The organism is Bacillus sp. 3103sda1, from assembly GCF_024159135.1.
GTDB lineage: Bacteria > Bacillota > Bacilli > Bacillales > Bacillaceae_G > Bacillus_A > Bacillus_A rhizoplanae.
Genome location: NZ_JAMYWS010000001.1, coordinates 3,681,873 through 3,797,215, shown reverse-complemented (window position 1 = coordinate 3,797,215; position 115,343 = coordinate 3,681,873). Strand labels below are relative to the sequence as shown.

The 115,343-nt window shown below is 38.1% G+C and carries 108 protein-coding genes, 2 tRNA genes, 2 pseudogenes and 3 other annotated features (2 of these 115 cut by a window edge); of the genes and pseudogenes, 89 read left to right on the top strand and 23 right to left on the bottom strand.

The genetic code is table 11. The features are described 5' to 3' along the window. Positions 1-1,071: the 3' portion of an excinuclease ABC subunit UvrC gene (gene uvrC / locus NKR74_RS19090; RefSeq protein ID WP_098305167.1), read on the top strand. 711 nt of this gene lie to the left of the window's left edge; the window shows 1,071 of its 1,782 coding nt (coding positions 712-1,782); its start codon lies beyond the left edge, outside the window; the stop codon is at positions 1,069-1,071. 125 nt (positions 1,072-1,196) lie between these two features. On the opposite strand, the gene NKR74_RS19085 is transcribed toward uvrC, so the two are convergent. Then, complete coding sequence (locus tag NKR74_RS19085; RefSeq protein ID WP_301287849.1) at positions 1,197-1,601, bottom strand: YslB family protein; 405 nt, start codon at positions 1,599-1,601, stop codon at positions 1,197-1,199. Positions 1,602-1,947: 346 nt separating this feature from the next. Between NKR74_RS19085 and NKR74_RS19080 the strand changes: the two genes are divergently transcribed. The 4 genes from NKR74_RS19080 (at position 1,948) to NKR74_RS19065 (ending at position 5,775) form a co-directional block, all read left to right on the top strand. Then, a complete protein-coding gene (locus tag NKR74_RS19080) occupies positions 1,948-2,574 on the top strand; it encodes a succinate dehydrogenase cytochrome b558 subunit (RefSeq protein ID WP_098305163.1) in 627 nt (208 codons plus the stop codon). Positions 2,575-2,587: 13 nt separating this feature from the next. Next, positions 2,588-4,381: a succinate dehydrogenase flavoprotein subunit gene (gene sdhA, locus NKR74_RS19075; RefSeq protein ID WP_253630527.1), complete on the top strand. Its 1,794-nt coding sequence runs from the start codon at positions 2,588-2,590 to the stop codon at positions 4,379-4,381. Continuing rightward, complete coding sequence (gene sdhB, locus NKR74_RS19070; protein WP_098305159.1) at positions 4,374-5,135, top strand: succinate dehydrogenase iron-sulfur subunit; 762 nt, start codon at positions 4,374-4,376, stop codon at positions 5,133-5,135. Before sdhA ends, sdhB begins: the two co-directional genes overlap by 8 nt. A gap of 187 nt (positions 5,136-5,322) precedes the next feature. Then, positions 5,323-5,775, top strand: coding sequence for an acyl-CoA thioesterase (locus tag NKR74_RS19065; RefSeq protein ID WP_098305157.1), 453 nt, complete (start codon positions 5,323-5,325; stop codon positions 5,773-5,775). 17 nt (positions 5,776-5,792) lie between these two features. Here the strand turns inward: NKR74_RS19065 and NKR74_RS19060 are convergent, their stop codons facing one another. Beyond that, a complete protein-coding gene (locus NKR74_RS19060; RefSeq protein ID WP_253631184.1) occupies positions 5,793-6,575 on the bottom strand; it encodes a M15 family metallopeptidase in 783 nt (260 codons plus the stop codon). A 380-nt stretch (positions 6,576-6,955) separates the two neighbouring features. Between NKR74_RS19060 and motB the strand changes: the two are divergent. Then, positions 6,956-7,129, top strand: a pseudogene (gene motB, locus NKR74_RS19055) (flagellar motor protein MotB); the annotation flags it as partial. Between the two features lie 21 nt (positions 7,130-7,150). On the opposite strand, the gene NKR74_RS19050 reads toward motB, so the two are convergent. Next, positions 7,151-7,966, bottom strand: coding sequence for a 5'-nucleotidase, lipoprotein e(P4) family (locus tag NKR74_RS19050; protein WP_253630526.1), 816 nt, complete (start codon positions 7,964-7,966; stop codon positions 7,151-7,153). Between the two features lie 191 nt (positions 7,967-8,157). On the opposite strand from NKR74_RS19050, the gene NKR74_RS19045 reads away from it, so the two are divergent. Then, a complete protein-coding gene (locus NKR74_RS19045) occupies positions 8,158-8,589 on the top strand; it encodes an Rrf2 family transcriptional regulator (RefSeq protein WP_098305153.1) in 432 nt (143 codons plus the stop codon). A 175-nt stretch (positions 8,590-8,764) separates the two neighbouring features. Here NKR74_RS19045 and NKR74_RS19040 read toward each other — a convergent pair whose 3' ends face one another. The 3 genes from NKR74_RS19040 to NKR74_RS19030 form a co-directional block, all read right to left on the bottom strand. Further along, positions 8,765-9,400 carry an NAD(P)-dependent oxidoreductase gene (locus NKR74_RS19040; protein ID WP_253630525.1) on the bottom strand — a complete coding sequence of 212 codons (636 nt, stop codon included), beginning with the start codon at positions 9,398-9,400 and terminating at the stop codon, positions 8,765-8,767. Between the two features lie 275 nt (positions 9,401-9,675). Further along, entirely contained in the window at positions 9,676-9,864 is a 189-nt protein-coding gene (locus NKR74_RS19035; protein ID WP_098305149.1) for a PspC domain-containing protein, read from the bottom strand. A gap of 336 nt (positions 9,865-10,200) precedes the next feature. Then, positions 10,201-12,024 carry an APC family permease gene (locus NKR74_RS19030; protein WP_253630524.1) on the bottom strand — a complete coding sequence of 608 codons (1,824 nt, stop codon included), beginning with the start codon at positions 12,022-12,024 and terminating at the stop codon, positions 10,201-10,203. A 297-nt stretch (positions 12,025-12,321) separates the two neighbouring features. Between NKR74_RS19030 and gerE the strand changes: the two genes are divergently transcribed. Together gerE and racE are read left to right on the top strand one after the other, a co-directional pair. Beyond that, on the top strand, positions 12,322-12,546 hold the full coding sequence (gerE, locus tag NKR74_RS19025; RefSeq protein WP_020060005.1) for a spore germination transcription factor GerE: 225 nt from the start codon (positions 12,322-12,324) through the stop codon (positions 12,544-12,546). A gap of 289 nt (positions 12,547-12,835) precedes the next feature. After that, positions 12,836-13,690, top strand: a complete 855-nt coding sequence (gene racE / locus NKR74_RS19020) for a glutamate racemase (RefSeq protein ID WP_301287724.1) — start codon at positions 12,836-12,838, stop codon at positions 13,688-13,690. 208 nt (positions 13,691-13,898) lie between these two features. Here racE and NKR74_RS19015 read toward each other — a convergent pair whose 3' ends face one another. The 5 genes from NKR74_RS19015 to nirB are packed head-to-tail and all read right to left on the bottom strand — an operon-like array spanning position 13,899 to position 19,273. Continuing rightward, complete coding sequence (locus NKR74_RS19015; RefSeq protein ID WP_253630523.1) at positions 13,899-14,354, bottom strand: precorrin-2 dehydrogenase; 456 nt, start codon at positions 14,352-14,354, stop codon at positions 13,899-13,901. Next, complete coding sequence (locus NKR74_RS19010; RefSeq protein ID WP_253630522.1) at positions 14,326-15,057, bottom strand: sirohydrochlorin chelatase; 732 nt, start codon at positions 15,055-15,057, stop codon at positions 14,326-14,328. The genes NKR74_RS19015 and NKR74_RS19010 overlap by 29 nt, the downstream gene beginning before the upstream one ends. After that, on the bottom strand, positions 15,054-16,478 hold the full coding sequence (locus tag NKR74_RS19005) for a uroporphyrin-III C-methyltransferase (protein WP_253630521.1): 1,425 nt from the start codon (positions 16,476-16,478) through the stop codon (positions 15,054-15,056). Before NKR74_RS19005 ends, NKR74_RS19010 begins: the two co-directional genes overlap by 4 nt. 59 nt (positions 16,479-16,537) lie before the next feature. Next, positions 16,538-16,855 carry a nitrite reductase small subunit NirD gene (nirD, locus tag NKR74_RS19000; RefSeq protein WP_098305139.1) on the bottom strand — a complete coding sequence of 106 codons (318 nt, stop codon included), beginning with the start codon at positions 16,853-16,855 and terminating at the stop codon, positions 16,538-16,540. A 12-nt stretch (positions 16,856-16,867) separates the two neighbouring features. Beyond that, the gene (nirB, locus tag NKR74_RS18995) at positions 16,868-19,273 is read right to left on the bottom strand and encodes a nitrite reductase large subunit NirB (RefSeq protein ID WP_253630520.1); all 2,406 of its coding nucleotides are present in this window, start codon (positions 19,271-19,273) and stop codon (positions 16,868-16,870) included. A gap of 607 nt (positions 19,274-19,880) precedes the next feature. Here nirB and NKR74_RS18990 point away from each other — a divergent pair. From NKR74_RS18990 to NKR74_RS24020, 7 genes and pseudogenes are all read left to right on the top strand, one after another. After that, a complete protein-coding gene (locus tag NKR74_RS18990) occupies positions 19,881-20,918 on the top strand; it encodes a GerMN domain-containing protein (protein WP_253630519.1) in 1,038 nt (345 codons plus the stop codon). Between the two features lie 125 nt (positions 20,919-21,043). Continuing rightward, on the top strand, positions 21,044-21,781 hold the full coding sequence (rph, locus tag NKR74_RS18985; RefSeq protein ID WP_253630518.1) for a ribonuclease PH: 738 nt from the start codon (positions 21,044-21,046) through the stop codon (positions 21,779-21,781). A gap of 10 nt (positions 21,782-21,791) precedes the next feature. Continuing rightward, positions 21,792-22,403 carry an XTP/dITP diphosphatase gene (locus NKR74_RS18980; protein WP_098305131.1) on the top strand — a complete coding sequence of 204 codons (612 nt, stop codon included), beginning with the start codon at positions 21,792-21,794 and terminating at the stop codon, positions 22,401-22,403. Positions 22,404-22,419: 16 nt separating this feature from the next. After that, positions 22,420-22,926, top strand: coding sequence for a metallophosphoesterase family protein (locus tag NKR74_RS18975; RefSeq protein WP_098305129.1), 507 nt, complete (start codon positions 22,420-22,422; stop codon positions 22,924-22,926). A gap of 101 nt (positions 22,927-23,027) precedes the next feature. Beyond that, positions 23,028-23,101, top strand: a tRNA-Gly gene (locus NKR74_RS18970). A 1-nt stretch (position 23,102) separates the two neighbouring features. Further along, positions 23,103-23,176, top strand: a tRNA-Arg gene (locus NKR74_RS18965). 378 nt (positions 23,177-23,554) lie between these two features. Continuing rightward, positions 23,555-24,349, top strand: a pseudogene (locus tag NKR74_RS24020) (COG4705 family protein); the annotation flags it as partial. Between the two features lie 593 nt (positions 24,350-24,942). On the opposite strand, the gene NKR74_RS18955 reads toward NKR74_RS24020, so the two are convergent. Next, a complete protein-coding gene (locus tag NKR74_RS18955; protein WP_253630516.1) occupies positions 24,943-25,557 on the bottom strand; it encodes a PH domain-containing protein in 615 nt (204 codons plus the stop codon). Positions 25,558-25,859: 302 nt separating this feature from the next. On the opposite strand from NKR74_RS18955, the gene NKR74_RS18950 reads away from it, so the two are divergent. The 7 genes from NKR74_RS18950 (at position 25,860) to yihA (ending at position 35,541) form a co-directional block, all read left to right on the top strand. Further along, positions 25,860-26,108, top strand: coding sequence for a hypothetical protein (locus tag NKR74_RS18950; RefSeq protein ID WP_098305125.1), 249 nt, complete (start codon positions 25,860-25,862; stop codon positions 26,106-26,108). 225 nt (positions 26,109-26,333) lie between these two features. Further along, on the top strand, positions 26,334-27,338 hold the full coding sequence (locus NKR74_RS18945; RefSeq protein ID WP_253630515.1) for a hypothetical protein: 1,005 nt from the start codon (positions 26,334-26,336) through the stop codon (positions 27,336-27,338). A gap of 328 nt (positions 27,339-27,666) precedes the next feature. Beyond that, positions 27,667-28,950: a trigger factor gene (gene tig / locus NKR74_RS18940; protein ID WP_098305121.1), complete on the top strand. Its 1,284-nt coding sequence runs from the start codon at positions 27,667-27,669 to the stop codon at positions 28,948-28,950. 265 nt (positions 28,951-29,215) lie between these two features. Further along, a complete protein-coding gene (gene clpX / locus NKR74_RS18935) occupies positions 29,216-30,481 on the top strand; it encodes an ATP-dependent protease ATP-binding subunit ClpX (protein WP_098305119.1) in 1,266 nt (421 codons plus the stop codon). Positions 30,482-30,731: 250 nt separating this feature from the next. Further along, positions 30,732-32,402, top strand: a complete 1,671-nt coding sequence (gene lonB, locus NKR74_RS18930) for an ATP-dependent protease LonB (protein ID WP_098305117.1) — start codon at positions 30,732-30,734, stop codon at positions 32,400-32,402. A 215-nt stretch (positions 32,403-32,617) separates the two neighbouring features. Then, positions 32,618-34,948, top strand: a complete 2,331-nt coding sequence (gene lon, locus NKR74_RS18925) for an endopeptidase La (protein WP_098305115.1) — start codon at positions 32,618-32,620, stop codon at positions 34,946-34,948. Beyond that, entirely contained in the window at positions 34,945-35,541 is a 597-nt protein-coding gene (gene yihA / locus NKR74_RS18920; RefSeq protein WP_253630514.1) for a ribosome biogenesis GTP-binding protein YihA/YsxC, read from the top strand. Before lon ends, yihA begins: the two co-directional genes overlap by 4 nt. Positions 35,542-35,565: 24 nt before the next feature. Here the strand turns inward: yihA and NKR74_RS18915 are convergent, their stop codons facing one another. Continuing rightward, complete coding sequence (locus tag NKR74_RS18915) at positions 35,566-35,982, bottom strand: organic hydroperoxide resistance protein (RefSeq protein WP_253630513.1); 417 nt, start codon at positions 35,980-35,982, stop codon at positions 35,566-35,568. 2 nt (positions 35,983-35,984) lie between these two features. Then, positions 35,985-36,437 carry a MarR family winged helix-turn-helix transcriptional regulator gene (locus tag NKR74_RS18910; RefSeq protein ID WP_253630512.1) on the bottom strand — a complete coding sequence of 151 codons (453 nt, stop codon included), beginning with the start codon at positions 36,435-36,437 and terminating at the stop codon, positions 35,985-35,987. Positions 36,438-37,015: 578 nt separating this feature from the next. Here NKR74_RS18910 and hemA point away from each other — a divergent pair. The 8 genes from hemA to ysxE all read left to right on the top strand — a co-directional run bounded on the left by hemA (position 37,016) and on the right by ysxE (position 45,523). Continuing rightward, the gene (hemA, locus tag NKR74_RS18905; protein ID WP_253630511.1) at positions 37,016-38,353 is read left to right on the top strand and encodes a glutamyl-tRNA reductase; all 1,338 of its coding nucleotides are present in this window, start codon (positions 37,016-37,018) and stop codon (positions 38,351-38,353) included. A gap of 16 nt (positions 38,354-38,369) precedes the next feature. Continuing rightward, the gene (locus tag NKR74_RS18900) at positions 38,370-39,203 is read left to right on the top strand and encodes a cytochrome c biogenesis protein (protein WP_253630510.1); all 834 of its coding nucleotides are present in this window, start codon (positions 38,370-38,372) and stop codon (positions 39,201-39,203) included. Positions 39,204-39,216: 13 nt separating this feature from the next. Continuing rightward, complete coding sequence (hemC, locus tag NKR74_RS18895) at positions 39,217-40,146, top strand: hydroxymethylbilane synthase (protein ID WP_253630509.1); 930 nt, start codon at positions 39,217-39,219, stop codon at positions 40,144-40,146. A gap of 4 nt (positions 40,147-40,150) precedes the next feature. Beyond that, positions 40,151-40,912 carry a uroporphyrinogen-III synthase gene (locus NKR74_RS18890; RefSeq protein ID WP_253630508.1) on the top strand — a complete coding sequence of 254 codons (762 nt, stop codon included), beginning with the start codon at positions 40,151-40,153 and terminating at the stop codon, positions 40,910-40,912. A 35-nt stretch (positions 40,913-40,947) separates the two neighbouring features. Next, positions 40,948-41,937, top strand: coding sequence for a porphobilinogen synthase (gene hemB, locus NKR74_RS18885; protein ID WP_253630507.1), 990 nt, complete (start codon positions 40,948-40,950; stop codon positions 41,935-41,937). Further along, positions 41,937-43,226 carry a glutamate-1-semialdehyde 2,1-aminomutase gene (gene hemL / locus NKR74_RS18880; RefSeq protein ID WP_253630506.1) on the top strand — a complete coding sequence of 430 codons (1,290 nt, stop codon included), beginning with the start codon at positions 41,937-41,939 and terminating at the stop codon, positions 43,224-43,226. Before hemB ends, hemL begins: the two co-directional genes overlap by 1 nt. A 134-nt stretch (positions 43,227-43,360) precedes the next feature. After that, a complete protein-coding gene (gene spoVID, locus NKR74_RS18875; protein ID WP_253630505.1) occupies positions 43,361-44,344 on the top strand; it encodes a stage VI sporulation protein D in 984 nt (327 codons plus the stop codon). Between the two features lie 153 nt (positions 44,345-44,497). Further along, positions 44,498-45,523: a spore coat protein YsxE gene (gene ysxE, locus NKR74_RS18870; RefSeq protein ID WP_253631182.1), complete on the top strand. Its 1,026-nt coding sequence runs from the start codon at positions 44,498-44,500 to the stop codon at positions 45,521-45,523. A gap of 86 nt (positions 45,524-45,609) precedes the next feature. Here the strand turns inward: ysxE and NKR74_RS18865 are convergent, their stop codons facing one another. Then, a complete protein-coding gene (locus tag NKR74_RS18865; RefSeq protein WP_098305093.1) occupies positions 45,610-45,804 on the bottom strand; it encodes a hypothetical protein in 195 nt (64 codons plus the stop codon). Between the two features lie 254 nt (positions 45,805-46,058). Then, positions 46,059-46,289 (top strand) — a binding site (T-box leader). Positions 46,290-46,328: 39 nt separating this feature from the next. On the opposite strand from NKR74_RS18865, the gene NKR74_RS18860 reads away from it, so the two are divergent. From NKR74_RS18860 to pheA, 24 genes are all read left to right on the top strand, one after another. Beyond that, positions 46,329-48,974, top strand: coding sequence for a valine--tRNA ligase (locus tag NKR74_RS18860; RefSeq protein ID WP_098305091.1), 2,646 nt, complete (start codon positions 46,329-46,331; stop codon positions 48,972-48,974). 117 nt (positions 48,975-49,091) lie between these two features. Beyond that, complete coding sequence (locus NKR74_RS18855; RefSeq protein ID WP_253630504.1) at positions 49,092-50,402, top strand: bifunctional folylpolyglutamate synthase/dihydrofolate synthase; 1,311 nt, start codon at positions 49,092-49,094, stop codon at positions 50,400-50,402. Between the two features lie 156 nt (positions 50,403-50,558). After that, the gene (locus tag NKR74_RS18850) at positions 50,559-51,527 is read left to right on the top strand and encodes a stage II sporulation protein B (RefSeq protein WP_253630503.1); all 969 of its coding nucleotides are present in this window, start codon (positions 50,559-50,561) and stop codon (positions 51,525-51,527) included. A gap of 464 nt (positions 51,528-51,991) precedes the next feature. Then, a complete protein-coding gene (locus NKR74_RS18845) occupies positions 51,992-52,552 on the top strand; it encodes a Maf family protein (protein ID WP_098305085.1) in 561 nt (186 codons plus the stop codon). 13 nt (positions 52,553-52,565) lie between these two features. Then, positions 52,566-53,243: a RadC family protein gene (gene radC / locus NKR74_RS18840; protein ID WP_253630502.1), complete on the top strand. Its 678-nt coding sequence runs from the start codon at positions 52,566-52,568 to the stop codon at positions 53,241-53,243. Between the two features lie 171 nt (positions 53,244-53,414). Further along, complete coding sequence (locus NKR74_RS18835) at positions 53,415-54,431, top strand: rod shape-determining protein (RefSeq protein ID WP_098305081.1); 1,017 nt, start codon at positions 53,415-53,417, stop codon at positions 54,429-54,431. A 48-nt stretch (positions 54,432-54,479) separates the two neighbouring features. After that, positions 54,480-55,334, top strand: a complete 855-nt coding sequence (gene mreC / locus NKR74_RS18830) for a rod shape-determining protein MreC (RefSeq protein WP_098305079.1) — start codon at positions 54,480-54,482, stop codon at positions 55,332-55,334. A 12-nt stretch (positions 55,335-55,346) separates the two neighbouring features. Continuing rightward, entirely contained in the window at positions 55,347-55,889 is a 543-nt protein-coding gene (gene mreD / locus NKR74_RS18825) for a rod shape-determining protein MreD (RefSeq protein ID WP_230573847.1), read from the top strand. Positions 55,890-55,924: 35 nt separating this feature from the next. Next, entirely contained in the window at positions 55,925-56,611 is a 687-nt protein-coding gene (gene minC, locus NKR74_RS18820) for a septum site-determining protein MinC (protein WP_098305075.1), read from the top strand. A gap of 2 nt (positions 56,612-56,613) precedes the next feature. Then, a complete protein-coding gene (gene minD / locus NKR74_RS18815) occupies positions 56,614-57,411 on the top strand; it encodes a septum site-determining protein MinD (RefSeq protein ID WP_098305073.1) in 798 nt (265 codons plus the stop codon). A 257-nt stretch (positions 57,412-57,668) separates the two neighbouring features. Continuing rightward, positions 57,669-58,409 (top strand): M23 family metallopeptidase, encoded by a 741-nt coding sequence (locus NKR74_RS18810; RefSeq protein WP_253630501.1) that lies wholly within the window; start codon positions 57,669-57,671, stop codon positions 58,407-58,409. Beyond that, entirely contained in the window at positions 58,402-59,262 is an 861-nt protein-coding gene (locus tag NKR74_RS18805; protein ID WP_253630500.1) for a M50 family metallopeptidase, read from the top strand. Before NKR74_RS18810 ends, NKR74_RS18805 begins: the two co-directional genes overlap by 8 nt. 62 nt (positions 59,263-59,324) lie before the next feature. Beyond that, a complete protein-coding gene (locus tag NKR74_RS18800; RefSeq protein WP_098305067.1) occupies positions 59,325-60,707 on the top strand; it encodes an Rne/Rng family ribonuclease in 1,383 nt (460 codons plus the stop codon). Between the two features lie 77 nt (positions 60,708-60,784). After that, positions 60,785-60,862: a sequence feature (ribosomal protein L21 leader region), on the top strand. Between the two features lie 14 nt (positions 60,863-60,876). After that, on the top strand, positions 60,877-61,185 hold the full coding sequence (rplU, locus tag NKR74_RS18795; protein ID WP_098305065.1) for a 50S ribosomal protein L21: 309 nt from the start codon (positions 60,877-60,879) through the stop codon (positions 61,183-61,185). Between the two features lie 11 nt (positions 61,186-61,196). After that, positions 61,197-61,541 carry a ribosomal-processing cysteine protease Prp gene (locus tag NKR74_RS18790; protein ID WP_098305063.1) on the top strand — a complete coding sequence of 115 codons (345 nt, stop codon included), beginning with the start codon at positions 61,197-61,199 and terminating at the stop codon, positions 61,539-61,541. A 3-nt stretch (positions 61,542-61,544) separates the two neighbouring features. Further along, entirely contained in the window at positions 61,545-61,835 is a 291-nt protein-coding gene (rpmA, locus tag NKR74_RS18785) for a 50S ribosomal protein L27 (RefSeq protein ID WP_017150650.1), read from the top strand. 65 nt (positions 61,836-61,900) lie between these two features. Further along, positions 61,901-62,449 (top strand): sporulation initiation phosphotransferase B, encoded by a 549-nt coding sequence (locus NKR74_RS18780; protein ID WP_098305061.1) that lies wholly within the window; start codon positions 61,901-61,903, stop codon positions 62,447-62,449. Further along, positions 62,449-63,735 carry a GTPase ObgE gene (gene obgE, locus NKR74_RS18775; protein WP_253630499.1) on the top strand — a complete coding sequence of 429 codons (1,287 nt, stop codon included), beginning with the start codon at positions 62,449-62,451 and terminating at the stop codon, positions 63,733-63,735. The genes NKR74_RS18780 and obgE overlap by 1 nt, the downstream gene beginning before the upstream one ends. A gap of 145 nt (positions 63,736-63,880) precedes the next feature. Then, the gene (locus tag NKR74_RS18770) at positions 63,881-64,588 is read left to right on the top strand and encodes a response regulator transcription factor (protein WP_253630498.1); all 708 of its coding nucleotides are present in this window, start codon (positions 63,881-63,883) and stop codon (positions 64,586-64,588) included. Further along, complete coding sequence (locus tag NKR74_RS18765) at positions 64,578-65,660, top strand: sensor histidine kinase (RefSeq protein ID WP_253630497.1); 1,083 nt, start codon at positions 64,578-64,580, stop codon at positions 65,658-65,660. Before NKR74_RS18770 ends, NKR74_RS18765 begins: the two co-directional genes overlap by 11 nt. 93 nt (positions 65,661-65,753) lie before the next feature. After that, entirely contained in the window at positions 65,754-66,530 is a 777-nt protein-coding gene (locus tag NKR74_RS18760) for an ABC transporter ATP-binding protein (protein ID WP_253630496.1), read from the top strand. After that, positions 66,505-68,418: an ABC transporter permease gene (locus NKR74_RS18755; protein WP_253630495.1), complete on the top strand. Its 1,914-nt coding sequence runs from the start codon at positions 66,505-66,507 to the stop codon at positions 68,416-68,418. Before NKR74_RS18760 ends, NKR74_RS18755 begins: the two co-directional genes overlap by 26 nt. 49 nt (positions 68,419-68,467) lie before the next feature. Then, positions 68,468-70,375 carry an ABC transporter permease gene (locus tag NKR74_RS18750; RefSeq protein ID WP_253630494.1) on the top strand — a complete coding sequence of 636 codons (1,908 nt, stop codon included), beginning with the start codon at positions 68,468-68,470 and terminating at the stop codon, positions 70,373-70,375. 96 nt (positions 70,376-70,471) lie between these two features. After that, positions 70,472-71,326, top strand: a complete 855-nt coding sequence (gene pheA / locus NKR74_RS18745) for a prephenate dehydratase (protein WP_253630493.1) — start codon at positions 70,472-70,474, stop codon at positions 71,324-71,326. Positions 71,327-71,358: 32 nt separating this feature from the next. On the opposite strand, the gene NKR74_RS18740 is transcribed toward pheA, so the two are convergent. The 3 genes from NKR74_RS18740 to NKR74_RS18730 all read right to left on the bottom strand — a co-directional run bounded on the left by NKR74_RS18740 (position 71,359) and on the right by NKR74_RS18730 (position 73,781). Next, on the bottom strand, positions 71,359-72,006 hold the full coding sequence (locus tag NKR74_RS18740; RefSeq protein ID WP_098305046.1) for an MOSC domain-containing protein: 648 nt from the start codon (positions 72,004-72,006) through the stop codon (positions 71,359-71,361). A gap of 90 nt (positions 72,007-72,096) precedes the next feature. After that, positions 72,097-72,642: a transcription repressor NadR gene (locus NKR74_RS18735; RefSeq protein ID WP_098305044.1), complete on the bottom strand. Its 546-nt coding sequence runs from the start codon at positions 72,640-72,642 to the stop codon at positions 72,097-72,099. Then, entirely contained in the window at positions 72,639-73,781 is a 1,143-nt protein-coding gene (locus NKR74_RS18730) for an IscS subfamily cysteine desulfurase (protein ID WP_098305042.1), read from the bottom strand. Before NKR74_RS18730 ends, NKR74_RS18735 begins: the two co-directional genes overlap by 4 nt. Positions 73,782-73,917: 136 nt before the next feature. Between NKR74_RS18730 and nadB the strand changes: the two genes are divergently transcribed. From nadB to yajC, 13 genes are all read left to right on the top strand, one after another. Beyond that, positions 73,918-75,444, top strand: a complete 1,527-nt coding sequence (gene nadB, locus NKR74_RS18725) for an L-aspartate oxidase (protein WP_253630492.1) — start codon at positions 73,918-73,920, stop codon at positions 75,442-75,444. A gap of 21 nt (positions 75,445-75,465) precedes the next feature. After that, a complete protein-coding gene (nadC, locus tag NKR74_RS18720; RefSeq protein WP_098305038.1) occupies positions 75,466-76,299 on the top strand; it encodes a carboxylating nicotinate-nucleotide diphosphorylase in 834 nt (277 codons plus the stop codon). A 30-nt stretch (positions 76,300-76,329) separates the two neighbouring features. Further along, on the top strand, positions 76,330-77,436 hold the full coding sequence (nadA, locus tag NKR74_RS18715) for a quinolinate synthase NadA (RefSeq protein ID WP_253630491.1): 1,107 nt from the start codon (positions 76,330-76,332) through the stop codon (positions 77,434-77,436). Between the two features lie 279 nt (positions 77,437-77,715). Next, positions 77,716-79,809, top strand: a complete 2,094-nt coding sequence (gene safA / locus NKR74_RS18710) for a SafA/ExsA family spore coat assembly protein (protein ID WP_253630490.1) — start codon at positions 77,716-77,718, stop codon at positions 79,807-79,809. 352 nt (positions 79,810-80,161) lie between these two features. Next, positions 80,162-80,866, top strand: coding sequence for a YhcN/YlaJ family sporulation lipoprotein (locus tag NKR74_RS18705; protein ID WP_253630489.1), 705 nt, complete (start codon positions 80,162-80,164; stop codon positions 80,864-80,866). Between the two features lie 74 nt (positions 80,867-80,940). After that, positions 80,941-81,138, top strand: coding sequence for a hypothetical protein (locus NKR74_RS18700; protein WP_141524997.1), 198 nt, complete (start codon positions 80,941-80,943; stop codon positions 81,136-81,138). 517 nt (positions 81,139-81,655) lie between these two features. Continuing rightward, entirely contained in the window at positions 81,656-82,186 is a 531-nt protein-coding gene (locus NKR74_RS18695; RefSeq protein WP_253630488.1) for a BofC C-terminal domain-containing protein, read from the top strand. A 180-nt stretch (positions 82,187-82,366) separates the two neighbouring features. Then, complete coding sequence (gene ruvA / locus NKR74_RS18690) at positions 82,367-82,984, top strand: Holliday junction DNA helicase RuvA (RefSeq protein WP_098308025.1); 618 nt, start codon at positions 82,367-82,369, stop codon at positions 82,982-82,984. Between the two features lie 5 nt (positions 82,985-82,989). After that, entirely contained in the window at positions 82,990-83,991 is a 1,002-nt protein-coding gene (gene ruvB, locus NKR74_RS18685) for a Holliday junction branch migration DNA helicase RuvB (protein ID WP_098308023.1), read from the top strand. After that, positions 83,988-84,188, top strand: coding sequence for a DUF2905 domain-containing protein (locus NKR74_RS18680; protein ID WP_098308021.1), 201 nt, complete (start codon positions 83,988-83,990; stop codon positions 84,186-84,188). The genes ruvB and NKR74_RS18680 overlap by 4 nt, the downstream gene beginning before the upstream one ends. Positions 84,189-84,206: 18 nt before the next feature. After that, entirely contained in the window at positions 84,207-85,259 is a 1,053-nt protein-coding gene (queA, locus tag NKR74_RS18675) for a tRNA preQ1(34) S-adenosylmethionine ribosyltransferase-isomerase QueA (RefSeq protein ID WP_098308019.1), read from the top strand. A 14-nt stretch (positions 85,260-85,273) separates the two neighbouring features. Continuing rightward, on the top strand, positions 85,274-86,413 hold the full coding sequence (gene tgt, locus NKR74_RS18670; RefSeq protein WP_098308017.1) for a tRNA guanosine(34) transglycosylase Tgt: 1,140 nt from the start codon (positions 85,274-85,276) through the stop codon (positions 86,411-86,413). A 27-nt stretch (positions 86,414-86,440) separates the two neighbouring features. Beyond that, a complete protein-coding gene (gene yajC, locus NKR74_RS18665) occupies positions 86,441-86,701 on the top strand; it encodes a preprotein translocase subunit YajC (protein WP_098308015.1) in 261 nt (86 codons plus the stop codon). Between the two features lie 44 nt (positions 86,702-86,745). On the opposite strand, the gene NKR74_RS18660 is transcribed toward yajC, so the two are convergent. Then, a complete protein-coding gene (locus tag NKR74_RS18660; protein ID WP_098308013.1) occupies positions 86,746-87,132 on the bottom strand; it encodes a TIGR04086 family membrane protein in 387 nt (128 codons plus the stop codon). Between the two features lie 114 nt (positions 87,133-87,246). On the opposite strand from NKR74_RS18660, the gene NKR74_RS18655 reads away from it, so the two are divergent. Next, positions 87,247-87,903: a DUF421 domain-containing protein gene (locus tag NKR74_RS18655; protein ID WP_098308011.1), complete on the top strand. Its 657-nt coding sequence runs from the start codon at positions 87,247-87,249 to the stop codon at positions 87,901-87,903. A gap of 31 nt (positions 87,904-87,934) precedes the next feature. Here NKR74_RS18655 and spoVB read toward each other — a convergent pair whose 3' ends face one another. Further along, on the bottom strand, positions 87,935-89,494 hold the full coding sequence (spoVB, locus tag NKR74_RS18650) for a stage V sporulation protein B (protein WP_098308009.1): 1,560 nt from the start codon (positions 89,492-89,494) through the stop codon (positions 87,935-87,937). Positions 89,495-89,615: 121 nt separating this feature from the next. Here spoVB and NKR74_RS18645 point away from each other — a divergent pair, with 121 nt between their 5' ends. The 11 genes from NKR74_RS18645 to NKR74_RS18595 all read left to right on the top strand — a co-directional run bounded on the left by NKR74_RS18645 (position 89,616) and on the right by NKR74_RS18595 (position 103,957). Beyond that, positions 89,616-89,900 carry a post-transcriptional regulator gene (locus tag NKR74_RS18645; protein WP_098308007.1) on the top strand — a complete coding sequence of 95 codons (285 nt, stop codon included), beginning with the start codon at positions 89,616-89,618 and terminating at the stop codon, positions 89,898-89,900. A 105-nt stretch (positions 89,901-90,005) separates the two neighbouring features. Further along, positions 90,006-92,270 (top strand): protein translocase subunit SecDF, encoded by a 2,265-nt coding sequence (secDF, locus tag NKR74_RS18640; RefSeq protein WP_098308005.1) that lies wholly within the window; start codon positions 90,006-90,008, stop codon positions 92,268-92,270. Between the two features lie 106 nt (positions 92,271-92,376). Continuing rightward, a complete protein-coding gene (locus NKR74_RS18635) occupies positions 92,377-93,270 on the top strand; it encodes a cation diffusion facilitator family transporter (protein WP_098308003.1) in 894 nt (297 codons plus the stop codon). Between the two features lie 259 nt (positions 93,271-93,529). Then, on the top strand, positions 93,530-95,869 hold the full coding sequence (recJ, locus tag NKR74_RS18630; RefSeq protein WP_253630487.1) for a single-stranded-DNA-specific exonuclease RecJ: 2,340 nt from the start codon (positions 93,530-93,532) through the stop codon (positions 95,867-95,869). A gap of 47 nt (positions 95,870-95,916) precedes the next feature. Then, positions 95,917-96,429: an adenine phosphoribosyltransferase gene (locus NKR74_RS18625; RefSeq protein ID WP_253630486.1), complete on the top strand. Its 513-nt coding sequence runs from the start codon at positions 95,917-95,919 to the stop codon at positions 96,427-96,429. 205 nt (positions 96,430-96,634) lie between these two features. After that, positions 96,635-98,815, top strand: coding sequence for a GTP diphosphokinase (gene relA, locus NKR74_RS18620; RefSeq protein WP_253630485.1), 2,181 nt, complete (start codon positions 96,635-96,637; stop codon positions 98,813-98,815). Positions 98,816-98,831: 16 nt separating this feature from the next. Beyond that, the gene (gene dtd / locus NKR74_RS18615) at positions 98,832-99,272 is read left to right on the top strand and encodes a D-aminoacyl-tRNA deacylase (RefSeq protein WP_098307995.1); all 441 of its coding nucleotides are present in this window, start codon (positions 98,832-98,834) and stop codon (positions 99,270-99,272) included. 182 nt (positions 99,273-99,454) lie between these two features. Next, positions 99,455-99,631 carry a hypothetical protein gene (locus NKR74_RS18610; RefSeq protein ID WP_098307993.1) on the top strand — a complete coding sequence of 59 codons (177 nt, stop codon included), beginning with the start codon at positions 99,455-99,457 and terminating at the stop codon, positions 99,629-99,631. 69 nt (positions 99,632-99,700) lie between these two features. Beyond that, positions 99,701-99,930: a binding site (T-box leader), on the top strand. Positions 99,931-99,997: 67 nt separating this feature from the next. Continuing rightward, on the top strand, positions 99,998-101,269 hold the full coding sequence (gene hisS / locus NKR74_RS18605) for a histidine--tRNA ligase (protein WP_253630484.1): 1,272 nt from the start codon (positions 99,998-100,000) through the stop codon (positions 101,267-101,269). 12 nt (positions 101,270-101,281) lie between these two features. After that, complete coding sequence (gene aspS, locus NKR74_RS18600; protein ID WP_253630483.1) at positions 101,282-103,057, top strand: aspartate--tRNA ligase; 1,776 nt, start codon at positions 101,282-101,284, stop codon at positions 103,055-103,057. Positions 103,058-103,189: 132 nt separating this feature from the next. Next, positions 103,190-103,957: a tRNA threonylcarbamoyladenosine dehydratase gene (locus NKR74_RS18595; protein WP_098307987.1), complete on the top strand. Its 768-nt coding sequence runs from the start codon at positions 103,190-103,192 to the stop codon at positions 103,955-103,957. A 30-nt stretch (positions 103,958-103,987) separates the two neighbouring features. Here the strand turns inward: NKR74_RS18595 and NKR74_RS18590 are convergent, their stop codons facing one another. Next, complete coding sequence (locus NKR74_RS18590; RefSeq protein WP_253630482.1) at positions 103,988-104,629, bottom strand: RsfA family transcriptional regulator; 642 nt, start codon at positions 104,627-104,629, stop codon at positions 103,988-103,990. A 46-nt stretch (positions 104,630-104,675) separates the two neighbouring features. Beyond that, positions 104,676-105,953, bottom strand: coding sequence for a replication-associated recombination protein A (locus NKR74_RS18585; RefSeq protein WP_253630481.1), 1,278 nt, complete (start codon positions 105,951-105,953; stop codon positions 104,676-104,678). Positions 105,954-106,574: 621 nt separating this feature from the next. Here NKR74_RS18585 and cymR point away from each other — a divergent pair. From cymR to NKR74_RS18550, 7 genes are all read left to right on the top strand, one after another. After that, complete coding sequence (gene cymR / locus NKR74_RS18580) at positions 106,575-106,991, top strand: cysteine metabolism transcriptional regulator CymR (protein WP_020060843.1); 417 nt, start codon at positions 106,575-106,577, stop codon at positions 106,989-106,991. Between the two features lie 35 nt (positions 106,992-107,026). Then, positions 107,027-108,172 (top strand): cysteine desulfurase family protein, encoded by a 1,146-nt coding sequence (locus NKR74_RS18575; protein ID WP_253630480.1) that lies wholly within the window; start codon positions 107,027-107,029, stop codon positions 108,170-108,172. Positions 108,173-108,188: 16 nt separating this feature from the next. Next, the gene (gene mnmA / locus NKR74_RS18570; RefSeq protein WP_098307979.1) at positions 108,189-109,304 is read left to right on the top strand and encodes a tRNA 2-thiouridine(34) synthase MnmA; all 1,116 of its coding nucleotides are present in this window, start codon (positions 108,189-108,191) and stop codon (positions 109,302-109,304) included. Positions 109,305-109,416: 112 nt separating this feature from the next. Next, positions 109,417-110,073, top strand: a complete 657-nt coding sequence (locus NKR74_RS18565; RefSeq protein ID WP_253630479.1) for a tetratricopeptide repeat protein — start codon at positions 109,417-109,419, stop codon at positions 110,071-110,073. Between the two features lie 19 nt (positions 110,074-110,092). Continuing rightward, positions 110,093-112,423, top strand: a complete 2,331-nt coding sequence (gene recD2 / locus NKR74_RS18560) for an SF1B family DNA helicase RecD2 (protein ID WP_253630478.1) — start codon at positions 110,093-110,095, stop codon at positions 112,421-112,423. A gap of 108 nt (positions 112,424-112,531) precedes the next feature. Continuing rightward, positions 112,532-112,720, top strand: coding sequence for a hypothetical protein (locus tag NKR74_RS18555; protein WP_020060848.1), 189 nt, complete (start codon positions 112,532-112,534; stop codon positions 112,718-112,720). Between the two features lie 17 nt (positions 112,721-112,737). Next, entirely contained in the window at positions 112,738-112,866 is a 129-nt protein-coding gene (locus NKR74_RS18550; RefSeq protein ID WP_098307973.1) for a YrzQ family protein, read from the top strand. A 60-nt stretch (positions 112,867-112,926) separates the two neighbouring features. Here the strand turns inward: NKR74_RS18550 and NKR74_RS18545 are convergent, their stop codons facing one another. After that, the gene (locus NKR74_RS18545; RefSeq protein ID WP_098307971.1) at positions 112,927-113,139 is read right to left on the bottom strand and encodes a hypothetical protein; all 213 of its coding nucleotides are present in this window, start codon (positions 113,137-113,139) and stop codon (positions 112,927-112,929) included. A gap of 280 nt (positions 113,140-113,419) precedes the next feature. On the opposite strand from NKR74_RS18545, the gene NKR74_RS18540 reads away from it, so the two are divergent. Together NKR74_RS18540 and alaS are read left to right on the top strand one after the other, a co-directional pair. Further along, on the top strand, positions 113,420-114,496 hold the full coding sequence (locus NKR74_RS18540) for an AI-2E family transporter (protein ID WP_176524550.1): 1,077 nt from the start codon (positions 113,420-113,422) through the stop codon (positions 114,494-114,496). Between the two features lie 367 nt (positions 114,497-114,863). Continuing rightward, a protein-coding gene (gene alaS / locus NKR74_RS18535) for an alanine--tRNA ligase (protein ID WP_253630477.1) crosses the window boundary here: on the top strand, positions 114,864-115,343 show its 5' portion. It continues 2,163 nt past the right edge of the window; the window shows 480 of its 2,643 coding nt (coding positions 1-480); the start codon lies at positions 114,864-114,866; the stop codon falls past the right edge of the window.

The window sequence follows — 115,343 nt, the reverse complement described above, 5'->3', positions numbered from 1 at the left end:
ATTATGAGCGATCTAGTTGACCGTGATATTTTCGGTTATGCGGTAGATAAAGGCTGGATGTGTGTGCAAGTTTTCTTTGTTCGAAAAGGAAAGTTAATCGAGCGAGATGTTTCGATGTTTCCCATTTATGATGATCCAGAAGAAGGTTTCCTGACATTTATCGGGCAATTTTATGAACAAAATAATCACTTTAAGCCGAAAGAAATTGTTGTACCAAGCAGCATTGATAATGAACTGATTGAAAAATTTTTAGAAGTAGAAGCAACGCAGCCAAAACGCGGTAAGAAAAAAGAACTCGTTGATTTAGCGGGTAAGAATGCTAAAATTGCGCTGAATGAAAAATTTTATTTAATTGAACGCGACGAAGAACGTTCAATTAAGGCTGTAGAAAACTTAGGAGAACATCTTGGGATTGAAACACCGCACAGAATTGAAGCATTTGATAACTCTAACATTCAAGGGGTAAATCCGGTTTCCGCCATGATTGTCTTTATTGATGGAAAACCTGCGAAAAAAGAGTATCGAAAATATAAAATTAAAACGGTGCAAGGACCGGATGATTATGAATCGATGCGCGAAGTTGTGCGCCGCCGTTATACACGTGCTTTAAAAGAAAATTTGCCTCTTCCCGATTTAATTGTAATCGATGGCGGAAAAGGTCATTTAGCTGCAGTATGTGATGTGTTAGAAAATGAACTCGGTCTTTCTATTCCAACAGCAGGACTTGTTAAAGATGATAAGCACCGTACGTCACATTTAATTATCGGTGAACCTCCTGAACCTGTTATGTTAGAGCGTAATAGTCAAGAGTTTTACTTATTGCAGCGTATTCAAGATGAGGTGCACCGCTTTGCGATTACGTTCCATCGTCAAATTCATGGGAAATCTGTCATTCAATCGGCATTGGATGATATACCAGGAGTCGGAGAAAAACGGAAGAAAACACTTTTAAAACATTTTGGTTCTCTCAAGAAAATGAAAGAAGCGTCTGTTACAGACATTATAGAAGCAGGAATGCCGCAAAAAATAGCAGAGACGATTCATTCGTATTTAACAGGGAAGACATTGTAGTTTACAGTGTCTTTTCTTTTTTGTTATAATTTCAGAAGATTTAAAATAATAAAAAACGAATGTTTATACATAAATAAAAAAGTCAACTGGACATTTTTATGCCTAGTTGACTTATAAAATAAACATTACACTTCGACAGGATCTTTTACATCCCATTTTACGAGAAACATAATAGAGTCAGAACGCTTCTTTTGTTCTTCGTAGGATTCAGCAACTACACCACGCTGCTTTTGAATTTGCTCTGCAATAAACCCGGCTTCTAATTGGTAAGAAGAGTGTCTATTTTGTTGTTGGCGTTCCTTAATAAGAGCACCTGTTAGTTTAAATTCCATTTCACGGCGTTTATGTTCAATGATGGTTAAGTCACCCCATCCAGCTTTTACGAAAAATTGAATCACTTCATCAATTGTTTCTAAAGGATATTTTCGTGCTAAGTTTCTGCCAGCCCAATATAGAATAGCATCTAATTCTTTCCCTATTAAGTCTGGGAGTAATTCTTCACGCAGCAATTCGTAGGCAAAAGCACTCATTGAAATATTTTGTAAAGATTCGCTTTCGATTTTTTTTGTACTCACAATATTCCCCACTTTCTATACTGCCAATATTATATACCATTTTATATATGTAAACCCAGCTATTTCTTGGCAAAAAATCTGATTTAGAGAATGAAAAAAGAATATAAAAATTATATACAGATTATGTATACGTTTTCTTGACGCTTCGACAAAAATAGGAGTAAAATGAACTTGGTATCAAATTATGCTGAAATATTGCGAATAATTTTTTCAGTTTTTCTTATAGCAATAGTGAAAAAATGCTATTGTTATAAAGTAACGTGACAAACAGTAGTCAAACATTCGAGGGGGTAATGGGGACATGAAAGGCCGCGAGTATACGTTTCGCAAGTGGCATTCGTTAATGGGTGTCATTCCGATTGGTGTCTTTGTGACACAACACTTAGTAGTAAACCACTTTGCAACACAAGGGGCAGAGGCTTTCAATAGCGCTGCTCATTTTATGGAAATGCTTCCATTTCGGTATGCATTGGAAATCTTCGTGATTTTCTTGCCGTTGTTGTATCATGCTGTATACGGTTTATATATTGCTTTTACAGCGACGAACAATACAACATCTTATAGCTATTTCCGTAACTGGATGTTCGCTCTGCAACGATTCACAGGGGTGTTTACGCTAATTTTCTTAGCTTGGCACGTTTGGCAAACGCGCCTTCAAGCTGCAATGGGACAAACAGTAGACTATGATATGATGGCAAGTATTTTAAGCAATCCGTTTATGTTTGGTTTCTATTTAGTAGGGGTTGTATCGGCTATTTTCCACTTTGCAAATGGATTATGGACATTCTGTATTAGCTGGGGTATCACGGTATCACCACGTTCGCAGCGTATTTCTACGTATGTAACATTAGCAATTTTCTTAGCGTTATCTTACGTAGGGGTGAGCGCATTACTTGCGTTCATTAATCCGAATCTAGCAAACATGTAAGGAGTGGGAGAGCATGAAAGGGAAACTTATTGTAGTTGGCGGTGGATTAGCCGGCTTAATGGCAACGATTAAAGCAGCGGAAGCAGGCGTGAATGTAGAACTATTCTCTTTAGTACCGGTGAAACGTTCTCACTCTGTATGTGCACAAGGCGGCATTAACGGTGCTGTAAATACAAAAGGTGAAGGGGATTCTCCGTGGATCCACTTTGACGATACAATTTATGGAGGGGACTTCTTAGCGAACCAACCTCCTGTAAAAGCGATGTGCGATGCAGCGCCTGGTATTATTCATTTAATGGATCGTATGGGTGTTATGTTTAACCGTACGGAAGAAGGTTTACTAGATTTCCGTCGCTTTGGTGGAACACAGCATCACCGCACAGCATTTGCTGGTGCGACAACAGGACAACAATTATTATATGCATTAGATGAGCAAGTGCGCCGTCATGAAGTAGCAGGTCTTGTTACGAAATATGAGGGCTGGGATTTCTTACGCGCTGTTGTGGATGACGAAGGTGTATGCCGCGGAATCGTAGCGCAAGACTTACAATCTATGGAGATTAAAAGTTTTCCAGCTGATGCTGTAATTATGGCAACAGGGGGCCCTGGTATCATCTTTGGAAAATCTACTAACTCCATTATTAATACAGGTACAGCAGCATCTGCTGTGTATCAGCAAGGTGCATATTATGCAAATGGTGAGTTTATTCAAATTCATCCAACAGCAATTCCGGGTGATGATAAATTACGTCTAATGAGTGAATCTGCACGTGGTGAAGGTGGCCGCGTTTGGACATATAAAGACGGTAAACCATGGTATTTCCTTGAAGAGAAATATCCAGCATACGGAAACCTTGTACCTCGTGATATTGCAACGCGTGAAATTTTTGATGTGTGTGTTGAGCAAAAGCTTGGTATTAACGGTGAAAACATGGTATATCTTGATCTTTCTCATAAAGATCCGAAAGAGCTTGATATAAAACTAGGTGGTATTATTGAAATCTATGAAAAATTCATGGGTGATGATCCACGTAAAGTACCGATGAAAATCTTCCCTGCTGTTCACTATTCAATGGGTGGACTATGGGTTGATTATAAACAAATGACAAATATTCCAGGATTGTTTGCAGCAGGTGAGTGTGATTACTCTATGCACGGTGGTAACCGACTAGGTGCTAACTCATTATTATCAGCGATTTACGGCGGTATGGTAGCGGGACCAAATGCAATTGAATATATGAAAGGTCTTTCAAAATCATCAGATGCTGTTTCATCTGCTTTATATGAGCAAAACGAATTAATCGAAACAGAAAAATTCAATAATATTTTAACGTTAGATGGTAATGAAAATGCGTATGTTCTTCATAAAGAGCTTGGAGAATGGATGACAGATAACGTAACAGTAGTTCGTGAAAATAAAAAATTATTAGAAACAGATGCGAAAATCGTAGAGTTAATGGAGCGTTATAAACGCATTAACATTAACGATACGGCGAAATGGAGTAACCAAGGTGCTTCATTTACACGTCAGCTGGCAAATATGCTTGAATTAGCTCGTGTTATTACAATTGGTGCATATAACCGTAATGAAAGTCGCGGTGCACATTATAAACCAGAATTCCCAGATCGTGATGATGAGAACTTCTTAAAAACAACAATGGCGAAGTTTGAGGGAGCAGGAAATGCACCAGCATTCCATTACGCAGACGTTGATATTTCATTAATCCAACCACGTAAGCGTGATTATTCTTCAAAACATGAAGTAGCTGATAAGAAAGAAGAGAAGGGGGATAAGCAACATGTCTGAGAAAACAATCCGCCTTATTATTACAAGACAAGATGGTCCGAACTCACAGGAGTATGATCAAGAATTTGAAATTCCATATCGCCCAAATATGAATATCATTTCGGCATTAATGGAAATTCGTCGTAACCCTGTTGATGCAAAAGGGAATCATACAACACCTATTGCTTGGGATATGAACTGTTTAGAAGAAGTGTGCGGAGCATGTTCTATGGTGATCAACGGAAAACCACGTCAATCATGTACAGCGCTTATTGATCAACTTGAACAACCAATTCGCTTAAAACCGATGAAAACATTCCCGGTTGTTCGCGACCTGCAAGTGGATCGCAGCCGTATGTTTAATGCGTTAAAGCGCGTTAAAGCATGGATTCCGATTGATGGTACGTATGACTTAGGTCCAGGGCCAAGAATGCCAGAGAAAAAGCGTCAGTGGGCATATGAATTATCAAAATGTATGACTTGTGGTGTATGTTTAGAATCATGTCCAAACGTAAATAGCAAATCTGATTTTATCGGTCCAGCACCGCTTTCACAAGCACGTTTATTTAATGCACATCCAACAGGTGAAATGCATAAAGCGGACCGTTTACGTGCAATCATGGGTGATGGAGGACTTGCAAACTGCGGTAACTCACAAAACTGTGTACAATCTTGTCCAAAAGGAATTCCATTAACGACATCGATTGCGGCTTTAAATCGTGATACAACGATTCAATCATTTAAAGATTTCTTTGGTAGTGACAATAACTATTAATCTAATCTATATTGCCTCTTCAGTTTGAAGAGGCAATATTTATATCATTCTTATTTAAGTTACTTAATTATATGTTTACATCTGAGTATACTTATTCTTACCTTAATAGATCGTAATTTTATAGGTTTTTAATTCAGAAAAATCAAATAATATAAAATGAGAGAAATTTTAAAGGAGATGAATAATTATGAAGAAGATTCATTATATTGAACACTTTGAGCAATGGGAAAGTACATTTTCATTTTACATCCCTATAAAGGTTCGTTTTAGTGAAACAGATATGTTTGGACATATGAATAACGGTGTTGCGTTTACTTATTTTGAAGAAGCTCGTATTGAGTTTTTTAAAGAGCTTGGCTTTATGCAAGAGTGGGTACATGAAGCATCGGAAACAATGATTGTAGTGGCGGATTTACAATGTAATTTTTTGAAACAAGTGTTCTTTGATGAGAACTTAAAAGTGTATGTAAAAGCTGAGAACGTCGGAAATTCTTCTTTGGATTTGCATTATATGGTAAGGAACGAAGCAGGAGAGATTTGTTTGATGGGGCGAGGCGCACTGGTGCAAGCTTCTAAAAAAACAGGGAAAGGAGTACCTTGGCCAGCGGAATGGAAACAACGGTTATTAGACAAAAAATAAGAGGGCGCGTCGCCCTCTTATTTTTTGTCTCCCATTGCTTCTTCTAATGTCAGATGATGTTCATATAAATATGTAGCCTGCGGGTTGCCGACAAAACGAAGATGCCATGGTTCATAATCATATTCTGTAATGTCTGTTTTATCTTCTGGATAACGAATGACAAATCCGAATTCGTGAGCATGCTCTGCTACCCACTTTCCTTCAGGTGTTTCTCCAAATATCGGCTCCAATTGAAATTTTGCTGATTTAGAGCTAATATCCATGGCAAGTCCAGTTTGATGTTCGCTTGTCCCTGGAATGGCACTTAATGCATCAGCAGCTTTTTTTCCTTGACGATTTACATATGTATTGTGCAATGACTCTTGTCGTTTGTAAGAGCGAAATCCAGATACTGCAGTAAGTTCAATCCCTTGCTGTTTTGCTGCTTTAAACATTTCTTCTAGGGCATCCGCTGCCGGTTTGCGAAGTAATGTTTTTTCCTTATCTTCCAGACTGAGAAATGGAACATTTGGTTTTGTTAAATCGCGTGGTGTGTAGGAATCTGGGAGTTTGCGATGTTTGTTTACTAAAACGAGTAATGAATCAGTGTTAGTTACAAGTGAATATTGATCATCGGTTTTTTTAGCTGTTGCGCTTGCTTTTGGGAATGGAGGAATCTTCTCTTTTGGATGTTCAGCATGCTGATTTGTTTCAACTGCTTCTGCTTGATTATGTATATTTCCTGTAAAAGCTTTGGAACCAAAATTTATTAAAGAAATAACAATGAGAATCATAATTGAAATTAAGATTGTTCTTTTCATAATTGTTTTTTTCATAATTTTTAACCGATTTATTCCTTTCTAAAATACTTGTATTTTATTATCTTTTTACATTATAAGTCTATCGTATATAAAAAGGAATAAAGGAGCCCTCATGTAACAAAATTGAAAAAAATTTGTAAAAAAAAGTCGATTTCTTCATGATTTTGTTTAAAATGGCACATTGCAACTTTTTATGAATTCTATTTCATTTATAATATATATATAGATATATATAACGATTATGTTGTAATATGTAGCTTCTTATTGTATCGAATAATCTAGGAGGGAACAACGATGAATTTGGCATCAATCATTGGAATTATCCTTGGGATAGTTGCCGTTGTATTAGGAATGTTTTTGAAAGAAGCTGCACTTAATGCGCTGTTAATTTTATGCAAGTATTGCTCCAAAATAAACAACTGCTTCCGGAAAAATTTAGTGCAATTGGCTACGGAGAATATCGTCCTGTCGCACCGAATGATATACCGGAAGGAAGAGTGAAAAATAGACGAGTAGAATTATTTATTTTACCTCTTATAAAAGATAAAAAATAAAGGGTGGCGTAGTGCCGTCCCTTATTCTTTTACTTCGAATAATTTCAAGTTGTCCCTGCGAATTTTATCTTTTTCTGCATCTGATTTTTTTAAGTCATAGTTATATAAAGCGCCTTCCCAATCGCCGTACATTGGATTTGGGAAAATAATGAATTTCTCGCCAAATTGGTCTTTCGTTTCTTCTACTGCTTTATTACGATCTTGTACAGATTTTGCATCAAATCCACTGAAATCTGATAAATTGTCACCAAATAATAAGACGATATTATGCGTTGTTGAAACGAGTTCTCTACGCTTTTCTTTTCCTTGTTCTTTCGGTTCTTGTAGTAAAATATGCTCTGTCTTTGCTTGCGGGGCACCAATGCGTTCTAAATTTTTAACGGTTGCATCTAGTTGATTTGTTTTACGATTTGAAATGTAATAAATGTCTACACCTTTTGATTCTGCATATTTTAAGAAATCAAGTGCACCAGGAAGAGCTGCTGCATCTGCTTGATTAACCCATTCATCCCATTTATAAGGATAGCCTTTTCCTGTTTTTATTGTCATTGCTTGGTATGGACTATTATCTAAAACGGTTTCGTCTAAGTCTAGTACAACAGCTGGCTTCTTGCTTGTCCCTTTTGCAAGAGCAGCATCTAGCTTAAGTGTGCCGATGTTGTAGCCTTGATGGTATAATGCTTTTGCTTCACCAGCTGTTTGATACCATAAATTAGCCATTATTTGTTGATCTGTTAGTTTGACTGTTGCTTCTTTTGCTGTAACCTCGTAAGTTGTCAAGGATGTTGATAATAATGCAACAGATAGTAGAGTTGCAAACTTTCGTTTGTTTTGCATACGTATCCTCCTAGGTGTGTATGTGAATATTTTCAAGGGACTTCCAATATATTTTTCTGTTACAATTATGAGTCTATACATAGTATGTATAATGTTTTTTACTTTATATGATGAAGGAAAATAGTATATAATAAAGGATACGTTATTTTTAAATAGATGAGAGAGAATGAACATAAAGGAGGGGGATACAAGTGGGGATTAGTAGTCGTTTTACAGTAGCTGTTCATATGTTAACATTGCTAGAAGTCGATAAAAAATCTCGATGTACATCTGAATGGATTGCTGGCAGTGTCAATACAAACCCAGTCGTTATTCGCCGAATTACAGGAATGTTAAAAAAAGCGGGATTAGTTGATGTACAAGCTGGAAAAGGTGGTACTTCCTTAGCTCGTGATTTAAATGAAGTTACGTTACTTGATGTATATAAAGCGGTTGAAGTTGTAGAAGAAGGGCATTTATTTTCTTTTCACGATAATCCAAATGTGGAATGCCCAGTTGGAGCTAATATTCAAACTGTGTTAGAAATTATATTATTGCAAGCGCAAGACGCGATGGAAAATGTCCTTGCAAATGTAAAGGTAAAACAGCTCGTCACAAATTTAGAAGAGAAGATACAACAATAAAAGAACCTAGCCTTGTATTGATGGAAGGCTAGGTTCTTTTTTATCCTGCTATTCGTGGGCAGTAAGGTCCTCTCAAGATTCAGAGAGAAGGATAACTGCCCGTAAAAGCCCGATTGGTTCAACTAACCCTCAGTGGGGGGTGAAGAAAACAACCACTGAGGGAAGTTTCACTTTATTAGGCGTTACGTACTGTAAAACGTTGACGAGAAAATTGTGGGTTTTCTACTTCGTCTAATAAAGCAACAGCGTAGTTTGGAATTGTAATTCGGCTCTCACCGTTTTCGTCTGTTAATAGTTGATCTGTTCCTGTGACATATTTACCTGTACGCTCACCTGGTTCGATCATCGCAGCAGGACTTAAATTCGTCCAATTGAAATCAGATTGTTTATATACTTCTAGAGCATCGCGGTGTGCTAATGCGATTGGTTTCCACTCTGCTGGGAAATCTGGTGTATCAACAACTTGTAAACCAGGCGCTACTTCTAAGCTGCCTGCGCCTCCAACAGCTACAAGACGAGAAACACCAGCTTGTTTTGCTGCTTCTAATAAAGAGTGCGTTGCTTCTACAAGTTTCTCATCTTCACCATGTTTAGGGCCAAATGCGCTAATTAAAATATCGTGATTTACTGCTTCTTTTGCAATACTGTCTGCATTGAAAATATCACCTGTTACAACATGTAAATTTTCATGTGCTGTTTCTACGCGAGATGCATCGCGAACAATCGCTGTTACCTCGTGTCCGCGTGTTAAAGCTTCTTCAATAATTTGTTTTCCGATGTTACCAGTTGCGCCTACTACTGCAAGTTTCATAATCATTCTCCTTTTCCACTTTGTTTTATATAAAAATGCATTTATTTTTAATTTAGTTGTAATTAATTTGGTTACAACTTTATGTAACTATTATAGTTACAACTATTATTCTTTGTCAACATAAAAACAAGTTGCTTTTATATTGAGTAAAAAGCAACTTGCGGAAAAGATAATTATGCTGTTTTCTTTCGTTTTATAAGAATAGGAATGAAATAGCAGTTCTACATGTAACAATGAAAGATTCACCTTAAAATACATAAAAGACACCGGTCACTTTATTCATGAGATTGTGGCATAAGCAACATAAGAATGAAATAAGCTAAAAAGCCTGTTCCGAAAAATAAGATTGCGATCAGCCACAGAATACGGATCATATTTGTGTCCACACCGAAATATTCTCCTAAGCCACCACAAACACCGATAAACACTTTATCTGTTGAAGATTTGCATAGTTTTTTATCCATAATGAAATCCTCTCCTTTTCATTATTCATCATTTTTTTATGTAGAAGTGAATGTTTTATGTTTTTATCCTATATGGAAAAAGTAGGGGCTATCGAATTATATTATGGTTTTTAGGGGAAGATTACAGTTTTATCCCGCTACTTGTAGGCAGTAAGACCACTACCTCAAGATTCAGAGAGGGGTAAGGAAGATAGGTGATGGAAAACTGATGGAAGATTCGCTTTATATGGTTACTGTTTTTTCTGATTTTGTATGTTTGCATGGGAAAATAATAAACCAAAAGCAATGATCTATTTTTAATCATTGCTTTTGGTTTTCTATAAGGATAAAGCATCTTTATTTTTTAAATCGATACGGGACAGTTGAAACAATAACATTCTTTTTGTACAAAAGATATATCCTTAGTAAAACACTCGATTGGTTATGCAAAAAGTTATGCCAATTTTTTTTCGTAATAAATTGCGGGATGAGAACGGTAACTGCATAATGTTCCTCGTTTGCTTTATCTTGAATTGTAGTTACTAATTTTTTTATGGGTCTCATTAAGCTTCGGTAAGAAGAAACCACTGTAACAAGACGAATGTTGGGTTGCCACGCCTTCCATTTCTCCTGCATTTTGATCTCGCTTTCTTTGTCGAAGGCTACGTAAACAGCAATGACAGTATCTCCAATAGATTCAGCGTAATTGAGCGATTGTTCCACTACCTTTGTAATTCCAGCAATAGGTACGATGACGACGTTGCCCTCGATTTTTTGAGGTGATTCATTAGGGTTTATACGTAGTTGTTCACCTACTGCGTCATAATGTTTATAAATGCGATGGAAGGTAAATACAATAATAGGTAAAAATATGGAAATGGCCCAAACTTGCATAAATTTTGTAACAAAGAAAATGAGCAGTACGGTTAAGGAAATGAGTGCTCCTAATAAGTTAGTGAGTAATTTTGGTAACCACCCTTCTGGTTTTTCCCGAATCCATTTTATAATCATACCTGTTTGTGACAAGGTGAAAGGGAGAAATACACCCACTGCGTACAATGGAATTAAATGTTCGGTTTTCCCGTGAAACGTAATAATTAAAATAATGGAAGCAAAACTGAGTGTGATAATACCGTTTGAATACCCTAAGCGATCACCACGCATCAAATACATGCGAGGCATATATTTATCTGATGCTAAGTTGTAAGCTAACAATGGAAATGCTGAGAATCCGGTATTGGCAGCTAACACTAAAATAAGAGCAGTTGCTCCTTGAATAAAGTAGTAAACAAAGTTTCTTCCAAATACATTGGAAGCGATTTGAGAAACAACAGTTTCAGTATGTTTAGGAGCAATGCCGTACCAATATGCTAAAAAGGTAATGCCAGTGAATAAAACGGCAAGAATCGCTCCCATCATGACTAATGTATTGGCGGCATTTTTAGCAGCGGGTTCTTTAAAGTTTGGAATGGCGTTGGAAATTGCTTCAACACCCGTTAATGCAGAACACCCGGATGAGAATGCCTTTAATAAGAAGAATAATGTAATTCCAGGTACTGCTGTACCAATAGGTGTGTGCAAAGTGGCCGGTGCTTGTCCAGATGTAATTTTAAACATCCCAACAATAATTAAAATAACGAGCGCTAGCACAAAGAGATAGACAGGATAAGCTAATACAGAGGCAGATTCCGTTACCCCTCTAAGATTGAGAATTGTAATAAGAATAACGAGTATAACAGCGATAGGAATGGTGTACCGATGTAAAGTCGGAAACGCAGATGTAATGGCATCTGTTCCTGCTGATACACTTACTGCTACGGTAAGGATATAATCTACCAACAATGACCCACCGGCGATGAGGCCTGCATTTACGCCTAGATTTCTTTTAGAAACTACATAAGCTCCGCCCCCGTGTGGGTAAGAATAGATAATCTGTCGGTATGATAAAATAAGTGCTGCCAATAGAACTAAAACACCGACAGCGATAGGAATGGAGTACCAAAATGCAACTGCTCCAATTGTTACAAGAACAATTAATATTTGTTCTGTTCCATATGCAACTGAGGAAAGCGCATCAGAAGACAGGATAGCCAGCGCTTTTAATTTATTTAACTTCTGCTCTCCTAATGCTGTTGATTTTAACGGTCTCCCAATTAAAAATCTTTTGACTGTAGAAAACATATTTACACCACCAATATGCAAAATTTCCATGAATAGATACTATGTAGTATGAGCGTCTTGTAGCCAAATATTTAGTAAGGAAAGAGGTAATAAATGGGGAGTTTTTATTTAATGGGACATTGTATAAAACAGAGAAGAATAAAAATGAAATACAAACAACTTTTTTATAATTAAAACATGGAATTTCTCTTTGTTTTTATTCACCACCACTTACCTCTATTCATACAATATCATGACTAAATAAACACCCAACTTACACATATACAGCTCTGGCTTAAGCAAGGAGGGTTATACCAATTGAAGGAAAAAGAATATCAATCCAAACCGTTGCTCACAAAAAGAGAAAGAGAAGTGTTTGAGTTACTTGTTCAAGATAAAACAACAAAAGAAATTGCAAGTGAACTTTTTATTAGTGAAAAAACCGTACGTAACCATATATCAAATGCAATGCAAAAGTTAGGGGTTAAGGGACGTTCACAAGCGGTTGTTGAGCTCCTTCGTATGGGAGAGCTTGAATTATAGGGATGAAGCCGGCTTTTATATAAGTAAAAGCCGGTTATTTTTGTATCTTGCAAATTACTAGAAAAAGGAGGAGAATAAAAAGGTCTAACATGTACATAAAGTGAAGCTTCTATCAGTGGGGGATCTTTATTTCCAAACTGATGGAAAGCTCTTACCAATCGGGCTCTTATGGGCAGTTATCTTCTTCCTCCCTTCTTTGATTTCTCGGAATCTTGAATTGGAAGTTTTACTACCTGTTAGAATGGGATGAAGTGAACCTTCTATTAGTCTATGTGTGTTGTACTGATGAATGAGTGCACGATTTGGGAATGTACGCTTAGATGATGAAAGAGAAAACGGGGCGATTGTTTTGAATAGAGCGATTGGTGTAATTGATTCAGGTGTTGGTGGATTAACAGTAGCGAAAGAGTTAATTCGGCAATTACCGAAAGAGCGAATTATATATTTAGGAGATACAGCACGTTGCCCGTACGGTCCGCGATCGCGTGAAGAAGTGAGACAATTCACATGGGAAATGACAGAGTATTTATTGGCGCAGGATATTAAAATGCTTGTCATTGCTTGTAATACTGCGACAGCAGTTGTACTTGAAGAAATGCAAAAAAAATTGTCTATCCCAGTGGTAGGGGTAATCCACCCCGGTGCGCGCACTGCACTTAAAATGACAAATACGTACCATGTTGGTGTAATAGGTACGATTGGAACAGTGAAAAGTGGTGCGTATGAAGAGGCACTAAAATCAATTAACAACCGCGTATTAGTAGAGAGTTTAGCTTGTCCACCGTTCGTTGAGCTTGTAGAAAGCGGGAATTTTGAGAGTGAAATGACGTATGAAGTGGTAAGAGAAACGCTACAACCATTGAAGCAAACTGAAATCGATACGCTGATTTTAGGATGTACGCATTATCCAATTTTAGGGCCAGTTATTAAACGGGTCATGGGTGATTCTGTACAATTGATTAGTTCAGGTGATGAAACAGCTCGTGAAGTGAGCACCATTTTATATCATAGTAAGATGCTGCATGACAGAGAAGAGCAAAGTGATCATCTTTTTTTAACAACAGGAGAAATTGATGTGTTTAAAGAAATTGCTTCCAAATGGTTTGGGCAACCAATTGAGAATGTGAAGCATATCATTTTATAAAGAGGCTGTTTTCATAGCTATCAAATTAAGAGAATAATATAAAAAGACAAAAAGACCATCCTTATTCAGTGTGTATCTGAAAATGAAAGGATGGTCTTTGGTTTTACTGAATTGTACCCCGAATAGTAGCCACTTTGAGGGAAAGTTCATTATTTGGATTGTAGTGTAGTTCAAGGGTGAATGAAAGTTACTGCTCGTAAGAGTCTGATTAGTTGAACTTTATAAGTTGTGAAAGAACAGCTGTTAGTTTTTGTTTGATTTGTTTTGCAAATGCTGGATCTTTACCTGAAGTAGATATACTTACAATATACTCGTTATTTCGAATAATTGCGGGTGTGTGAAAAGATGATTGCGTACCATCACTTACGATATTAACCCACTGAAAATCATGTGCTGCTTGTTTGACCATCATATTTACATCGTGATGATTTGTTGCAGCATAAATGAGATGAGCATCTTTTATATCTTCCTCTGTAAATGCTTTTTGTTTCCATGTAATATAGGAGAGCTTCTCCATTTCCTCACAAATGTCTGGACTCACAACAGTGACAATGGCTCCTGTATCCTTTAATCCAACCGCTTTTCGGTATGCGATTTTGCCACCGCCAATGATGACAACGATTTTACCTTGTAGATTAAATATAAGAGGATATAGATCGCACATGTATATATTCCTCCATTCGTTCTAATGATGCGGACTTCATATAGGGATCAAATTGAAGGCAGTTGCATGTTGTAACGTTCGTATATGTGTGTGCATGGCGCTCAATTTTCCGAAGTAGTAATCCAGTAAAGAGAAGGTATGGCATGACATATACATGTTGAGCTGATGATGCTATGCCATTGAGTTCTTCGGTAAAAGAAGGTGCTCCTTTTGTTAAAAAAGAGCAGGAAACGGGCATGCCGATTTTTCGCTCAACTGCTGATCCGATTTGCTGCAATTCATGTATAGGCTGAGAATCACTACTACCTCGGCCGACGAGTAGAATTTCGCTACCTTGTGTGGGCATGGCTTCATATATTCTTTTGATTACAAGTTCAATCATGAGCGGGTGTGTACTAAAAGGTGGTACAACTGAAAATGTAATATGCGGATAGCGCTTTTGTATTTGCTTAATTTCAAAAGGAACGTCACGTTTATAATGAGCAGCTGCAAATAATAAAACAGGGACAAGTAAAACTTCAGTTGCTCCGTCTAGAATCGCTTCTGTAATCGCATCCTGGACAGTTGGTGTAGTGAGTTCAAGAAAGCCAATTTTTTGGATATTTTCACTCCGCTCTTTTATAACGGACTGGACAAAGTGAATGAATTGTTCATTTCCTTCTTGTAATCGGCTACCGTGCCCAATATAAACAATCCCTTTCATTGTGCCGCCACTTCTTTCTCATTAAAAATAGCTTGTAATTCATAATCAATGTTCTGTAATCCGACTTTATTTGCATACTGCAAAGTGAGTTCATCTGTATACGAGAATGGTAAATTGAAAATATGCGTGAAACCAAGGCGTTTAGCTTCTGCTATAAATGTATCAATTGCGGCGCGTCCTTCAAATACAATGCTATCCCATGTAAATTCAGAGAGCATACGTGTATGAATTTCATCAAAACGATGATCTATTTTATATTCATGCGTCATTATATAAGAACCGGGGCCGATTTTTTCTTGAATAACGGCAATTCGATTGATGTTTCGCCCTAAATACACAGTTGATTCTGTAGAAAATTTTGCTGGTTCACCGAAGAGTCCATATTGCATGAGTGCTTCTTGAGTGCCGCTATTCATATACTGCAGTTCCCCCTGTAAGGAACGAACATCTTTACGATGTTGTGCACATGATTGCAACAAAATTGCTACGCTTTCGGCTGAACAAAAAACAAGACGTTTAGCGTCAAATATTTCACGGAGTTGTTCCTGTGTTAATGTGTATTCTTGTTTTTTGAAAGTTGGAATCTGATATGTTTCTGCTCCGGCTTCTTGTAACTTTTGCTCTGCTTTACTTGTTTTATTTGATGAAGAGGCGAGCAAAACTTTTTTTCCGTGTAGTGGCTTATGTTCTTTCCAAGCAATTTGTTTTCGCAAGGATACGACATCTCCAACAATTGTCATGGAAGGATTTGAAATGTGTTCTTTTTTGACTCTGTCAACAATTGTGGATAGGGTACCTGTAACGACTCGCTGTCTTCCTGTTGTACCCCATTCAATGACTGCTACTGGTGTATTTTTTTTCTTTCCTGTTTGTAATAGGTTTTCACAAATGATTGGTAAATTTTTAATGCCCATGTAAAAGGCAACAGTATCACTATTTAAGAGTGAGTTGTAGTTTACATGATCCTGAATCGGTCCCTTTGTATGACCAGTTAGTAATGTCACGCTATTACTGTAATCGCGATGGGTGAGAGGGATGCCGGCATACGCGCTAGCGGCGATGCTAGATGTAATACCTGGTACAATCTCATATGGAATGTTTTCTGCTGCTAAAGCGGCTGCTTCTTCACCAACTCTGCCAAAGATAGAGGGATCTCCGCCTTTTAAGCGAATAACGGTCTTACCTTCTTTGGCAGATTGAAGTAAATGAGCGTTAATCATTTCTTGGCGCATAATATGATTTGTTGGCATTTTTCCGCAATAGACAAGTTCACATGTTGACTTCGTATAGCGAAGTAAATTTTGATTCAATAAGCGGTCATATAAAACAATATCTGCTTTTTGTAAACACTCCATCGCTTTTTTTGTAATAAGCCCTTCATCACCAGGTCCTGCACCGACTAAATATACGTATCCGTTCATCTCTACACCTCATCTGTTTTTACTGGAAAGGAAGCCGAGAAGAGGCTTCCTTGTGTAAGTTACATGTATATATAAATATCGCCATCAATAACTTGTACTTCATACGTTTGAATGCAACCATCATCAGGTTTTTGTACTTCACCTGTCAGTAATGAAATTTTCCAATCGTGCAGTGGACAAAAGACAAATTCACCAGAAACAATACCTTCCGCTAAAGGTCCATTTTTATGAGGGCACCGATTTTCTACAGCACGAATGTCGCCGTTTGCAAGGCGAAATAAGGCAATAGACATATCCTTTATTCGCACTTCCTTACCAATTTGTACGGGAAGATCTACAGCATGCATGATTTTTATTTTTTCTTTCGTTTGTAACATACGAATCGCTCCTTACTTTACAATCTCTACTTCATACATCGTTTTTAATGATTGCGTTTCTAGTGCTTGTCCCCAAGCCTCTTCATATGTGCTACGTGCTTTTTGGAAACGTTCATTTAGCATAGCGACCATATTTTCATCTTGCAGTACTTCTTTTATGTGGTGTAAGCCCATTCGCTCTACCCAAGGAGCTGTACGTTTGCCGTAAATACCAGTTTCACGATAGTATTGTACGTAAGCTGTGGCAATGCGAAGTACATCTTCCTCCGAAGGGACAATCATTACAAAATCAGCTTCACGCACTTCTGTACCGCCATTACCACCGATATAAAGTTGGAAGCCATTTTCAACACAAACGACACCGAAGTCTTTCGTTAATGCTTCCGCACAGTTACGCGGGCAACCTGTTACACCCATTTTCATTTTATGTGGCGTATCTACCATTTCTAATGACTGTTCAAGCAACATGCCAAGTCCTAATGAATCTTTTGTACCGAAGCGGCAGAAACGAGATCCAACGCATGATTTTACATTGCGAAGGGACTTCGAGTAGGCATAGCCAGAGTTCATACCGAGGTCGGCCCACACTTTTGGTAAATCTTCTTTTTTAACCCCATATAAACCGATGCGGCTTGCGCCTGTTATTTTCACGAGTGGAACGTCGTACTTCTTCGCAACTTCTGCAATTTTCATTAAATCATCTGCTGTTGTAACGCCGCCGTACATACGTGGAATAACAGAAAATGTTCCGTCATGTTGAATATTTCCATTCATTCTTTCGTTAACGAAGCGGGATGCTTTATCATCGGCATACTCTTCTGGGCAGGCCATACGTAAATAATAATTTAATGCAGGCCGGCATTTTGAACAGCCTTCTTCGTGCGCGAAGTCAAGGACGTTTCGCACTTCTTTCGGTGATTTTAAACCTTTCTCATGAATTGCTGCTACAACTTCATCGCGAGATAATGTTGTGCACCCACACATACCTGCAGCCTGAGTAGAAGCATCAAAATTATCTCCAAGTGTATGAGATAGAATTTGTTCAACAACTGGGCGACATTTACCGCAGGATCCTGCAGCTTTTGTGCATCCTTTTACTTCTTCAAATGTCGTTAGGTCTTGTTCTAAAATAGCGTGAACAATGGCTCCTTTTGTGACACCGTTGCATCCGCAAACAGTTTCATCAGCACTCATACTTGCAATATCAAGCCCGCTATCTTCACCAGCTTTGTGAAGAAGAGAAGCTGATGTATATTCTTGTATATCTTCTTCTTTTTTTAACATGCTGAAGAGGCGTGTGCCGTCAGCTGTATCACCATATAAAACAACACCAACAACTTTATTGTCTCGGATTAGTACTTTTTTATAGGAACGTGTACATTCGTCAAATATGGAGATTACTTTTGTTACCTCATCTTCATAAATTTGACCAGCGGAGAATAAATCGCATCCCGCAACTTTCAGTTGTGTACCGACGATGCTGCCTGTATATCCATCTGTTTGTGTATTTGTAATCTGTTTTGCTAATACAGCACCTTGCTCATAGAGCGGTGCAACAAGACCGTAGGCAATCCCTTTATGCTCTGCACATTCACCAACCGCATAGATGGATTGGTCATTTGTTTGCATATAGTCATTGACTATAATGCCGCGGTTCACAAGTAAACCAACGTCTTTTGCTAACTTTGTATTTGGGCGTATTCCAACAGCCATGACGATTAAATCACAATTTACAATATCGCCCTCTGCAAATTGAATGCCCTCAACGTGGTCTGTACCAAGAATTTTTACCGTTTTCTTTTCCATAAGGAACTTCATACCTTGTGATTCTAAGTCTTCACGCAGTAATGAAGCTGCCTTAGCATCAAGTTGTTGCTCCATTAAGTGTGGCATTAAATGAACAACATGCACGTCCATTCCTAAATCAATAAGCCCTCGTGCGGCTTCTAAACCAAGTAATCCGCCGCCAATGACAACTGCTTTTTTATATTGCTTAGCCGTATCCATCATAAATTGTGTATCTTCGATTGTGCGAAATCCTGTTACACCAGGGAGATTTGAACCTTCCACAGGTAAGATAAAAGCACTGGAGCCTGTTGCGATAATGAGCTTGTCGTACATAACAAGACGATTCTTTTCTGTAACAATGACTTGTTCTTCCCGATGAATATGAAGTACTTTTTCATTTGTATACAACGTAATATCATTTTCTTCGTACCAACTGTATTCGTTCATAATGATATCTTGCATATTTGTTTTTCCTTGTAGGACGTGGGAGAGCATAATACGATTGTAGTTCGGGTGCGGTTCATCTCCAAAAATGGTAATGTCGTATAACGTATTGTTTTGTTTTAAAATTTCTTCGATGCAGCGTATTCCAGCCATACCATTCCCAATCATGACTAAACGTGTTTTCATATTCATGTCCCTTCTTATATGTGAAATATTTAACAAACTTTGATACTTGTATTATAAAAGTTTTAGAAAATAAGGAGATGTGATATTTATCACAGTTTTGGAGGATTCATAAATTGTTCAAATTTGCACATAATTTGCTGTAATCTTCTTTTACATTTGATAATTTTATCTTACTAGTTGTAGGTAGTAAGACCACACTTCAAGATTCAGAGAAACTAAAAAAGATGGATGGGGGATGAAGCCTCAACTAATGAAAATTTCACTTTATCCCGCATTAACGGGCAGTGAGACCCCCACCTCAAGATTCAGAGAGAAGCAAAGAAGATAGGTGGGGAACTGCCCGTAAAAGCCCGATTGGTACAACTAACCATCAGTGAGGGATAAAGCCCCACTGATGGAAGTTTCACTTTATCGCGAAAGAATAATACGGAGACGTTAGTAAAGAGACTGAAAATATTCCAATAGAGGTAAGGAGTAAGTTTTTGACCATGATATAAAACTTTGCGCAGGTATTTTTTAGAAGAGATAAGTTGTCATCGCTTGTTCTAAAGTGAAAGTTGAGCTCGTATACATGTAGTACAAACTTAGATTTTTAGGAGGAAAGCGTATGCCTAAATCGACTTTCAAATGGCTTGTTTGTGCTACATTAAGTACAGTTTTATTAGTAGGATGCGGATTGTTTGGTAAGGAAAAAGAAACAGAGCAAATTGATCCACCTAAGAAAGTTACCTATACAGACGGTGAGAAGAAAGAAACAGCGAAGCAAGGGGAAACGATAAAACAAGATTTATATCTCGTAGATAAAAATGGTTATGTTGTGCCGCAAACGGTGCAGTTACCTGCTCCGAAAAATAATGCGGTCATTAAGCAATCATTACAATATTTAGTGAAAGATGGACCAGTAACAAATTTATTGCCAAATGGATTTCAAGCTGTACTTCCCGCAGATACTGAAATGACAGTTGATGTGAAAAACGGGACAGCGGTTGTTGATTTTTCTAAAGAACTGAAAAATTATAAAAAAGAAGAAGAACGCCGTATTGTAGAAGCAGTTACTTGGACATTAACGCAGTTTAAAGAAGTGAAGAATGTGAAGTTTCGTATGAATGGGCAAGATTTAGCGAAGATGCCTGTTGCTGGTACGCCGATTGGTAATGGATTAAGCCGGGCAAATGGCATTAACTTTGATGATGAGCAAGTGGCTGATATTACAAACACAAAACCAGTTACGTTGTATTTCTTGGCGCAAAATAATAAACAAAATTATTATGTACCAGTAACGCGCCGCATTGCAGAAGGAAAAGAAAATGAAGTCGCGACAATTGTAAATGAACTTGTAAAAGGACCAGCGCATCAATCGGCGTTAACATACGACTTTAATCCAGATGTGAAGCTAATCAATGAGCCGAAACTTGAAAAAGGAACGGTGACGCTAAACTTTAATGAAAATATTTATGGGAATAAAGGTAAAAGTATGATTTCTGACTATGTACTCCAGTCTCTTGTATTAACTTTAACGGAAAAACAAGGAGTAGAAAATGTGTTAATTCAAGTGAATGGAAAAGCGAATCTTGTTACAGAGAAAGGTGATAAATTAATAAAACCAGTCGCTCGTCCGCAAAACGTGAACACAGGTAGTTTTTAAACAGAAATAATTTGATATACTTAATTTATGAAAAGAAGGGGAACTCCCCTTCTTTTATTGTCATACATAACATAATTTTTAAATTGGCTATACTAACATGTAGCAGTTATAAGGGGGTTATTTTTATGCGAGTAGATGGTAGACAAGCATCAGATTTGCGCCGTGTACATATTCATACGAATTATTTAAAACATCCAGAAGGATCAGTATTGATTGAAGTTGGTGATACGAAAGTTATTTGTACAGCAACGATTGAAGAAAGGGTTCCACCGTTTATGAGGGGCGAAGGAAAGGGATGGGTTACAGCTGAGTATTCCATGCTTCCTCGTGCAACGGAACAGCGTACCATTCGTGAATCGAGTAAAGGAAAAGTAACAGGGCGCACAATGGAAATTCAACGTTTAATAGGACGAGCATTACGTGCTGTGGCTGATTTAGAAGCGCTCGGTGAAAAGACGGTTTGGATTGACTGTGATGTCATTCAAGCTGATGGTGGAACGAGAACTGCTTCTATTACCGGTGCGTATGTTGCGATGGTATTAGCGTTTGAGAAGCTTGTAACAGCAGGAAAAGTATCAAAAATTCCAGTGAAGGATTACTTGGCAGCAACGTCTGTTGGAATCGTTGATGAGCATGGTGTTGTGTTAGATTTAAATTATGCAGAAGATTCTAAGGCAAATGTCGATATGAATGTCATTATGACAGGCAAAGGGCATTTTGTTGAAGTGCAAGGTACAGGAGAAGAAGCGACATTTAGCCGCGGTGAATTGAATGAATTGCTTGATGCAGCAGAATATGGAATTTTACAGCTTATTGAAATGCAAAAAGAAGCGTTAGGCGATATTGTAACTCATATGGAATAGAGGTAAAAATATGAAACAAGTTGTAGTAGCGACAAAGAATGCTGGGAAAGTACGTGAATTTGCGGAGCTATTTGAAAAGTTTGATTTAGAAGTAAAATCACTTTATGATTTTCCTCATATTGAAGAAGTAGAAGAAACTGGTGAAACGTTTGAAGAGAATGCCATTTTAAAAGCGGAACATCTGTGTAAACAGCTAGATGAAATTGTCATTGCGGATGATTCAGGTTTAATTGTAGATGCCTTGCAGGGGAAACCAGGGGTTCGTTCGGCTCGTTATGCAGGAGAGGAAAAGGATGATCAAGCTAACATTCAAAAGGTTCTAGAAGAATTAAAGGATATTTCAATGGAGAAACGGACAGCGCGTTTTTATTGCGCATTAGCCGTTGCGTTTCCACAAGAAGATAAAAAACCATTGATTGTAAACGGAACGTGTGAAGGGAAGATTTTAGAACAACAGCGCGGGGAAAATGGCTTTGGTTATGATCCAATCTTTTATGTAGAAGAATACAAAAGCGCAATGGCAGAATTGTCATCCGATGAGAAAAATAAAATTAGTCATCGCGGGCGTGCTCTTCGTAAATTAGAAGAAAAAATTCCAGTATGGTTTTTAGGAGAAGAATAATAAGGGAGCGAAACCGATGAAGGCGTTAATTGTGAGCGATAGTCACGGTTCTGTGAAAGAGCTAAAGCAATTAAAAGAGCGGTATGAGGGAAACGTAGATGTGATGATTCATTGCGGTGATTCTGAATTAACATCTCATCATTCTGAACTAGAAGGGTTTCATGTGGTGAAAGGAAATTGTGATTTTGTTGGTGATTTTCCAAATGACATCATCACAGATGTGCAAAGCACACGTTTTCTTGTAACGCATGGCCATTTATACAATATTAAAATGACGCTGCAAACACTTTTATATCGTGCGAAAGAAGCTGAGGCAAATATTGTTTGCTTCGGTCATTCGCATATATTGGGAGTAGAAATCATAGATGATATATTGTTTATCAATCCAGGAAGTATTCTCTTGCCGCGCTCGCGAAGAGAAAAAACATTTGCTTTACTCGAAATACAAGAAAGCGAAATAGATATTCGTTTTCTTACATTAGATGGTGCAACTGTAGCGGAAAAAACGTTTAAAATAGGGTGAAAAACTTTTCTTCACCCTATTTTAAAAAAATGTTGACTTTGATTATTGATAATAATATAATAAAAACTGTCGATGAGACATTAGCAAAAATTTCATATCATGCGGGTGTAGTTTAGTGGTAAAACAAGAGCCTTCCAAGCTCTGGTCGAGAGTTCGATTCTCTTCACCCGCTCCATGTCCCAGTAGCTCAGCAGGATAGAGCAACGGCCTTCTAAGCCGTCGGTCGGGAGTTCGAATCTCTCCTGGGACGCTAAAAAAACCTTGTTATCTTTCGATGACAAGGTTTTTTGTTTGGTTTAAATAAGAAATAGTAATTGTGCTATTTAACACTAAAAAAAGCATCGGTGATAAAACCGATGCTTTTTTTAGTGTTAATGATTGTTATTTTATTTGTTTTTTAACTTTTGTCCTTTAGAAGAGAACTTGTTATGAAGGATGCTTTCCTTTTTCATGATGCTACAGTAATTTTTAATAAATTTCTCATTTAGATTTAATTTGATTTTCAGACGAATTTCATTAAAAGATATTAAAGTTGGGACTAGATCTTATAATAGCCATCAAATGAATAAACGAGAATCATGAAATGGTTTGAGACATTGATTATCGGCTTAAATACAATAAAAAGGAGATGAGTTCATTGGCAAAAAAATTTTCCGTTTCTGATGAAGTCGCTGCCGCCCCGTCACTAGGCCGGCAGATGTTGAGTAAGGTTCCAGAAGTCACGATCTTCTTCTGGATCATCAAAATTTTATGTACAACTGTCGGTGAAACATTTGCTGATTTCTTAAATTTCAACCTTGGATTTGGTTTAACTCTCACTACCATAATTATGGGAATAGCATTTTTCGTTGTATTGTACCTTCAATTCAGAGCAACTAAATATGTTCCAGGCATTTATTGGCTCACTGTTGTTCTTATAAGCGTATTTGGAACGTTGGTAACTGATAATTTGACAGACAATATGGGAGTACCTCTTGAGGTTAGTACGGTAGTTTTCTCCGTGCTGCTAGGTTTAACTTTTCTTTTTTGGTATCTCAGTGAAAAAACACTCTCGATACACTCGGTTTATACAAGAAAAAGAGAAGTTTTCTATTGGCTTACCATTCTTTTCACATTTGCACTTGGAACAGCAGTCGGAGACTTATATTCCGAACAACTCGGTCTTGGTTATCTTTACACAGGAATAATAGTCATTATTATAATTGGTTGTGTATTTTTAGCATGGAAATTTTTGGAACTTGATGGAGTATTAGCGTTTTGGATTGCGTATATTCTTACTCGTCCACTCGGAGCATCATTAGGGGATTACCTATCTCAACCAAAAAATAATGGCGGGTTAGGTTTGGGGACAACAGTTACTAGTGTAATTTTTCTTATAGCTATTTTAGCGATAATCATTTTTCTTGCTGTTACAAAAGTTGATACAAAGGCAAAAAGTGATACAGCAGAAACAAACCAAGCGAATGGAAACAAGAAAAATGTTTTGACACAAACCATTGTGGTACTGTGCATTTTCTTAGTTGTTGGCATAGGCGGTTATGTTTGGCGCAGTAATAATATAGCGCCGCAAGCCGGCTCTGCACAAACTACATTAGCTGGACAATTAACGGATTTTGTTAAAATTGAAAGTGATATGCTAAACCATGTAAACTCAAATGATTTTACTACGGCGAAAAAAGGGGCTGACGATTTGGAACATGAATGGGACGCAGCGGAGCCTAAACTTAGAAAAATAGATGGCACAACATGGACTAAAATTGATGGAACTATTGACAGTGTATTAGCAGCAGTTCGTTCATCAAACCCTGATGTCAACAAGTGCAAATCTGCACTTAACAATTCGCTTAGTGTCATAAACGGAGCGAATAAATAAAAATTTTAGGAATCGCAAATTTGAACTGCATCCCAATTGTTAGACACAACTAACAATTGGGGTGCAGTTTTTTATGTTTTCAATGAATTTTAAAGAAAAACTATAGTTATTAGAAAAAGAATTAAAAGCAAAATTAGTTTAGGTTAATTGTTAATAAACTTCTCAAATACAAAGCCAAAATCTTTTACATTATATTGTTTTTTTGTATCAACAAGCCAATTGAACGCAATTTGATTAATTTCTTTAAATTGTGCTGCTAGATCTACTTCGGCATTTCTTACGTTGCCTAATGTAGAAGATGCCATTTCTAGGCTCTTATGTGCGTATTGCGTTGCGATATCATTTTCGTGAGTGATTTCTGCGATCTTCAGAAGTGCCTTATATAAATCTTTTACTTCTTCAATATGTTTTTTATGTATGTCGATGGAGTAATGCTCTCCGCCCATATTAAATTTAATCTCAATATCTAAGTCTACTGTCCCTGCTGTTTCAAGTAGAACGTTAGAAATTTTATGAGTGTTGTAATTATAACGGCGAAGTGTACGTTTCTTACTTACCGCACTTGTTCCGTCAACATGAATAAGAGCTGTATTTGTAAAGCAATACTCATCTGTTTTTGATTTGATTAAAAAATAAATTTTTTCGTTTTCTTCATGCATGACATAATCATCAGCATCTACTTTATCGTAATCAGCAGGGGTAATAACGGACCCAATATCACTTAAACCAAGCATATCAGCTGCTACTTTTTTAAACATTGTATATCGCCCTTTCGTTTTGAAATTTCTGAATCATTTCGAGTTTATTATAACATGAGAGAAGTGTTTTTTGAGGAATCTTACAATTCTGTAAGGTATATGTAAGAAAATTCGATGGTAACTATTTCTGAAAATTTTATAATAAAGGCAACATAGACGAAGTGAGGGGAAGAAATAGTGAAAGGTTTAGCTATAACAGCCTTATCAATTGCTTTTGGAGTTGTTGCCTATGATAAATTGATGGATATGATTAATGTGATAAAACAATTAATTGCATAAATAAAGATTTAAGGGGATAAGGGATGGAATGGTTACTTGGTATTATTGGAATTTGTAGTGTTGTTTTATTATTTATGTTTCCAATTGGATTATTAAGTTCAAGCATAAGTGTATTTTTTATGTGTTTAATCATCAGTACGATAATGATTATTATAGTATTAATGAAACGTAGTAAGTCTATTTTCTTTTTTAGCATTATCGTGATGACAATTATTGTTCTTCAAATGATAACCCTCTTTGTATATCCTACTATTATAAAAGCTTTCCATTAAAACTCTTCGCGCCGGTAGCTGAGAGTTTTTTATTTTCTCTCGTAGAATCCTCATGTGCTATAAAAGTTCTATTTTCGTATTTCTAGGCAATATATTCGATTTTTATATAGCAAAAATCGGTATTTTCTCAGTAAAAACGAACAGATTCCAAAGATTGTGTTCTGAACTATCATTTGTTATATTAACTTTGAAGTGTATTGAAAATCTAAAAAAAGAGGCGAGCGTATGGATAAAAAAGAAAGTACGGTCGTATTGTTTCCGCAGTTGTCAGCGCGATTTATCGACGAAGGATTTATTGCATTGCGTGAACGTCGGTTTGAAGAAGCGTTAACATGCTTCGAAATGTTGCGCCAGTACGGGGCACAGACAGAACAATCAGAATTGGCTTCAGTTATTTGTTTACTAGAATTAAAGGAAACGAAAGAAGCGAAAGAGCGATGCGAGGAATTGCTTGAAACAGGGGAACTCTTATTTCAAGATATTCTCGAGACATATGTTACAATTTTAGTGCAAATAAATGATTATGAAGGCATTATTGAAACGGTACAGTCCGTTTTACAAACGAAAGAAATAACAGAAGAGCAAAAAGAGAAATTAGCACAACTTGCATTGTTTGCAAAGAGCATGCTAGATGGTGAAGAAGTAGTAGAAATAGACAATGACGTATTTTTTGATGAACCTGCGTTTGCCGACGCTTTGCTTAAAGGTGATTATGGGAAGCAATTGCGGGCGATAAATGAGCTTGCGAATAGAAATATCGAAAGCGCGTTGCCGGCGCTGCGTACATTTTTACTAGATGAAACGAAACACCCGTATATTAAAACTTCTATCTTATACATATTAATGGAAAATCGAATACAAGAAAGCATAGATGTGGAGAAATTCGGTGAGACAATAACGGTCATACCGGCTAATTTATCTTATAATCCATATGATACAGAAGAAGTGTTACATATATTGTCTGATCGCTTAGAGCATGATAATCCAACGATGTATGAGGCGATTGTTGCATATTGGAAAGAAATGCAAACAAGCATCTTTCCGTTTCCTTTCTTAATAGAGAAAGACAAGTTATGGGCAGCTGTTTTAGAGAGAGTTGGAAGAAAACGATTTGGAATGCCGATTCATGAGGATGAGCTTCTTCGAGAGTATGATATTACACTTGAAGAATATCATGTTGCATATCAGTGGTTTTTACGTATTGAGAAAGAAGGATTTATGCCAGTATAATGAAAAAGAATGTTTCGGTTATTGAAACGAGAGTATTCTATGTTATAATGTAAGGGTTGCAAAGGGCTGAAATCTGCCTTTTTATAAGAGAATAGAAACAAATATTCTCTTACTTATATGTTTCATATTATTCTCGAACAAAATATACCGTATTTGTCTTTTTGGCAAATAGTAGATTGAGAATGATACGTCCGAAGTTTTCATAACGGATGGTAAAGCTGAATACATCAGCTTTACAGAGTGTTTGTTGTTTCTTTATCAGAAACGATAAATGCCTCGATCTTTAAAGGTATGTGCATACATTATTATAGTTGGAGGGAAAGAATAAATGGCTGCAAAATGGGAAAAATTAGAAGGTAACGCTGGCGTTTTAACAATCGAAGTTGATGCTAAAGAAGTAAACAACTCTTTAGACGCTGCGTTCAAAAAAGTTGTAAAAACAATTAATGTACCGGGCTTCCGTAAAGGAAAAATGCCTCGTCCTCTATTCGAACAACGCTTCGGTGTAGAATCTTTATACCAAGATGCTTTAGATATCATCTTACCAAAAGCATACGGAGAAGCAATTGATGAAACTGGTATCTTCCCAGTTGCTCACCCTGAAATCGACATCGAGAAATTCGAAAAAGGCGAAAACTTAATTTTCACTGCAAAAGTTACTGTAAAACCTGAAGTGAAATTAGGCGAGTACAAAGGCTTAACAGTAGAAAAAGTTGATACTACTGTAACTGATGAAGATGTAGAGAATGAATTAAAATCTTTACAAGAGCGTCAAGCTGAGCTTGCAGTTAAAGAAGATGGCACTGTAGAAAACGGTGATACAGCTGTAATCGACTTCGAAGGTTTCGTTGATGGCGAAGCATTCGAAGGTGGAAAAGGCGAGAACTACTCTTTAGCAATCGGCTCTAATACATTCATCCCAGGATTTGAAGAGCAATTAGTTGGTCTAAAAGCTGGCGAACAAAAAGAAGTGGAAGTATCATTCCCAGAAGAATACCATGCAGCAGAACTAGCTGGTAAACCAGCAACATTTAAAGTAACAGTTCATGAAATTAAGGTGAAAGAACTTCCTGCTTTAGATGATGAGTTCGCGAAAGATGCAAACGAAGAAGTAGCAACTCTTGACGAGTTAAAAGCAAAACTTCGTGAAAACTTAGAAGAGAACAAAAAACAAGAAGCTGATAACAAACTTCGTGACGAAGTAGTAGAAAAAGCTGCTGCAAATGCAGAAATTGACATTCCAGAAGCAATGATCGAAACTGAGTTAGATCGCATGGTTCGCGAATTCGAGCAACGCTTAAGCTACCAAGGCATGAACTTAGAGCTTTACTACCAATTCACAGGTACTGATGAAGCAAAATTAAAAGAACAAATGCAAGAAGACGCAGCAAAACGCGTAACAACTAACCTTGTTCTTGAAGCAATCATCAAAGCTGAAAACATTGAAGTAACAGAAGAAGAAGTAAATGCAGAAGTTGAAAAAATGGCTGAAATGTACAACATGCCAGTAGACGCTGTGAAACAAGCTCTTGGTAACGTTGAGGGTGTAAAAGAAGACCTTCAAGTTCGTAAAGCAGTAGATTTCTTAGTAGATAACAGCAAGACTGCATAATAAAATAACAAGGCGCGACATTGCTCGTGCCTTGTTTTATAAATATAAATATATTTGTAAACCATTTTTATTATGAAGAAGGAAAAGATTCTTCGAAAGTCGAATATACATATTTCAAAAGTTTCAAAATTTTTTTAATTGTACATAACTAACCATATTATTTGTATTTCTCGCCACGTAGTGACATAATATGTATTTACATACGATACATTTATCGTGTACATACGAAGGCAAGGTATTAGCACTTTGTAAGGGGTGTGAAAATATGTTTAAATTTAATGATGAAAAAGGGCAATTAAAATGTTCTTTCTGTGGTAAAACACAGACGCAAGTTCGAAAGCTTGTTGCAGGTCCTGGTGTCTACATTTGTGATGAATGTATAGAACTTTGCACAGAAATCGTGCAAGAGGAGCTTGCAAAAGATGAAGAAGTAGAATTCAAAGATGTACCGAAACCAGTAGAGATTCGTGAAATTTTGGATGAATATGTAATCGGACAAGATCAAGCGAAGAAGGCTTTAGCGGTAGCGGTATATAACCATTACAAGCGCATTAATTCTAACAGCAAAATTGATGATGTAGAATTAGCGAAAAGTAATATTGCTTTAATTGGACCAACTGGTAGCGGTAAAACGTTACTGGCACAAACGTTAGCACGTATTTTAAATGTTCCATTTGCAATTGCTGACGCAACATCTTTAACAGAAGCGGGATACGTTGGGGAAGATGTAGAAAACATCCTACTAAAACTTATTCAAGCAGCTGATTATGATGTAGAGAAAGCGGAAAAAGGGATCATTTACATTGACGAGATTGATAAAGTGGCACGTAAGTCAGAAAATCCGTCAATTACACGTGACGTATCTGGTGAGGGTGTGCAACAGGCACTTCTTAAAATTTTAGAAGGTACTGTAGCAAGCGTTCCTCCGCAGGGTGGTCGTAAGCATCCACATCAAGAGTTTATTCAAATTGATACAACAAACATTTTATTCATTTGTGGCGGTGCCTTTGATGGCATTGAACCAATTATTAAACGCCGTCTTGGTGAAAAAGTGATTGGTTTCGGTTCTGAGAAGAAAAATGCTGATGTAACAGAAAAGCATGTTTTATCGCATGTATTGCCAGAAGATTTATTAAAATTTGGATTAATTCCAGAATTTATTGGTCGTCTTCCGGTTATTGCGAATTTAGAGCCGCTTGATGAAGGTGCTCTTGTTGATATCTTAACAAAACCGAAAAATGCACTTGTGAAACAGTTCCAAAAGTTATTGGAACTTGATGATGTTGAATTAGAGTTTGAAGAGGGTGCCCTTGTCGAAATTGCGAAAAAAGCAATTGAACGTAAAACGGGTGCGCGTGGACTTCGTTCAATCATTGAGGGTCTTATGCTTGATGTGATGTTCGAACTCCCATCTCGTAAGGATATTGAGAAATGTGTGATTTCAAAAGAAACAGTAGCAGAGAATGCTACGCCAAAATTAGTGCTTCAAGATGGTACTATACTTGAACAAGATACAAAAACATCTGCATAAAGTGAAACCTTAATCAGCGGGGATTTCATCCCTGCTGATTATGAGTAGAACGAATCGGATATATACCAGTAATTGATCCCCACCTAACTTTTTTGCTTTTTGCTGAATTTCGAGGTGGGGATATTACTGTCCGTGAATAGCAGTATAAACGATAAGAAACAGCAATTGTATAATTGCTGTTTCTTATTATGTTTAGCGTGTTTCCTCCCAGGGGATACTGATAAGTAAAACATAGCGGGAGGAAATGAGTATGAGCTGGACAAATATTTTTTTAATCGTTCAACTTGTCTTTGGTGTAATTGTCGGATTATATTTTTGGCATTTACTCAAAAACCAGCGAACACAAAAAGTTTCAATTGATAGAGAATCAAAGAAAGAGCTAGAGCAACTTCGAAAAATGCGGGAAATTTCTTTAACAGAACCCCTTGCTGAAAAAGTTCGTCCGGCGTCTTTTGCTGATATTGTTGGACAAGAAGACGGTATTAAATCATTAAAAGCTGCGCTATGCGGCCCAAATCCGCAACATGTCATTATATATGGACCGCCAGGAGTTGGAAAAACAGCAGCGGCTCGGCTCGTATTAGAAGAGGCAAAGAAAAACTCGAAATCTCCATTTCGAATCACTGCAACATTTATTGAGCTGGATGCCACAACGGCTCGGTTTGATGAGCGGGGGATTGCTGATCCGTTAATTGGTTCTGTTCATGATCCGATTTATCAAGGTGCTGGAGCGATGGGGCAAGCAGGTATTCCGCAACCGAAAAAAGGGGCGGTCACAGATGCGCATGGAGGTATTTTATTTATTGATGAGATTGGGGAGTTGCATCCAATTCAAATGAATAAAATGTTAAAAGTGCTGGAGGATCGCAAAGTATTTTTGGAAAGTGCATATTATAGTGAAGAGAATTCTCTCATTCCAACGTATATTCACGATATTTTCCAAAAGGGATTACCAGCTGATTTTCGCCTTGTTGGCGCAACAACACGTTCTCCGGATGAAATTCCTCCGGCTATTCGGTCACGCTGTTTAGAAGTCTTTTTTCGTGAACTAGATACAGGAGAAATCGAAGCAGTAGCGAAAAATGCTGCTGAAAAGGTGGATATGGAGCTAGGTGAACAGGGTATAGAAATGATTGGAATGTACGCACGGAATGGAAGAGAAGCCATTAATCTTGTGCAAATTTCTGCTGGAATGGCAATTAATGAAGGACGATCTTTTATAAAGGATGAGGATATTGAATGGGTCATTCATTCAAGCCAACTGACGCCGAAATACGAAAAGCGGGTATATCCAATTCCGAAAATTGGTCTTGTAAATGGCCTGGCTGTATATGGACCAAATACAGGAGCACTACTTGAAATAGAAGTAACAGCAATTCCAGCAAAAGAGAATGGATCCGTTGTGGTAACAGGGATTGTTGAAGAAGAAAGTATCGGTAATCAAACGAAATCAATTCGCCGTAAAAGTATGGCAAAAGGTTCTGTTGATAATGTTGTAACTGTCCTTCGTTCGCTGGATTTGTTACCTGAAGGATATGATATACATATTAACTTTCCAGGCGGTATTCCAATTGATGGACCATCTGCCGGCATTGCAATTGCAACAGGCGTATATTCTGCCGTTCATCGCATGTATATCAATAATGAAGTAGCCATGACTGGAGAAATTAGTATTCACGGAGAAGTAAAACCAGTTGGTGGCGTTTACGCAAAAGTAAAAGCAGCGAAAAAAGCTGGGGCAAAGAAAGTGCTAATCCCAGCAGAAAATATGCAGCCTTTTCTTTACACAATCAAAGGTATTGAAATCGTTCCTGTGCGAAAATTAAAAGAAGTATTTGCATTAGCATTTGTAAAAGAGAAAATTGAGCCAACAGGCGATACATTGCTTTCTTTAGATGAAGGTGACGTGCAATCGATGTAAAGGGTAAAGGGTTAGGTGAACCAATCGGGCTCATATGGGAGGGACGCTAACTTTACTGCCTGTTAGAGCAGAATATCCTAGGCTTCGTTTAAGTTGTTATATGCTTAAGCGAAGTCCCTTTTTCTTTAACGAGCAATAGAGCATCGAGTCTCTGAGATTGCATAAGGCTTTATTGTAATATAAAATAGGGAAACAAAGATATTTATGGAGGTGCTATGTCTAATATGAATGCGAACGAAAGAATCGTGCCCCTCCTACCATTAAGAGGCGTTCTCGTATATCCGACGATGGTTCTGCATCTTGATGTAGGACGTGATAAATCGATACAAGCGCTCGAGCAGGCGGCTGTAGATGAAAATATAATTTTTTTAGCGATGCAAAAAGACGTGAATATCGATGATCCGAAAGAAGATGATATTTATAAAGTAGGTACGTTAGCAAAAATAAAGCAAATGCTCAAATTGCCAAACGGGACGATGCGTATCCTTGTAGAAGGTTTACATAGAGTAGAAATGACAGAGTTCATCGAAGAAGATGATGTAATTACAGCTAATGTCCGTACATTAATGGAAGAAGAAGAGGGCGATTTAGAAGAAAAAGCACTCATGCGTACATTAATTGAGTATTTTGAGCAATATATTAAGCTGTCTAAGAAGGTTTCAGATGAAACTTTTGCAACAGTTGTTGATGTTGATGAACCAGGTCGATTAGCTGATCTCGTATCATCTCATTTGCCTCTCAAAATGAAGCAAAAGCAACAGATTTTAGAAATCACTGCGGTGAAAGAACGATTACATACACTTATTTCTTTTATTCAAGATGAAAAAGAGTTATTGAACTTAGAAAAGAAAATTGGTCAGCAAGTGAAGCGTTCTATGGAGCGTACACAAAAAGAGTACTTCTTACGTGAGCAAATGAAAGCTATTCAAAAAGAACTTGGTGATAAAGAAGGAAAAGGCGGCGAAGTAGAAGAGCTTCGTGAAAAGATTGAAGAATCAGGAATGCCAGAAGAAACGCAGCAGGCAGCTTTAAAAGAGCTAGATCGTTATGAGAAATTGCCGGCAAGTTCAGCAGAGAGCGGTGTGATTCGCAATTATATTGATTGGTTATTATCTCTTCCTTGGACTGAGGCAACAGAAGATCGTATAGATCTTATGCGCGCTGAAAAAATTTTAAATGAAGAGCATTATGGGCTTGAAAAAGTAAAAGAGCGAGTACTTGAATATTTAGCAGTGCAAAAGCTGACGAATTCATTAAAAGGACCTATTCTTTGTTTAGTCGGTCCTCCAGGGGTTGGGAAAACATCGTTAGCTAAATCGATTGCGACATCATTAAATCGTAATTTTGTTCGTGTTTCACTTGGCGGTGTCCGTGATGAGTCTGAGATTCGTGGCCATCGTCGTACGTATGTCGGTGCGATGCCAGGTCGTATTATTCAAGGAATGAAAAAGGCAAAGACAATCAATCCGGTCTTTTTATTAGATGAGATTGATAAAATGTCGAATGATTTTCGAGGAGATCCTTCAGCAGCATTATTAGAGGTATTAGATCCAGAACAAAATCATAACTTTAGTGATCATTACATCGAAGAGCCATATGATTTATCGAAAGTTATGTTTATTGCAACAGCTAATACGCTGGCAAGCATTCCAGGTCCACTTCTAGATCGTATGGAGATTATTTCAATTGCTGGTTATACAGAACTTGAAAAAGTACATATTGCCCGTGAGCATTTGCTTCCGAAACAATTGAAGGAACATGGCTTGAAAAAAGGAAATTTACAAGTACGTGATGAAGCGCTTCTTGAAATTATCCGTTACTATACACGTGAAGCAGGTGTTCGTACGTTAGAGCGTCAGCTTGCAAAGCTTTGCCGAAAAGCAGCAAAGATTGTTGTAACAGAAGAGCGTAAGCGCGTTGTTGTAACGGAAAAGAATATTACAGAGTTGCTTGGAAAGCGTGTATATCGTTATGGTCAAGCTGAAACGAAAGATCAAGTAGGTATGGCAACAGGTTTAGCGTATACATCAGCTGGAGGAGATACGCTTGCAATAGAGGTATCAGTATCTCCGGGTAAAGGGAAGTTAATTTTAACAGGGAAACTTGGGGATGTAATGAAGGAATCTGCACAAGCGGCATTTAGTTATATTCGTTCGCGTGCAGAAGAATTGCATATTGACCCTAATTTTCATGAAAAACATGATATCCATATTCATGTTCCCGAAGGTGCTGTACCGAAAGACGGACCATCAGCGGGCATTACGATAGCGACGGCTCTTATTTCAGCATTAACAGGAATTCCTGTTAGTAAAGAAGTAGGAATGACAGGTGAAATTACACTTCGTGGCCGTGTGTTACCAATTGGTGGATTGAAAGAGAAAACGTTAAGTGCGCATCGTGCAGGATTAACGAAAATTATTTTACCTGCAGAAAATGAGAGAGATTTAGACGATATTCCAGAAAGCGTAAAGGAAAACCTTACGTTTGTGCCAGTTTCTCATTTAGATGAGGTACTAGAGCACGCATTAGTAGGAGTGAAAAAATGAAAGTAACAAAAGCGGAGATTGTCATTAGTGCAGTCAAACCAGAACAATACCCTGATGGTGATTTACCAGAAATCGCATTAGCAGGTCGTTCCAATGTTGGAAAGTCATCCTTTATTAATAAAATTTTAAACCGAAAAAAATTAGTGCGCATTTCTTCTAAACCAGGAAAAACGCAAACACTAAACTTTTTCATTATTAATGACATGATGCATTTTGTGGATGTACCAGGTTATGGATATGCGAAAGTATCGAAGTCAGAACGAGCAGCATGGGGTAAGATGATCGAAACGTATTTCACAACAAGAAAGCAGCTAGATGCAGCTGTTCTTGTTATTGATTTACGTCACAAGCCGACAAGTGACGATGTGATGATGTATGATTTCTTAAAGCATTATGAAATTCCAACAATCATTATTGCAACAAAAGCCGATAAAATTCCAAAGGGAAAATGGCAAAAGCACTTAAAAGTTGTAAAAGAAACGCTTGATGTAGAACCAGAAGATGAAGTTGTATTATTCTCTTCAGAAACAGGTCTTGGGAAAGAAGAAGCGTGGAAAGCGATTCATAAGTTTACAAATACAAAAAACGTGTGACATTCGTCACACGTTTTTTGTGTATTATAGTACGTTTAATGTAACTTCAATATTCCCTCTTGTTGCTTTAGAGTATGGACATACCCCGTGTGCAGCTTCTACTAATTGTGTTGCTTCTTCGTGAGATACACCAGCTACGCGCACATCTAATGTGACAGCTAATCCGAATCCCCCATCTGTATCTTTGCCAATTGCTACGTGAGCCGTTACTTCCGTACTTTCTGCTTTTACGCGTTTCGTACGAATGACAAGCTGTAATGCACTATCAAAGCAAGCTGCATAACCTGCTGCAAATAATTGTTCAGGGTTTGTTGCTTCCCCGCCCATACCGCCTAATGCTTTGGGCATTTTTACATCAAGGTTTAATACACCATCTTCAGAGATTACTTTTCCGTTTCGTCCACCTGTTGCTTTTACAGTAGCAGTATATAATGCTTCCATGTTTATTCCTCTTTTCTATCATTTATTGTTTTCATTGTTTCAATTAATTTGTTTAATTGAATTAATAAAGTTGTATAATCTTCAGTTGTAATTCCTAAATGTGATGCCATTGTTTGTGGCAATGAACATGCTTTTTTCTTTAAAGCAGATCCTTGCTCTGTTAGTTCAATACATACTTTTCGTTCATCTTCCTTTGAACGAATACGCTTAACAAGTTGTAACCCTTCCATTCTTTTTAACATAGGCGTTAATGTTCCGGAATCTAAAAATAATCGTTCACCAATTTCTTTTACTGTTATTCCGTCTTGTTCCCACAATACTAACAAAGTAATGTACTGCGGATACGTAATGCCCATTTCTTCTAAATAAGGACGATAAAAACGTGTAACTTCTCTAGAACAAGCATAAATAGAAAAACAAAGTTGATTATCTAGATGTAAAGGATTCTCGTGCATGAGTATCCCTCCTTTTTAAATTGTGAACAATTTAATTTTATAAAATTAATATAAAATAAACCCAATAAGATGTCAAACAAAAAGAAAATCAATCATTTGGAATAATCATACATATTTTCTTTCAATTGAAAGAAGCTAGTAAAAGATAGTCTTTCAGCATGTATGGAATAGTTTCCATTACTTGATTCCGACAATTTTTTTTGATAACGTACAGATAGAGTTATTATTTTATAATTATTTTAAAGTGAAATATCTCTTCTCTAGATGAGGGAGGATTTTTACTGTCCTTTTGAACGGAAAATAGGATTTTTGTATTCTTCACCGATGGTTAGTTGTATACATCGGCTTTTATGAAAAGTTTTTCTCACCTTTTTTCCTTTCATTCTTTACTTATTCCAGTGAATGTTTTACTGTCAGTTAAGTAAGGGATAAAGTGAAACTTCCATCAGTGGGGGGCTTGCTGCCCGTTAATGCGGGATAAAATGAGACGATGTTCACATGATTGTCAGATTTAAAAGAGGAAAGTTGTATTATGATAGTAGATAAGATGAAAAATCGGTTGAAGGGGGACATGCTGCGTGCATATTCTTGTTGTTGGTGTTAACTATCGAACAGCCCCTGTAGAAATTCGTGAGAAACTAACGTTCCAGGCAGCAGAGTTAGAGCAAGCAATGACAACGTTACAAAAACAAAAAAGTGTATTAGAAAATGTCATTGTATCAACATGCAATCGAACGGAAATCTATGCTGTGGTAGATCAGTTACACACAGGACGCTATTATATTAAGAAATTTATGGCTGATTGGTTTCAGCTTGAAATAGAAGAAATTTCACCATATTTGTCTATATTTGAACAAGATGGTGCTACCAATCACTTATTCCGTGTAACAAGTGGGTTAGATTCAATGGTAGTTGGAGAAACACAAATTTTAGGTCAAATTCGTAATAGCTTTTTACTAGCACAGGAAGTAAAAACGACAGGAACGATATTTAATGAATTGTTTAAACAAGTCGTTACACTAGCAAAACGTGCCCATTCTGAAACAACAATTGGCGGCAATGCTATGTCAGTAAGTTATGCAGCTGTTGAACTTGGAAAGAAAATTTTTGGTGATTTGAAAGATTGCCATGTTCTTATTCTAGGTGCGGGGAAAATGGGCGAATTAGCATTGCAAAATTTATACGGAAGCGGTGCTCATAAAGTAACTGTTATGAATCGTACGTTTACAAAAGCGGAAACGATGGCAGAAAAATATATGGGACGTGCAAAGCCATTAAATCAGTTACAATGTGCATTGTTAGAAGCTGATATTGTAATTAGTTCAACAGGTGCTTCTCAATATGTGATTACGAAAGAAATGATGTCCAAAGTAGAGAGTATGCGCTCTGGTCGTCCGCTCTTTATGGTAGATATTGCGGTGCCGCGGGATATTGACCCAGCAATTGATGCGTTAGAAAGTGTTTTCTTATATGATATTGATGATTTACAAGGCGTTGTGGAAGCGAATCGTGCCGAGCGATTAAAAGAAGCTGAAAAAATTCAAATTATGATTGAAGAAGAAATGATTCTATTTAAATCATGGATGAATACGCTTGGTGTCGTGCCGTTAATTTCGGAACTTCGTAATAAGGCATTAGCGATTCAAAGTGAAACAATGCAAAGCATTGAACGAAAAATTCCAACGTTAACAGAGCGTGAGCGAAAAGTGATTAGTAAGCATACGAAAAGTATTATTAATCAATTGTTAAAAGATCCAATTTTAATTGCGAAAGAGTTGGCAGCTGAAGAAGATGCACAAGCAAAACTTGCTCTATTTGCGAAAATTTTTGATTTAAATGCGAAAGAAGTAGTAGAAGAAAACGCAGCAGAATGCAAACAGACAGAGAAGTGGACAGTATCCGCTCCATCTTTGTAATGGAAAGGATAATCGGATGAGTGTTTTAAACAATAGCATTATTTATCATATTGCCATTATTTTATATGCCTGCAGCGTGAGTTTATATTTCATAGATTATTTCCAAAGTAACCGAAAGGCAAATCGGATTGCCTTTTGGTTACTTTCGGTTGTATGGGTATTATATTCTATATTTATGTTACTTCGAGCAACAGAAGCGAAAATCAATCCTGTTTTAACGTTGCTATCGGGTATTTATTTCTATGTATGGCTATTAATTACATTATCATTAGTTATTAACCGATTTATGCGTATTGATTTTTTAGTCTTTTTTACAAATATGATTGCATTTGGTGTAAGCGCTGTTTCTATTTTTACTCCGCTTGGAAAAATGTCGCCGGTGTTGGCCAATCAATTGGTATCGGAGCTTGTCTATGTGCATGTTGGTATGGCGATTATTTCCTATGCAACATTTACAGTTTCCTTTATTTTTTCCATTATGTATTTAATTCAATATCGTTTATTAAAACAAAAAAAATGGAATGCAAGATTAAGGCGTTTAGGAAATTTACCAAAGCTTGATTCTATGTCATACGGTTTGAATTTATTTTCTATACCATTCTTTTTATTAGCTATTTTGCTTGGGTGTATATGGGGATATACGAAGTTAGATAATTTTCATTGGTATGATGCAAAGGTAATCGGATCTTTCGTTGTTTTATTTGTGTACTGTGCGGGTATTTATTTGCGCGGATCAGATACATTGCAGGGGAAGAAAATTGCAAGTTGGAACATCGGGGCATTTCTCGTCATGTTAATTAATATTTTTCTATTTAGCAGTTTATCGAATTTCCATTTTTGGTACTTATAGAGGAGAGAAAAATATGCGCAAAATTATTGTAGGATCAAGAAAAAGTAAATTGGCATTAACGCAAACACATTGGTTTATCGATCGATTGAAAGCACTAGGATTGCCATATGAATTTGAAGTGAAAGAAATTGTAACGAAAGGTGACGTTATTTTAGATGTGACACTTTCGAAAGTAGGCGGAAAAGGATTGTTCGTAAAAGAGATTGAACATGCGTTGCTTACAAAAGAAATTGATATGGCTGTTCATAGCATGAAAGATATGCCAGCAGTACTTCCTGAGGGATTAACAATTGGATGTATTCCAAAACGTGTGGATCCACGTGATGCGTTTATTTCTAAAAATGGTGAATCGTTTGATGAGTTACCAGAAGGAGCCGTTATCGGTACAAGCAGTTTACGTCGTAGTGCGCAGTTGTTAGCAGCGCGCCCGGATTTACAAATAAAATGGATTCGTGGAAATATTGATACAAGGCTTCGTAAGCTAAAAGAAGAAAATTACGATGCTATTATTTTAGCAGCAGCAGGACTAAAGCGAATGGGCTGGGCGGATGATGTGATTACAGGATACTTAGATGAAATGGTATGTGTACCAGCTGTTGGACAAGGTGCGTTATCCATTGAATGCCGAGAGGATGATGCTGATTTATTACAATTACTAAGTCATCTGAATGATAGTGTAACAGCGAAAACAGTTGAAGCAGAACGAGTATTCCTTCATAAGTTAGAAGGCGGCTGCCAAGTGCCGATTGCTGGATATGCAACGCTGAAAGAAGATGACCAAATTGAATTAACAGCTCTCGTTGGATCTGCAGATGGAACTGTCTTATTGAAAGAAGTTGTTATTGGTGAAAGTTCCCAAGAAGTTGGAGAACAAGCAGCAGACTTGTTAATCGGGCGAGGAGCGAAGGAACTTATTGCTTTAGCAAATCAGGAGCAAAACTAGCAATATGCCTTCTCTTTGTGGAAAAACAGTGCTAATTACGAGAGCTAAGCAACAGGCGAAGCAAATGAGTGCCGAAGTGCGAAAGCAGGGCGGAATTCCATTAGAAATTCCGCTTTTGCATATAACAGCAGCCGCGTATGAACAATTTCAACAAGTGCGTGATGAATTAATCACGTATGACTGGATTATTTTCACAAGTAAAAATGGTGTGAATTTCTTTTTAGATGGTATGAAGCAACCGTTACCACATACCCTTAAAATTGCTGCAGTTGGTGTGAAAACAAAGAAAGAATTAGAGAAACGCGGCTATACTGTCCATTTTGTACCAACAGCATTCGTAGCTGAAGCATTTGCGGAAGAATTTGTGAGTTATATAGGAAGCGGGACGCGTGTATTACTGCCAAAAGGAAATCTTGCAAGAGATGTGATACCGGAAGCATTGCGAGGTCATGGTGCTATCGTACGTGAGCTTGTTGTATATGAAACTGCCGTCTATGTACAAAAGCGGGGGCACCTTATCGATGCACTGCAATCAGGAGAAATCGATGTGATTACCTTCACAAGTCCATCGACTGTGCAGAGTTTTATCTCATTGCTTGAGGATGAAAACTGGAGAGAATGGATAAAAGAATGTACAATTGCTTGTATAGGCCCCGTTACAGAACGAGAAGCGCGTAAGCATTTTCAAAGTCTTCTTATTCCGAAAGAATATACAATTGAAGCTATGTTACAATGCATTTCAGAATATTATTATAAAAATGTATAATAAAGTGAAACTTTAAGAATTGGAGATGGAAAGTTATGAATCCTTTACAATTTAACCGTCATCGTCGTTTACGACAAAGTGCAAGTATGCGTGCTCTTGTGCGTGAAACACATTTACATACAGAAGATTTCATTTATCCAATTTTTGTTTTAGAAGGAGAAAACAAACGTAATGAAGTTTCTTCTATGCCGGGTGTATATCAAATTTCTTTAGACCATCTGCAAGCAGAAATGCAAGAAGTTGTTGATTTAGGTATTCGTTCAGTTATCGTATTCGGTATACCTGCTGAAAAAGATGAAGTTGGTTCTTCTGCGTATTGTGAACATGGTATTGTACAGCGAGCAATTACGCAAATTAAAGAGAAATTCCCAGAATTAGTTGTAATCGCAGATACATGTTTATGCCAATATACGAGTCATGGCCATTGCGGTGTAATTGAAGACGGAATTATTTTAAATGATGAATCGTTAGAGGTTCTTGCAAAAACAGCAGTAAGTCAAGCGAAAGCAGGTGCGGATATTATTGCACCATCTAATATGATGGATGGATTTGTAGCGGCTATTCGTCATGCGTTAGATGAAAACGGCTTTGCGCATATTCCGGTTATGTCATACGCAGTAAAATATGCGTCTGCCTTTTATGGACCGTTTCGCGATGCTGCACATGGTGCGCCGCAATTTGGTGATCGTAAAACATATCAAATGGACCCAGCGAATCGTCTAGAAGCGTTCCGCGAAGCTGAGTCAGATGTGATGGAAGGGGCAGACTTCTTAATTGTGAAGCCAGCACTTTCCTATTTAGATATTATTCGTGATGTGAAAAATAACTTTAATCTTCCAGTTGTTGCGTATAATGTGAGTGGTGAATACTCAATGATTAAAGCGGCAGCACAAAATGGCTGGGTCAATGAAAAAGACATTGTTCTTGAAAAATTATTAAGTATGAAACGTGCCGGAGCAGACTTAATACTTACATATCATGCAAAAGATGCAGCGAGATGGTTACAAGAAGGGAGCGCACGATAATGAAAAGTTTTGATAAATCGATTGAAGCGTTTGAAACGGCAAAAGATTTAATGCCAGGCGGTGTAAATAGCCCAGTGCGTGCATTTAAATCTGTCGGTATGAATCCATTATTTATGGATCGTGGAAAAGGTTCTAAAGTTTATGATATTGATGGAAATGAATACATTGATTATGTATTGTCATGGGGTCCGCTTATTCATGGACATTCCAACGACCGGGTTGTTGAGGCGTTAAAAGCGGTAGTAGAAAAAGGGACAAGCTTCGGCGCGCCAACAGAAATTGAAAATAAATTAGCACAGCTTGTAATCGACCGTGTACCGTCTATTGAAATTGTACGTATGGTTAACTCTGGAACAGAAGCGACAATGAGTGCGCTTCGCTTAGCACGCGGTTACACAGGGCGTAATAAAATTTTGAAATTTGAAGGTTGCTATCATGGGCATGGTGATTCCCTTTTAATTAAAGCTGGTTCTGGCGTTGCTACGCTTGGTTTACCAGATAGCCCTGGTGTGCCAGAAGGTGTTGCGAAAAATACGATTACTGTTGCGTATAACGATTTAGAGAGTGTGAAATATGCTTTTGAACAGTTCGGTGATGATATTGCGTGTGTCATTGTAGAGCCGGTAGCTGGAAATATGGGCGTTGTACCGCCGCTCCCAGGATTTTTACAAGGACTTCGTGATGTTACAACAGAATACGGTGCACTTCTTATTTTTGATGAAGTTATGACAGGCTTCCGCGTAGCTTATAATTGTGGACAAGGATATTTTGGTGTAACACCTGATTTAACATGTTTAGGTAAAGTAATTGGCGGGGGACTTCCTGTTGGGGCTTATGGTGGTAAGGCTGAAATTATGAAGCAAGTAGCACCAAGTGGACCGATTTATCAAGCTGGTACACTATCTGGTAACCCATTAGCGATGACAGCTGGATATGAAACGCTTGTCCAATTAACACCGGAGAGCTATAAAGAATTTGAACGTAAAGCGGAAATACTTGAAAAAGGTTTACATGAAGTAGCTGTAAAATATGATATTCCGCATTGTATTAATCGTGCTGGTTCCATGGTAGGTATTTTCTTTACAGATGAAAAGGTTATTAACTATGAAACAGCAAAAACGTCTAATTTAGAATATTTTGCAGCATATTACCGTGAAATGGTAGAACAAGGTGTATTCTTACCACCTTCTCAATTTGAAGGGTTGTTCTTATCAACTGCACATAGTGATGCTGATATTGAAGCAACTATTGCAGCGGCAGAAATGGCTATGTCTAAATTAAAAGGATAATTTGTTAGTTCTTTTATTTTGTTAAATATGTGGGACAAAAATCGCTCTCAAGTGAGGGCGATTTTTTTATTCATAAAGTCTCTGTTTCTCACATAAACCTGTAATGACATATAGTTTGAGAGGGGGAATACGAAGTGGCAGCAGATCAACAAACTTCATTACGGTTTTCGTTAAAAGAATCTGTCTGGTTTCAAAAAGGACAGGAAGTCAATGAGTTACTTTCTATTTCGTTAGATCCTGATGTTGTTATAGAGGAACGTGAATATGAAATTGTTGTATGTGGACAGCTAGATTTAACAGGAGAATATATTGCAAAGGAAGAAATAGAGGTTTTTTCATTGCGAGAATTATCACCAGTTCGCACTGTAGATTATGTGGAAACACGTGAAGATGGTATAAATGAATTAGTACATTCGTTTCCATTGGAGATTTCTATTCCAAGAGGACGTGTGAAGCAAGTCGAAGATTTATATGTGGATATTGAAGAATTTGATTATGAATTGTTGGACAATGGCTGTTTGCAGCTTTTAGCAGATATTTCAATTCACGGATTGTGTAATGAAGAGCGTGAAGAGGAAGAAATATACGAAGAGGAAGAAATACAAGAAGAGGAAGAAATACAAGAAGAGGAAGAGGAAGATGGAGAAGAAATAAGAGAAGAGGAAGAAGAAGCGGTAGAGACTGATGAGTGGGAAGATTATGCCTTTGAGCCATTTCAGTTAGAAGCTCGTCAAGAACCAGAGCTTGATCTAGAAGAGGGGCAAGAAGTCGAGGAAGAGGAGGAAAAACAAGAAGAAGTCGCACCGCAGCTGTTTTTTGGACGTAAGGAACCGAAAGTAAAACAGGAAGCTGCCAATGAAGAGGCGCAAGAAGAAATTTCATACTCACAGCGAGATGAAAATGCGTTATATTTAACAAAATTATTTGCAAAGCAGCCGGAAGATGAATTTACAAAGCTGCGATTGTATTTTGTGCAAGAAGGCGATACGATTGAATCCGTTGCAGAGCGTTATGATACTTCCGTACAGCATTTACACCGTGTAAATCAAACGGATGATATTTATTTAACAGCAGGACAAATTTTGTATATACCAGTGCCAAAAGTGAAAACAAAGTGAGTGAAGAGAAATCTTCCTCACCTCTTTTCTTTTTTATCCCGCTATTTTTGGGCAGTAAAATCCCGATTGGTTCAACTAATCATCAGTGGAGGATGAAGCCCCCCACTGATGGAAGTTTCACTTTATGCTCTTGGAGAAAGGGTCGTTGTTCGTATGGACATGGAATTACGAGACCGTTATGCTTCTATTTTGCAGCTATATCAATTAGCTCCTGAACATATTGAGGAATATGGGAATGTAACAAAAATTTATACGAACCAAGGTCCATATGCGTTAAAAAAATTACCATCTCGGAAATTAGAACGAAGTAATCTTATGTATCATGTTCAATTTTTACGGGAAAAGGGCTTTACGAATTTTGCGCCGATTTATCATGCAAAAGATGGAAGTCATGTGTTCAATGATGGTGAATATAGTTATTATTTAATGCCTTGGCTAGGAAGTGCAGAAGGACAAGGTGAAGAGAATGATCAGTATCATAAAATGTTTCAAACACTTGCTTTGATGCACAAAAGAACGATGCGAGAGGAAGAAGTGAAGGAAGAAGTGCTTCAGGAACATTTTGATACTATTTCAAACCGTTGGGAAGAAGATGGAGCCCTATTAGAGAAGTTTTTAGTTGAATCTGAAGCAAAGTGGTATATGTCTCCGTTTGAATTGCAGTATTGTACGTACTTTCATCAGGCGCTGCGTGCTCATGAATTTGCAAAGAAACAGTTTACAGAATGGCATGAAGCGATGAAAGAAAAAGAAAAAACACGCATTTCATTTATTCATGGCAATGTTTCCATGAATCACTTTTTATTTGATTATCAGCGAAACGGCTATTTTATTAGTTTAGAAGATGCGCAGTTTGCTACCCCAGTTCAAGATATCGTTCAGTTCTATTCACGTTCCTTTAACACATATCCAATTGCAAGAAATGATCGATATGAATGGTACCAAATCTATCAAAATAATTTTGTGTTTACAAAGGAAGAAAAGTTACTTATGTTTGCATATTTAGCTTATCCAAAAACATTTATAAAGCAAGTGCAGTCATATATAAACGCTCGAAATGTGCGCAATGGAGCACAGGAGCTAAATGATGTAACGATGCTTCAACAAGCGCATTGGCTTATAAGTAATATTGAGTATTTTGTTGCACAGCTTCAAGCTGCTGCGCAAAAAGCGCAGTAAAATTAACATAAAGTGAAACTTCCATCAGTGGAGGTCTTACTGTTCGCGAATAGCAGAATAAAATTAGCCGTAGCCTCAAGAAGAGGTTACGGCTGAAAATGTAAGCGAACCGTTACTGCTATGAAAATAACAAGTATGACGAAATCTAAAAACGTAGGGAGAAGTAAAGTGCGAATGCCTTGGAAAATCGTGAGCGGGATTGCAAAGTCAGAAAACATCGTTTGTATATTTCTTAGCCATGAAGGGGCTGAAAAGTTATACGTGCGTCGAAAGCGTCGCATAATGGTCCTCCGTATTAGAAACTCCTCTAGGATGCAATCATAAGAGAAGAATAAATGTGATATTACATTATGCAGGATAAGCGTCTAATGTGCTTGTGCTACACTTTTCCATTTTCTTTGCATATGTTATAAAAAACTTGGCTAAGCTGATTGAAAATAGAATTAATAATTGTAGATGTAAGTCGAAAAATATTTTTATCTTGACGAATGTAGTTTCGTTTTTTACACTATTGTATATAATAAATAACAATTATATAAATGCATTGAAGGGGAAGAGTATAACATTAAACGTCTGCAGAGAGGAGAATTATTAGCTGGAAGATTCTCTAGATAGTCATGTTAGAAGGTAGCCCTGGAGCATCTTTTCTGAACGGAGTCATCTCATTAGGAAAAGACGGATTTGTCCGTTATCAAATTAAGAGTATAAGCAAATTTTGAATTTGTTTGTAAATAAAGGTGGTACCGCGATGTCCCTCGTCCTTTTTGGATGAGGGACATTTTTTTATTTTGAAGGAGGGAAAATAATGTCAAACACGGAAAAGAATTTACCGACTAAATATGATCATATGTCCGTTGAAGAAGGCCGTTATCAATGGTGGCTTGAAGGCAAATATTTCGAAGCAACAGGAGATGAAAAGAAACAACCGTATACAATTGTAATCCCGCCTCCAAACGTAACTGGTAAGCTGCACTTAGGTCATGCTTGGGATACGACGCTTCAAGATATTTTAACTCGTACAAAGCGTATGCAAGGTTACGATGTATTATGGCTTCCAGGAATGGATCATGCTGGTATTGCAACACAAGCGAAAGTAGAAGGAAAACTTCGTGAAGAAGGTATTTCACGTTACGATCTTGGCCGTGAGAAATTCCTTGAAAAAGCGTGGGAATGGAAAGAAGAATACGCTTCTCACATTCGTCAGCAATGGGGGAAAGTCGGTTTAGGACTAGATTATTCTCGTGAGCGTTTCACATTAGATGAAGGTTTATCTGATGCTGTTAATAAAGTATTCGTTCAATTATACGAAAAAGGTTTAATTTACCGCGGTGAGTATATCATCAACTGGGACCCAGCAACACGCACAGCTCTTTCTGATATTGAAGTAATTCATAAAGAGGTTCAAGGTGCATTCTATCATATGAACTATCCGTTAACAGACGGTTCTGGTCACATTCGTCTTGCAACAACTCGTCCAGAAACGATGCTTGGTGATACAGCGGTAGCAGTTCATCCAGAAGATGATCGTTACAAACATTTAATCGGAAAAACAGTTACACTTCCAATCGTTGGCCGTGAGATTCCGATTATTGCTGATGAGTACGTAGAAAAAGATTTCGGAACAGGTGTTGTGAAAATTACACCAGCTCATGACCCGAATGACTTTGAAGTAGGTAACCGTCATGACTTACCACGCATCTTAGTAATGAACGAAGATGGAACGATGAACGAAAAAGCTGGTAAGTATAATGGTATGGATCGTTTCGAATGCCGTAAAGAGTTAGTAAAAGATTTACAAGAAGCTGGCGTATTAGTAGAAATCGAGCCTCATATGCACTCAGTAGGTCATAGTGAGCGCAGCGGTGCAGTTGTTGAGCCTTACTTATCAACACAGTGGTTCGTAAAAATGGCACCACTTGCAGAAAAAGCGATTGAACTTCAACAAAAAGAAGAAGAAAAAGTAACGTTCGTACCAGAGCGTTTTGAAAACACATACTTACGCTGGATGGAAAACATTCACGACTGGTGTATTTCTCGTCAATTATGGTGGGGTCACCGCATTCCAGCTTGGTATCATAAAGAGACTGGTGAAGTATACGTAGGTACAGAAGCACCAGTAGATATTGAAAACTGGAACCAAGATAACGACGTACTTGATACATGGTTTAGCTCAGCATTATGGCCGTTCTCAACACTTGGTTGGCCGAATGAAGATGCAGAAGACTTCAAACGTTACTATTCAACAGATGCTTTAGTAACTGGTTATGATATCATCTTCTTCTGGGTATCTCGTATGATTTTCCAAGGTTTAGAGTTTACAGGAGAGCGTCCATTTAAAGATGTATTAATTCACGGTTTAGTTCGTGATGAGCAAGGACGTAAAATGAGTAAATCTCTTGGTAACGGTATTGATCCAATGGATGTTATTGATAAGTACGGTGCAGATGCAATGCGCTTCTTCTTATCAACAGGAAGTGCACCAGGCCAAGATTTACGCTTCAGCATGGAGAAAGTAGAATCTACTTGGAACTTCATTAATAAAATTTGGAATGCATCACGCTTCGTATTAATGAACATGGATGACATGAAATACGAAGATATCGATTTAACTGGTGAAAAATCAGTTGCAGATAAGTGGATTTTAACTCGCTTAAATGAAACAATCGAAAGTGTAACACGTAATATGGATAAATATGAGTTTGGTGAAGCTGGCCGTTCATTATACAACTTCATTTGGGATGATTTCTGTGACTGGTACATTGAGATGGCGAAACTTCCGTTATACAGTGAAGATGAAGCAGCGAAGAAAACAACTCGTTCTGTTTTAGCATATGTACTTGATCAAACGATGCGCCTATTGCATCCATTCATGCCATTCGTAACAGAAACGATTTGGCAGCACTTACCTCATGAAGGCGAATCTATTACAGTAGCGGCATGGCCGACAGTTCGTGAAGATTTACAAGACAAAGAAGCAGCAGCAGAAATGCACCTTCTAGTTGATATCATTCGCTCTGTTCGTAACATTCGTGCTGAAGTAAATACGCCAATGAGCAAAAAAGTTCAATTGCAAATTAAAGCAAAAGACGAAGCAGTACTAGCGCAGCTTACGAAAAATAGCTCTTACATCGAACGTTTCTGTAATCCAAGTGAATTAACAATTCAAACGGATTTACAAGCACCGGAAAAAGCGATGACTGCAATCGTATCAGGTGCAGAGTTATTCTTACCATTAGCTGATTTGATTAACCTTGAAGAAGAAAAAGCACGTCTTGAAAAAGAACTTGAGAAGTTTGACAAAGAAGTAGAGCGTGTACAGAAGAAACTTTCAAATCAAGGATTCGTAGCAAAAGCTCCAGCTGCAGTTATTGAGGGAGAACGCGCGAAGGAACAAGATTATCTAGAAAAACGTGAAGCAGTTCGCCAACGTCTAGCTGATCTTCAAAAATAAAGTTATTCGAAAGAGACTCACTATATTGGTGAGTCTCTTTTATTTGCGTATAATAGAGCTGAGATACTCTGTTGTCTTGGTTCGTTTTTTTGCCGATTTGAAAGGGGAATAACATACATGATACATACATATGAGGAAGCAATCGACTGGATTCATAGTCGTTTAAAATTTGGGATTAAACCAGGGTTAGAACGCATGCGATGGATGCTAGAGGAACTTGGAAATCCAGAGCGACATATAAAATGTGTTCATCTTGCGGGAACAAATGGAAAAGGTTCTACTCTCACATATATGCGCTATATGTTACAGGAGGCAGAGTATAAAGTAGGAACCTTTACCTCACCGTATATCGAAACGTTTAATGAACGGATTAGTACAAACGGAATGCCAATTACAGATCAAGAAATTACAGATCTCGTAAATATAGTCAAACCTGTTGTGGAAAAGTTAGATAAAACGGATTTAGGCGAAACGACAGAATTTGAAATTATTACTGTTATGGCGCTTTATTATTTTGGAAAGACAAATCCGTGTGACATCGTTTTATTTGAGACAGGTCTTGGAGGGCGTTTTGATTCAACAAATGTCATTCATCCTGTACTGAGTATTATTACAAATATAGGTCATGATCATATGCATATTTTAGGAGATACGCTAGAAGATATCGCATTTGAAAAAGCGGGAATTGTGAAATCAGGTGTTCCTGTTATAACAGGTGTGCAGCAAGGTGGAGCGTTAGAAGTAATTCGTACTATCACGAATGAAAAACGTTCTAACATATATGAACTTGGGAATCAATTTAAAGTGGAACATCTTTCTGCAGATAAGCAAGGTGAACAATTTACATTCTCGTCTCCATTCCATACATATGAAGACCTTTTCATTTCCATGAAAGGCCAGCATCAAGTGCAAAATGCTGCACTTGCGCTTATGGCGATTACGTACTTAAAAGTGTATCAGGCGTTCTTAATTGATGAGGAGCATATTCGAAAAGGATTAACTGAGGCATATTGGATTGGACGTTTTGAACAACTATCTACTCACCCACATGTCATTATTGATGGCGCTCACAATCCAGAAGGAGTGTATAGCCTTGTAGAAACTGTTCGTTCCCACTATAGTGAAAAGCGAATTATTGTTTTATTTACAGCGCTTGGGGATAAACAATTGGATGAAATGGTTAGACAGCTAGAAACAATTGCAGATGAAATGATCTTTACGACGTTTACGTTTGATCGTGCAATTTCCGCTGAGGCACTTGCTGCTTATTCAAAACGAGAATCGAAACATATTTTTAAGAATTGGCAGGAAGCGATTGATACAACAATGGCTTCTCTGCAAGAAGAGGATGTTTTCATATTAACAGGTTCTCTTTATTTCATATCAGAAGCTCGTAAATACGTTATGCAAAAAACTAGACAGAAATAAACTGTCTAGTTTTTTAGTTCTACAAATAAAGACGTAAGCATACATATAAGATAACAATATAGGATAATTTGACGAATCTCTATGACAAATATCTCGTTCTTTTTTGAAACGAGTATGATACGATGCTGGCAATGATAAGAAGTAAGGAGTGGGGGTATGGACAAGCAATCGCGAACAATTTCAATTAAAGTGAATGGAACGGAAGCCAATTATGTAGAAAAGAAAGAGCATGAGCAAAAGAAAGAAGAGTTTGAGTGGGTGCTGCCAGAGAATACAGTGACAAATAATGTTGTTCCGTTTCAAAAAAATGTATTATCTTCCATGAAAAAAGGGAAAAAGGGATGGAGTAATACTTTCATTTTGACAGTATCCACAGCGATTGTAATTGGGACGGGATTTGGAATGGGAATGCTGCATCTGTTAACAGGTCAAGAAACAGTTCGTGAAACTACAGCCCCAGTAGCAAATGTTACAGAGAAAAATGAGACGAAACAATCAACAAATGAGAAAAAAGAAGAAAATAAAGCAGCATCAGCAGCTTTATCACCGCTTACTATATATTTTGTGCAGGGCGGGGTATTTTCTACGAAAGAAAAGGGACAGGCATCGTTAAAGGAGTTACAAGAAAAAGGAATCCCTGGAGCAGTTATGCAGTCAGGAGATAAATATTTACTCGTTCTTGGAATGGCACATGACGAGCAATCTGTTATGCAGATGATGGAGCAATATAAACAAAAAGATATATCAGTGATGAAAAAGAAATGGGAGATTGCGGATCAAGCACTTCTAAAACAGGATCAAGACTACGGATCGTTTTTTGAAAAGCTACAATCATTGTATGAAAAATTGCTGCAACAAGCAGCTGCGATGCAGTCTGGAAATAAAATAAATAAAACAAATATAGAACAAATTGAAAATGAGTGGAAGGCAATAAAAAAAGAGGAAACGGCATTGAAGCGGGATGATATAAAAAAAATATTTACGTATGCATCAGTGGCTGTGCAGACAATACAAGAGGGAAAACAAGATGTGACAACAATGACAAAATTGCAGCAAGTTTTAGTAGATAGCTTTCTTTCTTATGAAAAAATAGTTTCGCAAAAAACAAAAACGTATAATAATTAGATAAGGTTTAACTCATTATCCCGCTATTTGCGGGCAGTAAGACCCTCACCTCAAGATTCAGAGAGAAGCGAAGAAGATAGGTGAGGGATGAAAAAATCCCCCACTAATGGAAGTTTCACTTTATCCCGCATTAACGGGCAGTAAGACCCCCACCTCAAGATTGAGAGAGAAGCAAAGAAGGTAGGTGGGGGATAACTGCCCGTAAAAGCCCGATTGGTTCAACTAACCATCAGTGGGGGATGAAGAAAACCCCCACTGATGGAAGTTTCACTTTATCAGAAGATGGTTTTATTTTTTCTTATCATCTGTTTAAGCTGAAGAAAGGGAAGGAGAGTTTAAACTTCTTTCCTTTCTTTTATATTTTTTTAAAGAAAAACGATATTTTCAAAATTTGAGGAGAATATATACATTTAGTATGGTTATGTTGTATCTTCCTGCTAATTTGGAAAACGAAAGGAGAACGTATGAAAAAACTTATTTTAGCGTCCGGTTCACCAAGGCGCAAAGAATTGCTTGAGCTAGTGGATATGCCATTTGACGTTGTAGTTAGCGATGTAGAAGAAATAATTGGAGCATATTCATCACCGCATGATATCGTGATGTCGCTTGCATTGCAAAAAGCATCTGCTGTAGCAAAGAATTACGAAGACTGTGTTGTACTTGGTGCTGATACAATTGTTACGTACGAGTCGCGTATTTTGGGAAAACCAGTAGATGAGAATGAAGCGAAAGAAATGCTGCAGCTTTTATCAGGGAAAACACATGAAGTCTATACAGGAGTCGCTCTTATTTCAAAAGAAAAAACAGTGACATTTTATGAGCGTGCAGAAGTAACGTTTTGGGAATTAACAGAAGAAGAAATTAAGGCATATGTACGAACGAAAGAGCCGCTTGATAAAGCTGGTAGCTATGGTATACAAGGAAAAGGCGCTATTTTTGTTCATCATATACAAGGTGATTATTATGCGATTGTCGGCCTGCCAATTGCACGTGTTGTACGTGAATTAAAACAATTTAATATGTAAAGGAGGCTGAGGTATGAGCTGCATTCGTGACGTTGTGAAAGAAGATCAACCACGGGAACGTTTATTGCTAGAAGGAGCAAGCAGCTTATCAAACATAGAACTTCTCGCTATATTACTTCGAACGGGTTCAAAAGAGGAGTCGGTTTTAACATTAGCGAATCGAATTTTGCATCATTTTGATGGATTACGAATGTTAAAAGATGCAACAATCGAAGAAATGACAAGCATTCACGGGGTTGGGATGGCAAAAGCATCCCAACTTATTGCTGCTTTTGAACTTGGACGAAGAATGGTACGATTAGAGTATCAGAATAGATATAGCATTCGTAATCCAGAAGATTGCGCACGCTACATGATGGAGGAGATGCGTTTTTTACAACAAGAACATTTTGTGTGTCTATATTTAAATACGAAAAATCAAGTGATGCATCGACAAACGGTATTTATTGGAAGTTTGAATGCATCAATTGTGCATCCGCGCGAGGTTTTCAAGGAAGCTTTCCGCCGCGCTGCTGCCTCTATTATATGCCTTCATAATCACCCTTCAGGCGACCCCGCACCAAGCCGAGAAGATATTGAAGTAACGAAGCGACTTGTAGAATGCGGGAAAATTATCGGGATTGAAATTCTCGATCATATTATTATTGGTGACCATAAATTTGTTAGTTTAAAAGATAAAGGTCATATTTAAGACTGTTTTTTTTCTTTATTTTGTTTTATAATGTGAGTTATGGGTTTTTTGTAGGCTTTCGTCTACACTATAACAAAGAACATGTAAAAACGTTATGTTTTATATAAATATAATAGTATTTAAAAGAACAAATAAAGTATTTTTGTTAAATTAGAAAGGAAGATACATGATATGTTTGGAATTGGTGGTTTTACTCGTGACCTTGGAATAGACTTAGGAACAGCGAATACGCTTGTATATGTAAAAGGGAAAGGTGTCGTTGTACGCGAGCCATCTGTTGTGGCTTTGCAAACAGATACAAAACAAATTGTTGCAGTTGGTAACGATGCAAAACAAATGATTGGTCGTACACCTGGAAATGTTGTAGCACTTCGTCCGATGAAAGACGGTGTTATCGCTGATTATGAAACAACAGCAACAATGATGAAATATTATATTCAACAAGCACAAAAATCAAACGGCTTCTTCTCTCGCAAGCCTTATGTAATGGTATGTGTGCCATCTGGTATTACAGCTGTTGAAAAACGTGCAGTAATTGATGCGACTCGTCAAGCAGGCGCACGTGATGCATATCCAATTGAAGAGCCATTTGCAGCAGCAATTGGTGCGAACTTACCTGTTTGGGAACCAACAGGAAGTATGGTTGTTGATATTGGTGGTGGTACAACAGAAGTTGCAATTATCTCACTAGGTGGTATTGTAACAAGCCAATCTGTTCGTGTTGCTGGTGATGAAATGGATGATGCAATTATTCAATATGTTAAGAAAAGCTACAACGTAATGATTGGGGAACGAACAGCAGAAGCATTAAAATTAGAAATCGGCTCTGCTGGTGAAGTAGAAGATGTTGAACCAATGGACATTCGCGGTCGTGACTTAGTGACAGGGTTACCAAAAACGATAACAATTCGCCCAGAAGAAATTGCATCAGCTTTAAAAGATACAGTAGATGCGATTCTTGAGTCTGTGAAAAATACATTAGAAAAAACTCCGCCAGAATTAGCGGCAGATATTATGGACCGCGGAATTGTTTTAACAGGTGGTGGTGCTTTGCTTCGTAACATAGATAAAGTAATTAGTGAAGAAACAAATATGCCAGTTCTTGTTGCAGAAAATCCATTAGATTGCGTAGCAATTGGAACAGGTAAAGCGTTAGACAATATCCATCTTTTCAAAACTGCTCGATAAAATCCATTATTTCAGCATAGAAATTAGTAAATTTAAGAGGGTGTGAACGTGCCACAGTTTTTCTTAAACAAAAGATTAATTGTTTTGTTAGTTAGTATTATTCTTCTGGTGGCATTGATCGGAATCTCATTGAAAGAACGGAAAAATTTAACATGGCCAGAGCAGTTTGTAAAGGATACCGTAGGAGTTGTAGAACGTGTATTTCAAAAGCCAGCGAACTATGTTGCCGGATTCTTTGAGAACGTAGAAGATGTAAAGCGCACGTATGAAGAAAATAAAGAATTAAAAGCAAACTTGGACAAGTATGCAGAATTGTCCGTAAAGGTGAAAGACTTAGAGAAAGAAAATGCAGAGCTTCGTGACATTGTTGGAAAAAAAGATTCGCTTCGTGATTATAATCCAATTCAAGCAACTGTCATTTCTCGCAATCCAGATAAATGGTATGACCTAATTGCAATTGATAAAGGGGCACAACAAGGCATTCAAAAAGATGCGGCTGTTATTACATCAAAAGGTTTAGTCGGAAAAGTAAAAAGCGTTTCACAATTCACTTCAACAGTTGAGTTAGTAAGCTCATTAAATAGAACAAATCGTATTTCAGCTGTTGTACAAGGAGATAAACGTGTTTTCGGGTTAATTGAAGGATACGATAAAGAGAAGCAACAGCTTATCTTTACAAAAATCCCATCTGGTGTACCAGTAGAGAAGGATCAAATGGTTGTAACTTCTGGCTACGGCGGGGTGTTCCCGGAAGGACTGGTTATTGGACAAATCGTCGATGTGACATCAGATGAGTACGGATTAACACAAACAGCTTATGTAAAACCTGCGGCGGATTTAAATGATGTAGATAATGTTATGGTCGCACAACGAGTTATGCCGTCAGTGGATTTAGGGAAATAGGAGGGGGAAGAGATGGAGATTATAAAAAAAGCAATTCTTCCTCTTCTACTTCTTTTCGTGTTTGTACTTGAGAATATGTTTTCCACCATTGTGCCAACAAGTCTTTTTTGGAAGAATACAATTGCAGCTCCGCATTTTTTTCTGATTGTTTTATGCTTTGTTACAATTTACTTTAATTCTGTACAAGGTATTTACTATGGACTATTATTTGGATTTTTGTTTGATATGGTGCATACAGAGCTAGTTGGTGTGTATATATTTGCTTATCCGATTTTAGCTTATCTTGTATATCATGCAATGCGAATTTTACAACTTAATCTTTTTATTGTGTTCTGTATTGTATTAGCGAGCATCGCCGCGCTGGAATATTATGTGTATGGATTTTTGACACTAATTGGTCGTGTTCATATGCCAGCGCATATCTTTTTCACAGATCGTCTTCTTCCAACGTTGTTATTAAACGGAATTTTTTTACTACTGTTTTGTTTCCCACTGAGACGATATATTTTACGTCTTTCAGAAGCCATGGAAGAAAAAGAAAAAAGGATTTTCTGATTTTATGTCGAATTGAATCGGTGGGGTGAGCATTGGTGACAGAAAAAAAGCAACAATATGTGACTATAAAAGGAACGAAAGATGGTTTAGCATTACATCTTGATGATTCCTGTTCATTTCGCGAATTGCTGCAAGAACTTGACGAAAAGCTTTCAACCCATTATTACGAGGGGGATGGACGCTCGTTAATTGAAGTACAGGTCAAAGTTGGGAATCGTTATGTGACAGAAGGACAGCAGGAAGAATTGCGTACATTAATTCGCAATAAAAAGAATTTAGTTGTAGATTCTATTGAGAGTGATGTTGTAACGAAAGAACAAGCATTGGCATGGAAAGAAGAAACAGAGATTGTTTCTGTTTCAAAGATTGTTCGTTCAGGTCAAATATTGCATGTAAAAGGCGATTTATTATTAATTGGAGATGTAAATCCAGGCGGGACGGTTATCGCTGGAGGAAATATTTTTATTATTGGAGCATTACGAGGTATTGCACATGCTGGATATTACGGGGATGCAGAAGCTGTTATTACAGCTTCTGTTATGAATCCAATGCAACTTCGGATTAGCGACGTAACAACGCGCGCTCCTGAAGAGAAAGAAGACGGGGCGGAAGGGGCAGAATGTGCCTACATTAATGAGAACAATTACATTGTTGTCGATCGCATTCAACTTCTCACTCATCTTAGACCTAATTTAACAAGGTTAGAAAGGGGAATTGTATAGCTGTGGGAGAGGCAATAGTTATTACATCTGGAAAAGGCGGAGTAGGAAAAACTACAACGTCTGCAAACATTGGAACAGCCTTGGCGTTATCTGGGAAAAAAATATGTTTAATTGATACAGATATCGGTCTGCGAAATTTAGACGTAGTAATGGGGCTGGAAAACCGCATTATATATGATCTTGTTGATGTTGTTGAAGGGCGTTGTCGTTTACCCCAAGCTCTTATTAGAGATAAGCGCTTTGATGAACTCTATTTATTACCTGCAGCGCAAACGAGCGACAAATCAGCGGTAACACCTGAACAAATGGAAGAATTAATACAGCAATTACGTCAAGACTATGATTACATATTAATTGACTGCCCAGCTGGCATTGAACAAGGTTTTAAAAATGCTGTGGCAGGTGCCGATAAAGCGATTGTTGTTACAACACCAGAAGTATCTTCAATGCGTGATGCCGATCGGATTATCGGACTATTGGAAAAAGAAGATATCGAGCCACCGAAGTTAATTATTAACCGTGTGCGTAGTCATATGCTACATGAACAGGATATGTTGGATGTAGATGAAATTGTGCGTACTCTTTCAATCGAGTTACTCGGTGTTGTAGAAGATGATGATGCAGTTATTCGAGCAACGAATACAGGAGAGCCTGTAGCATTGCAACCAAATGGAAAAGCATCAATTGCTTATCGAAATATTGCAAGACGTTTACTTGGGGAAAATGTACCATTACAGCCATTTGAAAATGAAAAAGAATCGGTCTTCACGAAAATGAAAAAATTCTTCGGAATACGTTAAGAGCACTTCGCATATATGCGGAGTGCTTTCTTTTTGTCCCGCTATTCGGGGGCAGTAAGACCCTCACCTCAAGATTCAGCGAGAAGTAAAGAAGGTAGGTGGGGATAACTGCTGGCATGCGCCCGATTGGTTCAACTAATCATCAGTGGAGGATGAAGAAAAACCCCACTGACGGAAGTTTCACTTCATTCCCATGAATATCTTCCCCGGACAACTCATACATATGTACAAATTGATTGAAAGAGGAAGGGGACAGGATGAGAAATAAACGAGTAGAAGAAATAAAAAAACGTATTGCTAAGAGGAAAGCACAGCAGGAAAGAAGAGAAGAAGATGAGTTATTTTCATATGAAGAGCAAGAGTATACTCCGCTTCTTATTGAAGAAGGAGAAGAAACACACCCGCTTTTTCGAAAAGAGATATTTCTCTTTAAGTTACTACTATCTGCAATTCTTGTTCTTGCCGTAGCGATCTTATTTAAAAATACAACGAGTTCCCTTGAAGGAACGCGTAAAACTGTTAAACAAGCGATGGAAAAAGAATTTCAGTTTGCATCTGTTTCTAAGTGGTATGAATCGCAATTTGGAAAGCCTCTGTCTTTTTTGCCTTCTAGTGAAAAGAAAACGGTTCAGAAAGAAAAGGATTATGCTGTTCCTGCCTCAGGGAAGGTGATGCAAAGCTTTCACGCAAACGGACAAGGTGTATTTGTACAAACAGCAGCAAATGCAATTGTGGAATCAGTAAATGAGGGAATTGTTGTTTTTGTTGGTCAAAAAGAAGAATTTGGAAATATCGTTCAAGTTCAACACGCAGATGGTACGGAATCATGGTATGGAAATTTAGGAGAAACATCAGTTAAGTTATATGATTATGTAGCGAAAAAACAAAAAATCGGAACAGTTGCGAATGAAACGGCTGGGAAAAATGGAAAATTTTATTTTGCTTTTAAAAAGAATGAAAAATTTATTGATCCAATTCAGGTGATTTCATTTGAGTAAATACAGTGAGGTTTTATCAAAAATTACCATTCATCCATTGTTTTGGGGAATTATGGCGATTGCGATTTTTACAGCTCGTTTTAAAGAATTGTTAATTTTATTTTTCATTGTCTTTATTCATGAGTTAGGTCATGCGATAGCGGCGGCCCATTTTAAATGGCGTATTAAACAAATTCAGTTATTGCCATTTGGCGGGGTGGCTGAGTTTGATGAGCATGGAAATAAGCCGTTAAAAGAAGAATTGATTGTCATTATAGCGGGGCCTATTCAACATGTATGGATGTTAGCCGCTGCTTATTTGTTGTATAAAGTAGGTTGGATGGGAGAAGACTTCTATCATTTTTTTATGTGGAATAACATGATTATTTTGTGCTTCAATTTATTGCCGATTTGGCCTCTTGATGGAGGGAAGATCGCGCTGAATATATTGTCATATCGCTTTCCATTTTTACAGGCACATAACATCATGATGAAAATATCAATTGCTTGTTTTAGTGCTGTATTAGGACTGCAACTTTTCTGGAATAGCAAGAATGTAATGATGTGGACATTACTTCTTTTTTTAGTATTCTCTTTATTTCAAGAATGGAAACAACGCCGCTATGCATTTATGAGATTCTTATTAGAGCGCTACTACGGGAAAAAACGAGAAATTGCAAAAGTTACAGCTATTACAGTTGAAAAAGAAACGAGCCTATATCATATTTTCACACAGTTTCGGAGAGGATATAAACACTCAATTATCATACAAGGAGATCATAAAAATCAATATACACTAGATGAAAATGAATTGCTTTACGCATATTTTACAGAAAAAAGAACAACATCATCTGTAGAAGAGTTAATTGGTTAGTGTTGACGATAACACTAACCTTTTATTATGGTATAAAAAAAGGATAAAGAGAGGAATATACTTTGAAGAAGCTATACATAAACTACATCGGTTCGGAAAAACGAGTTGCTGTTGAAGAAGAGAAAGAGATTGTAGAACTTTTATGGCAACGAAATGAACAAGAACAAATTGTTGGAAATATATATATTGGGCGTGTTATGCGAACGATAGCCGGTATGAATGCTGCCTTTGTTAATATTGGTTTGGAGAAGCAGGCTTATTTGTCGTATGAAAACGTGCCATCATCTACACGGTTACATGAAGGACAAGCGCTTCTCGTGCAGGTTGTGAAAGAAGCAATTGATACGAAAGGGCCAAAGATAACAGCGAATATAGAATTTACCGGGAAATATGTCGTGTATATGCCCTATGACACAGTTTTTGCCGTTTCCCGGAAAATAAAAGATGCGAAGAAACGAGAACAACTTCTTGCGCTTGAAGAAAAAGGAGGATTTATTTTCCGTTCTGCATGTGAGAAAGTGCAAATAGAAGAAGTACAAGCGGAGATGCGCCATCTTCAATCTCAATTTGAACTTGTGAAAAAGCAAGAACAAAAAGGAAAAGCACCGCTTCTTGTTCATTCTCCTTCTAGTTTTTTAGATCGTATCCTTCAAGAGATACCAGTAGAGACTGTTTCAGAAGTGATTGTAGATCAGCGCAGTATGATACAAGAATTCGAAGAGAAAATAGGTGCGGAGAAAGTTACCTTTTTTAATGAGAAGACACCCTTATTTTCCCGCTATGGAATTGATCGTGAAATTGAAAAAGCACTGCAAAAGGTTGTGTGGCTTCCAAATGGAGCCTATTTACTCATTGAACAAATGGAAACGATGACTGTAATCGATGTGAATACGGGTAAATTCACCGGGAAACAGAATTTACAAGATACAGTACTGCGTACAAATGAAATGGCAGCGAAAGAAATTGCACGGCAACTGCGACTTCGCGATATTGGCGGGATGATTTTAATAGATTTTATTAATATGAAGCGCCGCGAAGAAAAAGAAAAAATAAGAGAAATCGTAAAGTCTCACTTAGAAAAAGACCATACTTATACGAGAGTATTAGGATTTACAGAGCTTGGTATTTTAGAAATGACACGAAAACGAAAAAAACAATCGCTTCGTGATGTGCTATTAGCAGATTGTACGATTTGTCAAAGTAGCGGTTATGTTTTATCACATGAAACAGTAGCATACGAGCTAGAGAGAGAACTGATCGCTTATAATGGAACAGATGACGAAGCCGTTCTTATCGCTGCTCATCCTAATGTGCAGCAAATCTTTTTTCAGAAAGAATTGCACCGTAATATATCGTTTCAAATTTATTTTATTGATGATGCAGCCGTGCGTTACACGATTCAGCGTTTTGGAACAAAGGAAGAGATATGTGCACGGAAAAAATAGTTAGTAGAACATTCATTGACAATAGGCTGTGTTTCGTGATAACATCTCTATGTTATAGTTTATAGCACCTAAACGGCTATATGCTACAACCGCACAGGACAGGTTACAAAATGACATTGTATGTCTACCTCGTTTTGGCGAGTCTTAGTAATTATGAGGAGGTGCAATTATGTACGCAATTATCGAAACAGGTGGAAAACAAATTAAAGTTGAAGCTGGTCAAGCAATCTACGTAGAGAAATTAGACGTAGAAGCTGGTGAAACTGTTACTTTTGACAAAGTTCTTTTCGTTGGTGGCGAAGCTGTTAAAGTTGGTAGCCCAGTTGTAGAAGGTGCAACAGTTACTGCGAAAGTTGAAAAACAAGGTCGCGCTAAGAAAATCATCGTTTTCAAATACAAAGCGAAAAAGAACAATCGTAAAAAACAAGGTCATCGTCAACCATACACGAAATTAGTGATTGAAGCAATCAACGCTTAATTCGGGTTGTCATGATTAAAATTACGATTAATCGCACGGAATTAGGAAGTATCCAATCATTTAAAATGACCGGACACGCTAATTTTGCGCCGCATGGACAAGATCTTGTCTGTGCTGGAACAACGGCGGTTGTGTTTGGTGTGATAAATGCTGTGGAATCACTTTGTAATGTGCAAGCAACTATTGAACTTGGAAAAGATGGCGGATTCTTGATGTATGAATTGCCTAGTGATCTAGATGATTCTATAAGAGAAAAAGCATGTTTTCTATTAGAGGGCATGGTTGTTTCGCTAAAAACGATCGAACTTGATTACGGAAAATATATCCGATTAATAGAAAAAGTGCAGGAGGTGTAACGTATGTTAAGATTAGATCTTCAGTTTTTCGCATCTAAGAAAGGTGTGGGTAGTACAAAGAACGGTCGTGACTCTCAGTCAAAACGTCTTGGTGCTAAACGCGCAGATGGTCAAATGGTTTCAGGTGGTTCAATTCTTTACCGTCAACGCGGTACAAAAATTTATCCAGGTGTTAACGTTGGTCGTGGTGGCGATGACACATTATACGCGAAAGTTGACGGCGTAGTACGCTTCGAGCGTCTTGGCCGTGACCGCAAACAAGTGAGCGTATATCCTGTTGCTCAAGAAGCATAAGAAACTCACGGAAAGCTCTAACCTGGGTGCAGGTTAGAGTTTTTCTATATTAAAGGGGTATATGGATGAAGGAAAAATGGACAATTATAGATGCGCTGCGTCACTCGAGGCATGATTGGCTCAATCGTATGCAGATGATTAAAGGAAATCTTTCGCTTGGAAGAGTGGAAGAAATTCATGAGCTCATCAATCGTTTTGTCCAAGAAGCGAGACAAGAATCGAATCTGATAGGGCTTTCTATGCCCAAATTTTCAGAATGGATTTTAACATATAATTGGAAACGGCACCCGTGCTTGTTGGAGTACGAAGTATTAGGAAAGATACATAATTTATCACATCTAGATGAGAGCGTTTCTATATGGACGGCTCAATTTTTCCAAATGCTTGAGCATAGTTTAGACGTTTATGTTGAAAATTATGTTTGTATCACAGTTGAATGTGAAGATGAGGATGCTCGTTTCTTTTTTGATTTTCGTGGCAAGCTAACAGATGTACAAGAAATACAAGAATGGCTTGCGAATCAGCATAATAAATGGTTTTCCATTTCTTATACAGTGCGAGAGGAAGAAATCTCGGTTATATTACAACTACTAGAAAAAAGTGTGGTGAGATAATGTTTGTAGATCAGGTCAAGATATATGTAAAAGGCGGCGACGGTGGAAACGGAATGGTTGCATATCGTCGTGAGAAATATGTTCCAAAAGGTGGCCCAGCAGGCGGTGATGGTGGTAAAGGTGCCGATGTTGTTTTCGTTGTAGACGAAGGATTACGTACATTAATGGATTTCCGCTATCAGCGTCATTTTAAAGCAGATCGCGGTCAACATGGAATGAGTAAAAACCAACATGGCCGTAAAGCGGATGATTTAATTGTAAAGGTTCCGCCGGGAACAGTTGTAAAAGATGAAGCTACTGGTCAAATTCTTGCGGATTTAGTAACGCATGAGCAATCAGCAGTTATCGCACGCGGTGGACGCGGTGGACGTGGTAACTCACGTTTTGCGACGCCAACGAACCCAGCTCCAGAAATCGCTGAGAACGGGGAGCCAGGTCAAGAGCGAGAGGTAGTACTAGAATTGAAAGTGTTAGCTGATGTTGGACTTGTTGGTTTCCCAAGTGTTGGTAAATCAACATTATTGTCTGTTGTATCATCGGCACGTCCGAAAATTGCCGAATATCACTTTACAACAATTGTTCCAAACCTTGGAGTAGTTGAAACAGGTGATGGACGCAGCTTCGTTATGGCGGACCTTCCAGGATTGATTGAAGGTGCACATGCAGGTGTTGGACTTGGACATCAATTTTTACGTCATATTGAGCGTACACGCGTTATCATTCATGTGATTGATATGTCTGGTTTAGAGGGACGCGATCCATATGAGGATTACGTAACGATTAATAACGAGTTAAAAGAATATAATCTGCGTCTAACAGAGCGTCCACAAGTTGTTGTTGCAAACAAAATGGATATGCCAGATGCAGAAGAAAATTTACAAGCGTTCAAAGAAAAAGTGGGCGATGAAGTTAAAATCTTCCCTATTTCTGCGGTAACGCGTCAAGGTGTTCGAGATTTACTATTTGAAGTAGCAAATCTAATAGAAACAACACCAGAATTCCCAGTGCATGAAGTGATCAGTGAATCCGATGCAAGTGTAATGTACAAATTTGAGGCTGAAGGTTCTAAATTTGAGATTACACGTGAAAGCGACGGTACATTTGTCGTTTCTGGTTATGACATTGAGAAAACATTCAAGATGACAGACTTTACTCGTGATGAATCTGTGCGCAGATTCGCTCGTCAAATGCGCGGTATGGGCATTGATGAAGCACTTCGCGCGCGCGGTGCAAAAGATGGCGATATTGTAAAAATTCTTGAATATGAATTTGAATTTATCGATTAAGACTGCCGAAATACGGCAGTCTTTTTTTTATCAAAGCAAAAAAATCTCCTCAAATGGAAATTTACCCTTATAATGGAAAATGGGTAGATGTAAGACACATAGCAATGGTGTCTTCATGTGCTTTTAAAAAGGGAGTGGAGATTACATGTATAAAATATTAATTGTAGAAGATGATCTGAAAATTGCTGATATTTTAGAAGGACATCTAGAGAAATACGGTTATCAGTCATTTCGCGTGCAAGATTTTCGTCATATAAAAGATGAATTTGCAAAGGTGAACCCTCATTTAGTTTTACTTGATATTAATTTACCATACTTTGACGGCTTTTATTGGTGCCGTCAAATTCGTACTATTTCCAATGCGCCGATTATTTTCGTGTCCGCACGTACGGGAGAAATGGATCAAGTGATGGCAATTGAAAATGGCGGAGATGATTACATTACGAAACCATTTCATTTAGATATTGTCATGGCAAAGGTAAAAAGTGCACTGCGTCGTGTGTACGGTGAATATGCTTCATCGACAGAAAGTGATTATTTTGGAGTCAGTGGGTTACTTTTATTTCCAGCACAGCATATGGTAGAGTGGCAAGGAAAGCAAGTAGAGCTTACAAAAAATGAATATTATTTATTGGAATGCTTAATGAAGCAAGCGGATCAATATGTGACGAGAGAAGAATTATTAGAGGCGTTATGGGATGAAATTGCTTTTGTTGATGATAATACTTTAACTGTAAATGTAAAGCGTGTTCGTAAAAAGTTAGAGGAGATTGGCATTGTAGATGCAATTGTTACGAAACGGGGCTATGGATATGCGCTCCTAACGAGCTGGGTGAATGAACATGAATCTTAAAAAGTATGTGATGGACCGTGCAGCATTGCTTGTTTCTTACATCATGAGTGTGGTTCTATTTGGTCTTGTCTTGCAGCTGCAAGCTTCTTTGCAAAAACAATCTATAAATTGGACTACTTGGCTATATGGATTTTTATTATCGATCGTCGTTTTTGCTTTCTTTCTTATGTATGATTACCGGAAAAGACAAGCTTTCTTGCAAAAGGTAGAACATTACATTGCAGAGGGACACGAGCTGCATCATTCTTTATCGATTAGTTCGTCATATTCATACGAACAAGAAGCGATTGTGGAAGCCTTTTCTCTTTTGAGACAACAATATATGAATGAAGTGCATGAACAACAGGCAAAAGGAGAGCAGCAAACGATCTTTATGAACCAGTGGATTCATCAAATGAAAACGCCGGTATCTGTCATTGAATTATTGCTGCAAAAGCTTGGACAAACGCACCGCGAAGCAAGAGATACGATTGAAAGTATTCGTGAAGAAAATAATCGTATTTTACAGGGGTTAGATTTAGCACTTCATATGGCACGCCTTGAGCAGTTTGGGAAAGATTATAAAATAGAAGAAGTCAATGTGGTGGACATTGTTCGTGATAGTATTAACCAGCATAAAAAAACATTTATTCAGTATTCTGTATATCCGAAAGTCATGTTTGATAAAGAGCAGTATATGGTAGCTTCGGACCAAAAGTGGCTCAGTATTGCAATTAATCAAATTGTGATGAATGCACTGAAGTATACAAGAATTACAGAGAAAGAGAAAAAAGAAATTGCATTTCAGATAGAAGAAACAGAAAGTGTCATTACATTACATATTCGTGATAGCGGAATAGGAATTCCAAAACAAGATATAAAGCGAGTTTTTGAACCATTTTTTACAGGGGTTAATGGACGGAAAACAAGAGAAGCGACAGGTATGGGATTATATATTACAAAGCAAATTTGTAATCATCTTAGTCATGGAATTGCTGTACAGTCGATAGAGAATGAGGGGACAACATTTACGTTTCAGTTCTCAAAAGATAAAGGATATCATCAAATGATGAGGAAAATGACAAAACTGTAAGATAACAAGCCGTTTTGTAAGGGAAATCACTCGTTACTTTCCCTCGTTTTTTCTATAGTAAAAGTAAGAAGAAAGTACATAGGGGGATGTAAAATGAGTGTTCTTGAAGTAAAAGGTTTAACAAAAGTATATCAATCAAAAGGTTCGATAACGACGACAGCACTAAATAATATTAACTTTAAAATTGAAGAAGGTGAATTTGTCGGCATTATGGGGCCATCAGGAAGCGGGAAAACAACGCTTCTAAACTTACTAGCAACCATTGATAAGCCAACATCTGGTCATGTCTATATGAATGGTGAAGAAATAAGTCAAATGCGTGCTGCTAAGCTTGCAGCGTTTCGTCGTACGCATTTAGGATTCATTTTCCAAGATTTTAACTTACTTGATACGTTATCAATTAAGGAAAATATTATTTTGCCGCTTGTGATGGCAAACCGTCCTGTGAAAGAAATTGATGCGAAAGTATTAGAGATTGCAAAATTCTTAAATATCGAAGAAATTTTACATAAAAAGGTGTATGAAGTATCAGGCGGTCAGCAGCAGCGTGCGGCAGCAGCACGGGCTATTATTCATCAGCCAACTTTAATTTTAGCCGATGAACCGACAGGGAATTTGGACTCTAAATCAGCAAAATCATTAATGGGTGCTCTGCAAGAACTTCATGAAGAGAAGAAAGTGACGATTGCGATGGTAACGCATGATCCTGTCGCTGCAAGCTATTGCGAACGTATTTTATTTATTCGTGACGGTGAAATCTTTTCAGAGATTCATAAAGGAGAAACAAAGCAAGCCTTTTTCCAAGAAATATTAGACGTACTTGCGATGTTAGGAGGAGGGCACCATGAGCTTTCGGCAGCTCGCGTTTAATAATGTCAAAAGTAATTGGCGGAATTATAAAGCGTTTTTAATTAGTAGCTGTTTATCGATTATTGTGTTCTTTATGTATGCTTCGTTTATTTATCATCCTGATGTGGTAGGCGGTAACATTAGTCAGAAAATGCGTGTAGAAAAAGGGTTAGAAGCATCGAATTATATTGTTGTTATTTTTTCAGCCCTATTCATTTTATATTCAAACTCTATCTTTTTACGGGCTCGAAAAAAAGAATTAGGATTATTAACATTAATGGGTGCAACAAAAGGGCAATTAGGAAGAATGATTATACTAGAGCAAATGATACTAGGATGCATTTCCCTTGTCATTGGTATTGCTCTTGGTATGCTCTGCTTACCGCTTTTTTTTAAAGCCGTAAGTGTTGCGGTGGGAATTGAAACATCATTGCCATTTGTATGGAATGGAAAAGCGATTACGATTACAGCTAGTGTGTATCTCGTTCTCTTTTTCGTATTATCACTACTAGGGTTATGGACGATATGGAGATTACAAATTGTTGATTTAATCCGGGATGCGAGAAAACAAAGAGTGGAGCCGTTTTCTTTCACATGGCTATTCTTAGCCGGTTTACTATGTATTATTGTCGCTTACGTTCTTTGTTTCCGCGTAACGTTCATGAATTTTATTACATACTTTTTACCAATTGTCGGGTTAACAATTGTCGGAACATATTTTTTATTCACACAAGGAAGTGTTGTTTTGCTAAAAGCGCTGCAAAAAAGAAAGTCGCTTTTTTATCAGCAGCCAAACTTGTTTGTATTAAGTAATTTAATTTACAAAATGAAAGATAATGCTCGTTTTCTATTTGTCATCTCGATTATTACAGCAGTTGTGGCGTCAGCGTTAGGTACGCTATATGTTTTTTTTGAAGATATGACCAATAAAGTGGTTTCACAACATCCGCATGCGGTTGCGTATACCGAAAAAGGCATTGGATCGAACGAAATCATTGATGAGAAAAATGTACAAGCATTGTTGCAGAAGCATGGATTTGAAGATGCGCGAAAAGCTACGCTTGAGATCGTACCAGGGAAAATGAAAGTAAATATGATGGACCAAGAGCGAGAATTTGACTTATCGATCATATCTGAAAAAGAGTTTAATAAAGAAGCAAAGGCGCAAAAGAAGGAAGAAATCCATAATGCGACTGGAACTGGCACCCTTGTTATAGAAGGGATGATAAATGACTTTATACAAGTAGGTCAGAATAAACCGTTTGAATTCGCGGTTCAAAATCAACCGCAAAACATCAAATTAAATCAACTTTATACAGAAAATGTATTTAATGAGATTGGCTTTTTAGTATTGAATGAGAAAGATTATGCAAAGTACGCGAGTTTCGTTCCAAATGAAGAGAAAGAGAAATATTACGGATATGGAATCGATAATTGGAAGGCAACAGAGGGGCTTGCGACAGATATGAAAAATCAAATTGCTCCGGAAAAACAAAGAGCGTTTTCGAATGCTAGTTTAATATATAAAGAAGTAAAAGAAAATGCTTCAATCACCATGTTTATTGGCTTTTTTGTAACAATACTGTTTTTCTTTTTCGCTTGCAGTATGACGTACTTTAAATGGTTTAATGATAAAGAACAGGACCGTATCCAGTTTAATTCATTAAAAAGAATCGGGATGACAGATAAAGAAATTCGTACAATTGCAGTGCGACAAATGGGGGCAATCTTCTTTATTCCGATTTTGATAGGTGTTCTGCACAGTGGGTTTGCATTATATACGTTAGGGAACATGTTGTATTTAGACTTATGGAAGTCAGGAGCAGTTATTATTACAGCATACGTACTAGCATCAGCATTATATTTTGCAATTGCACAAAGAGGGTATTTGAAGCATGTAAAAAGCTAGGAGTTCCTAGCTTTTTACGTATGTAAGGGGTTGTAAAGGGGGTGGAAAGGTGAAGTTTTACCAACTTACTTTTCAAAATGTTAGAGGGAATTGGCACAACTATAAAATATTTTTCTTAAGCAGTTGTTTTTCTGTATTTGCTTTTTTTATGTATACATCTATTATTTTGCATCCTCACATAAGTGATGTGTATAAGGGAGTACAATCGGGCCTTATGGTGTGTGATGTGATTGTAATTGCTTTCTCCATTATATTCATTCTTTATTCTAGTTCGATATTTATACAATCTCGCAAAAAAGAATTTGGGCTATTTATATTAATGGGAGCTACGAAAGTGAATGTCATATGTATGATGATAATGGAGCAAATGGCAGTTGGGCTCATTGCGAGCTTTGCCGGGATTGGGATTGGTCTGTTATTTTTAAAGCTATTTTTTATGATTTTTAGTTTATTGCTTAATATGCCGAATCAATTGTCGTTTATTTTTAGTCTAAAAGCTGTTGTTATAACGATTATCGCATACAGTACTATGTTTCTTTTTTTATCAATTTTTAGTGCACTACGTATATGGAAAATCGAAATTATTCATTTATTAAAGGAAATTGAGGAAGGAAAAAAGGACGCAAAGAGTAAGAAGTGGCTTTGGTGGTTCGGTTTCGTCTGTATAGGAATTGGCTATGGTTTAACAACAAAAGTGACGATGATGAATATTGCTTTGTATTTTATACCTGTTTCCATTTTAACGACAATTGGTACGTATTTTGTATGTACACATGGTACGATTCAAGTATTACAAGGGATTAAAAGTAGAAAGAGTGTGATGTATCAATATCCGTATTTATTCGTTGTCAATCAGTTGTTACATACAGTAAAAGATAATCGACGTTTTTTCTTTATTTTATCTATGTTAACAACGATAGTAGTAACAGCTACAGGCTCTGTCTATTTATTTTTTTCAAGTATGAAAGAACAATTTCGTTACAATCAGCCTCATGCTTTCTCATATGTTGAAAAAGGAATTGGTTCTAAGGAAGTAATGGAGAAAGAAACGGTTGAAAATCTGTTCCGTAAGCACGGTGTCAATGATTTTCGTTATGTAACGTTTGTTGGAATCCCGGTAACATTTCAGTTAGATTCTGATAAAGAGTCTTATGCAACTGTGATCAGCGAAGACGAGTATAATAGAGAAGCAAAAAGGCAGTCGAAGCCGCAGATTCATCTAAAAGAAGGAACCGTAACATTTATTTATTATAGTAATTATGATGTTCCGCCTCGGCATCATAAGAAGTACATAAATTTTAAAGTGTTAGAAGAAATATATCAATTTGCATATAACGGAGCATATGAAGGAAATGTATTTAATACAGATACTAATCAGCGTAGTGGAAGGTTTCTTATTATGCATAATCAAGATTTTCAGAAGCTTTCTCGTCAGGTTCCTGATCATGAAAAATATGTATATAGCGGATATGAATTAAGAGATTGGGAGAATATAGAAGCGTTAGGCGAAGAATTACAAGCTCACATTTCAAAAAGCACGGAAGGGATAACGCGCAATAATATGCTCATATATAAGACGACGAAAGACGGAGGGAATCTCGTATTATTTATCGGTTCATTCATTAGTGTACTCTTTTTTCTTGCGTCTTGTAGCACAGTTTATTTTAAATGGTTTCATAATATTGAATATGACCGCATGCAATATCAAGCTCTTTTAAAAATAGGGATGACAAAGCAAGAAATATATAAGATTTCACGTTGGCAACTAGGGATTCTATTCTTTTTCCCTGTTTTACTAGGAAGCATACATAGTGCAGTTGCCTTGCATACGTACTACGTTGCCTTTTTTATATCTAAATCATTAGGGCTCGTTTTAGAGGTCATTGTAGTTTATCTCATCGCATGTATACTATATTTCTTCTTTGCGCAAAAAGAATATATGAAACATATAGGCTAGCTCTTGCTAGTCTTTTTGTTTTAATATTCAAAAAATAGGTAGAAGAATAGGAGGGTTTATGGTATAACAGTAAGAAAACGAAAAAGAGGGGACAAGATGACGATTCGAGTTGGCTATTTAGGACCAGAAGCAACATTTACAAATATGGCGGTGAGTCGCTTCTTTCCTGAGGCTGAACATGTACCATATAGAACCATTCCGGATTGTATAGATGCAGCAGCAAATGATGTTGTAGACTTTGCAGTTGTACCGCTTGAAAATGCAATTGAGGGCTCCGTAAATATTACGATTGATTATCTTGTGCATGAGCAAACATTGCCAATTGTTGGTGAAATTACAGTGCCTGTACGACAACATTTGCTCGTTCATCCGCAGCACGTACAAGTATGGCAAGACGTATATGCGGTACATTCTCATCCGCATGCGATTGCGCAGTGTCATAAGTTTTTAAATCAAGAATTAAAAGGTGTGACGGTGCGTGATATGACATCAACGAGTGCTGCCGCGCAGTTTGTAATGGAACATCCGGAAGAAAAAATTTCTGCAATTGCAAATGAGGCAGCGGCTGAAAAATATGGATTATCCATTGTACAGCGTGATATTCATACGCATAAAAATAATCATACGCGTTTTCTTGTATTGCATAAGAATGAACAAGTGGAATTGCCGAGAAATGGAGAGCAACGCGGAAAGAAAACAACGCTCATGGTAACGTTACCTTCAGATTATGCAGGTGCATTATATCAAGTGTTATCCGCATTTGCGTGGAGAAAATTAAACCTTTCCAAAATTGAATCTCGTCCGATGAAAACAGGGCTTGGCAATTATTTTTTCTTAATTGATGTAGAGAAAGAGTATGATGATGTCCTGCTTCCGGGAGTAAGAATGGAGTTAGAAGCACTTGGCTTTTCGGTTACGTTACTTGGGAGTTATTCTTCTTATTGGGTATAAAAAAAATCCCGTTGCATATGCAATGGGATTTTTTATGTTAATTTTGCGAGTCGTGCTGTTAATGATTTTCGCCAATCTTCTGCGAGTTCGGGAACCGCGATAATCTTTTCCATGCTCTCTACATCTTTTTGTCCTCGGAAATAGACTTCATTTGCAAATAGAATAGAAACTTGGTATGGATGACGTTCGAGTAATGTAATTTGTGAATCTTTTCGAACCGTTCCTTCTTGCAAAACGCGGCATAAATATCCTGTATAGCCAGTTTCGACAATGCGAGGTAAAATACCAGGAATGCCGAGTCTTTTCGAAATTGTACTACATGGGATTCTTCCTTGCGTTACTTGAATAATTGCATCTCCAAGCTGATAGATGTCCCCAATATAAACATCTTGTTCCAACATATTTGTGACTGTTATATTTTCTCCGAATGCAGATGTAGGAAGTGATGTATGAAACTCGTTTTCCCACAGCTCATAATGTTCATAAGGGTAGACACAAACGGCACGATCGGGCCCTCCGTGAAAACGTAAGTCCGCAACACCGTCTCCTTTAAATCCATCTTTTGATAAAAAGGCATCCTCAACAAGCCGTTTACATATGCCGGTTGTCATTTCTTTATCCTCTGCATATTGGATTGTTTTTGGTTTTCCGATGCTAAAGTGAATGAGTTCGATTCCCATATATTCTCTCCTTTCCCATCATTTTTTTCTATTGTAGCATGGATAAAAACAAAAAAATGCACAGAGATAGTAAAATTCTCTGTGCGTCTTTTAATAAACAAGAAATCCAGCTCTGTCTAACGCTTCACAAGCTGCATTTAATTTTTCAATAGAATCTGCCTCAATTGTGTGCAAATGAATTCCATCTGTAAGTTGAGATAAATAAGTCGCTTTTGTTTCTTCGATCTTTTTTAAATATTGTTCAAGTTCAAATCGGTTACTTACCAGAATCAAGGCAGTTAAATCTCCGTACACTGGATGTTCAACTTTTACATCTTTAATTGTAACTCCATGGTCAACGAGTATCGTAAGCTCTTGGCGTACTTGTGATGGCTCATGCTGAGAAACGATAGTGCGTTCGAATGTAGTATGTTGTTTTTCTGACGGTTTTAAATATAAATATCCTTGTGCCGTTGCTATAATGGGTTCGTTTCGTGCTTTTAATAAAGAAATATCTTGTACGATAACCTGACGGCTTACGTTTGTTTTCTTTGCTAATTCACTGCCGGATAACGGTTTACTTGCAGCGAGGAGCCATTGTAAAATGAGCTGTCTTCTTTCCTCACCTAAAATCTTTTTTTGTTCATTTTGATTCATTTCCTATTAACCCCTCTATTAAATTGATTTCCAATTGCTATAAGTGCATGAATTGTTGCATCAATATGTTCTGTTGTTGTTTGATGTCCGAATGAAAAGCGGACATATTGCTTCGCTTCGTCATGTTTTTTTCCAATCGCAAGCATCGTTTTAGAAGGCTCCTGTTTCCCGATTTGACAAGCGCTTCCTGTTGAAATCGCAATACCGCGGCGATTGCACTCTAGCATTGTATACTGTCCTTCTATTCCTTTTATTGTAACCCCAATGATATGTGGTAAACAAGAAGTAGAATGGCCTTCAACTTGTATTTCGTGTGAAATGGCTTGTAATTGCTGAATAAAGTATGCTCGTAATTCTTGTAAACGAGTTACTTCCAGTTGTTGATTCTTTAACATGTGCTGCGCTGCTGTAATAAACGAAGCGATGCCAGGAACATTCACGGTGCCGGGGCGAAACCCTTTTTCATGAGAGGTGCCAGGAAACACTTGCCCCCAACGAACTTGTGGATTTATATAGCATGCTCCCACCCCTTTCGGGCCGTAAATTTTATGAGCAGAAACAGAGAGACTATCAATGTTCATCTTAGTTACATCGATTGGTATTTTCCCAAATGTTTGCACGCAATCTGTATGAAATAAGACGTTATGTTTTTTGAGAATGGCTCCAATTTCAGCAATTGGTTGCAGCGTTCCAATTTCAGAGTTTCCATGTTGTATGCTGGCAAGCACAGTGTGTTCGGTAATAGAACGCTCGAGTGCATCAAGTTGAATCATGCCACAGCTATCCACAGGGACTTCGGTAATTTCATAGCCTTGCTCTTGAAGAAGGTGAAAGTAATTTCGGATAGAGGCATGTTCCATAGGTGTTGTAATGATATGCTTGCCGTTTCGAGCATTTAGTAATGATTGAAGCGCAAGATAGTTGGACTCTGATCCGCCACTCGTAAAAAAGATACCTTGTTCTTTCCCACTAATCATAGCAGCAAATGCTTGGCGGCAAGACTGTAATAAAGAGGAGGCGGTACCGCCAATATCATGTAAGCTTTGTTCATTTCCAAAATAATGTTCAGCGGCTTTTGTATACGTCTCTAGCGCCTCTTTACTCATAGGTGTTGTTGCAGCATAATCCATATATATCATAGAGCATAGCCCTTTCTTTATAAGATTTTCTTTTCGTTTTTATTGTCATTTTATAAAAAGCTCTTGTCATTATTTTAAATATATGTAAATATAGGTGTCAAGACAGTTGAAAAGTGTAAAGTAGGGGGCAATGAAAATGCCAAATGCAGATGTCTTAATTATCGGAAGCGGGGTTGCGGCGCTGCGCGTTGCGCAAACAATTTGTCACGAAAAGAATGTGATGATTATCACAAAGAAAACGAGACGGAATAACAATACAAATTTGGCGCAAGGCGGGATTGCGGCAGCAGTTGCTTCATACGATCATCCAGATGATCATTATAAAGATACGCTTACAGCAGGGTGTCATTATAACAATCCGGAAGCTGTTCGTTATTTAGTAGAGCAAGGGCCGAGAGAAATGAAAACTTTATTAGATAACGGTATGCGCTTTGACGGTGATGAACGAGGATTACACCTTGGAAAAGAAGGTGCGCATCGAAAACGACGTATTTTACATGCTGGCGGAGATGCGACCGGGAAAAATTTGCTAGAGCATCTTGCAGAGCAAGTACTTCCATATGTGACGGTTGTTGAACAAGAAATGGTTTTGGATTTCATGATAGAAAATCAAACTTGTCACGGTGTTGTTACACGTGATAGTGAAGGAAATATACAAAAATATTACGCACAGTGTGTTGTGCTGGCAACAGGCGGTATTGGCGGAGTATATGCGTTTACTTCTAATGATCGTACTGTTACGGGTGATGGGTTAGCGATGGTATATAGAGCTGGGGGAGAGCTTGTTGATTTAGAATTTGTACAGTTTCATCCAACGATGTTATATGTAAATGGGGATTGTTGCGGTCTTGTGTCAGAAGCAGTGCGCGGAGAAGGAGCTATTCTTCGAAACGCAAAAGGAGAGCGGTTCATGACGCGTATTCATGAACAACAAGACCTTGCACCGCGTGATGTGGTCGCGCGTGCCATCCATGAACAAATGTTAGCTGGTGAAACGGTGTATGTAGATATCTCATCTATTTCAAATTTTGAAAAACGTTTTCCAACCGTTTCTTTTTTATGTAAAAAGAATGGCGTTAACCTGGAAAATAAGTATATTCCAGTTGTACCAGGTGCTCATTTTCATATGGGCGGTGTAAAAACAAATTGTAACGGGGAAACATCGATCAACCGTTTATATGCAGTGGGTGAAGTCGCATGTAATGGCGTACATGGTGCGAACCGCCTTGCGAGTAATTCGTTATTAGAAGGCCTTGTATTTGGAAAACGTGTAGGGGAACACATTTTAGCAAATATCGGGTCACAAATAGTGACTAGCCACGTAATGATACAAGGCGATTTACAACATATGCAGTTACCGCAAAAAGAAGAAATACAAGAGATGATGATGAAATATGTTGGCATTGCCCGTACAGAAGAAGGCTTATTGTATGCGAAGCAATGGCTGGAGCAGTATGAAATATATAACAAGCCGCTCTCATATGAAACCCTTACAAATGAGGATATAACGATTATCAATATGTTAACTGTTTGTCAGTTACTAATAAAAGCTGCAATGCAAAGAAAAGAGAGTATTGGCGGTCATTATCGCAGTGATTTTCCAAAGCGTAGTAATGAGGTGCACGAAATTGTAATGAGAAAGAAAAAGTTACAATTAGCATAGCGAAGGGAAAAGAGGGGTTCTATGAATACATTAAAAGTAAAAGAGGCATTGAAACAATTTTTTCTAGAAGATATCGGGGAGCGAGATGTAACATCGCAGTTTATTTTTCCAAATGACCTGCAAGCGCGGGGAACGTTCCTAGTAAAGGATACGGGTGTTTTTGCAGGGGCCGATGTAATTAAGGAAGGTTTTACGTTATTAGATAATCGGATTGAAGTTACACTCCATGCAAAAGACGGAGATATGGTAAAAAACGGAGATATCCTTGCCACTGTACAAGGACCGATTGCTTCTTTATTAACAGCTGAGCGTGTTGTGTTAAATGTTATTCAGCGTATGAGCGGCGTAGCGACGATGACAAGAAAAGCAGTTACTGCACTAGGAAGCGATCATACACGCATTTGTGATACGAGAAAAACAATGCCAGGACTTCGTATGTTTGATAAATATGCTGTTGTATGCGGCGGTGGTTATAATCATCGCTTTGGATTATATGATGGTGTCATGATTAAAGATAATCATATTGCGTTCGCTGGTTCGATTACAAAAGCGGTAACAGCAGTGAAAGAGCGACTTGGACATATGGTGAAAGTAGAAGTAGAGACAGAAACGAAAGAACAAGTGTTAGAAGCAGTTGCTGCCGGGGCGGACATTATTATGTTTGATAATCGTATGCCAGAAGAAGTACGTGAATACTGTAAGCTTGTCCCAAGTGCGATTGTTACGGAAGCTTCTGGTGGAATTACGATTGAAAATTTAGCAGAGTATGGTCAAACAGGTGTAGATTACATTTCGTTAGGATTATTAACTCATTCTGTTAAAGCATTAGATATTAGTTTCAATATTGAAGTGTGATTGTGAGAAGGGAAGAGGGGGACTTCACAGATGAGTATTTTAGAAACAGTGCAACCGATTGAAACAATGTTACCAGAGCGTTATCAAACAATGGCAATTAAAGAAATGGAAGCGCGTGTACGTGAGATTAAAGAAAAGTTAGGGGAAAAGCTTTTCATTCCGGGGCATCATTATCAAAAAGATGAGGTCGTTCAATTTTCAGATTCAACGGGAGATTCCCTGCAGCTTGCGCAAGTAGCAGCGCGCAATAAAGAAGCAAAATATATTGTGTTTTGCGGTGTTCATTTTATGGCAGAAACAGCTGATATGTTAACAACAGATGAACAAATTGTCATTCTTCCTGATATGCGAGCTGGTTGTTCCATGGCCGATATGGCTGATATCGAACAAACAGAGCGAGCTTGGAAAGAATTGCAGCAATTATTCGGAGATACAATGCTTCCGTTAACATATGTAAACTCAACTGCTGCAATCAAAGCATTTTGCGGCCGAAATGGCGGCGCGACAGTTACATCTTCTAATGCGAAAGAGATGGTGAAATGGGCGTTTACACAAAAAGAACGTATTTTATTCTTACCAGATCAACATTTAGGACGTAATACAGCGTATGACCTCGGTGTACCATTGGAAAAAATGGCTGTTTGGGATCCGCACACAGATTCATTAGAATATGATGGGAATGTGGAAGACGTTCAGGTTATTTTATGGAAAGGGCATTGTTCCGTCCATCAAAATTTCACTGTGAAGAATATTGAAAGTGTAAGAAAAAATCATCCAGATATGAATATTATTGTTCACCCAGAATGCTGTTATGAAGTTGTTGCAGCTTCTGATTATGCAGGTTCAACAAAATATATTATTGATATGCTTGAAAAAGCTCCGTCCGGAAGTAAGTGGGCAATCGGTACAGAAATGAACTTAGTCAATCGTATTATTCAGCAGCACCCAGATAAAGAGATTATTTCGTTAAATCCATTCATGTGCCCGTGCTTAACGATGAATCGCATTGATTTACCACATTTACTATGGGCACTTGAAGCAATCGAGCGCGGCGAGCATGTAAATGTAATTCAAGTAGATAAAAAAATAACGGAAGAAGCAGTACTTGCGCTAAACAGAATGTTAGAGCGAGCATAGAAGCAACGGATTTCCGTTGCTTTTTCTTTTGTACATAATTCTTCTTTCATGAGCATACATTGTGTTGAAGCAATCATTGTGTTAATATCCGTTTTTATCCCGCATTAACGGACAGTAAGACCCCCACCTTAAGATTCAGAGAAAAGCGAAGAAGATAGGTGGAGATAACTGTCCGTAAAAGCCTGATTGGTTCAACTAACCGTCAGTGGGGGATGAAGAAAACCTCCACTGATGGAAGTTTCACTTTATTATAGATAAGTTATACAGGAGGGGGAAAATTTGAAAATTCATATCGTGCAAAAAGGGGATACCCTTTGGAAAATTGCGAAAAAGTACGGGGTGGATTTTGAAGCATTAAAAAACGCGAATACACAGCTCAGTAATCCAGACTTAATTATGCCGGGCATGAAAATTAAAGTACCATCTAACAGTGTTTCGATTAAAAAAAATCCAGGTGCTGGTTCAGTCCCTCCAAAAGAATATGTAAAAGAAGTGCAGCAAAAAGAATTTCCAGTTGCGCCTAAACCTCTTGGTATAGAAGAAGAGGAGGAGGCCGTTCCACAAGCTGGACCAATTACAGAAAAACCAGCAGCGCAAAAACCGCAGAAGGAAATGCAATTGAAACCACAAAAAGAAGTTCAAAAGGAGCAGCCTATACAAAAGGAGCAGCCTATACAAAAGGAGCAGCCTATACAAAAGGAACAGCCTATACAAAAAGAGAAACCAGTAGAAAAACTACCTGTTGTTGAGAAGCAACCCGTTGTTAGCAAAGTAGAAAAACAAAAAGAGAGCACAAAATTTTCCGTGAACATTTTACCACAGCCACCGCAACCGCCAGTAAAAGCGAAAAAAGATTATAAAATTGCAGATATTATAAAAAAAGGTAACGATTTAATTTCTCCGCAAGTAAATAAAATGAAGGGAAGTAATGTTGTCGCACCAGAAGTGAAGAAAGAAAATGTAAGTAATGTCGTCGCACCGGAAATGAAAAAAGAAAATGTAAGCAATATCATCGTGCCGGAAGCGAAGAAAGAAAATGTAAGTAATGTTGTCGCACCAGAAGTGAAGAAAGAAAATGTAAGTAATGTCGTTGCACCGGAAGTGAAAAAAGAAAATGTAAGCAATGTCGTCGCACCGCAGGTTACAAAAGAAATTCCACAAGTGCTTCCACCTAATGTTACGATGCCAATAATGGAGAATAGCCCAATACCAGGTGTTATGCCAATAATGGAACCCCAAATACCAGGTGTTATGCCAATAATGGAAAATAGCCCAATACCAGATGTTATGCCAATGATGGAAAATAGCCCAATACCAAATGTGATGCCAATGATGGAAAGTAGCCACATGCCAAACATGATGCCGATGATGGAAAGTAGCCACATGCCAAACATGATGCCGATGATGGAAAGTAGCCACATGCCAAACATGATGCCGATGATGGAAAGTAGCCATATGCCAAACGTGATGCCGATGATGGAAAGTAGCCACATGCCAAACATGATGCCGATGATGGAAAGTAGCCACATGCCAAACGTGATGCCGATGATGGAAAGTAATCAAATGCCAAACGTGATGCCGATGATGGAAAGTAATCAAATGCCAAACGTGATGCCGATGATGGAAAGTAATCAAATGCCAAACGTGATGCCGATGATGGAAAGTAATCACATGCCAAACGTGATGCCGATGATGGAAAGTAATCAAATGCCAAACGTGATGCCGATGATGGAAAGTAATCAAATGCCAAACGTGATGCCGATGATGGAAAGTAGCCACATGCCAAACGTGATGCCGATGATGGAAAGTAGCCACATGCCAAATATGATGCCGATGATGGAAAGTAGCCATATGCCAAATGTGATGCCGATGATGGAAAATAATCAAATGCCACCATTTGCACCAATGCCGTATCCATATCAACCATCATACCCACAACAGATGCCATATCAACCATCATACCCACAACAGATGCCATATCAATCACCATATCCACAGCAAATGATGCCAGGACCACATTATCAAATGCCATATCAACAAAATCCATACTACGGCATGCCAGCAATGCAAGGTATGCCGCCAATGCAGGGCATGCCACCATATGATATGCAATACACTTCTATGCCAAATCCAAATGTCGCACCTATAACAATGGATAATAATGCACCGCCAATTGCGCCAATACAAGAAGATTGTGGTTGTGATGATGAACCTAAATTATATAGCCCGCAGCCAGGTATGCCATACTTCCCACGTGAAACTTATCAGCAAAACCCATATATTCCGTATACACCGCAGCCGGGTACAATGTATTATCCATCAAATCCTCCTTCCGTATTTGGTACACCATATCCGGAAGAAGAGGAAAATTAAAAAGAGTGTCAGGGAGCCGTTCTTTTATAAAGAACGGCTTTTTTGTGAAAATCTGTGTGGAAATTCGGAAAAGATTAGATAATATAATAAAATAAGTACAAATGAATCCTGCTGAGAAAGAAAGTAGCAGAAATGGAACAAAAAATTGAAAAACTTGTTGAGTGGTTACAAGCGAAAGTAAAAGCCTTATCATTGAGCGTCTTCATGCCCGCTCGGAGCATAAACGTCGTTTAGCAGCAGCACCTCCAAACTTTTAAGTAAAATACTGACAGTGTAAAAACCCCCTTTGCGACTCATGATAAGAAGGAGCTTTTCGAAAGAAAAGTTCATCCTAACAGAGGGGGTTTTCATATTGAACAAACAAATTAAACTTATTGCCGCTTCTTTGTTAGTTACCAGTGCTTTAGCTGCATGTGGTACGACTACAAATAAAAGTGCGATGGACCGTAATGCAACTTATAATTACCAGCGTACATCGTACGATAATACCTATCCGAACAATAATGTAACGCGTACAGATCGTACCACAGATTATGTCACATACCGTAACAACGCAAAAACAGACCAGTATGGAAATGTAAAGTATTCCGATATTAACCAAAATATTCATGATCGTCGTGATAACGTCGGGTACAATTATTACCGTGATGTAAATTATCACGGTCAAATAGCGAATCCATATCCAACTCGTAATGTGACGATGAACAACGCGCCTGCTAACGCTGATTCCAAAACAGCTGAAGCTGTTACCAATCGTGTAAAGGGTATGCCTAACGTGGAACGTGTTTCTACTGTTGTGCGTGGTAATGATGTTGTCATTGCAGTAAAATCTCGCAGTGGGACAGATGAAAAAGCATTAACAGATGACATTCGTAAAGCTGTTGCGCCGCTTGTTAACAATCGAAATGTCTATGTAACGGCAAAAGAAGATATGTTTACTCGTGTTGACACGTTAAGCACAAGTCTTCGAAATGGGACAGTTACAAACAATGTAAATCGTGACGTAACGCAGCTGTTCCAAGACCTTCGTGCAAATGTAAATAATGTGGTGCGATAATGAAAAGGGGAAAGGGTTAGTCCTTTCCCCTTTTTTTATATGAAATGTATCGCATTGGGAGCTTAAATATAAGAGTGCGTGATTTTGACCTTTTTCTGTATGTTATAGTAAAAGCGGAAAAGAATATTCCTGTTGGTCGATATAAAGTAACTGGAAATAGCAATTTCGTTGTGCGTAGCGCTGGTGGTGGAAATATTGGTGTAGATAGCTATGTATTCCAAGCCAACGATGGCGATGTAATTCATTTCCTTCTTGCTTTCTTATATGATTAATGTTATATTAACAAAGCGATGAGCTAATTTACGTAAGACGAGAGATATGCTTAAGTGCTAAACACGCGGATGTGGCCGCCTGGTCTCTCGCCGTAAAACGCATCAAGACGCCTGCATGACAGGCGTCTTTCTTATTATATAGAAACCTAGCGGAGTAGGATGAAGATCCTATTCCGCTTTTTGTTGTTTATCCCGCATGAACGGGCAGTTATCCTCCCACCTCAAGATTCAAAAAGAAACGAGGAAGATAGGTGGGGAGATAACTGCTGGCATGCGCCCGATTGGTTCAACTAACCATCAGTGGGGGATGAAGAACCCCCCACTGATGGTTAGTTTCAATTTATTCTAGTCAGTTCCGTTTTCGTATTGTCTAGCTTCGCCTCCTAACTCCTTCCGCCTAAGAACCTTAGCCTAAGTGGGTTAACAGTCGGCGCCGCTTTTCTAGGGGATAAAACTTCTATTTTCGGTCAAACTGTAAATAGAAGTTTTTTATTTTCCCTAAAAGAGGTGACAGCATATGAAATTCATGATCATTGCAATGCAAATCGTGCTAGCTGTGTTTTGTTTTTATCATGAATCGAGTGTAGCATTGGCAGAAAGTTCGGGTAATGCAGTGCAACAAGAACCTCAAATTACAATCATGTTGCAGCGTACATATTTAGACGGGGAAGTGAGTCAGGAAATCTTCACGGAAAAGGTCGTGAATTTAGAAAAGCTTTTGGAGCAATATAAAGAGTGGCAACTTGTCGATCGAGACGATGGGCAAATTGTATTACAAAAGCGCATTGAGGATATTTCACCGTTATTAAAAACAAGCGGTTATTTTGGGGTTTCGAAAGAGGGGATTCTCCAAATTTTTAACGGTGTGCCAGAAACCGATAATGTCATTCATTCCTTCTTTCAAATTGATATGAAAAAGATGGAGAGTTATCAGCGTGAACGGTTGAAGCGCGGGATTCGGGTGAAATCAAAAGAGCGATTTGTGGAAGTAATGAAGGATATGGAGCAGTATTCTAGGAGTAATGGAAACAGCCGTAGCTTAAAATAGCTACGGCTGTTTCTTATTTTTGTTTTTCTAAAATCATTTTGCAATATTAATTTTTTGAAGGTGCTCTGTCAATATGAAAATGACAAAATAGAATAGAGAACATTTGTTGGGGGAATCTCGCATTTATATCATTATTTATGTTAAAATGGAATACATGATTTGAGAGGGAGAGATACAGTTTTGTTTGAATATATTACAGGTTATGTGGAATATGTAGGACCGGAATATATCGTTCTTGACCATAAAGGAATTGGTTATCAAATTTTTACTCCAAATCCGTATGTATTCCAAAGAAGTGAACAAGAACTTCGCGTATATACATATCATTATGTAAGAGAAGATATCATGGCCCTTTACGGATTTAAAACGCGTGAAGAGCGTTTGTTATTTACAAAGCTTTTAGGTGTATCGGGGATTGGACCAAAAGGTGCCCTTGCGATTCTAGCTTCTGGTCAAACAGGGCAGGTTGTGCAAGCGATTGAACATGAGGATGAAAAATTCTTAGTGAAGTTCCCGGGCGTTGGAAAGAAAACAGCGCGTCAAATGATTTTAGACTTAAAAGGGAAATTGGCAGATGTTGTGCCGGATGCCTTTGTTGACTTATTTTCAGATGCAGAGCGTTTCGATGAGAAGAAAGGAACATCTGCGGAGCTTGATGAAGCACTGGAAGCACTTAGAGCACTTGGATACGCAGAGCGAGAAGTGTCTCGCGTTGTGCCAGAACTATTAAAAGAGTCACTTACGACGGATCAATATATTAAAAAGGCACTTAGTCTTTTACTAAATGGTAAGAGGTGAGTAGAATGGACGAACGTCTTGTCTCGGGGGAATCCGCATATGAAGATGTGGACTTAGAATATTCGTTAAGACCACAAACGCTCCGTCAATATATTGGGCAAGATAAAGCAAAACATAATTTAGAAGTATTTATTGAAGCGGCAAAAATGCGTGAAGAAACGTTAGATCACGTCTTATTGTATGGACCGCCAGGACTTGGGAAAACGACATTAGCAAATATTATTGCGAATGAAATGGGCGTTAATATTCGTACAACGTCAGGACCGGCAATTGAACGACCAGGTGATTTAGCAGCGGTATTAACGGCGCTTCAGCCAGGTGATGTTTTATTCATTGATGAAATTCATCGTTTACATCGCTCAATTGAAGAAGTATTATATCCAGCGATGGAAGATTTCTGTCTTGATATTGTAATTGGAAAAGGTCCGACAGCGCGCTCTGTTCGGCTCGATTTACCTCCGTTTACACTAGTTGGTGCAACGACGCGTGCAGGTGCGTTATCTGCACCGCTTCGAGATCGTTTCGGTGTATTGTCTCGTTTAGAATATTACACAGTTAATCAGTTATCAGCCATTGTAGAACGTACAGCAGAAGTGTTTGAAGTTGAAATTGATTCGTTGGCTGCCTTAGAAATTGCAAGGCGTGCACGAGGTACACCGCGAATTGCGAACCGTTTACTGCGCCGTGTACGTGATTTTGCGCAGGTGCGCGGTGATGGAACCGTTACGATGGATATTACACAAATGGCACTTGAACTACTGCAAGTAGATAAACTTGGGCTAGATCATATTGATCATAAATTATTGCTTGGTATTATTGAAAAATTTCGTGGAGGTCCAGTTGGATTAGAAACAGTCTCAGCAACGATTGGGGAAGAATCTCATACAATTGAAGATGTGTATGAGCCGTACTTACTGCAAATTGGCTTCCTGCAAAGAACACCAAGGGGCCGCATTGTTACACCGCTTGCCTATGAACATTTCGGAATGGAGATGCCGCAAGTATGATGGATATGTCAAAGCTGCTTATTACGGCTGGTATCCTTTTGGTTGTTGTTGGATTGGCTTGGAAGTTCATAGGAAGACTTCCAGGCGATATTTTTGTGAAAAAGGGGAACGTTACCTTTTATTTTCCTATCATTACGTGTATTGTGATAAGTATTGTATTATCTTTTATTATGTATGTCATAAATCGATTCAAATAGAAATAGGTGAACATAGTTATGGATATTAATCTGTTTGATTTTCATTTGCCAGAAGAACTCATTGCACAAATACCGCTTGAAGAACGTGAAACATCAAGATTAATGGTGTTAGATCGTGAAACGGGTGAGATTCAGCATAAACATTTTACTGATATTCTTTCTTATTTGCATGAGGGTGATTGCTTAGTTTTAAATGAAACGAAAGTGATGCCTGCTCGTTTGCATGGTGTAAAAGAAGATACAGGTGCACATATTGAAGTGCTTTTATTAAAGCAAGAAGATGGAGATACTTGGGAGACGCTTGTTAAACCTGCGAAACGTGTGAAAGAAGGAACGGTAATTTCTTTTGGTGAGGGAAAACTAAAAGCAACATGTGTTGGAACTGGCGAACAAGGTGGTCGTCAGTTGGAATTTTCGTATGACGGTATTTTCTATGAAATTTTAGATGAACTTGGTGAAATGCCGCTTCCTCCGTATATTAAAGAAACGCTTGAAGATCGTGACCGTTATCAGACGGTATTTGCACGCGAAGTTGGTTCAGCAGCAGCGCCAACAGCTGGGCTTCATTTTACAGAAGAGCTATTAGAACAACTGAAGCAAAAAGGCGTTCATTTAGCGTTTATTACACTGCATGTTGGACTTGGGACATTTAGACCAGTTTCTGCAGATACAATCGAAGAACACCATATGCACGCAGAGTATTATCATATGTCGGCGGAAACAGCAGATTTGCTAAATCGTGTAAAACAAGAAGGCGGCCGTATTATCACTGTTGGTACAACATCAACGCGTACGCTTGAAACAATTGCAACAGACAATAATGGTAAGATTTGCGCAGCTTCTGGCTGGACCGATATTTTCATGTATCCAGGATATGAATTTAAAGCAATCGATGGTTTGATTACAAACTTCCACTTGCCAAAATCAACATTAATTATGCTTGTGAGTGCATTTGCAGGAAGAGAAAATGTTCTTCATGCGTACAATGAAGCGGTAAAAGAAAAGTATCGTTTCTTTAGTTTCGGTGATGCGATGTTTGTTGCATCTCACTCTAAAGTAGAGAAGAAATAAAAAGGAGTAACTATATGACAGCAATACGTTATGAATTAATTAAAACATGTAAACAAACAGGAGCACGTTTAGGCCGCGTTCATACACCGCACGGTTCATTTGAAACGCCAATTTTTATGCCAGTAGGAACACTTGCGACAGTAAAAACAATGTCGCCAGAAGAATTAAAAGCAATGGATGCGGGGATTATTTTGAGTAATACATACCATTTATGGCTTCGTCCTGGTCATGAAATTGTACGCGAGGCAGGCGGTTTGCATAAATTTATGAACTGGGATCGTTCAATTTTAACAGATTCTGGTGGCTTCCAAGTATTTAGTTTAAGTGACTTCCGCCGCATTGAAGAAGAAGGTGTTCATTTCCGCAATCACTTAAATGGAGATAAATTATTCTTATCGCCAGAAAAGGCAATGGAAATTCAAAATGCACTTGGTTCTGATATTATGATGGCATTTGATGAGTGTCCGCCGTTTCCAGCGACATTTGAGTATATGAAAAAATCAGTAGAGCGTACGAGCCGCTGGGCAGAGCGTTGTTTAAAAGCGCATCAGCGTCCGCAGGATCAAGGTCTATTTGGTATTGTACAGGGCGGAGAGTTTGAAGAACTTCGTCGCCAAAGTGCACGCGACCTTGTTTCAATGGATTTCCCGGGTTATGCAGTTGGTGGATTATCTGTTGGAGAACCAAAAGATATTATGAATCGTGTGCTTGAATTTACAACACCACTTCTTCCGGATAATAAGCCTCGTTATTTAATGGGTGTTGGATCTCCAGACTCGTTAATTGACGGTGCAATTCGTGGTATCGATATGTTCGACTGTGTACTTCCAACTCGTATTGCGCGAAATGGTACATGTATGACAAGTGAAGGTCGTTTAGTTGTAAAAAATGCAAAATTTGCAAAAGACTTTGGCCCGCTTGATCCAAATTGTGATTGTTACACATGTAAAAACTATTCACGTGCATACATTCGTCACTTAATGAAATGTGATGAAACATTCGGAATTCGTTTAACGTCTTATCACAACCTGCATTTTCTGTTAAAATTAATGGAGCAGGTGAGACAAGCTATTCGTGAAGACCGTCTTGGAGACTTCCGTGATGAGTTCTTTGAACAGTATGGCTTTAATAAACCAAATGCTAAAAATTTCTAATACATAATAATTAAGGAGGAATAAAAGATGAATCCAGGTATGATGAATATTATCATGATCGTTGCGATGTTTGCGATTTTCTACTTCTTATTAATTCGCCCGCAACAAAAGCGTCAAAAGGCAGTAGCACAAATGCAAAGCGAACTGTCAAAAGGTGATGCAATCGTAACAATTGGCGGCATGCACGGTACAATTGAATCTGTAACTGATACAACAATCGTGATTAAATCTGGTGGCTCACACCTTACATTTGATCGCAGTGCGATTCGTGAAATTGTAAAAAGCTAATGAAAAAAGCTGTCCCAAAAGTATTACTTTTAGGACAGCTTTTTTTAATATGTTGTACGCTTACCAATGTTGACTCCGAGTATGCCCCCAATTGTACTTGCTGCAATAATCACAAGTTGATATAGAAGCTGTACCTTTGATAACGCCGATGAAAAGCCTAAATAATTTACAAGAAATACGAGAATGGCAAATACGACTCCAGTGGATCCACCGACAAACCATCCTTTTCCTTGTGCTTTTACCCCAGCAACAAATCCAGCGATTATTGTCGACACAATTGCGAGAACAAAAAGTGCGATGGATAAAGTTCCTTCATTTATGTTTGTAAACTTCAATAATAAAGCAATGATGATACTTGCTAGGCAAGCGAAGATAAGTAAGGTAACGATGCCGAATCCAACTGCAATTGATAATTTTTTCGTTCCATCCATAGAGCATCTCTCCTTTCTAATACAAGCATATTTCCTGTTTTGCTAAGTTAGACTAGTTTCTTTTTGTGCGGGGAAACTAATAGATAGAAATTGCAACGAGAAAGGAAATGAAAGATGGAACTAGTTCAAATTGTCTTTCGAACAATTATCTTATACAGTGTGATGTTAATTATTTTTCGTCTAATGGGAAAACGTGAAATTGGGGAATTGAGTGTTTTGGATTTAGTCGTTTTTATTATGCTGGGTGAAATGGCGGTTATTGCGATTGAAAATATGGATAAATCCATTTGGCATCAACTCGTTCCGATGGTGCTTATTATGGTCATCCAAATTGCTTTATCCCTTGTTTCGTTAAAAAGTCAGCGTATTCGTCATATATTAGAAGGAGAGCCGGCTATTATCGTGCGTGAGGGAAAAATCGATGAGAAGCAAATGCGTAAACAGCGTTACAATATGGATGATTTGCTCATGCAATTACGTGAGCAAAGTATCGGTGATATACGTGATGTGGAATATGCCATTTTAGAGCCGTCTGGAAGATTATCAGTATTTGAAAAACAAAAAAGTAAAAAAAGTAAAAATGACACACCATTATTTTCAGTTCCGCTTATTATTGATGGTGAAATTCAACGAAAACATTTATATATGATGGAACATACCGATATATGGTTGGAAGACAAACTAAAGAAATTAGGGTATAAGGATATTGAAAACATTTCATATTGTAGTTTTCAAAACGGCCAGTTTTTTGTTGATCTAAAAGATAAATAAAAAGTTGCTTCTTGAAATAGGCAGCAACTTTTTATTTTAAAAAAGAGAATTTACGAATGATAGGTAATCGAAGTAATTCTTCTTTTCTAATAAGGCGAAAGAGGATTAAAAGGAAGATATAAAGTACCGTAGTTAATAGTACTTCCCATAATGTTTGCATACCCAGTGAAGGCGAAAAGAAAATGTATTTATGCATATAGAAACCTGCTCCTCCGGCAATGATCATGGCAAGCAATCCGTATACATAATCTTTTATATAAATAGTAAACGTAATCCTTTTTAATACCGTTGCATAGTGAAGCAAGGTAACGGTAACGATATTTGCTGCGATTGCAAGGGCGACACCCATCATTTGAAATTCTGGCTGCGAGGCAAGGACGAAAATAACAAGTAATTTCACAATGGCTCCAATAAACGTGTTCATCATGGCGGCACGTGCCAAATTTAAGGCCTGTAATACCGATGTGAGCGGTCCTTGAAAATAGTGAAATAAAAAGCAAGGTGCGAGTACTTGAATAAAAAGGGTCGCATTATCGGAACCGTACATAAGAGTTAAAACCGGTGCGGCGAATACGTATAGAATAACAACAGACCATCCTCCTGTAATAAGAGAGATGCGCATTGCTTGCTGCAATCTACGCTCTACTAAACGGTGCTGCTTTTTAGCGTTTGCTTCACTAATAGAAGGAACGAGCGCTGTTGAAAGAGCATAGGTAATAAAAGCTGGCAGAGACAAAAGTGGAAATGCATATCCATTTAATATACCGTATTGCTGCGTTGCGATAGAGGCTGTAACTCCGGCCATTGCTAAACTTTGCATGACAACAATTGGTTCAAAAAAATAAGAAATGGATCCGATTAAGCGGCTTCCAGTTGTAGGAAGTGCAATATCCATTAAAGAATAAAAGGTGTCTTTGCTTTCTTTCACAGTACCTATAAAATGAGATCGAATAGAAAGATGTTTTTCTTTTTGAAACAATGTTAATAGAAATAAAAGAGAAGCAACTTCTCCGAGCACGGCAGATAGCATTGCCCCCGCTGCAGCGTATTCTATTCCATATGGTAAGAAAAAGCGTATGCATACTGCGATAATTGTAATGCGAACGACTTGTTCTAGTACTTGTGCGTAGGCGCTCGGTTTCATGTTTTGTCTTCCTTGGAAATAACCGCGAAGCACAGAGGAAACTGCAATAACAGGTACAACGGGTAAAATAGCGATTAATGGATAATAGGTTCGTTTATCGGTTAGTAAGGTTTCTGCTAACAAAGGTGCCAGAAGCATAATTCCGGCTGTTAATAGAATACTAATGACTGAGGTAATAGCTAATGAAACGGTTAATATTTTTTTTACTTGTTGCTTATCATGTGTAGCCTCTGCTTCAGCGATCAGTTTTGCGATGGCAACTGGGAGACCGATTTGCGTAATGGTAATAGCTAATATAAATGTTGGAACAGCCATCATATATAATCCAACACCTTCTTCTCCTAAAGTACGTGCCATTACAATGCGATTAATAAAGCCTAATATTTTCGTGATAAATCCAGCTAACATTAAAATAAAAGCACCTCGTAAAAAGGTTTGTTTCGTCATAGTTTTCTCCTACCTTCTCAAAATCAGTGGAATGATTTACAATAATTTATATGCATCTATAAGGCAAGCATGACAAGCATTTGAAATAAGGAACGTGAGATAAGAAGGAGATGAGCTGGAAGTGGTTGGAAAAGAAGAGTTAATAGAAGCATACCGGGAACAGTTAAAAATCGTCTTAGAAAGTAAAGTAGAAGAGTTTCAAATGCTCGGCTATGAGCGCGTTACAACGGAAGACGTTTGGAAATGTTTAAAGACCCGAAAGTGGAAAAAAGTAGCTAGTGATGTCAGATTGTATGAGCTTGTAAATGATGTGTTAACGTTAACAGCTAACGATTACATGACATTTTTAACGATGAAGGCGTATCAAGCACCGCTTTGGTCGTTCGAAGAATATGAAAATAAATAATAGGTTGTAATTGGTTTGTTCTTCCTCTTGGAGTATAATAATGAATACTGATAAAGAGGTAATTTTGGAACAAGGGCCTTTGTTCAAAGGAGGAACAAGAAACATATGGCAAAGCGAAGTAGCAGAATTGTTGCCTTTTTCCTCGTTGTGTTATTAATTGGAGGAATCATTGGAGCAACGACAAAAAACATTACAAAAGGGATTAACCTCGGGCTTGATCTTCGAGGCGGTTTTGAAATTTTATATGAAGTACAACCTGCGAAAAAAGGGGATAAAATTACCCACGACACTCTTGTGAGTACGGTTGGTGCACTAGAAAAACGTGTAAACGTTCTTGGTGTAAGTGAACCGAATATCCAGATTGAAGGAAATAATCGCATTCGTGTGCAGCTTGCAGGTATAAAAGATCAGCAGCAAGCTCGAGATGTGTTATCAACGCAAGCGAAATTAACATTTCGTGATGTAAATGATAACATTCTTATGGATGGTTCAGATTTAGCGACGAATGGAGCAAAACAAACATTTGATGAACAAGGCCGTCCAAGCGTTAGTCTAAAATTAAAGAGTGCTGATAAGTTCCGTGCAGTAACTGAAAAAGTATCTAGCATGCCGCAGCCAACAAATTTAATGGTAATTTGGCTTGATTTTGAAGAAGGAAAAGATTCTTATAAGGCAGAAGCAGCGAAGCCAAAGCCTAAATATTTATCGGCAGCTACTGTCAATCAAGTATTTAATCAAGCGGAAGTATCTATTGTTGGTGGAAACTTTACAGTAGAAAGTGCAAAACAACTTGCAGATTTATTAAATGCCGGAACACTTCCTGTTGATTTAAAAGAAATATACTCTACTTCTGTTGGAGCAAAATTTGGAGAGCAGGCATTGCAAAAAACAATTTTTGCGAGTGCAATTGGTATAGCTCTTATTTTCTTATTTATGCTTGTATTCTATCGTCTACCGGGTCTTGTAGCAGTAATTATGCTTGGTTTATATATTTACATAACGTTACTCGTATTCAATTGGATGCATGTGGTTCTAACGTTACCGGGTATAGCGGCACTAGTGCTCGGGGTCGGAATTGCGGTTGATGCAAACGTTATTACATATGAAAGGCTAAAGGAAGAACTGCGCATCGGAAAATCGATGTTGTCAGCATATCGCGCAGGTAATCAGCGTTCGTTATCAACGATTTTAGATGCGAATATTACAACACTTGCGGCAGCTGCTGTCTTATTTGTATACGGTACAAGCTCTGTTAAAGGATTTGCGACAAGTTTAATTGTAAGTATTTTCGTCGGCTTCCTTACAAATGTTTACGGTACACGCTTCTTACTTGGCTTACTTGTTAAGAGTCGTTACTTTGATAAAAAATATTCTTACTTTGGTGTAAAACCGAAGGAAGTCATGCCGTTATCGAAAGGTGTAGTACATGCACCAACGAAATTTGACCGTGTTAACTTTGTTAATATTGGACATAAGTTTTTCTGGTTCTCTGTTGTTGTGATGATTCTAGGTGCGATTATTTTACCAATCTTTAAGTTGAATCTTGGAATTGACTTTTCAAGCGGTACGCGCATGGACATTAAAACAAATCAAGCCATAACGGTTTCACAAGTACAACAAGAGTTACATGATTTAAACATAGATGTGAAGAAAGAAGATATCGTGCCGACAGGTAATGATAATAAAGGATTTGCTGTTCGTACAATTGGTGTACTATCAAAAGATGATATTGCGAAAGTAAAAACATTCTACCATGATAAATATGGTACAGAACCAAACGTAAGTACAGTTTCTCCGACAATTGGAAAAGAAATTGCGCGAAATGCACTTTTTGCAGTGTTAATTGCATCAGTTATTATCATTTTATATGTGAGTATTCGTTTCCGCTTCACATATGCGCTATCGGCAGTATTAGCACTGTTACATGACGCATTCTTCATTATCATTGTGTTCAGCTTGCTTCACCTAGAAGTTGATCTGACGTTTATCGCAGCGGTGTTAACGATTATCGGTTACTCTATTAATGACTCAATTGTTACGTTTGATCGAAACCGTGAGTTATACAAACAGAAACAAAAAATTCGTACTGTAAGTGATTTAGAAGAGATTGTGAACTCGAGTATTCGTCAAACGATTGGTCGTTCTATTAATACGGTCATGACAGTGTTACTACCTGTTATTACATTATTAATTTTCGGCAGTGAGTCATTGCGTAACTTCTCAATTGCATTATTTGTCGGTTTAATTGTTGGTACGTATTCTTCTGTCTTCGTTGCATCCCAAATTTGGTTGATGCTTGAAAGCCGTCGCTTGAAAAAAGGAAAAGGTCAGAAGCAAGTTAAAGTGAATACGTCTGAACCGCAAGTATAATTAAAGTCACTTAAGTTTGAATAAAAAGAGATGCCTCATTGTAGGCATTTCTTTTTTGTTCGGGGATAAAATAAAGTGTAGGTTGGCGAAAGAAAGGATTTCGGTTATGGAAAAAGATGAACGTTTTAAACAAGCGGAATTTGGAGCAATGGTTGGAATTGTCGGTAATATTGTGCTCGCAATTATAAAAGCGGTTATTGGATATGTTGGGAATAGTAAGGCACTTATGGCAGATGCTGTTCATTCTGCTTCGGACGTCATTGGCTCGTTAGCAGTCCTTTTTGGACTGCGGGCAGCAAAGCAACCGCCTGATGACGATCATCCATATGGACATGGAAAAGCGGAATCTATCTCAGCCATTATTGTAGCTGTTCTTTTATTTGTTGTCGGAATTGAAATTGTTATCTCTTCTATTAAAGCTTTTACACAAGTGCTAGAGCCGCCGCGCTGGATTACTGTTATTGCTGTGCTTCTTTCTATTGTTGTGAAAGAAGGGATGTTTCGCTACAAATATGAGTTAGGTAAAAGGATAAATAGTGATGCCATTATTGCAAACGCGTATGAGCATCGTTCGGATGTATTTTCATCATTTGCGGCTTTAATTGGGATTGGTGCGGCGATTATAGGAAGTAAAATGGGGGTGGATTGGCTTGTATATGCCGATCCAGTTGCCGGTTTATTTGTATCTTTACTCGTTATAAAAATGGCTTGGGATATTGGAAAAGAAGCGATTCATACAACGTTGGATCATGTACTTCATGAGGAAGATATCGTTCCGATGAGGGAAGCCGTTATGCAAGTGGAAGGAGTAAAGAAAATAGGCTCGCTATATGCCAGAGAGCATGGGCACTATGTTATTGTTGATATTAAAGTGTCTGTCGATCCGCTCATTACGGTAGAAGATGGACATCGCATTGGTAAACATGTGAAAGAGGTGCTCATGCAGCAAGACAATGTGCAAAATGTTTTCGTGCACATTAATCCGTATTCTCCTGATTAATGTAGGTTAAGGAGAAGAACTGTCCCTAGGAGCCCGATTGGCGGGGCTAACCTTTAGCAAAAAGCGCTAAAGGAAGTTTCGCTTTGCCCCGCTCAAAGGGACAGTAGAGCTGTAGTGAATGCAGAGGAGGAACTGTCCCTTTGAGCCCGATTGGTTCGACTAACCATTTTTGGAAAAGGGCGCTCCAAAAATAGAAGTCTCACTTTATTGTCACCCCTTAGTCTGTCTAGTATAATGGATGGATTAAGGGGTGATTTCGTTGTTACAAGCGAAGACGCGTTGGAAAGAAAAGTATTATAATGAGGAGCTTGTAGGACAATTGGCAAATAAACTTCAATTGTCTCCTCTTGTTACCTCGCTATTATTGAATAGAGGTTTAGATACGGAAGAAAAGATTGTGGACTTTTTAAATACAGAGCAGCAAGAATTTCACGATCCGTTTTTATTAGAAGGTATGGACCGTACTGTAGAGCGTATTCGCCAAGCGATTCAAAACGGAGAGCAAATTTTAATTTTTGGTGATTATGATGCAGACGGTGTTAGTAGTACAACCGTTTTATTTTTAGCATTGCAAGAACTTGGAGCGGATGTAGAGTTTTATATTCCGAACCGATTTACAGAAGGATATGGACCGAATGAAGAAGCGTTTCGCTGGGCGCACCGTGCTGGTTTCTCGCTTATTATTACGGTTGATACGGGAATTGCAGCTGTTCACGAGGCGCAGGTTGCAAAGGAGCTTGGCGTTGATTTAATTATTACCGATCATCATGAGCCGCCGCCAGAATTGCCGGAAGCTTTAGCGATCATTCATCCGAAGTTAGATGGTGGTGTGTATCCATTTCATTACTTGGCAGGTGTTGGGGTTGCATTTAAAGTTGCTCATGCTTTGCTTGGGAGTGTACCAGAACATTTATTAGAAATTGCAGTTATTGGTACAGTAGCTGATTTAGTGCCTCTTTATGGTGAAAACCGCCTACTCGTGCAGCGTGGACTGAAAAAATTGCGAACAACGCAGCGAGTAGGATTACAAGGACTGTTCAAAGTTGCTAATATTTCGCAAGGTGAGATTACAGAAGAGAGTGTTGGGTTTGCAATTGGACCGCGCATTAATGCAGTTGGGCGATTAGAAGATGCAACGCCAGCTGTGCATTTACTATTGTCAGAAGATGTAGAAGAAGCAAAAGAACTTGCACAAGAAATTGATGAACTGAACAAATTGCGAAAAGATATTGTAAAGCAAATTACGGAAGAAGCGATTGCGGAAGTGGAAGCACATTATCCACCAGAAGAGAATAAAGTATTAGTTCTTGCAAAAGAAGGTTGGAATCCTGGTGTAATCGGGATTGTTGCTTCAAAGCTCGTAGATCGTTTTTATCGTCCGACAATTGTGCTAAGTATTGATCCCGAAAAAGGGACTGCAAAAGGATCAGCTCGTAGTATTGAAGGTTTTGACTTGTATGCCAATTTATCAGATTGCCGGGACATTTTACCGCACTTTGGCGGGCATCCAATGGCTGCTGGTATGACTCTTAATATGAATGACGTTAGTGAACTGCGTCGACGCTTAAACGAGCAAGCTGCGGTTCAGCTATCAGATGAAGATTTTATTCCAGTCACTGTAGTAGATGCAGTGTGTGACGTGGAAGATGTAACGCTTGCTGCAATTGAAGAAATGCAAAAGCTTGCCCCGTTTGGTGTTGGAAACCCAAAGCCGCGTATCGCTGTGAAAGGTGCAGGTCTTGAAAGTATTCGTGCAATTGGTTCTGATGGTTCGCATTTGAAAATGACACTTCGTGATGGCCAAGCAACATTAGATAGCGTTGGTTTTGGTTTTGGTGCATTTGCAAAAGAAATTTCTCCTGTAGCGCACGTGTCGATCGTTGGAGAAGCTTCTATTAATGAATGGAATAATTTCCGTAAACCACAAATTATGATTCAAGATATTGCTGTAGAAGCTTGGCAATTATTTGATTGGCGCAGCATGCGCAATGTAGAAGCAAATCTAGCTGATCTTTCACGTGATAAACTGACAATCGTGTATTTTAAGGAAGAAGCATTGCAAAAGTTTTCTTTAGAAGCGTATACAGATTATCTCGTACACGCCAAAGATGTGACCACACTAGAAGGGCGTTATGTTGTTGTTCTTGATTTACCAAATGCGACAGAGGATTTAAAGCGCATATGTGAAAAAGGATTTCCAGACCGTATCTATACTGTTTTTTATCAAGAAAACAATCATTTATTTAGTACGGTTCCAACGAGGGAACATTTTAAATGGTACTATTCATTTTTACATCAAAAAGCACCATTTTCTCTTCGACAATACGGAGAGCAACTTTGTCGTCATAAAGGTTGGTCAAAAGACACAGTAAATTTCATGACACAGGTGTTTTTTGAGTTAGAATTTGTTACAATAAAAGACGGTGTCATTTTTATGGCAGAAGAAATGAAAAAGCGCGATTTAACCGAATCAAACACGTATCGTGAGAAAATAAACCACTTACAATTAGAAAAGGAACTGGTTTATAGCACATATCAGCAATTATATGCATGGTTTGAAACGATTCGTAATCATAAAGAAGTAGAACAGTTAGGGTAAAGGATTTGTATTTACAATTCTTTTATATTTGAGGAGGATTCATAAATATGGATTTCAAGCAACATATTGCAATTGTACCGGATTATCCGAAAGAAGGTATTGTCTTTAAAGATATCACACCTTTAATGAATGATGGAAAAGCATATAAAGCAGCAACGGATGCAATCGTTGAGTATGCAAAAGAAAGAAATATCGACCTTGTAGTAGGACCAGAAGCTCGTGGTTTTATTATTGGATGTCCAGTTTCTTACGCATTAGAAGTGGGTTTTGCACCAGTTCGTAAATTAGGTAAATTACCACGCGAAGTAATCAAAGTAGATTACGGTAAAGAGTATGGTAAAGATGTATTAACAATTCATAAAGATGCAATCAAACCTGGCCAACGAGTATTAATTACAGATGACTTATTAGCTACAGGTGGAACAATCGAAGCGACAATTAAGTTAGTAGAAGAACTTGGTGGTGTTGTTGCAGGGATTGCATTTTTAGTAGAGCTTACTTATTTAGATGGTCGTAAAATGTTAGATGGTTATGACGTATTAGTATTAGAAAAATATTAATCGTAAACAATGGCAGCATATGGAGTACCCGTGAATCTCTTTGAGAGGATCGGGTATTTTTATATATTTATCGAAAAAGTAAAGTGAAATGTCTGTAAAATCTTTTCCTTTTCACAATTCCCAATCATTACGTTATAATGGTAAGATAAAAATTATTCTAATTGGCAAGGAAAGAGATTATTAATCTTTAATAAAAGGTGATTAGATGGCGAATGAACAAGTACTAACAGCTGAACAGGTACTGGAGAGAGCAGGGCAATATTTACAAGATGATGATATTGATCTGGTTGCGCGCGCTTATGAATTTGCGCGTGCCGCACATAGTGAGCAATACCGAAAATCAGGAGAACCATATATCATTCATCCGATTCAAGTAGCAGGTATTTTAGTTGATTTACAAATGGATCCGTCTACTGTATCTGCAGGCTTTTTACATGATGTAGTAGAAGATACAGAGGTAACGTTAGAAGATATTGAACGTGAATTTACAAAAGAGATTGCGATGCTTGTTGATGGTGTCACAAAGCTTGGGAAAATTAAATATAAATCACATGAGCAGCAACAAGCAGAAAATCATCGAAAAATGTTTATTGCAATGGCGCAAGATATTCGAGTGATTTTAATTAAACTAGCTGACCGTCTTCATAACATGCGTACGCTGAAACATTTACCACAAGAAAAGCAGCGTCGCATTGCAAATGAAACATTGGAAATTTTTGCACCATTAGCACATAGACTCGGGATTAATACGATTAAGTGGGAACTAGAAGATACAGCGCTTCGTTATTTAAATCCGCAGCAATATTATCGTATTGTCAATTTAATGAAACGCAAGCGTGCCGAACGTGAAGAATATTTAGATGAAGTTATGACAGAAATTCGTGACAAGTTAAAAGAAGTGGCGATTCAACCGGATATTTCAGGTCGTCCAAAGCATATTTACAGTATTTACCGTAAAATGGCAATGCAAAATAAACAATTCAATGAAATTTATGATTTGTTAGCTGTTCGTGTTGTCGTAAATAGTATTAAAGATTGCTACGCAGTTCTAGGTATTATTCACACGTGCTGGAAACCGATGCCAGGCCGTTTTAAAGATTATATTGCAATGCCAAAAGCAAACTTGTATCAGTCGCTGCATACAACAGTAATTGGACCGAAAGGCGATCCGCTTGAAGTGCAAATTCGCACGAAAGAAATGCACGAAATTGCAGAATACGGAATCGCAGCACACTGGGCATATAAAGAAGGACAAGCGGTTGACACAACAGGAACGCTTGAGAAAAAATTAACATGGTTCCGTCAAATTTTAGAATGGCAAAATGAAGCCTCGAATGCTGAAGAATTTATGGAGTCCTTAAAAATTGATTTATTCTCTGATATGGTGTTTGTCTTTACACCAAAAGGAGATGTAATGGAATTGCCGCTTGGCTCTGTTCCAATTGATTTTGCTTACCGCGTTCACTCTGAAATAGGGAATAAAACGATTGGTGCAAAAGTAAACGGTAAGATGGTGACTCTTGATTATAAGTTAAAAACAGGTGACATCATTGAAATTTTAACATCTAAGCATTCATACGGTCCAAGTCAGGACTGGGTGAAATTAGCTCAAACATCGCATGCGAAAAATAAAATTCGTCAATTTTTCAAAAAGCAGCGCCGTGATGAGAATATTGAAAAAGGTCGCGAGCTTGTTGAAAAAGAGGTGCGAGGCCTTGAGTATGAAATGAAAGAAGTATTAGCATCTGATAACCTAAAACGTGTTGCTGAGAAATTTAATTTTGCGAACGAAGAGGACATGTTTGCCGCTGTTGGTTATAACGGCATTACCGCATCGCAAATTGTAACGCGTTTAACAGATAAATTCCGTAAGCAACGTGAAGAAGAAATAACGGAAGTAAAAGAAGTTCGGAAACCGATGAAAATTCGGAAATGGGATTCTGGTGTGAAAGTAAGTGGTGCTGATAATTTGCTTATCCGCTTATCGAAGTGTTGTAATCCAGTTCCAGGTGATGACATCATTGGCTATATTACGAAAGGCCGCGGTGTATCGATTCACCGTACAGACTGTGTAAATGTTCATACAGAAGAAGCGCAAGAAAGATTGCTGGATGTAGAGTGGGAAGGCAGCCCAGAAAAAGAAATTGAATACAACGTTGATATTGAAATTTCAGGATATGACCGCCGCGGTTTACTAAATGAAGTATTGCAAGCTGTAACAGAAACGAAAACATACATTTCGGCTGTTTCAGGAAGAAGCGACCGCAACAAAATGGCGACGATTCATATGTCTATTTCTATTCATAACTTACAGCATTTGAAAAAAGTTGTGGAGCGCATTAAACGAGTTCCAGAAATTTATGCGGTGCGCCGCATGATGCATTAATTAGGAGTGAATATATATGAGAGTTGTCTTACAACGATCAAAAGCAGCATCTGTAACAGTAAAAGGTGAAGTTGTAGGACAAATTCCTTTCGGCTTAACACTTTTAGTTGGAATCACCCATGAAGATACAGAAAAAGATGCAACGTATATCGCTGAAAAAATTGCAAACTTACGCATTTTTGAAGACGAAAACGAGAAAATGAACCATTCTGTATTAGACGTTGGTGGACAAGTTCTTTCCATTTCACAGTTCACGTTATACGGAGATTGCCGAAAAGGAAGACGCCCAAACTTTATGGATGCAGCAAAACCTGACTATGCAGAACGTTTATACGATTTCTTTAACGAAGAACTTCGCAAACAAGGGTTGCATGTGGAAACAGGAAAATTTGGCGCGATGATGGACGTTCAGTTAATTAATGATGGTCCGGTGACGTTGATTGTAGAGAGTAAATAAGAAGGAATGAAGAGAGGATATAGAAATATATTCTCTCTTTTTTATTTTGAAATTGAGGAAATACTGCTGCTAGACGAAAAATAAGCATGAAAAGGGAGTCGTTTCATTCGTAAGTATAACTCGCCGATCAACATGGAACACTAGTCATTAGAATTCCACTATTGAATGTGAGGGATATACATATGCGTATGAATGAGAAAGGAAAAGCTGCTACTAACGGAGCGAATCAATTGTTTAATGTGAATTTCCATGAGTTTATTTCAAAAGAACAGGAAAATACATCGCTTGAACTTGCTTCTGAATTTGGGCTTTCTTTAAAAGATGTGAAAACATTAAAGAAACATCTTGGCCGTTCTTAAGAACCTTGACAACATTTGTGAATAACCGTATAGTAGTAAACAAATTCGTTTTATTACAGTTACATATGGTATAAACCGATGATAGAGAAGAGTAGATGAGAGACACATGAAAAGAGAGGAAATGTCCGGGGCTGAAAACATTTCTACATGATGACTGATCGAATGACACTCTGTAGGTTTCGTCTTGAACAGTTTAGTGCTTAGTAGAGATTGAACGCAATTTAAGCGTTATTAAAAAAGTGGAAGCATACGTGCTTCAATTAGGGTGGCACCACGGGTATTATACTCTCGTCCCTACTGTAGAATCAGTAGAGGCGGGAGTTTTTTTATTTTTATTATTATTGAAAAAATGAGGAGGAACTGAATATGTCTATTCAAATCCCACGCGGAACGCAAGATATCCTTCCTGGTACTGTGGAACTATGGCAGTATATTGAAGGACAAGCACGTGAAATTTGTCGTCGTTACAACTATAAAGAGATTCGTACACCAATTTTTGAACACACAGAATTATTTTTACGTGGTGTTGGTGATACAACGGATATCGTGCAAAAAGAAATGTATACATTCGAAGATCGCGGAGAGCGCAGCTTAACGCTTCGTCCAGAAGGAACAGCGCCGGTTGTACGCTCTTATGTGGAAAATAAAATGTTCGGCGATGCTACGCAGCCAACAAAATTATATTATATCGGACAGATGTTCCGTTATGAAAGACCACAAGCAGGTCGTTACCGTCAATTTGTTCAGTTTGGTATTGAAGCGATTGGCAGTAATGATCCAGCAATCGATGCGGAAGTAATTGCACTTGCTGTTGAGTTTTACCGCGGCATGGGCTTAAAGAATATAAAAGTTGTTTTAAATAGCTTAGGTGATGCAGCGAGCCGTAAAGCACATCGCGATGCGTTAATTGCACACTTTGAGCCTCACATTGGGGAATTCTGTTCGGATTGCCAATCTCGTTTAGAGAAAAACCCACTTCGTATTTTAGATTGTAAAAAAGATCGCAATCATGAACTGATGAGCACAGCACCGTCTATAACAGAGTATTTAAACGAAGAATCAAGTGTGTACTATGAAAAAGTACAAGGATTATTAACAATGATGGGCATTCCATTTGAGAAAGATCCAAACCTTGTGCGTGGTTTAGATTATTATCAGCACACTGTATTTGAAATTATGAGTGAGGCAGAAGGTTTCGGAGCGATTACGACGTTAAGCGGCGGTGGTCGTTACAATGGACTTGTACAAGAAATCGGCGGCCCAGAAATGCCTGGTATTGGTTTTGCGATGAGTATTGAACGTTTAATTATGGCGTTAAAGGCTGAGAATATTGAATTACCACTTGCTCATCACATTGATTGTTATGTTGTAGCGCTTGGTGAAAAAGCGAAAGATCATGCTGCGAAAATTGTCTTTGACCTTCGTAAGGCTGGCTTAGCGGTTGAGAAAGATTACTTAGATCGTAAAATGAAGGCGCAGTTTAAATCAGCGGATCGTCTAAGTGCAAAGTATGTAGCTGTATTAGGTGATGATGAGTTAGAAAAAGGCATTATCAATTTAAAAGATATGGCAACGGGCGAACAAGAAGAAGTTGCGTTAGATGTATTTGCTTCGTACGTAGCAGAAAAGTCTCTATAGGGGGAAAAGGAAATGGCTGAAAGAACGCATGCATGCGGAAAAGTAACAGTAGAAGCAGTTGGACAAGCGGTTCAATTAAAAGGTTGGGTACAAAAGCGCCGTGATTTAGGTGGATTAATTTTCATTGACTTACGTGACCGTACAGGTATCGTGCAAGTCGTATTTAGTCCCGAAACTTCAAAGGAAGCGTTAGAAATAGCAGAAACAATTCGCGGTGAATATGTGCTGCATGTAGAAGGTACAGTTGTTGAGCGTGCAGCTGGTGCAATCAATGAAAATATGGCTACAGGCCGCATTGAAGTACAAGCTACGAAAGTAAACGTACTTAATGCAGCAAAAACACCGCCAATTATGATTACAGATGATACAGATGCATCAGAAGATGTACGCTTAAAATATCGTTACTTAGACTTACGTCGTCCAGTTATGTACAACACATTTAAAATGCGTCACGACGTAACAAAAACAATTCGTAATTTCTTAGATAGCGAAGATTTCTTAGAAGTAGAAACACCAATTTTAACGAAAAGCACACCAGAAGGAGCTCGTGATTACTTAGTACCAAGCCGCGTACATGAAGGCGAGTTTTATGCACTGCCACAATCTCCGCAGCTATTTAAGCAGCTTCTTATGGTCGGCGGATTTGAGCGTTATTATCAAGTAGCACGCTGCTTCCGTGATGAAGACTTACGTGCAGATCGTCAGCCAGAATTCACACAAGTCGACATTGAGACATCATTCTTAACGCAAGAAGAAATTCTAGAAATGACGGAACGCATGATGACAAAAGTAATGAAAGAAGCGAAAGGTGTAGAGATTAATGCACCGTTCCCGCGCATGACATATGCAGATGCAATGGCTCGTTACGGTTCTGACAAGCCAGATACACGTTTTGCGATGGAGCTTATTGACCTATCAGAATTTGCAGCAGGCTGCGGTTTTAAAGTGTTCACAAGTGCTGTAGAGAGCGGTGGACAAGTGAAAGCAATTAATGCAAAAGGTGCAGCAAGCAAATATTCTCGTAAAGACATCGATGCATTAACAGAATTCGTAAAAGTATACGGAGCAAAAGGTTTAGCTTGGTTAAAAGTTGAAGAAGACGGCTTAAAAGGCCCAATCGCAAAATTCTTTAACGAAGAAGATGCAAACGCACTTATGAGCACGTTAGAAGCAACTGCTGGTGACTTATTATTATTCGTTGCTGATAAGAAGAGCGTTGTTGCGGATAGCTTAGGAGCACTTCGTTTACGCTTAGGTAAAGAACTTGAGTTAATCGATGAAAGCAAGTTTAACTTCCTATGGGTAACAGATTGGCCGCTTCTTGAGTATGATGAAGATGCTGATCGTTACTTCGCAGCGCATCATCCATTCACAATGCCATTCCGTGAAGATGTAGAGCTATTAGAAACAGCACCAGAAAAAGCGCGTGCACAAGCATATGACCTTGTATTAAACGGTTATGAGCTTGGTGGTGGATCACTTCGTATTTACGAGCGTGATGTACAAGAAAAAATGTTCAAAGCACTTGGTTTCTCACAAGAAGAAGCACAAGAACAATTCGGTTTCTTATTAGAAGCGTTCGAATATGGTACACCGCCGCACGGAGGAATTGCATTAGGTTTAGACCGTCTTGTGATGTTACTTGCAGGTCGTACGAACCTTCGTGATACAATTGCATTCCCGAAAACAGCAAGCGCAAGCTGCTTATTAACAGAAGCGCCAAGCCCAGTTGCAGATGCACAGCTTGAAGAGCTTTACTTACAATTAAAAGTAAAAGAAGAGAAGTAAGAACGAATCCTAGATGGACATACTAATTCCATCTAGGATTTTTTGTTTGAGTATATAACTTTTTCTATACAAATAGTCGGAAAAACGCTAGAATACATGGTAGACCATTTTTGTAATAGGAGTGTAGAACGCATGTTACATCAATTTTCACGTAATGAATTAGCCTTCGGAAAAGAAGGTATTGAAATATTAAAAAATAGTACAGTTGGTATTTTAGGAATTGGCGGCGTTGGTTCGTTTGCAGCAGAAGCGTTAGCGCGTTCTGGCGTAGGTCGTCTTGTATTAGTTGATAAAGACGTTGTCGATATTACAAATGTTAACCGTCAAATCCATGCATTACTTTCTACTGTGGGTCGTTCGAAAGTAGAACTAATGAAAGAGCGTATTGCTGATATTAACCCAGACTGCGAAGTTATCGCATTAGAAATGTTTTATACAGATGAAACATACGAAGAGTTCTTTAAATATGGTTTAGATTTCGTAGTGGATGCATCTGATACAATTACGTTCAAAATTCATTTAATTAAACAGTGCTTGCGACGTAAAATTAAAATCATTTCAAGTATGGGTGCAGCAAATAAAATGGATCCGACTCGTTTCCGCATTGCTGATATTTCCAAAACACATACAGATCCAATTGCAAAGGTCATTCGCACAAAGCTTCGTAAAGAGGGCATTAAAAAAGGTGTGAAGGTTGTATTCTCTGACGAAAATCCGATTGTGATTCGTGAAGATATTCGTAAAGAAATCGTTCCAGATGAAAACGCAAAAATTCGTAAAGCGAAATTACCACCGTCCTCTAACGCATTCGTTCCGTCTGTGGCAGGCTTAATTATGGCAAGTCATGTCGTACGTGAACGTTTGAAGGATATAGAAGTAAAGCGTGTGGGACAAGAGTAAAAAAGAGAGGTGCTTATGCATCTCTCTTTTTTACTGTGAAACAATATCTAAATTTCCGTTCTGATCCATTTTAAAAATCGGTGCCATTTGCTCTTTTGGCTCGTCTAATATAACAAGCTTGCGAGCGCGGTCCATAATTCTGACAAGTGTTTCATAGTCTTCTTGTACAGATTGTTGTTGCTTCTTCAACGTTTCAAGCTTTTTCTCTAATTCTTGATTTGTTTTTCGCTGTTTTTCGAGCTGATGGTGTAATGTTTCGTTTTCAGTTTGCAACTTCTCTAATCGTGGATTGTTTTGTTCAACGTTTTGAAGAAATGAAATTACATCTTGCATCGTAAGCGATGGTTGATTTACGCTGAGTTCTTCTGAAAACTCAGCATCAATTACGACAGTTTTCTTCGGCTTCAAGCGTGATATTTGCTGTTTTTGCTCCGTTGCTTGTATCCGCTTCAATTCTTTTCGCTGTTTTTTCGCAATTTGTACAGCTTCTTCATAGGTTTGCCGAACTTCTGCATTCCAACGAAAGCCGCAAGCAGCGGATGTTCGGTTTAATTGATCGCCAATTTCATCAAATGCTTTTAATTGGGTGCTGCCCTCGCGAATATGACGTAAAACGGTTTCTGCTAGAAGTAAATCCTCTTCTCCAGTCCATGCATCTTGGCGCATTTTCATTGCGAAACCCCCATATTTCATGTCGTTTTCGCTTATATTACCCTTTTCATTCACTTTTATACGAATGTTGCAATCTTTCATAAACAGAAGCGAGTGCTTGTTCAAATTTTCCTGTTTTCTTTGGTTTATAGTATTGTTTGTTTTTTATTTTATCTGGCAAGTATTGTTGTTGAACCCATCCATTTGGATAGTCGTGCGGATATAAGTAACCAATACCTCTTCCGAGCGTTTCAGCGCCTTTATAGTGACTATCTTTTAAATGGGGGGGGACATCGCCTGTGTGTCCATTTCTAAGATCATGTAAGGCTTCATCGAGTGCTTTATATGCTGAATTTGATTTTGGTGATAAACATAGTTCAATGACTGCATTTGCAAGCGGAATACGAGCTTCTGGAAAGCCAACGCGTTCTGCGGATTCAATGGCAGCTAGCGTACGCGGCCCAGCTTGTGGGTTTGCAAGCCCGATATCTTCGTATGCCATAATAAGTAATCGTCTGCCGATACTTTGCATGTCACCAGCTTCAATAAGGCGGGCTAAATAATGAAGGGCTGCATTTACATCGCTTCCGCGAACTGATTTTTGGAAAGCTGACAATACATCATAATGTGCATCACCGCTTTTGTCGTGTACAAAACTTTTTTTCTGTAAACATTCTTCAGCTATTTCAAGTGAGACTTCTACTGTTTCTTCATTTGTTGTAAAGCTAGATAAGACAGCGAGCTCAAGCGCATTATAAGCAGAGCGCATATCACCGCCCGATGCGTTTGCAAAATGAAGCAGAGCTTCATCTGTTACTATTACATTGTACTCTCCTAGTCCTTTTTCCTCATCTGTTAAAGCGCGTTTTAATCCTTGTAAAATATTTTCTTCTGTTAAAGCGTGTAACTCAAAAATTTGACAACGGCTCCGAATAGCGGAATTAATTGCGTGAAATGGATTGCTTGTTGTTGCCCCGATTAATGTAATGAGTCCGCTTTCTAAGTGAGGAAGAAGAAAATCTTGTTTTCCTTTATCTAACCGATGTACCTCATCTAAAATTAAGATAAGGTGTCGGTGCATTTTTGCTTCTTGGACAACAACTTCCATATCTTTTTTATTATGAGTAACGGCATTTAATAGGCGAAAAGGCATACCGATGCTGCCGGCAATGGCGCTTGCAATGGATGTTTTTCCTGTTCCAGGAGGTCCGTATAAAATCATTGATTGTAGATGCTTTGCTTGTACCATCCGCCATAAAATTTTGCCTTCGCCCACTAAATGTTCTTGTCCGATAACTTCTGTAATATTGGTCGGACGCATTCGATGCGCGAGTGGTTGTTTCATATGTTCTCTCTCCTTCAGTGACCGTTCGTTGTTTATCCCGCTATTCGCGGGCAGTAATACTCCCACCTCAAAATTTGGTAAAGCATTGTCGAGCTCCAGTGGCTAGAATGTTCGGTGGCTTCGCTTCTTCCTACGAGGTAAAAAACACCTCTACGTCAGAAGCTCCATCCCCCTCACATTCTGAACGAGCCACTTCCGCATTTCTTCGTTGTCCAGCTCTAGCGGCTAGAATCTCCGGTCGTTTCGCCCCCCTCGGACGAGGCAAAAAGCGCCTCTCCGCCTTAGGCTCCAACGCCCTGCGATTCTGAGCAAGCCGCTTCCGCTTTTCTAAAGAAGTTAGATGGGAGATAAACTGCCCGTAAAAGCCCGATTGGTGAGGGCTAATAATCAGTGGGGGATAAAGAAACCCCCCACTGATTAAAGTTTCACTTTATGTTATAAATTCCGAGTTATTTGATATATTTATATGTTATCATTTCTGTTAGAAAAGTTGAAATTTCTTATCATACTATATTATGCTATAATTTCAAAGGATTTTGATTTCAGAGAGTGTTCTTCCTACTAAATAAAAGAATAACTAGCCAAGTAAAAGTGAAAGATTTGAAAAGAGGTGCAACATATATGAAAATCTCAACAAAAGGCCGTTACGGTTTAACGATTATGATTGATCTTGCAAAAAAATTTGGAGAAGGTCCAATTTCATTAAAATCAATTGCTCAAGCGCATGATTTATCAGAGCATTATTTAGAGCAACTAATTTCGCCGCTTCGTAATGCCCGTCTTGTAAAAAGTACACGCGGTGCATATGGTGGTTATGTATTATCGGATCAACCAATTAACATTACAGCTGGTGATGTCATTCGTGTATTAGAAGGTCCGATTAGCGTAGTAGAAATGTTGGATGAAGAAGAACCCGCACAGCGTCAGCTTTGGATACGTGTTCGTGATGCGGTACAAGAAGTTCTTGATAGTACAACGTTAGAAGACTTAGTACGCTATGAAGAAGAAAACAACGGTGGTTATATGTTTTACATTTAATTCCGTGTGTAACGATTTGGAAAGAAGGAGATATAATGGAACGCATTTACTTAGATCATGCTGCGACATCTCCGGCTCACCCAGAAGTAGTCGAAAAGATGATTCCATATATGACAGAAGCATTTGGTAACCCGTCAAGCATCCATTTCTTTGGGCGCCAAGGCCGTCATGCAGTTGATGAAGCAAGACGTGCGTGCACGCGCAGCATCCAAGCAAATCCAAATGAAATTATTTTTACAAGCGGCGGTACAGAGGCTGATAATTTAGCTCTTCTCGGCGTAGCTCGTGCAAATCGTAAGAAAGGAAATCACATTATTACGACATCGATTGAGCATCATGCGATTTTGCATACATGCAATGTGTTAGAGCGGGAAGGGTTTGAAGTGACGTATTTACCTGTTGATGAAACAGGGCGTATTCGTATTTCTGATCTGCAAGAGGCATTAACAGATCAAACGATTCTTGTATCGATTATGTTTGGAAATAATGAAGTGGGTACAGTGCAGCCGATAGCAGAAATTGGTGCTTTATTAAAAGAACATGATGCTTATTTTCATACAGATGCAGTACAGGCATACGGTTTAACAGCAATTGATGTAAAAGAGCTTGGCATTGATTTATTATCAATCTCTTCCCATAAAATTAACGGTCCAAAAGGTGTTGGCTTTTTATATGCAGGGCAGCATGTGAAATTTGAACCACTGTTAACAGGCGGAGAGCAAGAGCGAAAACGCCGCGCTGGTACAGAAAATGTGCCAGGAATTGTCGGGCTGTGGCAAGCTGTTTTGTTAGCGGAGCAAACTCGTGAGCAAAAAATTGCCCAATACAAGGAATTTAAAGATATAATGATATCTGTCTTTAAACAAGAAGACATTACTTTCGAGGTAAACGGAAGCTTCGAGCATAGCTTGCCACATGTGTTAAATATAAGTTTTACAGGAATGAATATTGAGTCATTTCTTATGAATCTGGACTTAGCAGGAGTTGCGGTTTCAAGCGGATCTGCTTGTACAGCCGGCTCTATTGATCCATCACATGTGCTCGTGGCGATGTTCGGAAAAGAATCCGATAAAATACGTTCATCCGTACGTTTTAGCTTTGGTCTTGGGAATACGAAAGAACAAGTCGAAAAGGCAGCGTACGAAACAGTGAAGATCGTGAAGCGATTAACACAAAATTAATATAGGAGGTGACATGATGAACAAACTACCTCACGAAACACGCGTTGTCATCGGGATGTCCGGTGGCGTTGATTCATCTGTAGCAGCAATGCTATTAAAGAAGCAAGGCTATGATGTAATCGGAATCTTTATGAAAAACTGGGATGATACGGACGAAAACGGCGTATGTACAGCAACAGAAGACTATAACGATGTCATTGAAGTATGTAACCAAATTGGAATCCCGTATTATGCAGTCAATTTTGAAAAACAATATTGGGATAAAGTGTTTACGTACTTTTTAGATGAATACCGTGCTGGGCGTACGCCAAACCCAGATGTAATGTGTAATAAAGAAATTAAATTTAAAGCATTTTTAGATCATGCAATGGCGCTTGGTGCAGACTATGTAGCAACAGGACACTATGCACGTGTAGCGTATATTGATGGTGAGTATAAAATGCTCCGCGGCGTTGATGATAATAAAGATCAAACATATTTCTTAAATCAACTAGGTCAAGACCAATTATCAAGAACAATGTTCCCGCTTGGTGAGTTAAAGAAGCCGCAAATTCGTGAAATGGCGAAAGAAGCAGGTTTAGCAACAGCGGCGAAAAAAGATAGTACAGGTATTTGCTTTATCGGAGAGCGCAATTTTAAAGACTTTTTAAGTAACTATTTACCAGCGCAACCAGGTAAGATGCAAACATTATCTGGCGAAGTCAAAGGAAAACATGACGGTTTAATGTATTATACAATTGGACAACGTCACGGCCTTGGCATTGGTGGCAATGGTGATCCATGGTTTGCTGTTGGGAAAAACTTGAAAGAAAACATTTTATATGTAGAACAAGGATTCCATAATGAGCTGTTATATGGTGACGAAGTGTTTGCTACAAATGTAAGCTGGGTAAGCAATAAGCCGAAAGAAAAAGAATTTACATGCACAGCAAAATTCCGCTATCGTCAAGAGGATAACGCTGTAACGGTTCAAATTGTTGATGAGAATACAATTCGAATTCTTTGTGATGAGCCAATTCGTGCTATTACACCTGGACAAGCGGTGGTCTTCTATGATGGAGATGAGTGCTTAGGCGGCGCGACAATCGATGAAGTATACCGTAATGGTAAGAAACTTGATTATTTAGGATAAGAAAGAAAAACCTCTGCCTTGTACCGGTCAGAGGTTTCTTTTTAGTAAAGGCGAATTTTTGTTCGTTGTAAAAATAGATTCTTTGTTATAATTTGTTGTAGAGGTGAGGAATATGTCAAACAAGCTTGAAACAGGCATTCAATATATGCAAGAAGGAAACTGGGAAGAAGCAGCAAAAAATTTTACAGAGGCCATTGAGGAAAACCCAAAAGATGCACTTGGTTATATTAACTTTGCAAATTTATTAGATGTATTAGGGGACAGTGAGCGTGCTGTTGCCTTTTATAAACGCGCGATTGAATTAGATGAAAAATCTGCTACAGCGTATTATGGACTAGGAAATATATATTACCAGCAAGAGCTTTTTGCACAGGCAAAAGAAACGTTTGAGAAAGCGATGCAAGCAGGGCTGCAGACCGGAGATGTTTCGTTTATGCTTGGCATTACATATGTGCAGCTTGGAAATGACCGCTTAGCACTGCCATTTTTACAACGTGCAGCTGAGTTAAATGAAAGTGACGTTGAAGCCATTTTCCAATGCGGATTATGCTTTGCGCGTCTAGAACATGTAAAAGAAGCAAAACCTTATTTTGAAAAAGTTGTAGCGCTTGATGAAGAATATGCAGATGCCTATTACAATTTAGGTGTTGCGTATGCGTTTGAAGAAAAGAGTGAGAAGGCGCTTGCAATGTTTAAGAAAGCTGTAGCTATTCAACCAGATCATTTTTTAGCAGGTAACGGTATTCGTTTATTAGAGCAAGACGTATAAACCGGAAAGGAGGGGAACGATGGGAAATCAACATGCAATGGATTTGTTTGAGGAAGAGCAGAAGTTTATAAAAGCACAAGTTCTTCATACCATTTTCCACAACGAAGAAAACCTCTATTCCGTTGTCAGTATGAAAATTATTGAAACGAATGAAACATATGACGAAAAAAAAGTTATGATAACGGGTTACTTTCCCCGGATGCATGAAGATGAAGTGTTTACACTAACTGGTCATTTTAAAGATCACCCGAAGTATGGGAAACAATATCATATTGAAACGTTTAAAAAAGAATTGCCGCAAACAAAAACAGGAATGGTGCAATATTTAGCGAGCGATTTATTTAAAGGAATTGGGAAACGAACGGCTGAAAAGATTGTTGATCATCTTGGTGAACATGCGATTTCGAAAATTATGGATGATCCCGCAGCTTTGGACGGAATTGTAAATAAGCAAAAAGCGCAGGAAATATACGATACGATTATTGAACATCAAGGTCTTGAAAAAGTGATGAGCTTTCTAAGTGGTTATGGATTTGGAACGAAACTTTCTATTAAAATTTATCAACAGTATAAAGAAATGACGCTTGAAGTCATTCGGAATAATCCGTATCAGCTCATTGAAGCGGTAGATGGTATTGGTTTCGGAAGAGCTGATGATATTGGACGAGCGCTTGGCATTTCTGGTAATCATGCTGATCGTGTACGTGCGGGATGTTTTTACACATTAGAGCACGTTTCGCTGCAAGAAGGTCATGTATATATGAACAAAGACCAGTTAGTGCAACAAACAATGGAGCTATTAAATAAGCAAGAAACGGCTGTTATAGAAGAAGATGTATTGCAATGCGCGGAAATGATGCAAGGGGAAGGCAAAGTGATTATAGAAGATGAGCGTGTGTATTTAGCTTCCTTGTATTATTCCGAAAAAGGTGTTGTTGCCTCTATTCATCGTTTGCTTACGCAAGAAGAGCTTCCTTCGTTTCCTGAATCGGAATTATTGTTAACGCTTGGGAAAATTGAAGAACAGCTCGGAGTGCAATATGCACCGCTTCAGCAAGAAGGTATTCAAACAGCTCTTCATAAACCGATGATGATTTTAACAGGAGGGCCTGGTACAGGAAAGACAACTGTTATTAAAGGGATTGTAGAAATGTATGCTTCTCTTCATGGCTTATCACTAGACCCGAAGGATTATAGTGATGACAATCCGTTCCCTATTTTATTAACAGCGCCGACGGGCCGTGCAGCAAAACGAATGAGTGAATCAACAGGCTTGCCTGCTTGTACCATTCATCGTCTGCTTGGATGGACACCGGAAGGGTCGTTTCAGCGTAATGAGCATGATCCTGTTCAAGGAAAATTACTCATTATTGATGAGTTTTCCATGGTTGATATTTGGCTTGCGAATCAATTGTTCAAATCATTGCCATCCACCATTCAAGTCATCATCGTTGGAGATGAAGATCAATTACCATCTGTTGGTCCTGGACAAGTGTTGAAAGATCTATTAGAGTCGAACGTTATTCCGACGGTAAAGCTTACGGAAATATATAGACAAGCGGAAGGTTCATCTGTTATTCAACTTGCCCATGCAATTAAGAAGGGTGTGTTACCTCCTGATGTAACACAGAACAAAAAAGATCGTTCATTTATTGCGTGTGCAAGTACGCAAATTGTTGAGGTTGTTAAGCAAGTGTGTGAAAACGCAAAAACAAAAGGATTTAGTGCGCGTGATGTACAAGTGTTAGCTCCTATGTACAAGGGGCCAGCGGGTATTAATATCTTAAATGAAGCGTTGCAAGAAGTGTTTAATCCGAAAAAAGAAAAAAGTCGTGAAATTGCATATGGCGAGGTTGTGTACAGAGTGGGAGATAAAGTGCTTCAACTTGTTAATCAGCCGGAAAGTCAAGTGTTTAACGGCGATATTGGAGAAATTGTATCGGTCTTTTATGCGAAAGAAAATGTAGAACAGCAAGATATGGTTGTTGTTTCTTTTGACGGTATTGAAGTAACGTATATAAAAGCAGATTTAAATCAAATTACACATGCGTATTGCTGTTCCATTCATAAATCACAAGGAAGCGAATTTCCGATTGTGATTATGCCTGTTGTGAAAAGTTATTATCGCATGCTGCGCCGCAATTTAATTTATACAGGGATTACACGCAGCAAAAAGTTTTTAATTATGTGCGGAGAGGAATCGGCGTTTCAATCTGGTGTAAACCGACTTGATGATGCACTTCGTCAAACAACATTATGCGACAGGTTACAAGGAAAAACAGAAGCAACTGAGATTGTGACAGAAGAGGGTCTCGATGTGGAAAACATTTCACCGTATGATTTTATGTAACGAGGTGAAATTATATAGTGTAATGCAGTTCTTCTCATGTATAAACATATATAGTTTGGACATAATGGCGTAATAGAATACGGGAGATTGTAAGGAGATGAACGCCATATGTTCAGTTGTCCAAACTGTAAAGGAAAAGATATTGGAAAAATCGGTGTGAATCAATATTATTGCTGGAACTGCTTTATTGAATTATCGATTTCAAAGGGGAAAATTCATACACATCAAGTCGAAGAAGACGGTTCATTAAGTTCTTTAGATGATTTGTTTGATGAGAATGAACGAACAATCGGCTAATAAGGAGAGTGTTAACTTTGAAATTGCGCTCATCATTAATTGCATTAGGTGTAGGAGCAGCAGCATATCAATATGCACGTAAGCAAGATGTATTTTCAAGACGAAATATGAAAAGAGCACGTAAAATGCTTAAGTCTTATTTATAATTCCCATTATACATGCATGTTTCAGATGCAAAAAAAGCTCCTTAATTTTAGGGAGCTTTTTTACGTGCTTGTGTAGAGATAAAACAGTCCAATTTGGGAGAATAGATGAGAAAGTCCGTAGCAGCCAAGCCCTAGTACACCATAATACCAGAGATGCCTGGCGCGTTCTTGTGTTGAAGAAGGAATGAAAAAGCCTTTCCAAATGCCAAATCCAATACATACCCATTCTAATAGCATGCAAAGTGCGGAAAGCCCCAGCATTAACCAAATCATTTTACGCCTCCTAACTTTGTTGAACCAATCGGACTTTTACGGACAGTTATCCCTTACCTATCTTCTTCGGGTTCCTCACAATCTTGAGGTGAGGATCTTACTGTCCGCGAATAGCGGGATAAATAATAACGAGGACAAGAAATACTATGAAATTGCACTTGTTAATTTGAGTATATGTATTCTTCTACAAAACAGTAAGAATACCTACAAAAAAACCTCAGCAGGGTGGGGTTTTTTAATTTTTACACATAACCTTCTTTATTTCTCTTCAAACTAAGAAATAGAGGAGGTTTTTCTATTGAAGAATCTTAAAATTATTTGGATTTACCGGTTAGGTTTATTATTGCTAATTTTTTTATGCTTGCTTGTTTTTTTGAAAATCAAGCCGCTTTGGGCACCGATTTTATATGTGTTTAAGGTTGCTATTACACCATTTTTAATTGCTTGTTTTATTGCTTATTTATTGCATCCGCTTATCGAAAAATTGCACGAAAAAGGTGTGCCACGAACACTTGCTATTTTGCTCATTTATATTCTTTTCTTCGGCGGTCTTGGATATGGTGTGTATAAAGGAACGCCGGCTGTTATTGCACAGTTGCAAGAAATGAACGAACAATTTCCTCAAATTGTAAATATGTATGAAACATGGACGGATGGAGTAAATGAGCAAACTGAAAATTTTCCTGAGTTTGTGAATGAGAAAATTAAACAAATCTTTGCGGGAGTTGAAGGGAAGATACAAGCGCTTTTAAATAAAGTGATGAGCACGGCAAGAGGGATACTTGATTCACTCCTTATTATTTTTTTAATTCCATTTATCGTATTTTACATATTAAAAGACTACGGTGAATTTTATCGTATTTTTTGGAAGCTTGTACCAAGTAAGTGGCGCAAGAACGGTCAGCAGTTAGCGAAAGAAATTGATAAGTCTCTTGGAAATTATATTCGCGGACAATTATTTGTTTGTTTAATTTTAGGAGGGGTCTCTACGCTATCATTTTGGTTCATCGGAATGAAATATCCGCTTCTCTTAGGGATTATCGTTGGGGTTACTGACATTATCCCGTATTTCGGTCCTATTTTAGGAGCAATTCCAACATTAATGATTGCCGCGACAGTATCAACGAATTTAGTTATTAAAGCTGGAATTACGCTTGCAATTTTACAATTTGTTGAGAGTAATATTTTGTCTCCCTATATTGTAGGAAGATCTCTCCGGATGCACCCTGTTGTCATTATGCTTGCACTGCTTGTTGGAGGTGAAATTGGCGGCATTGTAGGGCTGTTGCTATCCGTACCACTGTTAGCAATTCTTCGCACTATTATTGTACATGCGAAGCCATTTTGGAAACATTGACAAATGGAAACTGATTCGCTACAATTTGTGCATATAGTATATGATAAATTGATGATGGAACGAGTATGTTACAGTCCATTTTGCAGAGAGAGACTTCCTTAGGCTGAAAGAAGTGTCAGATGAAGGGTAACAGAACGCTATTCCTGAGAGCAGCTAATTCCTGCCGTCTTGCCACGTTATGGCAACTTGAGGTGATGAAATATATGCATATTGTTATGATATGCAATCTAGCCGTCGTGTCTAAAAGTGAGACACTTCCGCTTTTTATTTCATAATCAGGGTGGTAACGCGAGTCAACTCTCGTCCCTGTTATAGGGGACGGGAGTTTTTTGTTTTTAATTTGATTTTAATGAAGGAGGAAATACATATGAAACACTTAACAGGTGCACAAATTCGTCAAATGTTTTTAGATTTTTTCCAAGAAAAAGGACATGCAGTAGAGCCGAGTGCATCATTAGTTCCGCACGAAGATCCATCTCTTTTATGGATTAATAGTGGTGTTGCAACGCTGAAAAAATATTTTGATGGCCGCGTAATTCCGCAAAATCCACGCATTACAAATGCGCAAAAATCAATTCGTACAAACGATATTGAAAACGTAGGAAAAACAGCTCGTCACCATACGTTCTTTGAAATGTTAGGGAACTTCTCAATTGGTGATTACTTCAAAGAAGAAGCGATTACATGGGCTTGGGAATTTTTAACGAGTGATAAATGGATTGGTTTCGATAAAGAACTTTTATCTGTTACAATCCATCCAGAAGATGAAGAAGCATTCCAAATTTGGAATGAGAAAATGGGCGTGCCAAAAGAGCGCATTATTCGTTTAGAAGAAAACTTCTGGGAT

Excerpts from the sequence above, each read along its gene's own strand:
- NKR74_RS19085 (WP_301287849.1), bottom strand. The coding sequence starts at position 1,601 with ATGAGTGCTTTTGCCTACGAATTGCTGCGTGAAGAATTACTCCCAGAC.
- NKR74_RS19080 (WP_098305163.1), top strand. The coding sequence starts at position 1,948 with ATGAAAGGCCGCGAGTATACGTTTCGCAAGTGGCATTCGTTAATGGGT.
- sdhA (WP_253630527.1), top strand. The coding sequence starts at position 2,588 with ATGAAAGGGAAACTTATTGTAGTTGGCGGTGGATTAGCCGGCTTAATG.
- sdhB (WP_098305159.1), top strand. The coding sequence starts at position 4,374 with ATGTCTGAGAAAACAATCCGCCTTATTATTACAAGACAAGATGGTCCG.
- NKR74_RS19065 (WP_098305157.1), top strand. The coding sequence starts at position 5,323 with ATGAAGAAGATTCATTATATTGAACACTTTGAGCAATGGGAAAGTACA.
- NKR74_RS19060 (WP_253631184.1), bottom strand. The coding sequence starts at position 6,575 with ATGAAAAGAACAATCTTAATTTCAATTATGATTCTCATTGTTATTTCT.
- NKR74_RS19050 (WP_253630526.1), bottom strand. The coding sequence starts at position 7,966 with ATGCAAAACAAACGAAAGTTTGCAACTCTACTATCTGTTGCATTATTA.
- NKR74_RS19040 (WP_253630525.1), bottom strand. The coding sequence starts at position 9,400 with ATGAAACTTGCAGTAGTAGGCGCAACTGGTAACATCGGAAAACAAATT.
- NKR74_RS19035 (WP_098305149.1), bottom strand. The coding sequence starts at position 9,864 with ATGGATAAAAAACTATGCAAATCTTCAACAGATAAAGTGTTTATCGGT.
- NKR74_RS19030 (WP_253630524.1), bottom strand. The coding sequence starts at position 12,024 with ATGTTTTCTACAGTCAAAAGATTTTTAATTGGGAGACCGTTAAAATCA.
- racE (WP_301287724.1), top strand. The coding sequence starts at position 12,836 with ATGAGTGCACGATTTGGGAATGTACGCTTAGATGATGAAAGAGAAAAC.
- NKR74_RS19015 (WP_253630523.1), bottom strand. The coding sequence starts at position 14,354 with ATGTGCGATCTATATCCTCTTATATTTAATCTACAAGGTAAAATCGTT.
- NKR74_RS19010 (WP_253630522.1), bottom strand. The coding sequence starts at position 15,057 with ATGAAAGGGATTGTTTATATTGGGCACGGTAGCCGATTACAAGAAGGA.
- NKR74_RS19005 (WP_253630521.1), bottom strand. The coding sequence starts at position 16,478 with ATGAACGGATACGTATATTTAGTCGGTGCAGGACCTGGTGATGAAGGG.
- nirD (WP_098305139.1), bottom strand. The coding sequence starts at position 16,855 with ATGTTACAAACGAAAGAAAAAATAAAAATCATGCATGCTGTAGATCTT.
- nirB (WP_253630520.1), bottom strand. The coding sequence starts at position 19,273 with ATGAAAACACGTTTAGTCATGATTGGGAATGGTATGGCTGGAATACGC.
- NKR74_RS18990 (WP_253630519.1), top strand. The coding sequence starts at position 19,881 with ATGCCTAAATCGACTTTCAAATGGCTTGTTTGTGCTACATTAAGTACA.
- rph (WP_253630518.1), top strand. The coding sequence starts at position 21,044 with ATGCGAGTAGATGGTAGACAAGCATCAGATTTGCGCCGTGTACATATT.
- NKR74_RS18980 (WP_098305131.1), top strand. The coding sequence starts at position 21,792 with ATGAAACAAGTTGTAGTAGCGACAAAGAATGCTGGGAAAGTACGTGAA.
- NKR74_RS18975 (WP_098305129.1), top strand. The coding sequence starts at position 22,420 with ATGAAGGCGTTAATTGTGAGCGATAGTCACGGTTCTGTGAAAGAGCTA.
- NKR74_RS18955 (WP_253630516.1), bottom strand. The coding sequence starts at position 25,557 with ATGTTTAAAAAAGTAGCAGCTGATATGCTTGGTTTAAGTGATATTGGG.
- NKR74_RS18950 (WP_098305125.1), top strand. The coding sequence starts at position 25,860 with ATGGAATGGTTACTTGGTATTATTGGAATTTGTAGTGTTGTTTTATTA.
- NKR74_RS18945 (WP_253630515.1), top strand. The coding sequence starts at position 26,334 with ATGGATAAAAAAGAAAGTACGGTCGTATTGTTTCCGCAGTTGTCAGCG.
- tig (WP_098305121.1), top strand. The coding sequence starts at position 27,667 with ATGGCTGCAAAATGGGAAAAATTAGAAGGTAACGCTGGCGTTTTAACA.
- clpX (WP_098305119.1), top strand. The coding sequence starts at position 29,216 with ATGTTTAAATTTAATGATGAAAAAGGGCAATTAAAATGTTCTTTCTGT.
- lonB (WP_098305117.1), top strand. The coding sequence starts at position 30,732 with ATGAGCTGGACAAATATTTTTTTAATCGTTCAACTTGTCTTTGGTGTA.
- lon (WP_098305115.1), top strand. The coding sequence starts at position 32,618 with ATGTCTAATATGAATGCGAACGAAAGAATCGTGCCCCTCCTACCATTA.
- yihA (WP_253630514.1), top strand. The coding sequence starts at position 34,945 with ATGAAAGTAACAAAAGCGGAGATTGTCATTAGTGCAGTCAAACCAGAA.
- NKR74_RS18915 (WP_253630513.1), bottom strand. The coding sequence starts at position 35,982 with ATGGAAGCATTATATACTGCTACTGTAAAAGCAACAGGTGGACGAAAC.
- NKR74_RS18910 (WP_253630512.1), bottom strand. The coding sequence starts at position 36,437 with ATGCACGAGAATCCTTTACATCTAGATAATCAACTTTGTTTTTCTATT.
- NKR74_RS18900 (WP_253630510.1), top strand. The coding sequence starts at position 38,370 with ATGAGTGTTTTAAACAATAGCATTATTTATCATATTGCCATTATTTTA.
- hemC (WP_253630509.1), top strand. The coding sequence starts at position 39,217 with ATGCGCAAAATTATTGTAGGATCAAGAAAAAGTAAATTGGCATTAACG.
- NKR74_RS18890 (WP_253630508.1), top strand. The coding sequence starts at position 40,151 with ATGCCTTCTCTTTGTGGAAAAACAGTGCTAATTACGAGAGCTAAGCAA.
- hemB (WP_253630507.1), top strand. The coding sequence starts at position 40,948 with ATGAATCCTTTACAATTTAACCGTCATCGTCGTTTACGACAAAGTGCA.
- hemL (WP_253630506.1), top strand. The coding sequence starts at position 41,937 with ATGAAAAGTTTTGATAAATCGATTGAAGCGTTTGAAACGGCAAAAGAT.
- ysxE (WP_253631182.1), top strand. The coding sequence starts at position 44,498 with ATGGACATGGAATTACGAGACCGTTATGCTTCTATTTTGCAGCTATAT.
- NKR74_RS18865 (WP_098305093.1), bottom strand. The coding sequence starts at position 45,804 with ATGCGACGCTTTCGACGCACGTATAACTTTTCAGCCCCTTCATGGCTA.
- NKR74_RS18860 (WP_098305091.1), top strand. The coding sequence starts at position 46,329 with ATGTCAAACACGGAAAAGAATTTACCGACTAAATATGATCATATGTCC.
- NKR74_RS18855 (WP_253630504.1), top strand. The coding sequence starts at position 49,092 with ATGATACATACATATGAGGAAGCAATCGACTGGATTCATAGTCGTTTA.
- NKR74_RS18850 (WP_253630503.1), top strand. The coding sequence starts at position 50,559 with ATGGACAAGCAATCGCGAACAATTTCAATTAAAGTGAATGGAACGGAA.
- NKR74_RS18845 (WP_098305085.1), top strand. The coding sequence starts at position 51,992 with ATGAAAAAACTTATTTTAGCGTCCGGTTCACCAAGGCGCAAAGAATTG.
- radC (WP_253630502.1), top strand. The coding sequence starts at position 52,566 with ATGAGCTGCATTCGTGACGTTGTGAAAGAAGATCAACCACGGGAACGT.
- NKR74_RS18835 (WP_098305081.1), top strand. The coding sequence starts at position 53,415 with ATGTTTGGAATTGGTGGTTTTACTCGTGACCTTGGAATAGACTTAGGA.
- mreD (WP_230573847.1), top strand. The coding sequence starts at position 55,347 with ATGGAGATTATAAAAAAAGCAATTCTTCCTCTTCTACTTCTTTTCGTG.
- NKR74_RS18810 (WP_253630501.1), top strand. The coding sequence starts at position 57,669 with ATGAGAAATAAACGAGTAGAAGAAATAAAAAAACGTATTGCTAAGAGG.
- rplU (WP_098305065.1), top strand. The coding sequence starts at position 60,877 with ATGTACGCAATTATCGAAACAGGTGGAAAACAAATTAAAGTTGAAGCT.
- NKR74_RS18790 (WP_098305063.1), top strand. The coding sequence starts at position 61,197 with ATGATTAAAATTACGATTAATCGCACGGAATTAGGAAGTATCCAATCA.
- rpmA (WP_017150650.1), top strand. The coding sequence starts at position 61,545 with ATGTTAAGATTAGATCTTCAGTTTTTCGCATCTAAGAAAGGTGTGGGT.
- NKR74_RS18780 (WP_098305061.1), top strand. The coding sequence starts at position 61,901 with ATGAAGGAAAAATGGACAATTATAGATGCGCTGCGTCACTCGAGGCAT.
- obgE (WP_253630499.1), top strand. The coding sequence starts at position 62,449 with ATGTTTGTAGATCAGGTCAAGATATATGTAAAAGGCGGCGACGGTGGA.
- NKR74_RS18770 (WP_253630498.1), top strand. The coding sequence starts at position 63,881 with ATGTATAAAATATTAATTGTAGAAGATGATCTGAAAATTGCTGATATT.
- NKR74_RS18765 (WP_253630497.1), top strand. The coding sequence starts at position 64,578 with ATGAATCTTAAAAAGTATGTGATGGACCGTGCAGCATTGCTTGTTTCT.
- NKR74_RS18760 (WP_253630496.1), top strand. The coding sequence starts at position 65,754 with ATGAGTGTTCTTGAAGTAAAAGGTTTAACAAAAGTATATCAATCAAAA.
- NKR74_RS18755 (WP_253630495.1), top strand. The coding sequence starts at position 66,505 with ATGAGCTTTCGGCAGCTCGCGTTTAATAATGTCAAAAGTAATTGGCGG.
- pheA (WP_253630493.1), top strand. The coding sequence starts at position 70,472 with ATGACGATTCGAGTTGGCTATTTAGGACCAGAAGCAACATTTACAAAT.
- NKR74_RS18740 (WP_098305046.1), bottom strand. The coding sequence starts at position 72,006 with ATGGGAATCGAACTCATTCACTTTAGCATCGGAAAACCAAAAACAATC.
- NKR74_RS18735 (WP_098305044.1), bottom strand. The coding sequence starts at position 72,642 with ATGAATCAAAATGAACAAAAAAAGATTTTAGGTGAGGAAAGAAGACAG.
- NKR74_RS18730 (WP_098305042.1), bottom strand. The coding sequence starts at position 73,781 with ATGATATATATGGATTATGCTGCAACAACACCTATGAGTAAAGAGGCG.
- nadB (WP_253630492.1), top strand. The coding sequence starts at position 73,918 with ATGCCAAATGCAGATGTCTTAATTATCGGAAGCGGGGTTGCGGCGCTG.
- nadC (WP_098305038.1), top strand. The coding sequence starts at position 75,466 with ATGAATACATTAAAAGTAAAAGAGGCATTGAAACAATTTTTTCTAGAA.
- nadA (WP_253630491.1), top strand. The coding sequence starts at position 76,330 with ATGAGTATTTTAGAAACAGTGCAACCGATTGAAACAATGTTACCAGAG.
- NKR74_RS18695 (WP_253630488.1), top strand. The coding sequence starts at position 81,656 with ATGAAATTCATGATCATTGCAATGCAAATCGTGCTAGCTGTGTTTTGT.
- ruvB (WP_098308023.1), top strand. The coding sequence starts at position 82,990 with ATGGACGAACGTCTTGTCTCGGGGGAATCCGCATATGAAGATGTGGAC.
- NKR74_RS18680 (WP_098308021.1), top strand. The coding sequence starts at position 83,988 with ATGATGGATATGTCAAAGCTGCTTATTACGGCTGGTATCCTTTTGGTT.
- queA (WP_098308019.1), top strand. The coding sequence starts at position 84,207 with ATGGATATTAATCTGTTTGATTTTCATTTGCCAGAAGAACTCATTGCA.
- tgt (WP_098308017.1), top strand. The coding sequence starts at position 85,274 with ATGACAGCAATACGTTATGAATTAATTAAAACATGTAAACAAACAGGA.
- yajC (WP_098308015.1), top strand. The coding sequence starts at position 86,441 with ATGAATCCAGGTATGATGAATATTATCATGATCGTTGCGATGTTTGCG.
- NKR74_RS18660 (WP_098308013.1), bottom strand. The coding sequence starts at position 87,132 with ATGGATGGAACGAAAAAATTATCAATTGCAGTTGGATTCGGCATCGTT.
- NKR74_RS18655 (WP_098308011.1), top strand. The coding sequence starts at position 87,247 with ATGGAACTAGTTCAAATTGTCTTTCGAACAATTATCTTATACAGTGTG.
- spoVB (WP_098308009.1), bottom strand. The coding sequence starts at position 89,494 with ATGACGAAACAAACCTTTTTACGAGGTGCTTTTATTTTAATGTTAGCT.
- secDF (WP_098308005.1), top strand. The coding sequence starts at position 90,006 with ATGGCAAAGCGAAGTAGCAGAATTGTTGCCTTTTTCCTCGTTGTGTTA.
- NKR74_RS18635 (WP_098308003.1), top strand. The coding sequence starts at position 92,377 with ATGGAAAAAGATGAACGTTTTAAACAAGCGGAATTTGGAGCAATGGTT.
- NKR74_RS18625 (WP_253630486.1), top strand. The coding sequence starts at position 95,917 with ATGGATTTCAAGCAACATATTGCAATTGTACCGGATTATCCGAAAGAA.
- relA (WP_253630485.1), top strand. The coding sequence starts at position 96,635 with ATGGCGAATGAACAAGTACTAACAGCTGAACAGGTACTGGAGAGAGCA.
- dtd (WP_098307995.1), top strand. The coding sequence starts at position 98,832 with ATGAGAGTTGTCTTACAACGATCAAAAGCAGCATCTGTAACAGTAAAA.
- NKR74_RS18610 (WP_098307993.1), top strand. The coding sequence starts at position 99,455 with ATGCGTATGAATGAGAAAGGAAAAGCTGCTACTAACGGAGCGAATCAA.
- hisS (WP_253630484.1), top strand. The coding sequence starts at position 99,998 with ATGTCTATTCAAATCCCACGCGGAACGCAAGATATCCTTCCTGGTACT.
- aspS (WP_253630483.1), top strand. The coding sequence starts at position 101,282 with ATGGCTGAAAGAACGCATGCATGCGGAAAAGTAACAGTAGAAGCAGTT.
- NKR74_RS18595 (WP_098307987.1), top strand. The coding sequence starts at position 103,190 with ATGTTACATCAATTTTCACGTAATGAATTAGCCTTCGGAAAAGAAGGT.
- NKR74_RS18590 (WP_253630482.1), bottom strand. The coding sequence starts at position 104,629 with ATGAAAATGCGCCAAGATGCATGGACTGGAGAAGAGGATTTACTTCTA.
- NKR74_RS18585 (WP_253630481.1), bottom strand. The coding sequence starts at position 105,953 with ATGAAACAACCACTCGCGCATCGAATGCGTCCGACCAATATTACAGAA.
- cymR (WP_020060843.1), top strand. The coding sequence starts at position 106,575 with ATGAAAATCTCAACAAAAGGCCGTTACGGTTTAACGATTATGATTGAT.
- NKR74_RS18575 (WP_253630480.1), top strand. The coding sequence starts at position 107,027 with ATGGAACGCATTTACTTAGATCATGCTGCGACATCTCCGGCTCACCCA.
- mnmA (WP_098307979.1), top strand. The coding sequence starts at position 108,189 with ATGAACAAACTACCTCACGAAACACGCGTTGTCATCGGGATGTCCGGT.
- NKR74_RS18565 (WP_253630479.1), top strand. The coding sequence starts at position 109,417 with ATGTCAAACAAGCTTGAAACAGGCATTCAATATATGCAAGAAGGAAAC.
- recD2 (WP_253630478.1), top strand. The coding sequence starts at position 110,093 with ATGGGAAATCAACATGCAATGGATTTGTTTGAGGAAGAGCAGAAGTTT.
- NKR74_RS18555 (WP_020060848.1), top strand. The coding sequence starts at position 112,532 with ATGTTCAGTTGTCCAAACTGTAAAGGAAAAGATATTGGAAAAATCGGT.
- NKR74_RS18545 (WP_098307971.1), bottom strand. The coding sequence starts at position 113,139 with ATGATTTGGTTAATGCTGGGGCTTTCCGCACTTTGCATGCTATTAGAA.